The organism is Thauera sp. 28 (assembly GCF_000310145.2).
In the GTDB taxonomy this organism is placed as follows: Bacteria; Pseudomonadota; Gammaproteobacteria; order Burkholderiales; family Rhodocyclaceae; genus Thauera; species Thauera mechernichensis.
Map to the genome: position 1 here is coordinate 340,338 of NZ_AMXA01000001.1, position 92,884 is coordinate 433,221.

The 92,884-nt window shown below is 65.8% G+C and carries 86 protein-coding genes; 34 read left to right on the forward strand and 52 right to left on the reverse strand.

Features of this window, described 5'->3' with window-relative positions; genetic code table 11:
- The first annotated feature begins 153 nt into the window (after positions 1–153).
- The 11 genes from C662_RS01510 to C662_RS01560 all read left to right on the forward strand — a co-directional run bounded on the left by C662_RS01510 (position 154) and on the right by C662_RS01560 (position 11,944).
- The gene (locus C662_RS01510) at positions 154–840 is read left to right on the forward strand and encodes a pseudouridine synthase (RefSeq protein ID WP_002923993.1); all 687 of its coding nucleotides are present in this window, start codon (positions 154–156) and stop codon (positions 838–840) included.
- Positions 837–1,295 (forward strand): DUF192 domain-containing protein, encoded by a 459-nt coding sequence (locus tag C662_RS01515; protein WP_002923995.1) that lies wholly within the window; start codon positions 837–839, stop codon positions 1,293–1,295. Before C662_RS01510 ends, C662_RS01515 begins: the two co-directional genes overlap by 4 nt.
- A gap of 153 nt (positions 1,296–1,448) precedes the next feature.
- Positions 1,449–2,591 carry a flagellar biosynthesis protein FlhB gene (gene flhB, locus C662_RS01520; protein ID WP_002923996.1) on the forward strand — a complete coding sequence of 381 codons (1,143 nt, stop codon included), beginning with the start codon at positions 1,449–1,451 and terminating at the stop codon, positions 2,589–2,591.
- Positions 2,592–2,608: 17 nt separating this feature from the next.
- Positions 2,609–4,702, forward strand: a complete 2,094-nt coding sequence (flhA, locus tag C662_RS01525; RefSeq protein ID WP_002923998.1) for a flagellar biosynthesis protein FlhA — start codon at positions 2,609–2,611, stop codon at positions 4,700–4,702.
- A gap of 150 nt (positions 4,703–4,852) precedes the next feature.
- Complete coding sequence (gene flhF / locus C662_RS01530; protein WP_002924000.1) at positions 4,853–6,352, forward strand: flagellar biosynthesis protein FlhF; 1,500 nt, start codon at positions 4,853–4,855, stop codon at positions 6,350–6,352.
- A gap of 1 nt (position 6,353) precedes the next feature.
- The gene (locus tag C662_RS01535) at positions 6,354–7,142 is read left to right on the forward strand and encodes a MinD/ParA family ATP-binding protein (RefSeq protein WP_002924001.1); all 789 of its coding nucleotides are present in this window, start codon (positions 6,354–6,356) and stop codon (positions 7,140–7,142) included.
- A gap of 125 nt (positions 7,143–7,267) precedes the next feature.
- Positions 7,268–8,035 (forward strand): RNA polymerase sigma factor FliA, encoded by a 768-nt coding sequence (locus tag C662_RS01540; RefSeq protein WP_002924002.1) that lies wholly within the window; start codon positions 7,268–7,270, stop codon positions 8,033–8,035.
- Between the two features lie 46 nt (positions 8,036–8,081).
- On the forward strand, positions 8,082–8,822 hold the full coding sequence (locus tag C662_RS01545; protein ID WP_002924003.1) for a flagellar motor protein: 741 nt from the start codon (positions 8,082–8,084) through the stop codon (positions 8,820–8,822).
- A 13-nt stretch (positions 8,823–8,835) separates the two neighbouring features.
- Entirely contained in the window at positions 8,836–9,669 is an 834-nt protein-coding gene (motD, locus tag C662_RS01550) for a flagellar motor protein MotD (protein ID WP_002924004.1), read from the forward strand.
- A 207-nt stretch (positions 9,670–9,876) separates the two neighbouring features.
- Positions 9,877–10,419 (forward strand): PAS domain-containing protein, encoded by a 543-nt coding sequence (locus tag C662_RS01555; RefSeq protein WP_002924006.1) that lies wholly within the window; start codon positions 9,877–9,879, stop codon positions 10,417–10,419.
- A gap of 4 nt (positions 10,420–10,423) precedes the next feature.
- On the forward strand, positions 10,424–11,944 hold the full coding sequence (locus C662_RS01560; protein WP_269745377.1) for a methyl-accepting chemotaxis protein: 1,521 nt from the start codon (positions 10,424–10,426) through the stop codon (positions 11,942–11,944).
- 59 nt (positions 11,945–12,003) lie between these two features.
- Here the strand turns inward: C662_RS01560 and parC are convergent, their stop codons facing one another.
- The 7 genes from parC to flgA form a co-directional block, all read right to left on the reverse strand.
- Positions 12,004–14,460 (reverse strand): DNA topoisomerase IV subunit A, encoded by a 2,457-nt coding sequence (gene parC / locus C662_RS01565; protein ID WP_002924018.1) that lies wholly within the window; start codon positions 14,458–14,460, stop codon positions 12,004–12,006.
- On the reverse strand, positions 14,457–14,909 hold the full coding sequence (locus tag C662_RS01570; protein ID WP_002924020.1) for a PIN domain-containing protein: 453 nt from the start codon (positions 14,907–14,909) through the stop codon (positions 14,457–14,459). Before C662_RS01570 ends, parC begins: the two co-directional genes overlap by 4 nt.
- A complete protein-coding gene (locus tag C662_RS01575; protein ID WP_002924022.1) occupies positions 14,906–15,157 on the reverse strand; it encodes a type II toxin-antitoxin system Phd/YefM family antitoxin in 252 nt (83 codons plus the stop codon). Before C662_RS01575 ends, C662_RS01570 begins: the two co-directional genes overlap by 4 nt.
- A gap of 90 nt (positions 15,158–15,247) precedes the next feature.
- Positions 15,248–17,236: a DNA topoisomerase IV subunit B gene (locus C662_RS01580; RefSeq protein ID WP_002924023.1), complete on the reverse strand. Its 1,989-nt coding sequence runs from the start codon at positions 17,234–17,236 to the stop codon at positions 15,248–15,250.
- An 83-nt stretch (positions 17,237–17,319) separates the two neighbouring features.
- The gene (locus tag C662_RS01585; protein WP_002924024.1) at positions 17,320–17,805 is read right to left on the reverse strand and encodes a flagella synthesis protein FlgN; all 486 of its coding nucleotides are present in this window, start codon (positions 17,803–17,805) and stop codon (positions 17,320–17,322) included.
- 56 nt (positions 17,806–17,861) lie between these two features.
- Positions 17,862–18,158, reverse strand: coding sequence for a flagellar biosynthesis anti-sigma factor FlgM (flgM, locus tag C662_RS01590; RefSeq protein ID WP_002924025.1), 297 nt, complete (start codon positions 18,156–18,158; stop codon positions 17,862–17,864).
- 100 nt (positions 18,159–18,258) lie between these two features.
- Complete coding sequence (gene flgA / locus C662_RS01595; RefSeq protein ID WP_002924026.1) at positions 18,259–18,999, reverse strand: flagellar basal body P-ring formation chaperone FlgA; 741 nt, start codon at positions 18,997–18,999, stop codon at positions 18,259–18,261.
- A gap of 229 nt (positions 19,000–19,228) precedes the next feature.
- Between flgA and flgB the strand changes: the two genes are divergently transcribed.
- From flgB to C662_RS01655, 12 genes are all read left to right on the forward strand, one after another.
- Positions 19,229–19,633 (forward strand): flagellar basal body rod protein FlgB, encoded by a 405-nt coding sequence (gene flgB / locus C662_RS01600; protein WP_002924027.1) that lies wholly within the window; start codon positions 19,229–19,231, stop codon positions 19,631–19,633.
- A gap of 11 nt (positions 19,634–19,644) precedes the next feature.
- A complete protein-coding gene (gene flgC, locus C662_RS01605; protein WP_002924029.1) occupies positions 19,645–20,049 on the forward strand; it encodes a flagellar basal body rod protein FlgC in 405 nt (134 codons plus the stop codon).
- A gap of 38 nt (positions 20,050–20,087) precedes the next feature.
- Entirely contained in the window at positions 20,088–20,756 is a 669-nt protein-coding gene (locus tag C662_RS01610) for a flagellar hook assembly protein FlgD (protein WP_002924030.1), read from the forward strand.
- A gap of 15 nt (positions 20,757–20,771) precedes the next feature.
- The gene (gene flgE, locus C662_RS01615) at positions 20,772–22,115 is read left to right on the forward strand and encodes a flagellar hook protein FlgE (RefSeq protein WP_002924031.1); all 1,344 of its coding nucleotides are present in this window, start codon (positions 20,772–20,774) and stop codon (positions 22,113–22,115) included.
- Positions 22,116–22,158: 43 nt separating this feature from the next.
- A complete protein-coding gene (flgF, locus tag C662_RS01620; protein ID WP_002924032.1) occupies positions 22,159–22,893 on the forward strand; it encodes a flagellar basal-body rod protein FlgF in 735 nt (244 codons plus the stop codon).
- Between the two features lie 163 nt (positions 22,894–23,056).
- On the forward strand, positions 23,057–23,839 hold the full coding sequence (flgG, locus tag C662_RS01625; RefSeq protein ID WP_002924033.1) for a flagellar basal-body rod protein FlgG: 783 nt from the start codon (positions 23,057–23,059) through the stop codon (positions 23,837–23,839).
- 10 nt (positions 23,840–23,849) lie between these two features.
- A complete protein-coding gene (locus C662_RS01630; protein WP_002924034.1) occupies positions 23,850–24,524 on the forward strand; it encodes a flagellar basal body L-ring protein FlgH in 675 nt (224 codons plus the stop codon).
- A gap of 12 nt (positions 24,525–24,536) precedes the next feature.
- Positions 24,537–25,664, forward strand: coding sequence for a flagellar basal body P-ring protein FlgI (locus C662_RS01635; protein ID WP_002924039.1), 1,128 nt, complete (start codon positions 24,537–24,539; stop codon positions 25,662–25,664).
- A gap of 10 nt (positions 25,665–25,674) precedes the next feature.
- Positions 25,675–26,706, forward strand: a complete 1,032-nt coding sequence (gene flgJ / locus C662_RS01640) for a flagellar assembly peptidoglycan hydrolase FlgJ (RefSeq protein WP_002924040.1) — start codon at positions 25,675–25,677, stop codon at positions 26,704–26,706.
- Between the two features lie 71 nt (positions 26,707–26,777).
- The gene (flgK, locus tag C662_RS01645) at positions 26,778–28,802 is read left to right on the forward strand and encodes a flagellar hook-associated protein FlgK (RefSeq protein ID WP_002924041.1); all 2,025 of its coding nucleotides are present in this window, start codon (positions 26,778–26,780) and stop codon (positions 28,800–28,802) included.
- A gap of 23 nt (positions 28,803–28,825) precedes the next feature.
- Positions 28,826–30,025 (forward strand): flagellar hook-associated protein FlgL, encoded by a 1,200-nt coding sequence (flgL, locus tag C662_RS01650; protein ID WP_002924043.1) that lies wholly within the window; start codon positions 28,826–28,828, stop codon positions 30,023–30,025.
- Positions 30,026–30,033: 8 nt separating this feature from the next.
- Entirely contained in the window at positions 30,034–30,528 is a 495-nt protein-coding gene (locus tag C662_RS01655; RefSeq protein WP_002924046.1) for a hypothetical protein, read from the forward strand.
- A gap of 22 nt (positions 30,529–30,550) precedes the next feature.
- Here C662_RS01655 and fliR read toward each other — a convergent pair whose 3' ends face one another.
- From fliR to fliF, 13 genes are all read right to left on the reverse strand, one after another.
- Positions 30,551–31,354 carry a flagellar biosynthetic protein FliR gene (gene fliR / locus C662_RS01660; RefSeq protein WP_002924049.1) on the reverse strand — a complete coding sequence of 268 codons (804 nt, stop codon included), beginning with the start codon at positions 31,352–31,354 and terminating at the stop codon, positions 30,551–30,553.
- Between the two features lie 43 nt (positions 31,355–31,397).
- On the reverse strand, positions 31,398–31,667 hold the full coding sequence (gene fliQ / locus C662_RS01665) for a flagellar biosynthesis protein FliQ (protein WP_002924051.1): 270 nt from the start codon (positions 31,665–31,667) through the stop codon (positions 31,398–31,400).
- A 23-nt stretch (positions 31,668–31,690) separates the two neighbouring features.
- Positions 31,691–32,464: a flagellar type III secretion system pore protein FliP gene (gene fliP / locus C662_RS01670; protein ID WP_002924056.1), complete on the reverse strand. Its 774-nt coding sequence runs from the start codon at positions 32,462–32,464 to the stop codon at positions 31,691–31,693.
- Positions 32,454–32,858, reverse strand: a complete 405-nt coding sequence (gene fliO / locus C662_RS01675; protein ID WP_002924057.1) for a flagellar biosynthetic protein FliO — start codon at positions 32,856–32,858, stop codon at positions 32,454–32,456. Before fliO ends, fliP begins: the two co-directional genes overlap by 11 nt.
- 49 nt (positions 32,859–32,907) lie before the next feature.
- Entirely contained in the window at positions 32,908–33,387 is a 480-nt protein-coding gene (fliN, locus tag C662_RS01680; protein WP_002924059.1) for a flagellar motor switch protein FliN, read from the reverse strand.
- The gene (gene fliM, locus C662_RS01685; RefSeq protein ID WP_002924061.1) at positions 33,380–34,390 is read right to left on the reverse strand and encodes a flagellar motor switch protein FliM; all 1,011 of its coding nucleotides are present in this window, start codon (positions 34,388–34,390) and stop codon (positions 33,380–33,382) included. Before fliM ends, fliN begins: the two co-directional genes overlap by 8 nt.
- Before the next feature lie 11 nt (positions 34,391–34,401).
- Entirely contained in the window at positions 34,402–34,986 is a 585-nt protein-coding gene (locus tag C662_RS01690) for a flagellar basal body-associated FliL family protein (protein WP_002924063.1), read from the reverse strand.
- A 93-nt stretch (positions 34,987–35,079) separates the two neighbouring features.
- The gene (locus C662_RS01695) at positions 35,080–36,327 is read right to left on the reverse strand and encodes a flagellar hook-length control protein FliK (protein ID WP_002924065.1); all 1,248 of its coding nucleotides are present in this window, start codon (positions 36,325–36,327) and stop codon (positions 35,080–35,082) included.
- 85 nt (positions 36,328–36,412) lie between these two features.
- Positions 36,413–36,874 (reverse strand): flagellar export protein FliJ, encoded by a 462-nt coding sequence (fliJ, locus tag C662_RS01700; protein WP_002924072.1) that lies wholly within the window; start codon positions 36,872–36,874, stop codon positions 36,413–36,415.
- A 110-nt stretch (positions 36,875–36,984) separates the two neighbouring features.
- Positions 36,985–38,379 carry a flagellar protein export ATPase FliI gene (gene fliI, locus C662_RS01705; RefSeq protein WP_002924080.1) on the reverse strand — a complete coding sequence of 465 codons (1,395 nt, stop codon included), beginning with the start codon at positions 38,377–38,379 and terminating at the stop codon, positions 36,985–36,987.
- On the reverse strand, positions 38,376–39,290 hold the full coding sequence (locus tag C662_RS01710) for a flagellar assembly protein FliH (RefSeq protein ID WP_002924083.1): 915 nt from the start codon (positions 39,288–39,290) through the stop codon (positions 38,376–38,378). The genes fliI and C662_RS01710 overlap by 4 nt, the downstream gene beginning before the upstream one ends.
- A gap of 33 nt (positions 39,291–39,323) precedes the next feature.
- On the reverse strand, positions 39,324–40,325 hold the full coding sequence (gene fliG, locus C662_RS01715) for a flagellar motor switch protein FliG (protein ID WP_002924085.1): 1,002 nt from the start codon (positions 40,323–40,325) through the stop codon (positions 39,324–39,326).
- Positions 40,322–42,016 carry a flagellar basal-body MS-ring/collar protein FliF gene (gene fliF / locus C662_RS01720; RefSeq protein ID WP_002924086.1) on the reverse strand — a complete coding sequence of 565 codons (1,695 nt, stop codon included), beginning with the start codon at positions 42,014–42,016 and terminating at the stop codon, positions 40,322–40,324. The genes fliG and fliF overlap by 4 nt, the downstream gene beginning before the upstream one ends.
- Positions 42,017–42,234: 218 nt before the next feature.
- On the opposite strand from fliF, the gene C662_RS01725 reads away from it, so the two are divergent.
- The 3 genes from C662_RS01725 to fliE all read left to right on the forward strand — a co-directional run bounded on the left by C662_RS01725 (position 42,235) and on the right by fliE (position 45,329).
- Complete coding sequence (locus tag C662_RS01725) at positions 42,235–43,398, forward strand: sensor histidine kinase (RefSeq protein WP_002924087.1); 1,164 nt, start codon at positions 42,235–42,237, stop codon at positions 43,396–43,398.
- Complete coding sequence (locus tag C662_RS01730) at positions 43,395–44,852, forward strand: sigma-54-dependent transcriptional regulator (protein WP_002924089.1); 1,458 nt, start codon at positions 43,395–43,397, stop codon at positions 44,850–44,852. The genes C662_RS01725 and C662_RS01730 overlap by 4 nt, the downstream gene beginning before the upstream one ends.
- Positions 44,853–45,005: 153 nt before the next feature.
- A complete protein-coding gene (gene fliE, locus C662_RS01735; protein ID WP_002924091.1) occupies positions 45,006–45,329 on the forward strand; it encodes a flagellar hook-basal body complex protein FliE in 324 nt (107 codons plus the stop codon).
- A 166-nt stretch (positions 45,330–45,495) separates the two neighbouring features.
- On the opposite strand, the gene C662_RS01740 is transcribed toward fliE, so the two are convergent.
- The 3 genes from C662_RS01740 to C662_RS01750 all read right to left on the reverse strand — a co-directional run bounded on the left by C662_RS01740 (position 45,496) and on the right by C662_RS01750 (position 47,794).
- Positions 45,496–46,149 carry a DUF2325 domain-containing protein gene (locus C662_RS01740; RefSeq protein ID WP_002924093.1) on the reverse strand — a complete coding sequence of 218 codons (654 nt, stop codon included), beginning with the start codon at positions 46,147–46,149 and terminating at the stop codon, positions 45,496–45,498.
- Between the two features lie 145 nt (positions 46,150–46,294).
- Entirely contained in the window at positions 46,295–46,603 is a 309-nt protein-coding gene (locus tag C662_RS01745) for a hypothetical protein (protein WP_002924094.1), read from the reverse strand.
- Positions 46,604–46,903: 300 nt separating this feature from the next.
- On the reverse strand, positions 46,904–47,794 hold the full coding sequence (locus C662_RS01750; protein WP_051018541.1) for a helix-turn-helix domain-containing protein: 891 nt from the start codon (positions 47,792–47,794) through the stop codon (positions 46,904–46,906).
- Positions 47,795–47,979: 185 nt separating this feature from the next.
- Here C662_RS01750 and C662_RS01755 point away from each other — a divergent pair, with 185 nt between their 5' ends.
- The 4 genes from C662_RS01755 (at position 47,980) to C662_RS01775 (ending at position 53,232) form a co-directional block, all read left to right on the forward strand.
- Positions 47,980–49,968, forward strand: coding sequence for a TonB-dependent receptor (locus C662_RS01755; RefSeq protein WP_002924100.1), 1,989 nt, complete (start codon positions 47,980–47,982; stop codon positions 49,966–49,968).
- A 14-nt stretch (positions 49,969–49,982) separates the two neighbouring features.
- Complete coding sequence (locus tag C662_RS01760; protein WP_002924103.1) at positions 49,983–51,047, forward strand: methyltransferase; 1,065 nt, start codon at positions 49,983–49,985, stop codon at positions 51,045–51,047.
- Positions 51,044–52,234: an MFS transporter gene (locus C662_RS01765; RefSeq protein ID WP_002924104.1), complete on the forward strand. Its 1,191-nt coding sequence runs from the start codon at positions 51,044–51,046 to the stop codon at positions 52,232–52,234. Before C662_RS01760 ends, C662_RS01765 begins: the two co-directional genes overlap by 4 nt.
- Before the next feature lie 638 nt (positions 52,235–52,872).
- A complete protein-coding gene (locus C662_RS01775) occupies positions 52,873–53,232 on the forward strand; it encodes a DUF1801 domain-containing protein (protein WP_002924106.1) in 360 nt (119 codons plus the stop codon).
- 88 nt (positions 53,233–53,320) lie between these two features.
- Here the strand turns inward: C662_RS01775 and C662_RS01780 are convergent, their stop codons facing one another.
- From C662_RS01780 to hisI, 3 genes are read right to left on the reverse strand one after another with little or no spacing between them, the layout of a single operon-like run.
- On the reverse strand, positions 53,321–53,950 hold the full coding sequence (locus C662_RS01780; protein ID WP_002924107.1) for an alcohol dehydrogenase catalytic domain-containing protein: 630 nt from the start codon (positions 53,948–53,950) through the stop codon (positions 53,321–53,323).
- A complete protein-coding gene (gene cysS, locus C662_RS01785; RefSeq protein ID WP_002924108.1) occupies positions 53,947–55,431 on the reverse strand; it encodes a cysteine--tRNA ligase in 1,485 nt (494 codons plus the stop codon). The genes C662_RS01780 and cysS overlap by 4 nt, the downstream gene beginning before the upstream one ends.
- Complete coding sequence (gene hisI / locus C662_RS01790) at positions 55,428–55,850, reverse strand: phosphoribosyl-AMP cyclohydrolase (protein ID WP_002924110.1); 423 nt, start codon at positions 55,848–55,850, stop codon at positions 55,428–55,430. The genes cysS and hisI overlap by 4 nt, the downstream gene beginning before the upstream one ends.
- Positions 55,851–55,930: 80 nt before the next feature.
- Between hisI and C662_RS01795 the strand changes: the two genes are divergently transcribed.
- A complete protein-coding gene (locus C662_RS01795; RefSeq protein ID WP_002924114.1) occupies positions 55,931–56,431 on the forward strand; it encodes a Fur family transcriptional regulator in 501 nt (166 codons plus the stop codon).
- Between the two features lie 81 nt (positions 56,432–56,512).
- Here C662_RS01795 and glyA read toward each other — a convergent pair whose 3' ends face one another.
- From glyA to C662_RS01820, 5 genes are all read right to left on the reverse strand, one after another.
- Positions 56,513–57,778, reverse strand: coding sequence for a serine hydroxymethyltransferase (gene glyA, locus C662_RS01800; protein WP_002924117.1), 1,266 nt, complete (start codon positions 57,776–57,778; stop codon positions 56,513–56,515).
- A 65-nt stretch (positions 57,779–57,843) separates the two neighbouring features.
- A complete protein-coding gene (locus tag C662_RS01805) occupies positions 57,844–59,076 on the reverse strand; it encodes an aspartate aminotransferase family protein (RefSeq protein ID WP_002924119.1) in 1,233 nt (410 codons plus the stop codon).
- Between the two features lie 85 nt (positions 59,077–59,161).
- Complete coding sequence (locus C662_RS01810; RefSeq protein WP_002924120.1) at positions 59,162–59,881, reverse strand: glutamine amidotransferase; 720 nt, start codon at positions 59,879–59,881, stop codon at positions 59,162–59,164.
- Entirely contained in the window at positions 59,878–60,693 is an 816-nt protein-coding gene (locus C662_RS01815; protein ID WP_002924124.1) for a YggS family pyridoxal phosphate-dependent enzyme, read from the reverse strand. The genes C662_RS01810 and C662_RS01815 overlap by 4 nt, the downstream gene beginning before the upstream one ends.
- Positions 60,693–61,934 (reverse strand): benzoate/H(+) symporter BenE family transporter, encoded by a 1,242-nt coding sequence (locus C662_RS01820; protein WP_002924125.1) that lies wholly within the window; start codon positions 61,932–61,934, stop codon positions 60,693–60,695. The genes C662_RS01815 and C662_RS01820 overlap by 1 nt, the downstream gene beginning before the upstream one ends.
- A gap of 174 nt (positions 61,935–62,108) precedes the next feature.
- Here C662_RS01820 and pdxR point away from each other — a divergent pair, with 174 nt between their 5' ends.
- Positions 62,109–63,533, forward strand: coding sequence for a MocR-like pyridoxine biosynthesis transcription factor PdxR (pdxR, locus tag C662_RS01825; RefSeq protein ID WP_232433193.1), 1,425 nt, complete (start codon positions 62,109–62,111; stop codon positions 63,531–63,533).
- Between the two features lie 51 nt (positions 63,534–63,584).
- On the opposite strand, the gene fumC is transcribed toward pdxR, so the two are convergent.
- From fumC to C662_RS01880, 11 genes are all read right to left on the reverse strand, one after another.
- The gene (fumC, locus tag C662_RS01830; RefSeq protein WP_002924127.1) at positions 63,585–64,967 is read right to left on the reverse strand and encodes a class II fumarate hydratase; all 1,383 of its coding nucleotides are present in this window, start codon (positions 64,965–64,967) and stop codon (positions 63,585–63,587) included.
- A complete protein-coding gene (dmeF, locus tag C662_RS01835; protein ID WP_002924128.1) occupies positions 64,964–66,031 on the reverse strand; it encodes a CDF family Co(II)/Ni(II) efflux transporter DmeF in 1,068 nt (355 codons plus the stop codon). The genes fumC and dmeF overlap by 4 nt, the downstream gene beginning before the upstream one ends.
- Before the next feature lie 73 nt (positions 66,032–66,104).
- Positions 66,105–66,896 carry a flagellar brake protein gene (locus C662_RS01840; RefSeq protein ID WP_002924130.1) on the reverse strand — a complete coding sequence of 264 codons (792 nt, stop codon included), beginning with the start codon at positions 66,894–66,896 and terminating at the stop codon, positions 66,105–66,107.
- The gene (locus C662_RS01845; RefSeq protein WP_002924131.1) at positions 66,893–67,675 is read right to left on the reverse strand and encodes a flagellar brake protein; all 783 of its coding nucleotides are present in this window, start codon (positions 67,673–67,675) and stop codon (positions 66,893–66,895) included. Before C662_RS01845 ends, C662_RS01840 begins: the two co-directional genes overlap by 4 nt.
- A gap of 100 nt (positions 67,676–67,775) precedes the next feature.
- Positions 67,776–68,126 (reverse strand): EscU/YscU/HrcU family type III secretion system export apparatus switch protein, encoded by a 351-nt coding sequence (locus tag C662_RS01850; RefSeq protein ID WP_002924132.1) that lies wholly within the window; start codon positions 68,124–68,126, stop codon positions 67,776–67,778.
- Positions 68,119–69,261 (reverse strand): flagellar hook-length control protein FliK, encoded by a 1,143-nt coding sequence (locus tag C662_RS01855; RefSeq protein WP_002924133.1) that lies wholly within the window; start codon positions 69,259–69,261, stop codon positions 68,119–68,121. Before C662_RS01855 ends, C662_RS01850 begins: the two co-directional genes overlap by 8 nt.
- 35 nt (positions 69,262–69,296) lie before the next feature.
- Positions 69,297–69,605 (reverse strand): flagellar protein FliT, encoded by a 309-nt coding sequence (locus C662_RS01860; protein ID WP_002924134.1) that lies wholly within the window; start codon positions 69,603–69,605, stop codon positions 69,297–69,299.
- A 15-nt stretch (positions 69,606–69,620) separates the two neighbouring features.
- Positions 69,621–70,025 (reverse strand): flagellar export chaperone FliS, encoded by a 405-nt coding sequence (gene fliS, locus C662_RS01865; protein ID WP_002924137.1) that lies wholly within the window; start codon positions 70,023–70,025, stop codon positions 69,621–69,623.
- A gap of 19 nt (positions 70,026–70,044) precedes the next feature.
- Positions 70,045–71,469 (reverse strand): flagellar filament capping protein FliD, encoded by a 1,425-nt coding sequence (gene fliD, locus C662_RS01870; RefSeq protein WP_002924139.1) that lies wholly within the window; start codon positions 71,467–71,469, stop codon positions 70,045–70,047.
- Between the two features lie 27 nt (positions 71,470–71,496).
- Positions 71,497–71,925 (reverse strand): flagellar protein FlaG, encoded by a 429-nt coding sequence (locus C662_RS01875; RefSeq protein ID WP_002924141.1) that lies wholly within the window; start codon positions 71,923–71,925, stop codon positions 71,497–71,499.
- 77 nt (positions 71,926–72,002) lie between these two features.
- Positions 72,003–73,487: a flagellin gene (locus C662_RS01880; RefSeq protein WP_002924143.1), complete on the reverse strand. Its 1,485-nt coding sequence runs from the start codon at positions 73,485–73,487 to the stop codon at positions 72,003–72,005.
- A gap of 219 nt (positions 73,488–73,706) precedes the next feature.
- Between C662_RS01880 and C662_RS01895 the strand changes: the two genes are divergently transcribed.
- On the forward strand, positions 73,707–76,013 hold the full coding sequence (locus tag C662_RS01895) for a tetratricopeptide repeat protein (RefSeq protein ID WP_002924145.1): 2,307 nt from the start codon (positions 73,707–73,709) through the stop codon (positions 76,011–76,013).
- On the opposite strand, the gene C662_RS19865 is transcribed toward C662_RS01895, so the two are convergent.
- The 10 genes from C662_RS19865 to C662_RS01950 all read right to left on the reverse strand — a co-directional run bounded on the left by C662_RS19865 (position 76,014) and on the right by C662_RS01950 (position 92,596).
- A complete protein-coding gene (locus C662_RS19865) occupies positions 76,014–79,754 on the reverse strand; it encodes a glycoside hydrolase family 99-like domain-containing protein (RefSeq protein ID WP_002924147.1) in 3,741 nt (1,246 codons plus the stop codon).
- Positions 79,755–79,895: 141 nt separating this feature from the next.
- Positions 79,896–83,834, reverse strand: a complete 3,939-nt coding sequence (locus C662_RS19735; protein ID WP_002924149.1) for a glycosyltransferase — start codon at positions 83,832–83,834, stop codon at positions 79,896–79,898.
- Positions 83,818–84,552, reverse strand: a complete 735-nt coding sequence (locus C662_RS01915; RefSeq protein ID WP_002924151.1) for a WbqC family protein — start codon at positions 84,550–84,552, stop codon at positions 83,818–83,820. Before C662_RS01915 ends, C662_RS19735 begins: the two co-directional genes overlap by 17 nt.
- Positions 84,552–85,763: a DegT/DnrJ/EryC1/StrS family aminotransferase gene (locus C662_RS01920; RefSeq protein ID WP_002924155.1), complete on the reverse strand. Its 1,212-nt coding sequence runs from the start codon at positions 85,761–85,763 to the stop codon at positions 84,552–84,554. The genes C662_RS01915 and C662_RS01920 overlap by 1 nt, the downstream gene beginning before the upstream one ends.
- On the reverse strand, positions 85,760–86,962 hold the full coding sequence (locus tag C662_RS01925) for a DegT/DnrJ/EryC1/StrS family aminotransferase (RefSeq protein WP_002924163.1): 1,203 nt from the start codon (positions 86,960–86,962) through the stop codon (positions 85,760–85,762). Before C662_RS01925 ends, C662_RS01920 begins: the two co-directional genes overlap by 4 nt.
- 9 nt (positions 86,963–86,971) lie before the next feature.
- Positions 86,972–87,778, reverse strand: a complete 807-nt coding sequence (locus C662_RS01930; protein ID WP_002924171.1) for a sulfotransferase — start codon at positions 87,776–87,778, stop codon at positions 86,972–86,974.
- Entirely contained in the window at positions 87,775–88,491 is a 717-nt protein-coding gene (locus C662_RS01935; protein ID WP_002924172.1) for a class I SAM-dependent methyltransferase, read from the reverse strand. Before C662_RS01935 ends, C662_RS01930 begins: the two co-directional genes overlap by 4 nt.
- Positions 88,463–89,512 (reverse strand): hypothetical protein, encoded by a 1,050-nt coding sequence (locus C662_RS01940; protein ID WP_157354427.1) that lies wholly within the window; start codon positions 89,510–89,512, stop codon positions 88,463–88,465. Before C662_RS01940 ends, C662_RS01935 begins: the two co-directional genes overlap by 29 nt.
- Positions 89,513–89,850: 338 nt before the next feature.
- Positions 89,851–91,332: a flagellin gene (locus tag C662_RS01945; protein WP_002924175.1), complete on the reverse strand. Its 1,482-nt coding sequence runs from the start codon at positions 91,330–91,332 to the stop codon at positions 89,851–89,853.
- 292 nt (positions 91,333–91,624) lie between these two features.
- Positions 91,625–92,596, reverse strand: a complete 972-nt coding sequence (locus tag C662_RS01950; RefSeq protein WP_002924177.1) for a WD40 repeat domain-containing protein — start codon at positions 92,594–92,596, stop codon at positions 91,625–91,627.
- 87 nt (positions 92,597–92,683) lie between these two features.
- On the opposite strand from C662_RS01950, the gene C662_RS20485 reads away from it, so the two are divergent.
- Positions 92,684–92,884 (forward strand): hypothetical protein (locus C662_RS20485; RefSeq protein WP_232433194.1); only part of this gene is annotated, 201 nt, incomplete at its 3' end.

The following is a 92,884-nucleotide window of genomic DNA, read 5'->3' on the forward strand; positions in this document are numbered from 1 at the left end:
GATTGACCTTCAAGGGGAACTCCTTTCGCACGTAGACCAAGGTCCTGCCCCGCGACCCATTGGCCCCGAGCCGCCTCCGTTTCATGCTGCGGCACTGCGGCACGGGGCGATCGCGCGATAATCAGCCCTCCCGCACGCCTCGGTCCGCCTGCCATGTCCCGTCTCATCCTGCTCAACAAACCCTACGGCGTGCTGTGCCAGTTCTCCGACGAAGATGGGCGTCGCACGCTGAAGGACTATGTCGCCGTGCCGGGCGTCTATGCGGCGGGCCGGCTCGATACCGACAGCGAGGGCCTGTTGCTGCTGACCGATGACGGCGGGCTGCAGCACCGCATTGCGGATCCTCGCCACAAGTTGCCCAAGACCTACCTCGTACAGGTCGAAGGCGAACCCGACGATGCCGCCCTGGCGCGCTTGCGCGCGGGTGTGGACCTGGGCGACTTCCATACCAGGCCATGTGATGCGCGGCGCGTTGGCGAGCCTGACTGGCTGTGGCCGCGGGAGCCGCCGGTGCGTTTCCGCAAGAGCGTGCCGACAAGCTGGCTCGAGATCGTGCTGCGCGAGGGAAAGAACCGCCAGGTAAGGCGCATGACCGCGAAGGTGGGGTGCCCGACCCTGCGCCTGGTGAGGCTGGCGATCGGGCCGTGGACCCTGGACGGACTGGCGCCGGGGCAGTGGCGCGAGGCGGCAGCCGCCGACTTGCCGCCGCTACCCGGGGCGGGCGGGAGCGCGACGGCGCGGGGCGGGTACGGCAAAGGGGAGCGGGCTGCGGCTCGTCAGCCCATGCAGGGCGCAGGTAAGATGCGGCGCACGATGTCTCGAACGGGGTCCCGAGGATGATGATTCGCCGCTTGCTTGCCCATGCCTGCCTGTCGTTTGTCGCGCTTGTGCCCGGCGCTGCGGCACTGGCGCAGATTGCCATGCCGGTCGCCGAACTGGGCGCGGGCATGTACCGCATCGAGGCCGAGGTTGCGCATACCTTCGAGATGCGCCAGGTCGGCCTGATGAACCGCGAGGCGATGGCCTTGCATCGTGGCATGGTGTTCGTGTTCCCTGAGGATGCGCGGCACTGCATGTGGATGCGCAATACCTTCCTGCCCTTGTCGGTTGCCTTCCTCGACGCCGAGGCCAGGATCATCAACATAGAGGACATGCAGCCACAGACCGAGACCAGCCACTGTGCAGCAGCCCCGGCGCGCTTCGCGCTGGAGATGAACATCGGCTGGTTCGCCGAACGTGGCATCCAGGCGGGCGACGTGCTGCGCGGCTTTGCTGCACTGCCCCCGGCACGCTGAACAGCGGCCTGCCGACGCGGGCCAAGACAGGAATTGGCTGGCTTTCCGGGCTTTTATCGGGCGGCAGATATTGCCGCCGTGCGCCGATAATCCGCACACGTCTTCTCGCGTCCAGGTCCATCCGGGCGGAGCGGGGGGCGGACGGAGCCGGCCGTGGCCGAAGAAAGCGACCTCGAGAAGACAGAAGCCCCCTCACCGCGACGTCTGGAACAGGCACGCGAGGAAGGCCAGGTCCCGCAATCGCGGGAGCTGTCGACCTTTCTCGTCACCGTGACCGGCGCTGCGGCGCTGCTGCTGCTGGGCAACTGGATGGCGACGCGCATCGCAGGGGTCGTGCGCAACGGTTTCGCCTTCGATCGTGCGACGGTGTTCGACCATGTGCTGATGCTCGACGTGCTCAACCGCATGCTCAGCGGAGCCCTGCTGACGTTGATGCCGCTGTTCTTCATCCTGCTGATCGCGGCGGTTGCGGCACCGGTGCTGCTCGGTGGGCTGGTCTTCGCGCCCAAGGCGCTGGGCCCGAACTTCGGGCGCATGAATCCCATCCAGGGCCTGGGCCGCATGTTCTCGGTGCATGGCCTGGCGGAGATGGTGAAAGCCATCCTCAAGTCGCTGGTCGTGGGCGGGGTGGCGTCGCTGGTGCTGTGGATGAACAAGGACCACCTGTTCGACCTCATGGTCGAGCCGCTCGAGGTCGGCATGGCCGACTTCTCCAGCATCGTGGCTTTTGCCGCGCTGTTGATCGCGCTCAGCCTGGGCCTGCTGGCGCTCATGGACGTGCCTTTCCAGCTCTGGCAGTACCAGAAGAAGCTGCGCATGACCAAGGAAGAGGTCAAGCGCGAGAACAAGGAGCAGGAGGGCGACCCGATGGTCAAGGGCCGCATCCGTGCCTTGCAGCGCGAGATGGCGCGCAGGCGCATGATGACCGAGGTGCCCAAGGCCGATGTGGTGGTCACCAACCCGACGCACTTCTCGGTTGCGCTGCGTTACGACGCCGAGCGCATGGGGGCGCCGGTGGTAGTCGCCAAGGGGCGTGGCGAGCTGGCGCTGAAGATCCGCGAGATTGCCGCCGAACATGGCGTGCCGATGCTCGAGGCGCCGCCGCTGGCACGTGCGCTGTACGCCCATTGCGAACTCGAAGCCTCCATCCCGGCCGCGCTGTACACCGCGGTGGCCGAGGTGATGGCCTATGTGTACCAGCTCGACGCCTGGATCAAGCAGGGTGGCCTGCCGCCGGCCGTGCCGGCTGCGCTGCCGGTTCCGGCCGGCATGGATCCCGGCGTGCCTGGGGAATGAACGCCTGACTTATGCCCATGAACGACATCCTGAATCTGCGCCAGCTGCTGACTTCGGCCAACCTGCGCCAGCTTGCCGCGCCAATCCTCATCGTCATGATCCTGTCGATGATGGTGCTGCCGCTGCCGGTGTTCCTGCTCGACGTGTTCTTCACCTTCAACATCGCGATCTCGGTGATGGTGATGCTGGTGGCGATGTACTCCAAGCGCCCGCTGGATTTCTCGGTATTCCCCACGGTGCTGCTCGTCACCACCTTGCTGCGCCTGGCGCTGAACGTAGCGTCCACCCGCATCGTGCTGCTCGAAGGCCACGGTGGCGGCGACGCGGCAGGCAAGGTGATCGAGGCCTTCGGCAGCTTCCTGGTGGGCGGCAATACGGCGGTTGGCCTGGTGGTGTTCGTGATCCTCACCATCATCAACTTCGTGGTGATCACCAAGGGTGCGGGGCGTATCGCGGAAGTGTCGGCGCGCTTCACCCTGGATGCGATGCCCGGCAAGCAGATGGCGATCGACGCCGATCTCAACGCCGGCCTCATCGACGAAAAGGAGGCCAAGCGCAGGCGCAAGGAGATCGCCCAGGAGGCGGACTTCTATGGTGCGATGGACGGTGCCTCCAAGTTCGTGCGCGGTGACGCCATTGCCGGCATCATCATCCTGGTGATCAACATCCTCGGCGGCCTCTTCGTCGGCGTCATGCAGCACGAGATGGCGGTGGGCGAGGCGGGGCGCACCTACACCCTGCTCACCATCGGCGACGGGCTGGTGGCGCAGATTCCGGCGCTGATCATCTCGGTGGCCGCCGGCCTGGTGGTGTCGCGCGTCGGTGACGAGGGCGACATTGGTGGGCTGGTCATTGCGCAGGTGTTCTCCAACCCCACGGTGATGACCCTGACCGCCATCATCATCGGCGTGCTCGGCCTGATCCCGGGCATGCCCAACCTGGTCTTCCTGCTGATTGCGGCCTGCCTCGGGGCGCTGGCGTGGCTGCGCCGGCAGCGCGTTGCCGAGGAGGTAGCGGCAGCACGGCCCGAGTCCGAGGCGCCCGTGCAGCAGCCTCAGGCCGATGCGCTGGAGGCGAGCTGGAACGACGTCTCGCAGGTGGACGTGCTCGGCCTCGAGGTTGGCTACCGCCTGATTCCGATGGTGGACAAGGGCCAGGACGGCGAGCTGCTCAAGCGTATCCGCGGCCTGCGCAAGAAGTTTGCCCAGGAGGTCGGGTTCCTGTCCTCGCCGGTGCATATCCGCGACAACCTGGAGCTCAAGCCCAACGGCTACCGCATCGCGCTCAAGGGCGTCGAGGTCGGTGCTGGCGAGGCCTATCCAGGCCAGTTCCTCGCCATCAACCCGGGGCGGGTGTCCGGCCCGCTGGCCGGGCGCGAGACGACCGATCCCGCGTTCGGCCTGCCCGCGGTGTGGATCGACACGGCTACGCGTGACCAGGCGCATGCCCTGGGCTATACGGTGGTCGACGCGAGCACGGTGGTGGCCACCCACCTCAACCATGTCATCCTCAACCATGCTGCCGAACTCCTCGGTCGCCAGGAAACGCAGGCGCTGCTCGATCACGTGGGCAAGGATTCGCCCAAGCTCATCGAGGATCTCGTGCCGAAGACGCTGGCGATCGGTACCCTGCAGCGCGTGCTGCAGAACCTGCTCGAGGAAGGCGTCAACATCCGCGACATGCGCAGCATCATCGAGGTGCTGGCCGAGCATGCACCGCGTACCCAGGACCCGTTGCAGCTCACCACCCGCGTGCGCGAGGCGCTTGGGCGCGCGATCATCCAGAGCCTCTTCCCGGGCAATGGCGAAGTCCAGGTCATGGCGCTGGAGCCTGGGCTGGAGCGCATCCTGCTGCAGGCCATGAGCGTGGGCAGCGAAGGCGGGGCGATCGAACCCGGGCTGGCCGACACCCTGCTGCGCCAGACCGCGCAGATCGCCCAGCGCCAGGAGGACATCGGCCTGCCGCCGGTGCTGCTGGTGCCCTCGCAGTTGCGCACGCTGCTGTCGCGCTTCCTGCGCCGTGCGGTGCCCAGCCTCAAGGTCATCTCCAACTCCGAGGTGCCCGAGAGCCGCACCATCCGCGTTACCGCCATGGTGGGGGCGCAGGGCTGACCGCAGGCGCGCGCCAGGGTATCGCGCGGCGCGCGCAGTGAGGTCCGAATAGACGGGGTAAAGCTGCTTTATTCGGCCCCTGGGCATTGACGGGGTGTGGCGATAATTCCCATCAAGCAGTGGTCGACATCGACCGCCGGGAGAACCGCCATGAACGTCAAACGCTACTTTGCCCCTACCGCCCGTGAGGCCCTTCGCGCTCTGAAGGAGGCGCTCGGTCCCGATGCGATCGTGCTGTCGAACCGTGCGGTCGACGGCGGCGTCGAGATTCTTGCCCTGCCCGGCGACGCCGTCGGTGCGCTGCAGGCGGCCAACCGCGCCACGATGGGTGCGCGCAGCGGTGGCCAGGGCAGGGTGGCGGACGAGTCTGCGTCCGGTTCCCGCCCCCAGGCCGAGGCCGTTCAGCGTGCGCCCGCCCCCTTGGCCGATGAAGGCGATTTCCAGGTCAGTCTGTCTGCCCTGGCGGCGAGCGCAGCGCGCTCGGCGGCGCGCGGCGGACAGCGTGCGGAGCCGAGCGCGGAGAGCACCGGCCCGGTGGTGCGCCCGTTCAACCCGCCGCGGATCGAGACCGCCGATTACGCCATGCGTGGCCGCGAAGCCGTGCTGCGGTCGGCATCGGCGCGCGGTCGCAGCGATCAGGCGAGTGCGCCGGCAGTCACCCGTGCGGCGGCGCAGGGCGACGAGTTTGGCGGCGCACGTGTGCGCGAATTGCAGGAGACCAACGCCCGGCTGATGTCTGAACTGGCCGGCATTCGCGGCATGATCGAGCGTCAGCTGGCCGGATTCGCCTGGGGTGAGACCCGGCGCCACGCGCCCGCGCGCGCAGCGATGCTGGGCGAGCTGCTCGAGGCTGGGTTCTCGGCGGCCATCGCGCGCAAGCTGGTCGAGGCCGTCCCCGAGGATGCGAGCCGCACCGAAGCGCGCGAGGCCGTGGGCAGCATGCTCGACCGCATGATGCGTGCGCGCTCGTCCGACGAGGATCTGCTCGATCGCGGCGGCGTGTATGCCCTGGTGGGGCCGACCGGGGTGGGCAAGACCACGACCACGGCCAAGCTCGCGGCGCGCTGCGTGGTGCGCCATGGCGCCGGCAAGCTGGCCCTGATCACCACCGACGGCTACCGCATCGGCGCCCAGGAGCAACTCCGCATCTATGGCCGCATCCTGGGGGTGCCGGTGTATTCGGTGCGCGATGGTGCCGACCTGCGCCAGACCCTGGCGGGTCTGCGCAACAAGCACATGGTGCTGATCGATACGATGGGCATGAGCCAGCGCGATCGCCTGGTCGGCGAGCAGGCGGCGATGCTGTCGGCGGCCGGAGACGTCCGCCGTCTGCTGCTGCTCAACGCCACCGCGCGCGGGGATACGCTCGACGACGTCGTCCGCGCCTACGCCGGCAACGACCTCGCCGGCTGCATCTTCACCAAGGTTGATGAATCCGCGGCGCTGGCGCCGGCGCTCGACGTGGCCGTGCGTCATGAGCTCGACATTCGCTATCTGACCAATGGTCAGCGTGTGCCCGAGGATCTGCACCTGCCCAATCGCGCCTACTTGCTGCACCGTGCGCTGCGCGAGCATGCGGGCGAGTCGCCGTGGCGCCTCGATGGCGACGAGGCGGGCATGCTGCTCGCCGCAGCCGGCATGGGAGCCTGACATGATCGACGGACGCGAAGACCAGGCGGCGGGCCTCAGGCGCCTGTTCCGCCGCGCGCCGCCGGTGGTGGTGGCGCTGTATGCGTGTGGCCGGCAGCGCAGCCACACGGCCGTGCTTGCTGCTCATCGGCTGGCTGGCCGCGCCGAGCGCGTGCTGATTCTGGACGAGGCCCAGGGCCAGGACGCCCTGGGCGGCGTGCTGGGTACGGGCGAGGGCACGGACCTGCTGCAGGTGCTGGACGGGCGTACGACTCTTGCCGCGGTGGTGCAGCCGGTGCCCGGTCTGGTGGGGCGGGTGCCCGTGGCGGCGGCGGCACTGGCCTTGCCGCTGCTCGACGATGCACGCCGTGCCTGCCTGGTCGAGGCGCTTCGCTTGCTGCACCGCCATGCGGGCTTCGTCCTCGTGCATGGCGCGGGCGAGGCGGCAGCGCAGCCGTCGCCCTTCGTCAATGCGGCGCCATGCCGGCTGGTGGTGGCAGAGGCCTGCGCGAGCGGTGCGACCGAGGCTTATCGGGTGATCAAGGGTCTGGCTTCGGCAGGTGCAGGTTCGGTGCATGTTGCCGTCAGCCGGGCGCGCGACCGCAGCGATGCGCAAGCCTTCTTCGCCACGCTCGAAGCACTCGTGCGCCGACATGTCGGTGTGCCGCTGGCCTGGCTCGGCGAGGTCGAACGCGATGACATCGCCAATGGTCTGCGCCAGCCGCTGCAGTGGAATTCGCGCGACGCAGGCGCTGCATTCATGCGTCGTATCAATGCCATGGCACGCGCACCACGTGTGATGCGTGCCTGAGTCCCGTCATGGCTTTCAATATTCCCGCTGGTAATCCCGCCCCCGCTGCGGGAAAATCACCGCCTCCGGTTAGCGGAGCCAGCGCGGGCAGGGGCTCGCGTCGTCCCAAGATACAGGTTGAATGGATGTACGACGCCAACGGCAACCTCGACAAGAGCAGCCTCATCGAAGCGTATGCGCCGCTCGTCAAGCGCATCGCCTTCCAGCTCATGTCCCGGCTACCGGCCAGCGTGGATGTGGATGACCTCATCCAGAACGGCCTCATGGGGCTGCTCGATGCGCTCGGCCGCTATGAAGAAGGCCTCGGTGCCCAGTTCGAGACCTATGCAGTGCAGCGTATCCGCGGCGCCATGCTCGACGGCTTGCGCGAGAACGACTGGCTGCCGCGCAGTTTGCGCCGCGACATGCGGCGTATCGAGGCGGCGATCCATGCGCTCGAGCAGCAGTTCGGCCGCCAGCCTTCGGAGACGGAGCTTGCCGAGTCGCTCGGGGTCTCGCTCGACGAATACCAGCGCATGCTGCAGGAGGCACGCGGCCACCAGCTCGTCTATCTCGAGGACTTCAACCGCGACGAGGACGACGATTTCCTCGAGCGTCACCTGGCAGCCGCGGACAGCAATCCGCTCGACCTGCTCGAGGACAGCGAGATGCGTGAACGCCTGGTCAACGCGATCTGCGCGTTGCCCGAGCGCGAGCAGATGGTGATGGCCCTGTATTATGACGAAGAGCTCAATCTGCGCGAGATCGGTGCGGTTCTCGGCGTGACCGAGTCGCGGGTCTGCCAGTTGCACGGCCAGGCCGTGGCGCGCCTGCGTGCGGGGCTCTTCGAAGGCAGCTCCACGCTGCCACCACAACGCCGGCGCGGGCGACCGCCCAAGAAGGCGGCCAACTGAACACAAGCCCTGACAAGGATGCGTGTGCGTATCTTGACGCCTCATCATGGATAAGATCAGCCTCGTCGGCCTGACGCTCGGCATTGCGGCCATCGTGATCGGCCAGGTGCTCGAGGGCGGGCATATCTCCTCGCTGGTGCAGCCCACGGCCTTCCTGATCGTGATCGGCGGCACGCTGGGTGCGGTGATGCTGCAGAGCCCGCTGCGCAGCTTCGTCGAAGGCATGCGCATGGCGCGCTGGGTGTTCGTTCCGCCGGCGATGAGCTCCCAGGCGGTCATCGAGCAGGTCGAGAACTGGAGCCATGTGGCGCGCAAGGAGGGGCTGCTGACGCTCGAGAACCAGATCGAGAGGCTGTCCGACCCCTTCATGCGCAAGGGGCTGCAGCTGCTCGTCGACGGTGTCGAGCCCAACCGTCTGCGCGAGATACTGGAGGTCGAGGTCGGCGTCTGGGAAGGGCAGCTGCGCCAATCCGCGCGGGTGTGGGAGGCGGCCGGCGGTTACGCCCCCACCATTGGCATCCTGGGCGCAGTCATGGGCCTGATCCACGTGATGGAGAACCTTTCCGATCCGTCGCGGCTCGGCGCCGGCATTGCCGTGGCCTTCGTCGCGACGATCTATGGCGTCGGCTTCGCGAACCTGGTGTTCCTGCCGATTGCGAAGAAGCTCGTGGCCCATATCATCACCCTCACGACCCAGCGCGAGATGTTCATCGACGGGCTGGTCGGCATTGCCAACGGCGACAATCCACGCATCATCGCCAGCCGCATGCAGGGCTACGTCGTCTGAGGGCGGGGCGGCCATGCGGCGCAGGCGCAAGCTCGACGAAGAACATGACAACCACGAGCGCTGGCTGGTCTCCTATGCCGACTTCATCACGCTGCTGTTTGCCTTCTTCGTGGTGATGTATTCGCTGTCCTCGATCAACGAGGGCAAGTATCGGGTGCTGTCCGATTCGCTCGTCCAGGCGTTTCGCAACGTCACCGTCAACGACAGCAGCGAGCAGATCGCGCTGCCCCAGGTCACCGTGGTGCCACCCCGACCAGTCACTGCGCAGGCCGTCCCGGCGGTCGATCCGCAGGCCGAGGTCCGGCGCCGGGAGATGGCGCAGCGCATGCGCAACATGGCGGACGACATCCGGCGCGTGCTCAACCCGTTGACGCAGGCCGGCCAGGTCAACGTCACCGAAGGGGCATTCGGCGTCAGCGTCGAGATCAACGCCAGCCTGTTGTTCGCACCCGGCGATGCAGCGCTCGGCACGCAGGCGGTCAATGCGCTGCGGGCCGTGGCCCAGGTGCTGGCGCCGGCGGGGTTTCCGATCACCGTCGAGGGCCATACCGATGCAGTGCCGATCAGTACGTTCCGCTTTCCGTCCAACTGGGAGCTTTCGGCGGTACGTGCATCCACGGTGGCGCGGCTCTTCATCGACAGTGGCGTGCAGCCCGATCGCTTGACGGTGGCGGGCTACGCGGACCAGCGCCCGGTCGCCGGCAACAGCACGGAAGAAGAGCGTGGCCGCAATCGGCGGGTGACGATCCTGATCGAGTCGCGGACGGCCGACGTCGCCCCCGATCCGCGGCCGGCCAGCATCCCTGCGGGCGATCCGATTCGCTCGATCCTGCCCGACGGATTCTGAGCCGCCGGGCAACGCCGCACACCTCAGCTTGCAGGTCGCCTCCAGGGCGCAGGACATGATCGCAGGCGCCCTCAAGTTGGTCGCTGGCAGGCCGATATGAGCGATGATACGGCCATGCGGCGTATGCCCTGGACCTGCACTCGCAGGCCCTCGCTGCATGCGTTGCGACTGGTTTGCCCGCGTCCTGCTTCCTGGAGTGGTACCTGAATGAAGAGCGGCATTATCCCGGTGGATCGAGAGGTGCGTTTCGATGCGCATGAGATCATCGTCTCCAAGACCGACGTCAAGGGCATCCTCACCTATGCCAACCGCGTCTTCATGCGTGTTGCCAATTTTTCGGAGCGGCAACTGCTTGGCAAGCAGCACAACGTGATCCGTCATCCCGACATGCCGCGTGGGGCGTTCCGCTTGCTCTGGAAAACCCTGGGCGAAGGCCGCGAGTGGTTCGGCTTCGTCAAGAACATCACCGCCGATGGCGCCTACTACTGGGTGTTCGCGAACGTCACGCCCGACCATTCCGACGGCCGGCTGATCGGCTATTACTCGGTGCGCCGGCAGGCGCCGACCAGCGCGATACGGGAGATCGAGCCGCTGTATCGCGAGATGTGCGCTATCGAGGCCCGCGCAGGCGCCAAGGATGCGCCGGATGCCTCGATCGCCTGGCTCACGCGTCAGCTCGAGGCCCGCGGCACGAGCTACGAGGCCTTCGTGCTCGATTGCTACAAGCGCCACCTGAAGAACGGGGAGTGAGTCGATGAGCAGCACGAGAGTTCTCGCACAAACGAGCGGGACCAGCCGCGGGCGGCTGTTTGCGTCGCAGCAGTTCACCCTGATGTGTGCAATCTACATCGGCACCGTCTGGATGCTGGCCGGCTTCAATGTATGGACTTCGGGCTGGAATGTCCTCAACACCTTGCTGCCGCTGGGGACGCTGGCCTACGTCGTGTTTTCCTTCGTGCATCACCGCCGTACGCTGGATGCGGTGACCCGCCTCAACGAGGCGATCGTGGCGGCGCGCCAGGGCAATACCCACCATCGCATCACCAATGTCTCGGGTTTGGGCGAGATCGGCCACGTCGCTTGGAACTTCAACGACCTCATGGATGTGGTCGAAACCTACTTCAAGGACGTGTCGAACTGCTTCGAGCGGGCTGCACGGCGCGACTTTACCCGCCCTGCGCTCCCCATGGGTATGCCGGGGGATTTCGGCAAGTCCGAACACGAGATCAATCACGCGCTCGAGGCCATGCTCAAGGCGGACGAGTTCTCGCGGCGCAACCGCCTGTCGGCCAACCTGCATGAGATGAACGCCGGCTCGCTGTTCAAGAACCTCAGGATCAACCAGAACGACATGCTCAACGTGTCCGAGCTGATGAGCGACGTGCTCGACATTGCGGAGCGCAATGGCCGGGGGGCGCGTGAAAGCAGCGAGACGGTGGCCGACCTGCGCGCCACCATGACCTCGATGCATGGCCGGATGCAGCGCATGGGGAGTGCGGCGGGGGAGTTGGGTGCCTCGAGCCAGGAGATCGACCACACGGTGAAGCTCATTTCCGAGATTACCGAGCAGACGAACCTGCTCGCGCTCAATGCAGCCATCGAGGCTGCTCGCGCCGGAGAGGTCGGTCGCGGCTTTGCCGTCGTTGCCGACGAGGTGCGCAAGCTCGCGGATCGCACGCGCCAGGCCACCGAGGAGATCGGCAAGGTCGTACGCAGCCTGCGCGCCTGCGTGGATGAGATGGTCGACCAGACCGGTGGGGTCAGCAGCCAGGTTGCGGAGGTTACCGACCGCGTGAGGCTCTTTGCCGATGGGTTCGCCGACGTGGCCCAGTCAGCCGACGAGACCATCCGCCTGATCGGTACTGCCCGCGAGCGAGTCTTCGGCACGCTGGTCAAGGTCGACCACATCATCTACATGCAGAACGCCCATGTCGCGGTGGAGAGCGGCGGGCGCGAGCGCGTCGAGGAAGTCTCGGTGACGGCGCGCACGTGCCGGCTCGGCCACTGGTACTACGAAGGCGACGGGGCACGGGCGTTCGCGGGAGCACCCGCCTATCGCAGCCTGGAGAGGCCGCACCATGCGGTGCATGACGGCGTGCAGCGTGCGGTGGAGGCTTCGCGGGGAGACTGGTTGCACGACGAGGCCGTCTTCAAGCGCATCGTGGACGAGATGCGCGCCGCCGAAGCGGCCAGCAGCGAAGTCATCCGGCTGATTGGCGAGATGATCGAGCACAAGCGGGTGGAGCAGGGGCGCAACGGGAACACCCGGCACTAGCTTGTGTCCGGGCATGCCGGCCGTGCCCGGCCCGAAGGCTGGGGGCACGGGGCGCTGCTTCAGTAGAGCTGTTCCGGCTTCACCTTCGGGGTCAGCGGCACGCCCTTGCGTGCACGCCGGTGGCGCAGGGGTTCGCGCTGCGAGGGCTTCAGTTCGATGCTCACCGCCTTGCCGCCGCGGCCTGAGCCCTTGACCGTGAGCACTGCGTCGTCTGCAGGTACGGCCACGGCGGCGAGCGTCTCGCCCTCGTCCAGTGCCATGACGATCACGCCACGTCCGCCGCTCTGGGTCTTCATTTCGGGGCGGGGGAAGACCAGCAGGCGGCCGTTCTCGGACGCCGCTGCGATCCAGTCGCCGAACACCCTGGCCGGCGCCAATACCTTCTCGCCCTTTTCCAGGCTCATGAAGGCCTTGCCCGCGCGCTGGCGGCTGCTGGCGTCCGCAACGCTGCACAGGAAGCCGTAGCCGCCGCTGTTGGCGAAGAAGTACACCGCGTCCGGCGTGTCGGTGACCACCTGGGCGAGCTTGCCGCCGTCCTGGAACTCGACCAGGGTGGTGATCGGCGCACCGTCGCCACGCCCGCCGGGGAGGTCGGACACCTTTACCGTGTACGCGCGGCCATTGCTGTCGATGACGATCAGCGGCCAGGTGGTGCGCGTCTCGATCACTGCGAAGCCGAAGTCGCCGGCCTTGTAGGCGATGCCTGCGGGGTCGATGCCGTGACCCTGGCGCGAACGCACCCAACCGTTCTTCGACACGATCACGGTGACCGGCTCGTCCGGCACGCTGATCTCGGCAGGTGCCACCGCGGCCACCGCTTCGACCAGGGTGCGGCGGTCGTCGCCATACTTCTTCGCGTCGTCCTGGATCTCCTTGAGGATCAGCTTGGTCATCGCCGCGCGGTTGTCCAGGATGTGCTGAAGGCCGGCGCGCTCGTCCTTGAGCTCGGCGAGTTCCTTCTCGATCTTGAAGCCTTCGAGGCGGGCCAACTGACGCAGGCGGATCTCGAGGATGTCCTCGGCCTGGGTCTCGGACAGGCCGAAGGCGGCGATCAGCGCCGGCTTGGGCTCGTCCGACTCGCGGATCACGCGGATCACTTCCTCGATATGCAGGAAGGCGATCATGCGGCCTTCGAGGATGTGGATGCGGCGGTCGACCTCGTCCAGGCGGTGGCGGGTGCGGCGCTCGACGGTGACGTAGCGGAAGTCGATCCATTCGCGCAGGACCTGCACCAGGTTCTTCTGCTGCGGTCGACCGTCGCGCCCGATCATGGTCATGTTGACCGAGGCCGAGGTCTCCAGGCTGGTGTGGGCGAGCAGCACCGCCATGAACTCGTCGCGGTTCTGGCGGCTGGACTTGGGCTCCAGCACGATGCGCACCGGGGCCTTGTCGCTGGATTCGTCGCGCACGGTGTCGAGCACGCCGAGCACGAGCTGCTTGAGGTTCTTCTGCTCCTGCGAGACTTCTTTCTTGCCCGCGCGCGGCTGCGGGTTGGTCAGGGTCTCGATCTCGGACAGCACCTGCGCGGCGGAGACGCCGTGCGGCAGCTCTTCGACGATTACCCGCCACTGGCCACGGGCGAGTTCCTCGATCTTCCAGCGTGCGCGCAGGCGCAGGCTGCCGCGGCCCGCCGCGTAGGCGTCGCGGATGGTCTCGGGCGTGGAGATGAGCTGGCCGCCGCCGGGGAAGTCGGGGCCGGGGATGATGGCGAGCACGTCCTCGAGCGTTGCCTCGGGGTGGCGGATGAGGTGGCAGGTGGCCTCGGCCACCTCGCGCAGGTTGTGCGGCGGGATTTCGGTCGCCATGCCCACGGCGATGCCCGAGGCGCCGTTGAGCAGCACGAAGGGCAGGCGCGCCGGCAGCAGCTGCGGCTCTTCGAAGGCGCCGTCGTAGTTGGGGATGAAGTCCACCGTGCCGCGGTCGATCTCGGACAGCAGCAGCTCGGCGATCGGCGTCAGTCGGCACTCGGTGTAGCGCATCGCCGCCGCCGAGTCGCCGTCGCGCGAGCCGAAGTTGCCCTGGCCGTCGACCAGCGGATAGCGCAGCGAGAAATCCTGCGCCACCCGCACCATGGCGTCATAGACGCTGGAGTCGCCGTGCGGGTGGTACTTGCCGATCACGTCGCCGACCACGCGCGCCGACTTCACGTGCTTGGAGGTGGACGACAGGCGCATCTCGTTCATCGCGTACAGGATGCGGCGCTGCACGGGCTTGAGGCCGTCCTCGACCTGCGGCAGCGCGCGCGACTTCACCACGCTCATCGCGTAGGCAAGGTAGGCGCGCTCGGCGTAGCGGTCGAGCGCCAGGGTGCTGTCGTCCTCGGGTTCGGGCTCGGGGGCGGCGGGCGGTGCGGGGGGCGGGGGCAGGTTCGCGCCGGTGGCCGTCGGTGACTCGTCGGCGCCCGTATCCTGCGCCGTACCCGAGGTGCTCTTCACTGCAGTGGGCGTTGAGGTCGCGAGCGTTACGGATTCGGATGCGTCAGGCGCATCGAAGAGATCGGGAGTGTCTGTACTCATGTATTCGAACTGCAGGCTGCGAGCAGTAGCGGGTGTGCGACATGCTCGAAAGGATTGATGACGGTGACGCCGCGCCAGGTGAAGCCGTGCTGCAGGTCCTCGCTCAGCAGCAGGCGGCAACGGTTTTCCGCAGCGACCGAGAGGATCAGGCCATCCCAAACCTGCATGCGGTGATCGCAGGCCAGGTCGATGGCCGCCTGAAAGCTCGGCCAGGTCGAATCGGCCACCTCGTAGGCATCGGACCAGTCGAGCAGGGCTGTGCGAACCGCTTCGGCGTCGCGCTTGAGCTTTCCGGTCAGGACCCGGTACAACTCACCCAGCGTCTGGGCGGGAATCATCACCTCGCTCGCCGAGAGTGTTCCGAGCAGCACCCGGGCCGCAGCGCAACGTGCATTGTCGCCGGCGCCTTCCGCATAGGCGAGGATGTTGGTGTCGAGAGCGATCTTCATTGGCCGCGGTCGTACAATTCGGCGCGGGTCCAGTTGCGGTTGTCCGCAACGGGCTCCCCATCCAGCCGGGCAAGCAGGCGAGCGCGCGCCTTGGTTCGATCGTGGTCGAGTTCCGTCCCGACGACAGCGGGGCTGATGGTTGCAACAGGGCGACCGTGGGACAGGACCGTAACGGTTTCACCTTGGCTCACTTGGCGCAGCAGGCTGGAGAACTGTCGGTTTGCTTCGGCAGCGGAGACGGTATGCATATCGGGTCCTTCGCTAGGAACTAAAGTAGTGAATGTCACTACTTTAGTTCCAGTGGTCTGATCGGGCAATGTCGATGTACCCGCTGGCGCTTAAATATCCGCCTCCACGCTGTCGCCCTTCTCCTCCATCCACGCCCTTCTCCCCGAGGCCTCGCCCTTGCCCATCAGCAGGGTGAACATCCTCAGCGTGTCCTTGAGTGCGCCGCTGCGCACCTTCACCGGCAGCACGCGGCGGGTGGCGGGGTCCATGGTGGTCTCGCGTAACTGGTCGGGGTTCATCTCGCCCAGGCCCTTGAAGCGGCCGATCTCGATCGCGTCGGGCCTGAAGCCTTCCTTCTCGAGGCGGTCGCGGATCGCGGTGAGTTCGCCCTCGTCGAGCGCGTAGAGCCGGCGCGGCGGGCGCTTCTTGCCCTGGGCCGGTACGTCGACGCGGTACAGCGGCGGTTGCGCCACGTACACATGGCCACGCTCGATCAGCTTTGGGAAGTGGCGGAAGAACAGTGTGAGCAGCAGGGTCTGGATGTGGGCACCGTCCACGTCGGCGTCAGACATGATGACGACCTTGCCGTAGCGCAGGCCGGAGAGGTCAACGTCGCTGTCGGCCTTGTGCGCATCCACGCCCAAGGCCACCGCGATGTCGTGGATCTCGGCGTTGGCGAACAGGCGATCCGGGTCGATCTCCCAGGCGTTCTGCACCTTGCCGCGCAGCGGCAGGATGGCCTGGGTCTCCTTGTTGCGCGCCATCTTGGCCGAGCCGCCAGCGGAGTCGCCCTCGACCAGGAAGAGTTCTTTGTCGGCGAGATCTTCGGACTCGCAGTCCGAGAGCTTGCCGGGCAGCACGGCGACGCCCGAGGTCTTCTTCTTCTCGACCTTCTGCGCGCTCTTCTGGCGCGCCAGCGCCTGCTTGATCGACAGTTCGGCGATGGCCTTGCCGGCCTCGACGTGGTTGTTGAGCCAGATCTCGAAGGGGTCGCGCAACTGGCTGGAGACGAGCTTGACCGCCTCGCGCGAGTTGAGCTTTTCCTTCACCTGGCCCTGGAACTGTGGGTCGAGCAGGCGCGCCGAGAGGACGAAGCTCATGCGCCCGCACACGTCCTCCTGCTGCAGCTTGACGCCGCGCGGCAGCAGGGTGTGGTGGTCGATGAAGGACTTCATGGCCTCGAACACGCCGGCGCGCAGGCCCGACTCATGGGTGCCCCCATTCACCGTGGGGATCAGGTTGACGTAGGACTCGCTGGGCACGGCCGACTCGAACCAGGCCAGCGCCCAGGCTGCGCCTTCGCCGGGGGCGAAGCTGGCGTCGTCCTTGCCCGCGTACTTCTCGGCGGTGAAGATCGGCGCCACCGCCTCGATGTCGCCAGCGAGTTCCCTGAGGTAGCCGGCCAGGCCCTCGGGGTAGGACCAGGTCTTGGTCAGCACCGGGCCGTCGGCCTGCTCGATGTCGAGCCGCACCGCGACCCCCGACAGCAGCACCGCCTTGGAGCGCAGCAGGCGCTCGAGTTCGTTCATTGGCACGCGCGGCGACTCGAAATACTTGCCGTCCGGCCACACCCGCACCCGGGTGCCGGTCTGGCGGCCGCATTCGCCCTCGATGCGTACCGGGCTGATCGTCTCGCCGCCGTCGGCAAAGTCGATGCGGTGGATCTTGCCGTCGCGCTTCACCTCGACTTCGATGCGGGTCGACAGCGCATTGGTCACCGACACGCCGACGCCGTGCAGGCCGCCCGAGAAGGCGTAGGCCGAGTTGCCCTCGCGCTTGTCGAACTTGCCGCCAGCGTGCAGCCGGGTGTAGGCCAGCACCACTACCGGCACCCCCTCTTCGGGATGAAGGCCGACCGGAATGCCGCGGCCGTCATCGGCGACGGTGATGGAGCCGTCGAGGTGCAGGGTGACCTGGATCTTTTTCGCGAAGCCGGCGAGCGCCTCGTCGGCGGCGTTGTCGATCACTTCCTGGATGATGTGCGCCGGGCTGTCGGTGCGGGTGTACATGCCGGGGCGTTCGCGCACCGGCTCCAGCCCCTTCAGGACTCGGAAGGACGATTCGTCGTACTGCTTTGGAGTGTCTTGCTTGCCAGCCATGCTGCGCGCCCGTTCGGTGTCACGAAGGGCGCAAGGATAGCAGAGAGCGCGTGGCTGATGAGACTGCAGGACTGGATAAAGATTCAGGCACTGCCGAGCATGCGGCCGCCGCCGGTAGGCTTGGAGAGGCCGTCGGCGTCGTACAGTTGCGGGTGGTTGGCGGCCGACAGCAGGATGGACAGGGCAGCCTGGTTGCCGGCCATGCGTTCGAGGATCAGTTTGCCGTTGAGCGCGTTGCGGTCGCGGGCCTGGCGGGCCGCGCTGACCAGTTCGTCCCAGCGCACCAGCACGCGCGGCAGGTTGCCGAAAAGCGTGCGCATGGCCGCGTCTGCGCTGGTGAGCGCGGCACGCCCCAGAAGGCGGCTGCGTTCGTCGGTGAGCCGCTGCAGCTGTCGATAGCGCTCGTTCTTCTCGTTGGCGATGGCCAGCAGGGCGTCGGTGTCGCCTTTGATCAGCACGGCCTCCTCGCGGTCGAGCAGGGCGAGGAACTCACCCAGCTGGAGCAGTTCGGCCTCGACCAGGAGGGCGATGCGCTGGAGTTCTGCTGGCGGTTGGGCGGTAGTCTGCATGGGGTCGGGCCGGCGTGGGCAGGAAGTTCGCGTGCGCGAATCTTAACGCTCCTGGCTTACCCGCGCGAACCCAGCATTTCCCTGACGCTGTCGAGGAGCCCGTCGGCAATCCGGCTGGCGTCGACCTTGAAGCGGCCCTCGGAGATGGCCTGGCGGATCTCGTCGACGCGCTGCATGTTGACCTCGGGCGTACCGGAGATCGTGCTTTCGGCCTTGCGCATGAGCGAGGCCATCGGCGAGATCTGGACGCTTTCGGCGCTGCTCTGTGCTTCGGTCTTGGCACGCGCAGCTGGCGCGCGGTTGTCCTGTGCGGGCGTGGGGACGTAGGCCTTGCCCGAGCTTTCGATCTTCATGATGGTTTCCAGGAACACTATGAGTCGAAAGGGTCTACGGCACCCCTTCGCTAAACTTTAGCGAATTATCCGCTATGTCGAAGCGTGTGCCCTCGCCGTATCAAAAACCCAGCATGACACCGCCGTCGGCACGCGCCACGCCGTGGACGATCTGTCCGCCAGGCAGGCGTACGCGGACGCGTTCTCCGGGCGCTGCGTCGTTGAGTGCCTGTCCTTCGCCGGAGACGGTGAAGCCTTCGCCCTGAGTGTACACCTGGACGGGGCGGCCGCGGCTGACCGCGTTGGCTTGCCGGAGCACGCTTGCGCGCAGCGGCATGCCTTCGGCTACCGCGAAGCGGGTGATGTGACCCACGGCCTGCTCCGGCGCCGAAAGGACGTTGTCTGGAAGGGCGCTCAGTTCGCCCTCGCGGACTTCGACATCGACGGCGTCGAGGCGCTCCGATGAGCGCAAGGCCCGTGCAGCGACGAGGTAAGGGCCGAACACCTGCACCCGTGCCTGAACGTAGGCGGTCCATGGCATCGGCGCGTCGCAGCGGATGCCCACGCTGATCGCACCCCACGGGCGCACCCCTGGCGGCAGGAAGGGGACGATGCTGGCGCAGGCCGGCAGCCGGTTTGTCGGGTCGAAGCGGTTTACGCCGATACGGATGTCGCCGGGCATGCCCTGGACCTCGTGCTCCAGAAATGCCTGCACCGCGTGTTCGATCGGCTCCGAGGGCTGGTGGGCGGAGGCGGCCGTCGCCACGATCGTACTGGCGAGCAGGGCGCCGATGCAGCGGCAGGGGCCGCGTCCCGGCGTGCCCGGGCGGGCGCGAGGGAAAGAGGTCGCGGACGTGTTCATGGGTGGGATTGCAGCACGCTCCGAGGGACAGGGCAAGGCGGCAGCTTTTGCCGCGATGCGCGGGCAAGCGGCAAAGAAGGGCTGCTTTCCGCGGTCTTATCGCGAGAGTGGAGGCCCGTCATGCCTCGTAACATGGCTGGCATGAAAGCTGCGACCACGGGTTCATGGAAGCCCGCCATGCCGCATTCACCCGTGCCGCGATGGTGCAGCCCGTTCCCGAGGCCATGCGATGAAGACCCTAGTCGACAACCAGTTCCGTTTCCACCAGACCGCGCTGAACCTGCAGGCGTACCGGCAGGAGTTGCTCGCCTCCAACATCGCCAACGCTGATACGCCGCACTTCAAGGCGCGCGACATCGACTTCAAGAGCGCCCTGCAAGGGGCGATGACAGCCGCGCGCAGCGGTGTTGCGCTCCAGACCACGCATGCCGGACACATCACGGGTGGTGCCTCTGCGAGCGCGGAGAACTACGCCAAGTACCGTACCGAGCTGCAGTCCTCGGTCGATGGCAACACGGTGAACATGGACATCGAGCGTGCAGCGTTTGCCGAGAATGCGCTGCGCTACGAGGCGAGCGTGACCTTCATCAACGGCATGCTGCGTTCGCTCAACACCGCGCTCACCGGTCAGTAAGGAGTCCAGCCATGAGCATGCTCAACGTCTTCCAGATTGCAGGTTCTGCGCTCAACGCGCAGTCGATGCGCCTCAACACCACGGCGTCCAACCTCGCCAACGCCGACAGCGTCACGACCGAGACCGGCGAACCCTATCGCGCCAAGCAGGTGGTGTTCGCCGCCCGTCCGGTCGCCGGACCCGGCGCGATCGGCGTCCAGGTCACGCAGATCGTCGACAGTGCGGCGCCGATGCGGCTCGTGTACGAGCCCAACAACCCGGCGGCAAACGCGGAGGGCTACGTCGAGATGCCCAACGTCAACGTTGCCGAGGAGATGGTGAACATGATTTCCGCTTCACGCTCGTACCAGAACAACGCCGAGATCATGAACACGGCACGGACCTTGCTCCAGAGGACACTGCAGATCGGACAGTAAGCCCGTCCGGCAAACGATGCCGCTAGCAGGAGCACACCATGACCACCGTCTCGAACAACCAGACTGCAAACAGCGTGCTGGCCAGCCTGGCCCGCAGCGAACCCGTCCAGAAGCCCGAGGAAGACCAGCAGGGCCGCTTCCTCAAGCTGTTGACGACGCAGCTGAGGAACCAGGATCCGATGAATCCGATGGAGAACGCGGAGATGACTTCCCAGCTCGCGCAGATGAGCACGGTCGACGGCATCGAGCGGCTGAACAAGCTGGTGCAGTCCTTCTTCGATTCCCGGGCGTCGTCGGAGGGGCTCAATGCGGCGGCGCTGCTTGGTCGCGGGGTGCTGGTCGAAGGCCGCAGCCTGGCCCTCACCGAGGCCGGGGCCGTGGGCGGCTTCGAGATCGACGGCCCGGCCGACCGCGTCACGCTGACGGTGCGCGACAGCGCCGGGCTCGCGGTGAAGCAGATGGATTTCGACGCGGTTGCCGCTGGCAGTCACAATTTCGTCTGGGATGGCTCGGCCGATGACGGTTCGCGCGCTGCCGACGGCATCTACACCCTGTCGCTGTCGGCGACGCTGGGCAACGAGGCGGTCGGCGGGCGCACGCTGCAGTTCGGTCCGGTCACCAGCATCGTGCGCGGCAACAGCGGCACGGACCTCCAGGTAGGTGACCTTGGCGTGTTCAAGGTTGCGGACATCAAGCAGATCCTCTGATCCGGAGCAGCGACCATGGCATTTCAGCAGGGCCTCAGTGGCCTGAACTCCTCCTCCAAAGCGCTTGACGTCATCTCCAACAACGTCGCCAACGCCAGCACGGTGGGCTTCAAGAACTCCGGCACGGTGTTTGCCGACGCCTATGCGTCCTCGCTCACCGGTGCGGTGTCCAAGGTGCAGATCGGCATCGGCAGTGCGGTACAGGCGGTGCGGCAGACCTTCAACCAGGGCAACATCACCACCACCAGCAATCCGCTGGACATGGCGATCAACGGCAACGGCTTCTTCGAGGTCGAACTCCAGAACGGCGGCTATGCGCTGACGCGCAACGGCCAGTTCAACATCGACAAGCAGGGTTACATCATCACGGCGCTTGGTGACCGGCTGATGGGCTACCAGGTCGTGGACCCCATCTCGGGTGACGTGCGTGCTCCCGCCTCGGTCACCGCGGATTCGTTCCGCACGATGGTGATCCCGTCGACCGGCGTCGGTGCGGCTGCGACCTCAGAGGTGGGCCTGAGCCTGAACCTGAGCGCGGATGCGGCGACGATCCCCGACCCCGCCCCGCCGGCCCTGCCAGGGAGTGTTCCGCCGAACCCGAACGACGACAGCACCTACACCTATTCGACCGCGCTCAAGATCTTCGACTCGCTCGGCAAGGAGCACTCGCTCTCGTTCTACTTCGTGCGCCGCACCGATGTCGTCGATGCCACGACTGCGCCGCCGACCTACAGCGAGTGGGACCTGTACACCGTTGCCGACAACGATACGGCCTCGCTCACGTACAACTCGCGCCTTGGCTTCGATGGCCTTGGCCGCATCGCCAGCGTGACGCCCCAGGTGACGGCTCCTGGGGTCACGCCGCCCCTGAACGGCTCGGTGTTCAGCGCCACGCTCGGCAGCGATGCGATCGCGCCGAGCGTGATCGAACTGGCGATGAACTCGATCACCCAGTTCGGCGGCAAGTCGACCCCGCGTGAGCTTACCCAGAACGGCTCGGCTCCGGGCGAGATCGCCGGCCTGGCGATCAGCCGCAACGGCGTCATACAGGCGCGCTACACCAACGGCATCACCAAGGACATCGCGATCGTCAACCTGACGACCGTGCGCAACAACAACGGCTTGTCGCCCATCGGCAACAACTACTGGGTCGAAACCCCGGAGTCCGGCGGCTTTGCCCGCGGCGAGCCGGGCAACGGGCTCAATGGCGTGATCTCGGCCGGTCAGGTCGAGGAATCCAACGTCGATCTGACCCAGGAACTGGTGCAGATGATCATCCAGCAACGTAACTACCAGGCCAACGCGCAATCGATCCGCACCCAGGACCAGATCCTGCAGACGCTGGTGAATCTGCGCTGATGCCTGATCCGGCTGTCGGCCGACAGAACGAAGGGAGTCGAACATGGATCGCCTGATCTACACCGCGATGACCGGTGCCAAGGGCACGATGGACCAGCAGGCGGCGGTGTCCAACAACATCGCCAATGCGGCATCGACCGGTTTCCGCTCGCAGCTGCACAAGCTGAGAGCGGTCGAGATCCAGACCGAGGCCTTCCGCACGCGCTCGTTCGCGGTCGACGCCAGCATCGCCAACGACTTCGCTCCGGGGCCGATCCAATACACCGGACGGCCCTACGACGTTGCGCTCGAGGGCAAGGGCTGGCTGGCCGTTCAGCAGCCGGACGGCAGCGAGGCCTATACCCGCAATGGCAGTCTGGCGCTCAGCCCGGCAGGGGTGCTGCAGACGCGCGATGGCTTGCCCGTGATTGGCGACGGTGGCCCGGTGACGCTGCCGCCCGATACCGAGATCGTCATCGGCCGTGACGGCTCGATTTCGTCCATCAACCCCGACGACGGGGTCGTGAACCTCGTCGGCCAGCTCAAGCTGGTCAATCCGCCCGAGGCCGATCTCGTGCGCGGGGACGACGGTCTGTTCCGCCTCGCCGACGGTGCCGCCGCGCCGGTCGATCCCAATGTCCAGGTCGCAGGCGGTTACCTCGAGGGCAGCAATGTCAACGTGGCTGACCAGATGGTGCAGATGATCTCGCTGGCGCGTCAGTTCGAGATGCAGGTGCGCATGCTGCAGAACGCTGAGGCCAATGACCGTGCCGCCAGCCAGGTGCTGTCCTGGCGTTGATGTCCTGCCCGCGGGGCGCGGCGATTAGCACGGTTTTTGCGTTGCTTATCGTGCAATCGCCTGGCCCGTCCGAGGGCTAGACTGATCCCGTGAAATTGCGGCAAACGCCGCCACACTGCGGCAGCCTTTGCCGCAGCGGCAAGGCAGAACAGAGGACTTCATCATGATCCGCTCGTTGTGGACCGCCCGTACCGGGCTGGATGCCCAGCAAACCTCGCTGGATGTGATCTCGAACAACCTGGCGAACGTGTCGACGAACGGCTACAAGCGCCAGCGCGCGGTGTTCGAGGACCTGTTGTACCAGACCATCCGCCAGCCCGGCGCGCAGACAACGCAGCAGACCCAGGTCTCGAGCGGGCTACAGATCGGTACCGGCGTACGCCCGGTCGCCACCGAGCGCATCTTCACCCAGGGCAGCCTGCAACAGACCGGGGGGGCGCTTGACCTCGCCATCCAGGGCAACGGCTTCCTGCAGATCTCGATGCCCGACGGCTCCACCGCCTATACCCGCGACGGGGCGCTGCAACTGGACAACCAGGGCAACGTCGTCACCGCCAGCGGCTATCCGCTGCTCGACGCCATCCAGATCCCGGCCAATGCCCGCTCGATCACTGTCGGCAAGGACGGCACCGTCACCGTTACCGTGCCGGACCAGGTCGAGCCGCAGCCGGTGGGGCAGATCCAGGTGGCCACCTTCATCAACCCCGGTGGCTTGCAGAGCGCGGGGGAGAACCTGTTCTACGAGACCGCATCGAGCGGCGAGGCGACGCCGACCGAGCCCGGGACCAATGGCGCCGGGGTGATCAACCAGGGTTACGTCGAGACCTCCAACGTCAACGTCGCCGAGGAACTCGTCAGCATGATCGTGACCCAGCGCGCGTATGAGCTCAATTCGCGTGCGATCTCGACATCCGACCAGATGCTCGGTCGGCTGACCCAGCTTTGAGGGCGCGGCCATGTCCGTCATCCGCAGCTTCGCACTCCTGGCCCTTGCCCTGCTGTCGGGGTGCGCATCCATCGACAGCGTCCCGCCCACGGCAGTGCATCAGCCGATGAGCGTGCGCCCCGGCGAGCGCATGGCCCAGCCACCGGCCAACGGTGCCATCTACCAGGCTGCGGCGGCGAGGCCCCTGTTCGAGGACAGGCGTGCTCGCCATGTCGGCGACATCATCACGATCAACCTGGTCGAGCGCAACACGGCCACCAAGAGCGCGAACGCCAGCGCGAGCCGTGGCTCCGAGATGTCGGGTGGCATCACCGCGACCTCGCGCCTGCCCTTGGGCGGGCTCAACGGCCTGGGCGTCGAGGCCGGTGTGGATTCCGACTTCAGCGGCAGCGGCAGCGCGCGCGCCAACAACGCCTTCAACGGCACGGTCACGGTCACCGTGATCGACGTCTTCCCCAACGGTAACCTGCTGGTGTCAGGCGAGAAGATGCTGGCGATCAACCAGGGCAGCGAGTTCATCCGCTTCTCCGGTGTGGTCGATCCCAACACCGTGACCTCCAGCAACACCGTCCAGTCCACCCAGGTGGCCGATGCGCGCATCGAGTATCGCGGCAGCGGTTTCATCGACCAGTCCAATACCATGGGCTGGCTGCAGCGCTTCTTCCTTGCCGTGCTGCCCTTCTGATCGAGGCTCGCCATGCTCCGGATCCAGACCTTGCTGATGCGTGCCGTGGCGGTTGCCGTGGCCGCTGGCATCTTTCTCTCCTCTGCCGCCGAGGCTGCCCCCGAGCGCATCAAGGATCTCGCCTCGATCGCCGGCGTGCGTGACAACCAGCTCGTCGGCTACGGCCTCGTCGTCGGCCTCGATGGTAGCGGAGACCAGACCACGCAGACGCCCTTCACCAAGCAGAGCATCGTCAACATGCTCAGCAACATGGGTGTGACCGTGCCCCAGGGCACCAACATGCAGCTCAAGAACGTGGCCGCCGTGATGGTCACTGCGAACCTGCCCGCGTTTGCGCGGCCCGGCCAGGCGATCGACGTCACGGTGTCGTCGATCGGCAACGCCAAGAGCCTGCGCGGCGGCACGCTGATCATGACCCCGCTCAAGGGCGCCGACGGGCAGGTATATGCAGTGGCGCAGGGCAACCTCGTCGTCGGTGGTGCCGGCGCCCAGGCCGGCGGTGCGGCGCAGACGATCAATCACCTCGCTGCAGGGCGTATCCCCGCGGGGGCGACGGTCGAGCGCGCGGTCGCATCCTCGGTGGGGCAGGGTGACTATGTGATGCTCGAGCTCAATCAGACCGACTTCGGTACGGCACGCCGCGTCGTCGATGCGATCAATGCGGTGTCGCCCGGATCGGCGCGTGCGCTGGACGGCCGCAGCGTCGAGGTGCGGGCACCGACCGATGTGTCGTATCGGGTCGCGTTCCTCGCCCAGATCGAGAACCTGCGGGTGACGCCCGAGCAGCAGGTGGCCAAGGTGATCGTCAACTCGCGCACCGGCTCGGTGGTGATGAACCAGCGCGTGACGCTGCAGAACGTGGCGGTGTCGCACGGCAATCTCACCGTCACCGTCAACAGCGAGACGCAGGTCAGCCAGCCCAATCCGCTGTCGCAGGGCCAGACGGTGACTGCGCAGAACCAGGGCCAGGTCGATATCCAGCAGGACAGTGGCAGCATCCACAACGTGCGCGCCGGCGGCAACCTCGCCGATGTGGTCAAGGCGCTCAATGCGCTGGGTGCCAAGCCCATGGATCTGGTCAGCATCCTGCAGGCGATGAAGGCTGCGGGGGCCTTGCGCGCCGAACTCGAGATCATCTGAGGCTCGAGCCATGAACGCCGGCGTCCAGCTCAACGCCTTCGACCCCAACTCCTTGCGCGACCTGCAGCGCCTGGCGCGCACCGACGGCCAGTCGAACGAGACGCTGCGCGCGGCTGCGCGCCAGTTCGAGGCGCTGTTCCTGCAGATGGCGCTCAAGTCGATGCGCGAGGCCACGCCCTCGAGCAGCATGTTCGACAGCGAGCAGACGCGCATGTACCAGAGCTTGCTCGACCAGCAGCTTGCGCTCAATGCATCGCAGTCCCGCGGCACCGGCTTGTCCGAGGTGATCTTCCGCCAGCTCGGCGGCCGGCCCGACAGCGCGAGCGCGATCGATGCGCTGGTGCCGTCGGCTGGCGTCGCCGGCGGCTTCGATCTTGCCGGCGTGGCGCGCCGGCCGGCAATTTCTGCCGTGATGCAGCGTGCCGGCCTTGCCGCCGGCACGTCGTCCGCCGGTACCGACCCACTTGCCAGCGGGGATGCGCTTGCCGCGGCCGAGTCTGCGCTCACGCAGTCGCGCTTCGCCGATGCGATCCGCCAGGCGCGCGATGCGGCTGGCGATGTCGTGGCCAAGGTGCGCGATTTCGTCGCCGATGTCTGGCCGCATGCGCTGGAGGCCAGCAAGCAGACCGGCATCCCGGCCGCCTTCATGGTGGCGCAGGCTGCCCTGGAGACGGGCTGGGGGGAGAAGCAGCTGCGTCATGCCGATGGGCGCCCCAGCCACAACCTGTTCAACATCAAGGCCGGGTCCAACTGGCAGGGCGAGACGGTCGACCGTACCGTTACCGAATATGCGGGCGGGCAGGCGTATGCCGAACCCTCGCGTTTCCGCGCCTATTCGTCCTATGCCGAGTCCTTCGCCGACTACGCCCGGCTGATGACGCGCAGTCCGCGCTATGGCGCGGTGCTGGGCTCGACCAGCGCAGCCGGATTCGCTCGTGCGCTGCAGGACGCCGGCTATGCCACCGATCCGCACTATGCCGACAAGCTCACCCGCATCATCGGCGGCGCTACCCTGCGCAACGCGCTGGCAGGCATGGGCTGATATTGCCGCCCGCGGGCTGGCAAGGTATTTGCTGAGTACCTGCAAGGAATCACTGGAACAGGACTCGGATCATGGCTGGCATGCTCAACATCGGTGTCTCGGGCCTCAATGCAGCGCAGGCCCAGCTCAACACCACCAGTCACAACATCACCAATGCGGGGACGACCGGCTATCACCGTCAGACGGTCAGCCAGGGCGCGCGCGAGCCCCTGTTTACCGGCGCAGGCTTCTTCGGCCAGGGCACCAACGTCACCGGCATCACGCGCTCCTACAACCAGTTCCTGGAGGCGCAGGTCACGCAAGCCGACAACCGTCGTGCGCAGTATGCGGCCTACGGTAGCCAGATCGGGCAGATCAACAACCTGCTCGCCGACAGCACCACCGGCCTGTCGCCGGCCCTGGCGAACTTCTTTGCCGGCGTGCAGGAGGTGGCGTCCAACCCGACCAGCGTGGCCGCTCGCCAGTCGCTGATCTCCAACGGCCAGGCGCTGGCCTCGCGCTTCCAGGCGCTCAACACCCGCCTCGAGGAGATCCGCCAGGGCGTCGAGGGCAATCTGGTCCAGACCGTCGAGTCGATCAACACCTACGCCAAGGCCATTGCCGAGATGAACCAGCGCATCGTGGTCGCGCAGGCCGGTGGAGCGGGCACGCCCGCCAACGACCTGCTCGACCAGCGCGACCAGCTGTTGGCCGAACTCAACAAGCTGGTGCAGATCTCGGTGGTGGCCGAGACCGATGGCGCCAAGGCGAACGGCGCAGTGTCGGTCTTCATCGGCTCGGGCCAGCCTCTCGTCCTGCGCGGAACCGTGTCGGAGTTCGAGGTCATCCCGAGCCAGGCCGATCCGAAGCGGGGCGCGATCTCCATGAGGGCACCCGGCGGCAACACCATCGAGATCGCGGAGTCGCTGCTCGGCGGCGGCGAACTCGGGGGGCTGCTCGAGTTCCGCAAGAGCTCGCTCGACCGCGTCCAGAACGAGCTCGGCTTGATTGCCCTGGGCATGGCCAAGGCTTTCAATGACCAGCATGCGCTGGGGGTGACGCTGGAGGGCAGGCTGGGGGACGGCTTCTTCCAGATGCCTCCGATCGGCGTCGTGCCGCAGGGAACCGGCGTGACGGTGGCGCTCACCGATGCGGCGCGCCTGCAGGCGAGCGATTACCAGGTCGTGGGGGAGGGGGCAGGCGGTTTCAGGGTGCGGCGGCTGTCGGACGGCCAGCTCTTTCCGCCGTCGACCGACCCCGCCGCGACCGGCACCTTCCAGGTTGATGGGCTTGCGTTTGCCGGTGGGACCCTGGGCGCAGGCCAGACGGCGCTGGTCCAAGCAACGCGCAATGCGGCGCGCGACATCGCGGTGGCGATCGCGGATCCGCGCTCGGTCGCGGCCGGCAGCCCGGTGATGGCGAACCTGCCGCTCAGCAACCAAGGCACGGCCAAGGCCTCTGGCATCGAGATGCTGAGTGTGGGCGATCTACCCGGTACTGCGCCTGCATTCTCGTCGTTCGCGCTGAGCTTCGACGGCGCCAACCTGAATCTGCCGACCACGGGCGGGTACACGATCCAGCGCCTGCAGTTCCAGCCCAGCAGCGGCGATTGGGTGCCGGTGGGCGGGCCTGCGACCGCGAGTGCCGCCTTCAACCCGACCACCGATGCGTCCGGTGTCCGCTTCCGTATCGCCGAGCCAGGCGGCTACAGCTTCGATGTCGACATCAACGGTGCGCCGCAAAGCGGGGACCGCTTCGACTTTGCGCCCGCTGCCGCGGGCGTGTCGGACAGCCGCAACGCGGTTGCCCTTGGTGCGCTGCAGACCAGGAAGGTACTGCTGGCAGACGCCAACGGCCGGCCGACGGCGACCTTCCAGTCCAGCTACGCGCAGACCGTCAGCACGGTCGGCAACAAGACCCGCGAGGTGCAGGTCAATGAGGCTGCCCAGGATGCCTTGCTGGCGCAGGCGACCACGGCGCGCGACAGCATGTCCGGCGTCAATCTCGACGAGGAGGCTGCCAACCTCGTCCGCTTCCAGCTCGCCTACCAGGCTTCCGCGCGTGTCATGACCGTCGCGCAGCGCCTGTTCGACGAACTCATCAGCATCGGCCGCTGAGCCGGCATCAAGGAGAGCTCATCATGCGTGTTTCGACCAGCATGATCTACGACAAGGGCGTCGGCTCGATCCAGCAGCAGTGGAAGAACATCCTGCAGACCCAGCAGCAGGTGTCGACCGGCCGCCGGGTGCTCACCCCGGCGGACGACCCGATTGCCTCGGCCCGGGCGCTCGAGTTGGGGCAGACAAAGGCGGTCAACAGCCAGTTCTCGGTCAACATCGGCTATGCCGACGATGCCATGAAGCTGCTCGAGTCCCGCCTGCAGAGTGCCGGCAGTGTGCTGCAGTACGCGCGCGAGCGCGCGGTGCAGGCCGGCAATGGCACCCTCGCGTCGGAAGACCTTCGCTACATGGCAGCCGACATGAAGGCGCAGTTCGAGGCCATGCTGGCGCTGGCGAACAGCCAGGATGGCACGGGCGACTACATCTTCGGGGGCTACCGTTCGCAGCAGCAGCCCTACAGCGGCGGCTTGTCCGGGGTGGCCTACAACGGCGACCAGGGCGAGCGTAGCATCCAGGTCTCGGCGTCGCGCTACATGGCGGTCAGCCTGCCGGGCTCGGACGTATTCGATCGCACGCTGGCGCTGAGCCCGGCGTCGATCAAGGTGTACTCGAGCACCGGCGCTGCAGGTGCCGATGGTCCCGCCGTCACCGCGGTCGACGCGAGTGCCGTGCGCGAGGGCACGCGCTACCAGTTCGAATACGACGCCCTCGCGGCAAGCTACTCGGTCACCCGCATCGGCCAGGACGGCCAGCCCGTGGCGCCGAGCCCGGGGAGCTTCGCGATCGGCAGCACCCCCACGATCGACGGCATCACCTTCGACCTCTCCGCGACGCCGGCCGCAAGCCCCGCTGCGTATGAGGTCTTCGTGCCCTCGACCAATCTGCTCAACAATATGGCGATGTTTGCCGCAGCCCTGGAAAAGCCGGGTGTGTCGGGCATGACCGGCGCAGTTGCGTTCGCGCTCGAGACCTTCGATGCCGGCCAGGAAAGCCTGCTCAGGACGCGCGCCCAGATCGGTTCGCAGCTCACCGAGACCGAGGCGCTGGCCAATCTCGGCAGTGATCTCGATCTCCAGTATGCGACCACGCTGTCGGGCCTGCAGGATGTCGATTACGCCGAGGCGATCTCGCGGCTGACGCAGCAGCAGACCTACCTGCAGGCGGCGCAGCAGTCGTTCATGCGGGTGTCGGGCTTGTCCTTGTTCAACTATCTCAACTGAGGCCGATCATGCGTACCGTTCTCGCCCTGAGCGTAGCGGCTTGCCTGACGGCCTGCGCGTCCGGCCAGGAGGCTCAGGTCCGCGACACCGGGCCTGCGCCCGCGCAGGTCGCCATCGAGCAGGCAGGCCCGGCTGCGGCGGTCGTGGGCGGCGCGATGATGTTGAGCGAGCTCAAGATGCTCAAGCCCGAGTACATCGCAGGTGCCCTGGTCGCCTTCGCGATCTACGACCCGCTAGCGCCGACGTGGCGGATCGAGGTGCGCGAGGCTGGGCGTGACCGGGTGCGCATGACGCTGCGTATGAAGGCGCTCAATACCGGTGGTGACGGCGAGGCGCGGCAGGTCGTTGCGCGCAATGCGCGCGATATCGTAGAGGCCGGCGGCTTCGCAGGCTACGAAGTGGTTCATTACGAGGAGGGCGTGGAATCGACTCGGCCTTTTGCCCGCCGCTACGCAAACGCCGAGATCCGATTCGTGCGCTCGCACATGTTCCCGACGCTCTGAAGCGCACGGACGCGCCAGCGGTTCAGCGCGTCGGCGCGGGAAGGGGGGCGAGGGCGTCGAGCAGCATCGATATGCTGTCGAAGCCGCGCTCGAACAGGCTTTGCAGTACCGGTGCGAAGTTGGTCATGAGCCACAGCAGGCCGACAAAGCCGGCGGTGAGCGTGACCGGGAAACCGACCGCGAACAGGTTCAGCTGCGGTGCCGCGCGTGTGAGCACGCCGAGCGAGATGTTGGCCACGAGCAGCATGCCGATGATCGGCATGGCCAGCAGCAGGCCGGCAGTGAATACCGTGACGCCGGTGCGCGCGATGAAGGCCCAGCCGTCCGCACGGATCAGCTCGACGCTCACCGGCAGCCATTCGAAGCTGCGCACCATGATCTCCAGCAGCACCAGGTGGCCGTTGGCGGCGAGGAAGAGCAGGGTGGCGAGCAGGTTGAGGAAGTCGGACAGCACTGCCGTCTGGCCGCCGGCATCGGGGTCGAAGAAGATCGCGAACGACAGCCCCATCTGCATGCCGATGAGCGCGCCTGCCATGTCCACCGCGGCAAACACGATGCGCATCATGAAGCCCATGGCGATGCCGATGAAGACCTGCTGACCGAAGATCACCAGCCCCAGGCCGGAATTGGGCGGCACCTCCGGCATCGGCGGCATGACCGGCAGCACGGCGAGTGCTACGGCGATCCCGGTGGCAAGGCGGATGCGCATTGGCACGCCGCGGTTGGCGAAGATCGGCGCGGACGTGAACAGACCCAGCAGGCGCCCGAGCGGGAACATCAGCGCCGCGAGCCAGGCGTCGAGCTGGGCAGCTGTTACGCTGAGCATCGGGGGACTGCAGTGCGGGGGCGGTCGGCGCGGCGCGCGGGCGCTAGCCGATCATCACCGGGATCGAGCTGATCAGCCGGCGCATGAAGTCGGTCAGCAGGGTGATCATCCACGGGCCGGCAAGCACGAGGGTGACGAAGATCGCAACCAGCTTGGGCACGAAGGAGAGCGTCATCTCGTTGATCTGGGTCGCTGCCTGGAAGATGCTGATGATCAGACCGGTTGCAAGCGCGGCGATGAACAGCGGCGCCGACACCATGAGGGTGACTTCGACGGCCTGGCGCCCGAGTTCGATGACGGCGGTGGGGGTCATGGTGATTCTCCTGAGGGCAGCCGTCAGACGGCAAAGCTCTGTACCAGAGAGCCAATGAGCAGTGTCCAGCCGTCGACGAGTACGAAAAGCATGATCTTGAACGGCAGCGAGACGATCACCGGCGACATCATCATCATGCCCATGGACATCAGCACCGAGGCGACCACCATGTCGATGATGATGAAGGGGATGAAGATGATGAAGCCGATCTGAAAGGCGGTCTTGAGCTCGGAGGTCACGAAGGCCGGGATCACCACGCGCATCGGCAGGTCCTCCGCCTTGTCCACCGCCGGAACTTCGGCAAGCCTGGCGAACAGGTCGAGATCCGGCTCACGCACCTGCTTGAGCATGAAGGCCTTGACCGGTACGGAGGCGCGCTCGAGTGCCTCGTCAAACTGGATGACACCCTCCGACATGGGCAGGTAGGCATCGGTGTAGACGCGCTCGGCAACCGGGGACATGATGAAGAAGGTCAGGAACAGCGCCAGCCCGAGCAGCACCTGGTTTGGCGGCGCGGTCTGCGTGCCCATGGCCTGACGCAGCAGCGAGAACACGATGATGATGCGGGTGAAGCTGGTCATCATCAGCACCATTGCCGGGATGAAGCTCAGCAGCGTCATCAGCAACAGCGTCTGGATGGTGAGGCTGTAGGTGGTGCCGCCGCCAGGGGCATCGGTGGTTGTCAGCGCGGGCAAGGCCTGGGCGGTGGCCAGCAGCGGCAGCCCTGCGAGCAGGCAGCCCAGGATCAGCTGGCGGCCGACCGCCGGGCAAGGCTTGCGGCCCGGTTCAGCTCGCATTGCGGTGCTCCGATGCCTGCTTGAGCCAGCTGGCGAAGCTGCGCCCGGGCGGTGTTGCCTGTCCGGACGCATCCTGTCCCTGCGGCAGTTCGCTGCGCTTGAGTTCATGAAGCTTGGTCACCGAGCCGGGCGCGACGCCGAGCACCAGCACCTGCTCGCCGAGTTCGACCAGGACCACGCGCTCGCGCGGGCCGACGGCAGCGGCGCCCAGCACCTTCATCGCGGCGGCGCTGCCACGCGGTGCGCCCAGGCGGCGGATCGCCCACAGGCTGGCGAGCAGGACGGCGATCACCGCAGCCAGGCCAAGTGCCATCTGCACCAGGCTGGCGCCCAGTTCGGGCACGGGTGCGCCCTGCGCGAGCGTCGCGCCCGGGCTCGCAGCGAGCAGGGCCATCACAGCATGTCGAGCGCGCAAGGTGGGGTGTCGGGCAGGCATCGGGTGCTCAGTTGCGGATCTTCCGCATGCGTTCGGCAGGCGTGATGATGTCGGTCAGGCGAATACCGAACTTGTCGTTTACGACGACGACTTCACCCTGCGCGATCAGGGTGCCGTTGACGAGGACGTCCATCGGCTCGCCGGCCAGGCCGTCGAGCTCGACCACCGAGCCGTGGGCCAGTTGCAGCAGGTTGCGGATCGACAGCTTCGTGCGTCCCAGCTCCACGGTGATCTGCACCGGGATGTCCAGGATCATGTCGAAGTCGTTGAGCGAGTTCTGCTTGTCGCCGCTGCCACCGAACTCCTCGAACAGCTGGCTTGCCGGCTTGGCCTGGTAGGGCGAGCTGTCCATCGCCGCCGCCGCGAGTTCGGCCGCGACACGCTCAGCCTCGCCGTCTCCGCCCGATTCGGCAGACGCCTGTTCCATCATTGCTGCCGCCCAGTCGTCCTCGCTGATCGGAATGTCATTCGAATTGTCATCAGCCATCTTGTTCTCCGGGTTGGCTGGGGATGTCGCCTTCGTCTGCACGGACAAACTGCGTGAGCTTGACCGCGTAGCGTCCGTTCTTGGTGCCGTGGTGGCACTTGAAGACGGGCACGCCGTCCACTTCGGTGACCAGCTCGGCAGGGACGTTGAGCGGGATGACATCGCCGACCCGCATCTCGACGATGTCGCGCAGCCTCAGGCCGGCGGTACCGAAATTGCAGGTCAGGGCCACGTCGACGGTCTGCAGCTGACGTGTCAGCAGCTTGATCCATCGGCGGTCCGACGTCAGCTGGTCGCTCTGCATGGTCGAGTAGAGCAGATCGCGAATCGGCTCGAGCATGGAGTAGGGGAAGCAGATGTGCATTTCTGCTGGTGAGCCGCCGAGCTCGATCGTGAAACTGGTCGCGACCACCACCTCCGATGGGGTGGCGATGTTGGCGAACTGCGAGTTCATCTCCGAGCGCACGTATTCCAGATTGAACTTGAATACCGGCGCCCAGGCGCGGGCATATTCGGTGAACACCACATTGAGCATGCCCTGGATGATGCGCTGCTCGGTCGGGGTGAAGTCGCGCCCCTCGACGCGGGTGTGGAAGCGCCCGTCGCCGCCGAACATGTTGTCCACCACCAGGAAGACAAGGTTCGGGTCGAAGATCATCAAGCCCGTGCCGCGCAGCGGGCGGGCCGTCACCAGGTTGAGGTTGGTGGGGACGACCAGGTTGCGGATGAACTCGGCGTACTTCTGTACCTTGATCGGGCCGACCGAAACCTCGACGTTGCGGTGCATGTAGTTGAACAGGCCGATGCGCAGATAGCGTGCGAAGCGCTCGTTGATGAGCTCGAGCGTGGGCATGCGCCCACGCACGATGCGCTCCTGCGTCGCCATGTTGTAGGGCCGGGTGCCCTTGGTGTCGCTCTCGTCCTGAGGCTGCTCGTCCGACTCCCCGGTGACGCCCCGCAGCAGGGCATCAACTTCTTCCTGGGAGAGAAAGTCCGAGGACATGGTTCAGCGTCCTACTGGATGATGAAGGAGGTGAAGAGCACCGCCTGGACGGGGCCATTGGGGATGGGGCGTCCGCTGGCGTCGCGTACCGGCTGGAAACCCAGCGCTTCGTTGACCTGCTGGGTGATCTCCAGCGACAGCGATTCACGCCCTTCGACGGTGGCGACCTCCGAAGGCAGCTTGGAAGACAGCAGCAGGTTGATGCGGTGGCGGATTTCCGGCATGAAGGCCTTGAGCGTGGCCTCCATGGTGGCATCGGCAATGCGCATCACGGCCACGACCTGGAGGTAGTGATCGCCCTCGTCCCGGCGCAGGTTGACGGTGAAGGCGTCGAGCGGGACGAAGGTCGGCGGCTTGGTAAGGTCGACCGTGCCCGCAGTCTGCAACTGCGCCTGCGCTTGCGGGGCGGCAGTCGGAGCCGCTGCGGCCTCGTCTGCGCCCTTGTCCTTGCCGCCCTTGAGCAGCACCAAGGCACCGACGCCGAGCGCGATGAGGATGAGTACCACGAGCAGCAAGATGACGATGATCAGCCCGAGTTTGCCCTTCTTCTTGGGGACCTCATCGCCATCGTCCGTCTTTGCCGGTGCCTTCGCCATGCCTTTCTCCTTGTATACGAATCAAATTATCAGGGAGGGGCACGCAAGCCAAAGCGCCGATAAGTGGGGCAGAGCAGCCCCAATTCGCGCGCTTCAGGCGAAGGTGTCCACCATCCCCGTCTGCTCTTTCACCCAGGCGCTGCTGCCGCCTGGCGTTGTGCCCGCGGCGAGGCCTTCGCCCTCGCCAGCTCCACGACCCTGCTCGCGGCCCGCAGTCTCGCCGTCTCCGCCCTGCTGGCCGGAGGTGCTGACGTCCGCATTGCCCAGCATGATGCCAGCCTGCTCGAGGATTTCGCGCAGTTGCGGCATGGCACGCTCGAGTGCGTCGCGTGCTGCCTGGCTCGAGGCGACAAACTGCGCAGTCGTCAGGTCGCCGTTGAGGCTGATCGACACCTCGAGCTTGCCCAGGTTCGGCGGTGTCAGCACGAGTTCCGCCTTGCTCTCGGCGCGGCCGAGCATCCAGCGCACCTGGTTGCCGACGTCCTCGGCCCAGGCCTGCTGGCCCACCGGGGTGGGGACGTGCAGCTGCGTGGCAGCCTGCATGCCCTGGGTTGGACGCAGCACCTGCGTTGATGCGTGCAGGTGCATGGCGCTGCCCTGCAGCTGGGTGTGGGCGTCGGCGCCGTCCCTGGCCAGGGACGGATTTGCGTCCGCCGTGCGCAGCGCGGCCATGGTCGCCGACACGGCATTCGTCACGACTGCCTTGGCCTGGAGCTCGGGGGTGGTCTGGGCCTCGGCGGCATTCTTGCCCAGCCCTGCCAGCGCGGACGCATTATGCGGTGATTTCTTGCCGCCGTTGGCGTTCGCGAGCAGGCTGTCCGTGCCGTCTTCCACGACCTTGTTGTCCCGCTGTCCGGCGAGCAGGGCGGCAATGGCTGCCGGCAACCCGGCAAGCGAGGCCGGTACGGACGTATCGGCGTTGCTGCCGGACTCGGCCTGCTGAGATTCGGGCTGCGAGCCTGTCTGCTCGCGTGCCGCTTCGGTACTGCCGGCACTGTTTGCTGACTGTGTTGCAGGCCGCGCATCTGCCGGCTGGGTTGAGTCAGCCTGGCGCTCGCCGGTGGAGGAGGCTGGGCGCTCGCGTGCGGAGGCCTCCCGGCTGGGGCTTGTGGTCTTGCGCTCCGGGCCGGGGCTGTCGGGCGTGCGCGGGCCATCGTTGCGGGGACGCTCGGGCATGCGGCTTTGCAGGGTCTGGGAGAAGACGTCTGCGCGGACACCGCCACGGTTGTCGCTGCGCGCGCTGCGGGCAGAGGTCGAGGCGGTTTCGGACTGGCCGGTGAGCAGGCTCACGGCCGAGGTCTGGGTGCGCGCGGGGGCGTATGCGGAAGGCAGTGCAGACATATCATGGTCCCTTACTGGCAGGCGGTGATCGAAGGATCCGCTGAACAGCCTGAAGCAAGGTTTATGCCATCAAGGGTGAGCGGCTTTATGCCAGCTCGTCATCGTCGTTGCCGTCGCTGTGGTACCTGCGCGCAGCATGCTCGTCGGCCTGCTTTTGCTCTCGCCTGGCCTCGGCCCGGTTCAGTGCGGACTGATGCCGTTGCGAGAGTGTGTCGAAGGCCTTCAGACGCGAATGCTGGGCGATCCAGCTCTGCTGGCCCTGTGCCGTGCGCACCTGCGATTGCTCGACGAGCTTGCGCTGGGCCGTGATGGCCTCGTCGAGCTTGCCCATGAAGGCACTGAAGTTGCGCCAGGCGTCGGGGCTCATGCCGTCGCGCGCGGCCTGCATGAAACGCTCGTTGTATTCCGCACGGTAGGCCTCGAGCATCTCGAGCTTCTGGGCCTGGTCGCGTTCTGCGGCGACGAGTTCGCCCAGCTTGCGGGCGGCTTCGTCTGTCCGGGTGGCGGCAAGGTCAAGCAAGGGCTGGAGATGGAAACGCGAAGTCATCGGTTGCCGGTCGGTGGGCTGCGGTCGGGAATCCCGATTGTATATCGTCATTGCCCGGTTACCGAACCGGCGCTGCCGCGTATCGTCGGGTGTGGCGCGGCCGGCCGGCCTCAGCCGAATACTCCGGCCAGTTTCTGGAGCGCGCCGTCATGTGTCTCGCGCTCGTTGATGCCCTGCTGCAGGAAGGCTTCCAGCTTGGGGTACAGGCGCACTGCGGCGTCGAGCACCGCGTCCCCGCCGGCCTGGTAGGCGCCTACGGCAATGAGGTCGCGTGAGCGCTGGTAGCGCGAGAACAGCTGCTTGAACTGACGTACCACGGCGAAGTGATCGTCGCCAACAAGGTTGTGCATCGCGCGTGAGATCGACTGCTCGATGTCGATGGCAGGGTAATGGCCTTGGTCGGCGAGGTTGCGCGAGAGCACGAAGTGCCCGTCGAGGATTGCCCTGGCCGAGTCGGCGATCGGGTCTTGCTGGTCGTCACCCTCGGCAAGTACGGTGTAGAACGCGGTGATCGAACCGCCGCCTTCGGGGCCGTTGCCCGCGCGCTCGACCAGCGCGGGCAGCTTGGCGAACACACTGGGAGGATAGCCGCGCGTCACCGGGGGCTCGCCGATGGCCAGCGCGATCTCGCGCTGGGCCATCGCGTAGCGGGTCAGCGAGTCCATGATCAGCAGCACCTGCTTGCCACGGTCGCGAAAGTGCTCGGCCACGGTCGTTGCATAGGCGGCGCCCTGCAGACGCATCAGCGGGCTGGTGTCGGCTGGTGCCGCAACCACTACGGAGCGTGCGAGGCCTTCGGCGCCAAGGCTCTGGTCAATGAACTCCTTCACTTCGCGGCCCCGTTCGCCGATCAGGCCGACGACGATCACGTCCGCTTCGGTGTAGCGCGCCATCATCCCGATCAGGACCGATTTGCCGACGCCGGAGCCGGCGAACAGGCCCAGGCGTTGTCCGCGCCCGACGGTCAGCAGCGCATTGATGGCGCGGATGCCGACGTCGAGCGGCTGGGTGATCGGTGCCCGCGACAGCGGGTTGATGGCGCGGCCTTGCAGCGAGCGCGTCTCCTGGGTGCCGAGTGGGCCGCGGCCGTCGAGCGGGCGGCCGGCGCCGTCCACTACCCGGCCGAGCAACGCGTCGCCGACTGGCAGGTGCTTGGCGCGGTCGGCGGCGCGCCGGCGCGGCCCGATGCGCCGCCCGGGCACGAGGCGCGGTACGCCGACCTCGATCGGCAGTACCCTCGCCCCCGGAGCGAGACCGAAGACGTCGTCGGTCGGCATCATGTACAACTTGTCGCCGTTGAACCCCACGACCTCTGCGTCGACCGAACCGCCTCCCGGTACCAGGATGCGGCAACCGGCGCCCAGCGGCAGCTTGATGCCGGCGGCCTCCATGACCAGGCCGTTGATGCGCGTGAGGCGGCCCGATGTCTCGAGCGGGCTGCAGTCTTCCACCAGGCGACGACCGTCGGCGAGGAAGCTGCGCCACAGGGCTGTGTGTGGGTTCATGCGCCGGGTGACTCCGTGCCAGTTGCGCGCGGTCGTTGCACCCCGTCTTCGTCGTCCGGCGGGGGAAGGGCGGTCGAGTTGCCGTCGTCGGGCTCGGGCTGAAGGGGGGGCTGCGGTGCCCCGTCCGCGTCGTCTGTTGCCAGCCCGGCGGTGTCTGTCGTTGCCCACGCCGCTTTCTCGTGGCCTATCGACTCGAGCACACGCCGCCAGCGTGTCTGCAGGGTTGCGTCCACCAGCGTGCCTTGGCCTTCGACACGACATTCTCCGCGCTGAAGGCGCAGGTCCTCATGCAGGCGGTGGCCGCCGTGCGCGAACTGGTCGCCTGCATTCCTGCGCACGAGATCCAGGTCCTCGGGGTGGAGATGGATCTGCGCATGTCCCTGGGGCAGTTGGAGCAAGGCTTCGCGGACGGTGTCGAGTATGCTTTCGGGGTGGTGTTCGAGGGTGACCCGGACGATACGCCGCGCCATTTCGATGGCGAGCGCCATGACCTCTTCGGCGACCTCGGCATCGAGGGTCTGCATGGCGTCCTCGAGCGCGGCCACCAGCTGTGCGACCCGGGCCGCTTCCGCCGCTGCCAGTGCGTGGCCTTCCTCGTAGCCCTGCCTGCGTCCGGCCTCCAGGCCTTCGGCCAAGCCTTCTCGCCGGCCCTCCTCGAAGCCGGCCCGGCGTACTTCCTCGTGCATGCGCTCGATTTCCTCCGCCGTGGGCAGGCGGAAGTCCGGCGGCAGTTGCGGCACTTCTGGTGCGGCGGCCGGCGACGGGGGAGGCGGCGGGGGCGCAGGGGCGTCGAGTGCGTTGGCGGCCTGCGCCTCGGCGTCATCGCCCCTGGCGCCATCGGCCTTGGCGTCGAAGTCGGCGGGCGTCCAGCGCCTGTAGGCGCCAACGGCCTGGTGGCGGGAGATGCTCATGCCGCTTCCCGGGGCTCAGCGCTCGTGCGCGGATCAAACGAAGCCATCGTCTCCGCCCTTGCCGCCGAGCATGATCTGGCCTTCCTCGGCCAGGCGGCGGACGATCTTGAGGATCTCCTTCTGCTCGGCCTCGACCTCGGACAAGCGCACCGGGCCGCGGGTTTCGAGGTCTTCGCGCAGCATCTCGGCCGCTCGGCTCGACATGTTCTTGAAGACCTTTTCGCGCAGGTCAGGCTGTGCCCCCTTGAGCGCGATGATGAGCGAGTCGGACTGGACTTCGCGCAGCAGGGTCTGGATGCCGCGGTCGTCGATGTCGAGCAGGTTCTCGAATACGAACATCTCGTCGAGAATCTTCTGTGCCAGGTCCGGGTCGTATTCGCGGACGTTGTCGATGACCGCCGTCTCGTGCGTCGATCCGACGAAGTTGAGGATCTCGGCCGCATGGCGTATGCCGCCCATTGCCGCCTTCTTGACGCTGGACGCGCCCGAAAGCATTCGCGTCAGCGCATCGTTGAGCTCCTTGAGCGCCGAGGGCTGCACACCGTCGAGGGTGGCGATGCGCAGCACAACGTCGTTGCGCAGGCGGTCGTTGAAGTGCTTGAGGATCTCACCCGCCTGGTCATACTCCAGGTGAACGAGGATGGTGGCGATGATCTGCGGGTGCTCGTTCTTGATCAGGTCGGCGGCTGTCGCTGCGTCCATCCATTTCAGGCTTTCGATGCCCGCCGTGTCCGAGCCGCTCATCATGCGTGCGAGGAGATGTCCGGCGCGTTCGTCGCCGAGCGCCTTGGTAAGCATCTCGCGCAACTGGGCTTCGTCGGGCTGGATCATCGCGCCCTTGCCGAAGTGCGCGTCGACCTCGTCGAGCAGGGGGAGCACGCGTTCGCGTGTGTGGCCGGGCATTTCGGCCATCTTCAGGCTGAGCTTCTGCACCTCGCGCGGGCCGAGCTGGCGCAGCACTTCTGCGGCTGCATCAGGGCCGAGGGTGAGCAGCAGCATGGCGGCCTTCTCTAGGCCTTCTTCAGGCGTGGTCACTTGCGCGCCTCCTCATTCGTGCCCATCCAGCTCTTGAGCAGATTGGCCATGGTCTTCGGGTCGTCGCGGGCGAGCTGGCGGATGCGCTCGAGACGCTCCTCGAAGGTCTCTTCGGCTTCGCCCGACAGCGTGACCCGCACGCCTTCCTCGTCCTCGCCGAGGGCCGCCTCTCCTTCCTCGCCTGCGGCGGACTCGGGTGCGGGCGGTGGCGGCAGCACGGTGCGCAGCAGGGGGCGGATCACGCCGAAGTAGGCGAGCAGCACCACCAGCAGCACGAGCAGCCAGTTCAGGCCTTCCTTGCCGAGCTCGATGATCTCCGGATCCTTCCACAGCGGCAGGGCGGGCTCGGCCCCATCGTCGGCGAAGGGGCTGTTGGCCACGTTGATGCTGTCGCCGCGATCGGCGTTGTAGCCGACCGCCTCGCGCACCAGGTTGGTGATGCGGGCGATCTCTTCATCGGTGAGCGGGACGCTCGTCGGCGTACCGTCTGTGCCCGGGACGTTGCGGTTGTTGACGACGACGGCCACCGACAGGCGTTTGACCTGTCCTACCGCCTGCCTGATGTGCTGGATGTTGCGGTCGAGTTCGTAGTTGAGCACCGCGCTGCGGTTGCTGCTGACGTTTGCCGCGCCGATGCCGCCCGGGCCACCCGCGACCGGCGGGGCGGTGAGGGGCGCCGTGGCCGGCACCGGGGGCTGGTTGGTGAGCGCGCCGGGCACGCCTTGCGGCCCCTGCAGCGGGTTGATCGACTCGCTCGTCTGCTGGCTGCGGATGGCCTGGTCGGGGGAGGGGTTGGGCTTGAAGGTCTCTGCAGTCTGTTCGACCTGGTTGAAGTCGACGTCGGCGGCGACCTGGGCGCGGAAGTTGTCCTTGCCTACCATGGGAATCAGGATGTTCTCGATGCGCTCGATGAAGGCCTTCTCCATCGCCCGCACGTATTCGAGCTGGCGCGCATTGAGCCCGGCATTCATGAGCGGATCGGCCTGCTCGGTGAGCAGGCTGCCATTCTGGTCGATGATCTTGACGCCATCGGCGGTCATGCGCGGCACGCTCGACGACACCAGATGCACGATGCCGGCGACCTGGTTCTGGCTCAGAACCCGGCCCGGACGCATGTTGACCATCACCGAGGCGGTCGGGCGCTGTTCGTCGCGCAGGAAGGAGGTCTGCTTGGGCATTGCCAGGTGGACCCGGGCACCCGCGACCGCATCGATCGACTGCACGGTGCGCGACAACTCGCCTTCGAGCGCGCGCTGGAAATTGACCTGCTCATTGAACTGCGAGATGCCCAGCTTCTGCCCGTCCATCAGTTCGAAGCCTGCCAGCCCGCCCTTGGGCAAGCCTTCGGCTGCCAGGCGCAGCCGTGTCTCGTGAACCTGCGCCTGCGGAACGAGGATCGCGCTGCCGTTGGCAGACATGCGGTAGGGCACGTTCTGTTGCTGCAGGGCGGTGATGATCTGGCCGCCGTCGCGCTCATCGAGGTTGGAGAAAAGTACGGCGTAGTCGGGCGCCCGGTTCCATAGCAGCACGCCCACCACGAGCGCGATTGCAAGCGCGATCGCAGCGGCGGCGGCCAGCTTCTGCCGTTGCGACAGCGCGTTGATGTTCTGCATTGCCTGCTGCAGCCGGGAATCCGCTGCTGCGGGTGCGGTGCCTGGTGGGAGCTCTGCGGTATTGTCTGCTGCGGCCATGGTGGCTGTCCTGTCGCGTGCGCTTCTTCCGATGGCGGCATTGTCCGCCTGCCGCTGCAAGTCCCGTGATTCGATAAGCGGCATTTTTTGCCGCCTGTTTGCCGGCTAAGATAGCGCTCTTCCCCGCTACAGTGCATCTCGTGAAAACGGATTCCGCGCACACTCCTGCCCAGATCGCACCATCCGACGCCGCTGCAAGTACTGCGCCGGCAGGCGGCATGGCGGCGCCTGCACCTGCACTCGACGCCGCCCAGCTTGCCGAAGCCTTCGCGCTCTTCAGTCGCGCATCGGAGGAGCTGTCCTCGGCCTATGCGGCGCTGCAGGAGCAGGTGGGGCAGCTCACGGAGCGCCTCTCCGTATTGATGGGGGCGCTGCCAGCGGGCGTTCTCGTGCTCGATCGGATGGGGCGCATCGTTCAGGCCAACCGTGCGGCTGGTGAGCTGTTTGGTCGTGATCTTGCCGGTAGTGGGCGGGATGAGGCCTTGCGAGCGCTGGAGGAAACCGAGACGCCCGGCGAGTACCTGCTGCGCGGGGCGCGCATCGACCCCGGAGCCGAGGCGCGCCGCGTCGCGATGACCGAGGCCGAGCTGGAATCGGGCGAGGAGCGCATCGTGTTGCTACATGACATCACCGATACCTTCCGCATGCGCCTGACCGCCGAGCGTAACGAACGTCTCGCGGCGATGGGCGAGATGGTCGCCGGCCTGGCGCACCAACTGCGCACACCGCTGGCCGCCGCCTTGCTTTACACGGGTAATCTGCGCCAGACCGAGCTCGATCCGGTGCAGCGCATCAATGTGGCGGATCGCGCGCTCGAGCGCCTGCGTTACCTTGAGCGCCTGATTCGCGACATGCTGCTGTTCGCCCGTGGCGACAGCACGGGGCGCCACCGCTTCGAAGTGTGCGAACTGGTGACCGAGCTCACGCATACGCTCGAACCGCTGGCGCGCGCACGCCAGCTTCGCTTCGAAAGCGCGTGTGCCTGCCCTCAGGCCCGTGTCCTGGGCGACCGCAAGGCCTTGGGTGGGGCGCTCACCAATCTGCTGGAAAATGGCATCCAGGCTTGCCCGCAGGGGGGGCAGCTTGCTTTCGCTGCGGTCGAGGTCGATGCGGCAGAGTCCGGCATCGGCTGCGCCGCAGTGCGCTTCACCGTACGTGACGGCGGCGCAGGCGTCGCACCCGAACTCCAGGAGCGTCTCTTCGAGCCCTTCTTCACGACACGCGCCGAGGGCACGGGCCTTGGGCTGGCGATCGCGCGCGGTGTTGCGCGCGCCCATGGCGGCGACATCACGCTGCGGTCCAGTCCTGGGCAGGGCGCCGAATTTACGCTGACCGTGCCACTGGTCACGGCCTCCGCTTCGAATGGGGACGAACCCACATGATCGACACCCTGAACATCCTTGTCGTCGAGGACGACGCTGCGCTGCGCGATGCGGTCTGTTTCACCCTGGAGATGGCCCACCACGGCGTCGTCGGCGCCGACGGTGGGCCCGCTGCTCTGGCCGCACTGGAAGAGGGGCATTTCAACCTCGTGGTCACCGATCTGCGCATGCAGCCCATGGACGGCCTGCAGCTCCTGCATGAGATCCGCGCGCGCTGGCCGCAACTGCCAGTGCTGCTGATGACCGCCTACGGCGACGTGGACAAAGCGGTGGCTGCGATGCGCGGCGGCGCCTGCGATTTCCTCATGAAGCCTTTCGAGCCCGAGGTGCTGCTCGAGAACGTGCGCCGCTATGCCGCCGTGCAGCCCGATGCGGAGGATACCGTCGCCGAGGATCCGCACACGCGCAACCTGCTCGCGCTCGCCGCGCGTGTCGCCGAGACCGACGCTACGGTCATGCTCTCGGGCGAATCGGGGACCGGCAAGGAGGTGTTTGCGCGCTACATCCATGAGCATTCGCCGCGCGCCGGCAAGGCCTTCATCGCCATCAACTGCGCGGCCATTCCCGAGAACCTGCTGGAGGCGACGCTGTTCGGCTACGAGAAGGGCGCGTTCACCGGTGCGCAGTCCGCCCAGCCGGGCAAGTTCGAGCAGGCACAGGGTGGCACCATCCTGCTCGATGAGATCTCCGAGATGCCTCTGGGCTTGCAGGCCAAGCTGTTGCGCGTGCTGCAGGAGCGCGAGGTCGAGCGCGTGGGCGGCAAGAAACCGGTGGAACTCGACATCCGCGTGCTGGCTACCAGCAACCGCAACATGCCTGCGGAGGTCGCTGCCGGGCGTTTCCGCGAAGACCTCTATTACCGTCTCAACGTATTCCCGATTGCGATTCCTGCGCTGCGCGAGCGCCCGGGCGACATCGTTCCGCTCGCACGCCACTTCCTTGCACGCCATGCGGCGCGTCTGAAGCGCCTGGTGCGGTTCTCGCCCGAGGCCGAGGCCTTGCTACCGCGATACGGCTGGCCCGGTAATGTCCGCGAGCTGGAGAATACGATGCACCGCGTGCTCATCCTCACCACAGGGGATGAGGTGAGCGCGGAAACGGTGAGGCTATGCCTGCCGCACTGGACTCCGGGGGCGGCAGATGTTGCCGCTGTGTCGGCAATATCTGCCGCTTCGATGTCGGCAATTGCGCCCATCTTCCCGACGCCGCCGGCCCAGGCGCCCTTGCAGGCCGCGCCGGCGGCTGCAGATGCTGGCCTGCTTCCTGCATCTGCAGCCTCCGGGGCCGGGCCCCAGCGTCCTGCCAACATGAAGGATCTGGAGCGCGAACATATCCTCTCGACCTTGCGCGAATTGGGTGGCTCGCGCAAGAAGACCGTTGAAAAGCTTGGCATTTCGGAGCGCACCCTGCGCTACAAGCTGCAGCAGTACCGTACCGAAGGGTATGACTGCTGAGCCTGATTGTCGGGTGTCGACAGGATGACCAAGGGGCTTGCAGGGCCTGAAGCGAGCCGAGGCGACTCCGTCGCCGCTGCCATCGTAGCCGGTGGCATGCCGTTTGCTCTGCTACACTGACGTCACCGAACACCCTGAGGCTGGGGAACGCACATGGATACCCGTGGAATCGACCAGATGCTGAGCGAGCTGCGCTCGGTGTCGCAGGCTGCACAAGGCAAGGCCGTATCGCCCGCCGATGCGCCGGCCGGTGGCGTGAACTTTGCCGACGTGCTGGGAAACGCGCTCAAGGACGTCAGTGCGGCCCAGGGCGAGGCCAGGGCAATGGCGCAGAACTTCTCGGCTGGCGACCCGAACGTCAATCTCCAGGACGTCATGGTTAACCTGCAGAAGGCGAGTCTGTCCTTCCAGCAGATGGTGCAGGTGCGCAACCGCTTGGTCACGGCTTACCAAGACATCATGAACATGCCGGTCTGAGATCCGTTCCGCCGCATACGTTCAGTGGACTCAAAGAAGCCTGACGCCTCGCGCTCGGCACCAGCCTGAACAAGCTTCGAACCCGGTTCGTGCGCTCACCTCGCGCGCAGCGCTGGTGAAAAATGTCTTCTGCTCACGTGGGAAAGGCGCAGGGTGTCCGTCGGAGTCAGCGCTGAGCCTTGGGCATCGCACTTGGGCGTTCCACGAGAAGACATGGCTTGCCGGTGCGCCGGCAATGGTCGCGCACACGCCAGTAGGCGTTCTGGCTGATGCAGCCAGCCTGGCAGATCACCAGGTCGGCCGCACGCACGCTGTGCTCGATGCGTGCAATGTCATCCGCATCGCCAGCCGGATCATGGGTGAAGTGTCCGCCCGCCATCTCGACCAGCCGCATCATGAACCGCGCCGCTGCTTCGTCCTGGCCGAGGCACAGGACCGAGCGGTTATCCAGGCGGCTCAACACGGTGGCCTTCTCCAGGTTCAGTGGGCGGCCCTCCTCGGGGTGACCCTGGCGGGCGTAGCGATCACGCATCAGTTCCTGAATGCGTTCCATTAGCACGCGGACCTTCCTCGCGAGCGTGAGCCGGGTCGGCAAGCCGGGGATGGTCTGCTCGATCTCGGCATGCTCGTCACGAAGAAGCGCGATCTGCGTGTCACGGCGGATCACTTCCGCCCGCAAGCGCATGATCTCGGCCTGCAGTGCCTGGATCTCGACGGACTGACGGGCGATGAGGTCGGTGCAGCGCGCCTGGGCTCGGCCGTGGGTCGTGATGAGCGCACGGTGCTCGCCGGCGAGTTGGTCGAAAGCCTGTTCGTTCATGGTCAAGCCTCCATCCGGTCCCTTGGGCTTATCTGATTGACGAGGGTACGGTTCGAGATGTTCAAGAAACTGGTGCAGCATGGCCCGTGTTTCGTCCCGGCACGCGTCACTTCTGCCGAGACGGTCAATTGGCAGGCGGGTACGCTCAGTGGCGCATCGACGGGTGGGCGTGTGCCGCCGGCAGTGGTGCGCTGCCGGCGTTGTGCTCGACCATGCCGCACCACTGGGCACGGGCTTGCGCCATGACTTGCCCGAAATGCGACGGGAGTTCGGGGTGATGCTGGAGGAACAGAAGGTTGGCTGCGATCTTCTTCGCCAGGAGTGGATGCACGTCACACGGACCTGCGGCGGTTTGTCCGGGGGCGGGGTCGGCGTAGCGCGTCATCAGCGCAACAGTGGCCGCGATGAGCCCCAGCGGGCAGGGGGTCTGGCGCTCCTCGGCATCGAATTCCATCATCGGGCTCCTGAGTCAGGGACGATTGAAGCGCCTGCACTTCAACCTTATGTGTCATGTTATAGTTAATGAGAAGTATTCGCAATAGCATATTAATACATGGCAGAGCCCAACGGCGTTGGCCGGGCACTAGGCATGGGATTTGGCCGCTATCTGCTGGCAGCACATTTTCGGCCTGCCGTGCGGCATCTCACCCTTGATAGCACCCGGCTCTACGGAGGGGGGCGAGGATAAGCTCGCCGAATTACCCCCCGCTTGCGCGCGGCAGACGATGCCTCCGCGCTGCTCGTGAGCCGGCAGTCAAATCGGATCGGTGCCATGGTTGAGACCGCCAGACACCGACTTCGGCGTTCGCCCGAAATACCGCGCAAATGCCGCGCTGAAACTGGCGTGGTGCTCGTAACCGACCGCGTAGGCGGCCTGTGCCACCCGCGATCCTGACTCAAGTAGCATCCACGCCCGCCGCATGCGCAGCTCCAGCAGGAATCGATGGGGTGGGGCGCCGAACAGTTCGCGAAAGCCCTGTTTGAACTTGCACTCGTTCATGCCCACGGTTGCGCTGAGATACGCAATCGTCAATGCACGGTCCATGTGGTTTTGCATCAGGTCGCGGGCGCGCTGGAGCTTGTCGATGTCGTCGGCGCCGAGATGCGTGGATGACGGCGCGGCGGACGCGCCGGTCGGCATGAGCGGGCGCAGATACTCGGCCGCGAGGGTCAGCGCGGCGATGTGCCGATCCAGCGGCGTCGCTTCGGAGGCGAGCAGGGGGCGCAGCAAGGCGCGACACCAGGGCGGCGTCGCGTGCTCGCCGAGGATGCGCACGCCCGAACGGCGGGCCAGACGCGCCACAGCCGCCTCTCCAAGGTAGCGCGACAGCGCCGTTCCGGAGAGCACCAGGCGCAGTTGGCGTACCGCTCCGTCCGCATTGAAACGCCGCTCGCCGCGACTCTCGTTGAAAGCGGTGAGGGTCGTGTGCCCGGCCCGGAAGCGCAGGCGGGTTCCTTCCCGCGCCACGAAGCCAGACTCGCCCGCCAGCCCCAGGGTGATGACCAGTGTCGGGCTGCTGCCCGTCTGGGCAGTCTCTTCGACCAGTTCGCGCGTGGGGCGGTAGTGCGAGTGCACCACGGTCAGCCCATCGTCGAGCGCGGTTCGCTCGATCCAGCAATCGCCGAAGCGGTCGGGCAACGCCACGTGCGTTGCGCTTGCCCCCTGGACCGCGGGCCCGGCCGCACCCGTCGCGCGTACGAAATCAGTCATGGCGCCACGCCTCGCTCCCGTTTGCATACGAATCCCTCCCGAACGCAATCGATTCTATATGAGAACGGTTCGCATTGACGAATACCATGCGGTCCACATGAACTCGAGGAGGACAAGCGATGCCCACGATTTCCAGCCGCGCGGCCGGGTTGCTGGCGCTGATTGGCGCAGCCCTGCCGGCCGCAGCACAGCAGGCGCAAGTACAGGCGCTGCCCGCCGTCACGGTCACGGCGAACAAGCAATCCCAGGTGCTGGAACATGTGCCGGCCAGCGTTTCGGCCTTTGACGGTGAGGATCTGCAAGCTGCCGGCGTTGATAGCCTAGAAGGGGTGGCGCGGATGACACCCGGCTTCACCTTCCAGGCGTCGGGGCAGTCGGGCCTGCAGCCGCCGGTCATGCGCGGCCTGACGGCCAACGTCATAGGGTTCTCGTCCTCGGTCGCGCTGGTGGTCGACGGCGTGCCGACCCTGCGCGGGCAGGGCTTCGACGACAACCTGCTGGGCATCGAGCGCGTGGAAGTGCTGCGCGGGCCGCAGTCCACGCTGTATGGACGCAACGCCGAGGCTGGTGCGGTCAGCATCGTCACACGCCAGCCGGGGAACGATCCCTACGCCGTCGTTTCGGCGGAGCTCGGCAGCCGCGACAAGCGTGCGCTGCGCTTCGATGCGAGCCATGCGCTAGTGAAGGACACCCTCTACCTCGGGGGGGCTGGCGAGTTCTTCACCCAGGACGGTTTCATCGACAACGCCTTCAAGGGCGGCAAGGAGGACGACCGCGAACGCCGCAATGGCAGGTTGGCGCTGCGCTGGACGCCCGGCGATCGAACCGATGCCACGCTGCGCTATGCCCAACGCGAGTATCGCGACGCGGGCTCGCTGTGGGGGGCAGTCAGCGCGCCGCGCGCCACGGTGCGCTCCGGCACCGATAGTTGGAACGATTCGACCGCGCGCACCGTGTCGCTCGACATCGCGCACGAACTGGCCCCCGAGTTGAAGCTGCGCTCGATCACCGCCAACAGCGAATTCACCGACCGCATCAAGCAGGACATCGACTTCATGCCGGCGGACATGCTGCATGTGAGCCGCGACCACCACTTCCGCACCTTGTCGCAGGAATTCCGCCTGGAGGGCAGGGTGGGCCCGGCGCAGTGGCTGGCGGGACTCTACGCGGACCGCGACGATCATGACCTGAGCTTCGGGCAGAAGATTCCGCTGGGTTCGACAACGACCTCGGCCACGCAAAAGGGCCACTCGGCGGCGCTGTTCACCCACTGGATCGTCCCGCTGGCGGATCGGTGGACGGTCACGGCGGGTGCTCGCATCGAGCGCAACGAGGTGCGCTTTGCCCTGGCCGGGGAGCGCGAACAGTCGCGCGCATGGACCCGCTTCTCGCCCAAGGTGGCGCTGCAGTACCAATGGCGGCAGGACGCACAGGTCTATGCCAGCGTCGCCGACGGCTTTCGAGCCGGCGGTTTCAATGCCTTCGCGCCCGAGGCCTACCGGCGCTACCAACCGGAACGGGTGCGCTCCTTCGAGCTTGGCGTCAAGGGGCGGCTCCTGGCGCGGCGCCTGCGCTACGGCGTCGCGGCCTACGTCATGGACGTGCGTGACATGCAGGTCCAGCAGATCGGCCTGCCCGGCCAGATGTTCCTCACCAATGCGGCGTCGGCGCGTCCGGTGGGCATCGATGCCGAGCTGCAGTACCTGCTCGGTTCGGGCTGGCAGCTCCAGGCCGCGCTGGGGCTGAATCGCACCCGTTTCCGCGAGTTCCGGGAGGGCGCCAATGATTTCAAGGGCAAGCACAACCCGCTCGCGCCGGATGTCACCGGCCACCTCGGGGTGCGCTACGACGCCCCGCAAGGCTGGTATGCCCAGGCCCATCTGAGTGGCGCGAGCAAGGTCTATCTCGACGCCGCCAACACCTCTGGGCGGGCGGGCTACGGCGTCGTCAACCTGCTGGCGGGCTACACCTTCGGGCGCACCGAGTTGTCCGCCTACGTCCATAACGCCACGAACAAGCAGTACGACACCGTCGGATTCCTCAACGGCGTGGCCACCATCTACAGCCCGCCGCGCGAGCTGGGCGTGCGGCTGACCTGGCGCATGTAAACGGAGCAATGCACATGAGTCCTGAACAAAAGCACCCTCTACAACGCTACTGGGCGCTGGCGGCCGCGCCCATCCAGGCCGAGGCACTGAGCGCAGCCCTGGCGCTGGGCATCTTCGAGTCCCTGGTCGAGCCTCGAACGCCCGACGAGCTCGCCGCCCAGCTCGACCTGGATTCCCGGAACACCGCCCACCTGCTCGAACTGCTGTGGGGCATGGGCCTGCTGGACCGATCTGCGCGCCTCGCCGTGGACCACATCGGGGGATCGGAGACCGTGTACGGCCTCGCGGAAGTCGGACGCGCTTACTTCCTGGCCGCCTCTCCCACCTGGTCCGGCGACGCCTGGCGCTACCGTGAGGCCCGGCTCAGGCAGGCCGCCGGTCTGTTGCGCGATCAGGTGCGACAGCGGGTGCAGGCCGAAGGCGGGCAGGCCCTCGAACGCATGGCCGAGCAGTGGGCCGCGGCCGCGCGCAGGCAACTGGCCCAGGACCAGCATGCGGCCACCGTGCCGGCTGCGCTGGAGATCGTGTCGCGCGTACCGGAGTTCGCGGCGGCGACGAAGCTGCTCGACCTGGGCGGAGGCCCTGGCTGGGTGGCGATCGAGCTGGCGCGGCGACAGGGCGGGCTTTCCGGCGTGGTTTTCGATTTCCCCGAAGCCGTGGCTGTCGCGGCTGAGAACATCGCCGCCGCAGGCCTCGCAGACCGGCTCTCCGTGCTCGGCGGCGACCTGGCGGCCGACGCGATCGGCAGTGTGGGTGGCAGCGACTACGACCTCGTCTGGTGTTCCTCGGTGCTGCACTTCGTGCCGGATACCGAGGCGGTCCTGCGCAAGATTCTCGCCGCGCTGCGGCCGGGCGGCGCGCTGATCTGTGCGCACGCAGAGATCGGCGACACGCCGGCCGCAGCGGTCGAGGTGCTCCAGTATTACCTGCCCATGCTGATGCAGGGACGCCACGTCGGCCACCGGGGTGACATGGCGGCGGCGCTGCGGCGCATCGGTTTCTGCCGCATCGAGACCTTTGCGTCGGCCCTGTTTCCGATGGCGCCGCTGCAGGTCGTCGTTGCGAGGAAGGCGGCATGAGCGCGGCCCTTTCCCACGTGCGCGTGCGCCACGTGCTGTTCGGCTGGATCAACTTCGCGCTGACGGCACCGGCCATCTATCTCTGGCTGGGACTGCCGCTCGTCATGCGGCAGCAGGGCTGGTCGGGCGCGGAGATCGGGCTCTTCCAACTGGCCGGCCTGCCGGCCGTGTTCAAACTGTTCCTGGCCTTGCCAATCGAACGTTGGCGGGCGGGCCATCGTCCCTACCGGCGCTGGGCGTGGCTCACCGGCGGTGGCTACCTCCTGGCCCTGCTGTCCCTGGCCGCGCTGGGGGCGGATGCCCACAAAGGCATCCTCTTCGCGCTGACGCTGCTGGCCGCCCTGTGTGCCACCTGGGCGGATATCCCGGTCAATGCGCTGGCCATCAAGCTGTTTCCCGCCGAGGAGCGCCCCCGCGCCGGCGGGGTGCGCTCGGCCGCCACGTTCGCGGGCGCGATCGTCGGCGGTGGCGCGATGCTGCTGTTGCAGCAGGCGCTTGGCTGGGCGGCGCCCTTCCTGCTGCTGGGGGGCTGCCTGCTCGTGGCCTTGTGGTTGCTTGGATGTATCGAGGACGATGGCAGTGGTTTCGGCATCCACCGCTCGAAGCCGCTCGCCGTGTGGCGCGGCTTCTTCCGACAGGCGGGGGCGGGGATCTGGACGGTCGTGCTGCTCGGCTACTTTCCTTTCGTTGCCGCCGCATGGGTCTATCTCAAGCCGCTGCTGCTCGATCGCGGCTTTCCGGCCAGCGAGGTTGCCTGGATTGCCGGTGTCGGCGGCGGCGCCCTCGGGGCACTGGCGAGCTTCGCTGCCGGACTTGTGCCGCGTGCGCTCATCCTCCGGGCACTGCCGCTCTCCGCTGGCGCCAATGTTCTTGCGCTTGCACTGATGGCCGCCGCTGCCGGGTATGGGACGCAAGCCGGGTTGGTGGCCGCCGCCGCATTCCTCGCGGTCGCCATGGGCGTGGCTTCCGCGCTCGCCTTCGCGATGATGATGGAGTTCGCGCGCGATGACTGGCGGGCCGCCGACTACGGCCTGCAGGCCAGCCTGTTTACGTTCGGCCGGATCGCTGTCGCGCCGCCAGCCGGGCTGTTGCTCGACCGCCTCGGCTACCCCGGCATGCTGGCGGCGCTTGCCGTTGCGGCGCTGGCGGTTGCGTTGCTGATATCCGCCAACAGGCAATTTGAATAGCATATACTCCGGCGGTCATGGCATGCATCGGTGCGCCATAAACTGAGAGTTTCGGGGAACATGCGAATTACCTTGTTGCGCCATGGCAAGCCCGCTTATGAACTCAAGGATACAAGGGCGCGCGAGGCGAGCGGCGACGCGGCTGGTGGAGTTGGCCGAGCAGTATGGAAACGTCCTGCTCGTTGGCCATGGGTTCATCAATCACTTCATCGCCCAGGAGCTTCGAAAGCTCGGTTGGCATGGCCCGTCGAAGCCGGGCAGGGGGTTTTGGGCGTACGGGGTGTACGAACGAGCGACAAGCTGAAACGGCTTCGCCCCGGGGCGAGGTCGGCGTCTATGCGCTTCCTTGATCGTGTATGAGCACCCGGGATCGCCTACGATCATGCAGGCGACCTCGGCCCAATCAAGCCCCGGCTCCACGAGCCGCGACGGGGACGCGCCATTACGTCGCTTGGCTCTCCATGGAGGAGGTCGAGGCGTTCCGTGAGCGCATTCGGAGAAGTCTTGCGAAGTGGTCGTGAATGGATCTGTTTGTCGAAACTACGGACGAGCCTAACCTCCGGATATCGACTGGAACGTGAGCAATGGCCACGCCCGTACAATGCACCGCAGCATTCTCCCCCTGAACCTTGCCTGCCATGACCATCGACCGCATTCCACAACTTCTCGAAGACATCCGCCTGCTTGATCAGGAGCGCTTCGAACTCGTGCAGGTACTGCGTGAGATCATTCTCGCCTTGGGGCCGTCAGTGTCCGAAGAGGTGAAGTACGGTGGAATCCTTTTCTCCGTTGGCAAGCCGTTCTGCGGGATCTTCTCTTACGCAAAGCACGTCTCGCTTGAATTCGGCGCGGGGGCGTCGCTTGAAGACTCGTTCGGGGTGCTTGAGGGCACGGGCAAGCTGCGGCGCCACATCAAGCTGTCGTCGGTTCGGGATATCGCGGCAAAGCATGTGCGCGACTATCTCCTGCTGGCGTTCAGCGCAGCGTCGAAACCGTGAGACGCCAAGTCGCGATCCCGATTGTGCCGGGGGCGACCGGCAGGCGGAGGAGGAGGAGGTGCGCAGTCTGGTCAGCCCTGGCCTCAGATCATGACCACGACACTGCCGTGCTTGTGTCCGGTATCGACTCGTGCATGCGCTTCGGGCAACGCTTCGAAGGCGAAAACGCTGTCGAGTAGCGGGGCGAACGGCCCACCGTCCCCGCCGCACCGATCACGAGGATGTGTTCGTCCGCGGACAGCCTGGCCCGGCAGCGGAAGCTGCGTGCTGCCGTGCCGCCGAAGCTGAGCGCAGCGGCGGTCTCGATCGGCATAGGTGAATCTCGAACCGCGATCGCAGCCCGCTCGGGAATGGCTACATACTCGGCATGCCCGCCCATGCGCAGGCCGATCAGTGCGATGACCGGGTCACCGATCTTGAAGCGTGTCGTTCGGCTGCCCAGCGCGACTACGATGCCGGTCAACTCCGCTCCCAGCACCGGGCGCCGCGGGCGGCTAAGCCCGAACGCAAGGCGACCGGCCAGCCGCAAACCGGAAGGAAAGTCCATCGCCCGGATCCGCCGGTCCGCAGAGAAGACGGTAGTCGCCTGCACCCGGATCAGCACCTCGTTTGCGCCGGGCTTCGGCACCGGTACGCTTTTCATAGTGAGCACATCCGTACCACCATAGGCCTTTAGCGAGCGTCTGTAGTGTCCGCCGAGGGTGAGCTCGGCCCTCATTCGCTTACCTGCACGGGAAGGCGGTGCCAGGTGGTGCCGGCTGCGCCGTCCTCGATGCCCACGCCGAGCGCGATCAATTCATGGCGCAGGGCATCGGCCCGCGTGAAGTCGCGCGCTGCCCGTGCGTCGCTGCGGGCAGCAATCAGGGCTTCGATGCGCTCCACGCTGGGCGCATCGTCCGTTTCCACAGAGTGCTGCCGCCATTGGCCGGGGGACTGCTGGAGCAGGCCGAGCAGGTCCGCACCATCGCGCAGCGTCTCCAGCAGCTGTTCCTGTTCCGCGGGGTCGGTGCATTTGCGCAGGGCAGCAGCCGTTTCGTGCAGGCGGGCAAGTGCGAGCGGGGTGTTGAGGTCATCGGCCAGCGCGGCCTCGATGTCCTGGGCGTCGGCGCCGTGGGGTCGTCGCGGCCGATCATCGTAAGGCAACAGGCTGCCATAGAGGCGGTCGAGCGCAGCGCGGGCCTGATCCAGCGCGCCCAGGGAGAAGTCGAGCGGCTTGCGGTAGTGCCCTGCCAGCAGGGCGTAGCGGATGACTTCGCCCGGATAGTGCTGCAGCAGGTCGCGCACGGTGCGGAAGTTGCCCAAGGACTTCGACATCTTCTCGCCGTCGACGGTGACGTAGCCGTTGTGGACCCAGTAGCGGCAGTACTCGCCGCCATAGGCGCCTTCGCCCTGCGCGATCTCGTTCTCGTGATGCGGGAAGATCAGATCCTGGCCGCCGCCGTGGATGTCGATCGAGCGCCCGAGGTGGGTGTGGATCATCGCGGTGCATTCGATGTGCCAGCCCGGACGACCAAACCCCCAGGGGCTGTCCCAACCCGGTTGCGAGTCCGTCGAAGGCTTCCACAGGACGAAGTCCGCCGGGTCGCGCTTGTAGGGTGCGACTTCCACGCGGGCCCCGGCAATCATCTCGTCGCGCCGGCGACCGGAGAGCTTGCCGTAGTCGGCAAGCGATGGCACATGGAAGAGCACATGCCCATCGGCCACATACGCATGACCGCGCTCGATCAGCTGCCGCGCCAGCATGATCATCTGCGGCACGTGATCCGTGGCCCAGGGCTCGACGCCGGGCGGCAGCGCATTGAGGGCGGCCATGTCCTCGCGATAGGCGGCGGCAAAGCGCTCGGCCAGCACGCGGATCGGCTCGCCCGCGGCCTGCGCAGCAGCGTTGATCTTGTCGTCGATGTCGGTGATGTTGCGGGCGTATACGACCTGCGGGTAATGCCGCGAGAGCAAGCGGTAGAGCACGTCGAACACCACCACCGGCCGGGCATTGCCGATGTGGACGAAGTTGTAGACCGTGGGGCCGCACACGTACATCGTGACGCGTTGCGGATCGTGCGGCGCGAAGATTTCCTTCTGTCCGCGCAAGGTGTTGTGCAGACGAATCGTCGCCGGCCGGTTCCGGCCAGGTCCCGGTGCCGCTGCGGTCTGCGAGCCGATGCTTGCACTGTGCGTGCTGTCCTCGGGATTCCGGGTCATTGGACGCCTCCGTCTCGATGGGGCGGAGCGCTCAGGACGACGAGGTGCGCGTTGTCGATCCGGTGGTAGAAGCAACTGCGGCGGCCGGTATGACAGGCTCCGTCAAGCTGGTCGACCAGAAGCAGGACGGCGTCGCCGTCGCAGTCCAGGCGGACCTCCTTGACTGTCTGCGAGCACCCCGAGGTTTCGCCCTTTCTCCACAGCGCCTTGCGCGAGCGCGACCAGTAACAGGCGCGTCCCGTCGCCAGGGTCTCTTCCAGTGCTGCGCGATTCATCCAGGCCAGCATCAACACTTCGCCGGTGTCGAACTGCTGCGTGACGGCGGCAATGAGACCGTCCCGATCGAATGGCAGGGTGGCAAGCGCGGCATCGGTGGCGACTGTCGTCCCGGCCGGCGCGGATTCCAGGTTCTTGAACATATGGCAAAGAGGGAATGTACAAATGCAATGTTATAACATTGCATTTGTACATTCCAGCTCGCCCCCCTAGAATTGCGCGCATGAACATCATGTGTCACGGCGCAGCCAACAAGAGCGAGGATCCTCTGGACCGCGCAGCAGCCCACTGCGCGGCGCGCGGCGCGCGGTTGACACCGATACGGCGCGACGTCCTGGATCTACTCCTGCGGCACGAAAATGGCCTGAAGGCCTATGACCTGCTCGCCCAGATCAAGCAACTGCGCAGCAACGCAACCCCGCCGACGGTTTATCGGGCACTGGATTTTCTGATCGAACAGGGGTTGGTCCACAAGATCGGACGCATCAACCAGTTCGTGGCCTGCCGCCACGAATCGCATGATCTACCCGGTCTGTTTCTGGTCTGCCCGCACTGCGGGAAAGTGAGCGAGCTTCACGATTCGGCCCTCATGCAAGCCTTGCTGCGCAGCATTGCCCGAGCCGGACACGCGCTCGACTGCCAGGAGGTCGAGGTTTCCTCGACCTGCCCGGATTGCCGTGCCACTGGTCCAAGTACCCAGGGCAGTGATTTCAATGTGAAGTGAAGTTGCGAATGTTTGGAGGCTCGTGGCTGAGGACGAGCGATGGCACCTGTGCGCATACCGATTGGCGCGATCCAGCAGCACCTACCGATAGACGGGATGGCGACGACACAAGGCCACCACCTGCTCGCGAATCCTCCCTGCCACCTGCTCGCTGCTGCCGGCCTCCAACGCATCGAGCACGTCGCACAGCCAGCCGGCCAGGTCCTCGCATTCCGCCGCACCGAATCCGCGCGTGGTCACGGCGGGTGTGCCGATGCGCAGCCCTGAGGTCACGAAGGGTGAGCGCGGGTCGTTGGGCACCGAGTTCTTGTTGGCGGTGATGTACGCGGCGCTGAGTGCGGCGTCCGCTTCCTTGCCGGTATAGGGTCTGTCTGAGAGGTCGATCAGCATCAGATGGTTGTCGGTGCCGCCGGACACGATGCGGTAGCCGCGGCGCTGGAGCACGGCGGCCATGGCACGAGCATTGACGACCACCTGCTGCTGGTAGGACTTGAACGCCGGAGACAGGGCTTCCTTGAAGGCGACCGCCTTGGCGGCGATCACGTGCATCAGCGGGCCGCCCTGGATGCCGGGGAACACGGCGGTGTCGAGCTTCCTGTAAAAGCCCTCGTCCTGGTCCTTGGCCAGGATGATGCCGCCGCGCGGGCCGCGCAGCGTCTTGTGGGTGGTGCTGGTCACCACGTGGGCATGTGGCAGCGGATTCGGGTATTCGCCGGCCGCCACCAGACCGGCCACGTGCGCCATGTCCACCCAGAAGATGGCGCCCACCTTGTCGGCGATGGCGCGCATGCGCGCCCAGTCCTTGTAACGGGAGTAGGCGGAGAAGCCGCCGATGAGCATCCTGGGCCGGGTTTCCAGCGCAATGCGCTCCATCTCGTCGTAGTCGATCAGTCCCGTTTCCGGATCGAGGCCATAGGGCACGATCCTGTAGTGACGGCCGGAGAAGTTGGACGGATTGCCGTGGGTCAGGTGGCCACCCTGGGCCAGGTTCATGCCCATCACGGTGTCGCCGGGATGGGTCAGTGCCAGGAAGACCGCGGCATTGGCCTGCGCGCCGGCATGAGGCTGCACGTTGGCGTAGTCGCAGTCGAACAGCGCCTTGGCCCGCTCGATGGCCAGGCGCTCGGCCACATCCACGTGCTCGCAACCGCTGTAGTAGCGCTTGCCCGGATAGCCCTCGGCATACTTGTTGGTGAACACCGTGTTCTGGATGGCCATCACCAGCGGACTGGCGTAGTTCTCGGAGGCGATCAGCTCAGCGTGGTCTTCCTGCCGGCGTTCCTCGCGCAGCACGGCTGCGGCCAACTCGGGATCAAAATCGGAGAGCGTCAGGGATGGGTCATACATGGGTGGGTCGTCCTGTGGTCTGGAATGCTCGGGTTCGATACGGGTGGGGGCGTCGATGCCCAGCTTCATGCCGCTGCTTCCTGCGGCGTCGTTTCGACGGGCGCTGCAGGGCCGTCCGATGCGGCCGGCGACAGCAGGTGGGCGAGGCGCGCCACGATGTCGTCGATCTGCGCTTCGTCACACACCAGCGGGGGCAGCAGCCGGATGGTGTTGCCGCGGGTCACCGTGATCAGCAACCGCTGTTCGGCCAGGGCGCGCCCAACCAGCTCATTGCAGGTCCTGTTCAGTTCGATCCCCGCCATCAAGCCCTGGCCACGGATGGCGACCACATCGGGGTGGCTGCCCAGTGCCCGCTGCAGGCCGTCGAGCAGGCGCGCACCGAGCAGGGCGGCCCGCTCAGGCAGATTCTCGCGCGTCATGATGTCGAGCACCGAGCACGCGACCCGGCAAGCGAGCGGGTTGCCGCCAAATGTCGAGCCGTGCTGCCCGGGTGAGAACAGGTCGGCGGCTTGCCCCCGCGCCAGGCAGGCGCCGATCGGAAAACCGTTGCCCAGCGCCTTCGCCAGCGTGACGACATCGGGCGTGATGCCCGCATGCTGGTGGCCGAACCAGGCGCCGGTCCGGCCCATGCCGGCCTGGATTTCGTCGACCATCAGCAGCCAGTCGTGTTGGTCGCGCAGGACACGCAGTCCGCGCAGGTAATCGGCTGCGGCAACCCGGATTCCCCCTTCGCCCTGCACCGGCTCGACGAGCACCGCCACGATGTCGGGCCACTGCGCGGCAGCCTGGCGCACCGCGTCGAGATCGTTGTAGGGCACGCGCACGAAGCCCGGCATCAGTGGCTCGAAGCCGTGTTGTTTCGCGGGGTTGCCGGTTGCCGAGAGCGTTGCGAGGGTGCGACCGTGAAAGCCGTTCTCCATCACGAGGATCTGGGGTTGCGCCACCTGCTTGCGATGGCCATGCAGACGCGCCAGCTTGAGCGCCGCTTCGTTGGCTTCCGCCCCCGAGTTGCAGAAGAAAACCTTCTGCATGCCGGTCAATGCGCACAGCCGCGCGCCCAGCCGCTCCTGCCAGTCGATGCGAAAGACGTTGGAGGTGTGCAGCAGCAGCCCGGCCTGCTCGCTGATGGCGGCGGCGATCTCGGGGTGGGCGTGGCCCAGGCTGGTGACCGCGATGCCGGCAATGGCATCGAGGTACTCGAAGCCTTGTGCATCCCACAGGCGTGCGCCGGAGCCGCGGACGAAGGAAACGGGTTGACGGGCATAGGCCCGCATCAGGTGCGATGCGTGGTATTGCATGATTGCTGCCTCAGGTGGGTGTCTTGGATAACGTGGGATGGGCTGGAGCAAGTCGAACCGAAGTGGCACGGAGAGCGTTTCGCCGTCATGGCTGGCTGCAGGGCGGTTCCGATTCGACGCCGTCGAGCCAGCGGGAGAACGCCGCCCGCGCAGCCTGCGGTAGCCGTGCTTGCAGGGCGCATGCCTGGGTTCGCAGTGCGCGCGGGTCGATTCCCGCCTGGGCCAGTTCGCAGGCGTGTCCGACCAGCCAGCGTTCGATCTGGCGCGGGTCTGCCTCCAGGTGGCATTGCAGCCCAAGCACATGGCGCCCGACCGAAAAGGCCTGGTTGGGGCACACATCCGTCCCTGCCAGCCGCAGCGCGCCGGGTGGAATGTCGAACTGATCACCATGCCAGTGCATGACCGGCACGTTGCCCAGCGCGACCAGCGGCGAGGCTTGACCTTCCGGTGTCAGCGTCAGTGGCGCAAAGCCGATTTCCTTGACACCCATGGGGGCCACCCTGGCGCCAAGCGCGCGCGCGATGAGTTGCGCGCCCAGGCAGATCCCCAGCAGTGGGCGATGGCCGTCCAGCCGCCGACGCACCAAGGCCAACTCATCCTCGATGAATGGATAGGCCTCGTCGTCAAAGGCGCCGATGGGGCCACCGAGCACCACCAGCAGGTCAGCAGCATCGACAGCGCGGGTGTTCAACGCATCTCGAGTCGCATCGACATACTCGATCGTGTAGCCGCGCGCTTGCAGCAGGGGTTCCAGCGTTCCCAGGTCTTCGAAATCCAGATGGCGAATGGCGATGGCGGTCTTCATGATCGGGGCTCCTTTGTTTGGGGGTTCGCTGGCCAATAGTGGCTGTCGGGCAAGGGGCGGGCGCCGAAGAGGGCCTGGCCGACACGCACCACGGTGGCACCTTCCTCGATGGCGATCTCGAAGTCGCCGGACATGCCCATGGACAGCTCATCCAGGCCAATACCTGCGGCGGCGCTCTGGCGCAGTCGGTCCCGCAGGGTGCGAAGCAGGATGAAGCACTGCCGTACCCGTTCGGCCTCACTGGAGAACAGTGCGAGCGTCATCAGGCCGCGCACGCGAAGGGCAGAGAAGGCCGGCAGGGCGCGCACGAAGCCTGGGACATCCTCGGGTGCCAGGCCATATTTGCTGGTCTCGCCCGAGGTGTTGACCTGCACGAACACGTCCAGTGAGCGTCCCTCGATCTGCAGGCGGCGTTCCAGTGCCTCGGCCACGCGCAGGCTGTCCAGCGCCTGGAACTCGTCGGCGAAGCGCGCCACCATCCGCGCCTTGTTGGTCTGCAGGTGGCCGATGATCGACCAGCGCAGCCCGCCGAGATCCTGCGTGGCTTCCCATTTGCGATGGGCCTCCTGCACCTTGTTCTCGCCCAGCATCCGGCAACCGGCCGCGTAGGCCATGCGAATACTGGCCTCGGGCTTGGTCTTGCTCACCGGGAGCAGGCGCACGTCCGCCGGATCGCGACCCGCGCGACGGCAGGCGGCGTCGATGCGTGCCCGCACGGCGGCCAGCTTGTGGCGGAAGTCCTCCACGGTGAGGGCCTCGGGATAACGTCCATGCGGGTCGTGATCACACAGGGCATCGACAGAGGGGCGCATCAGCTCACCCCCTTGTTCGCGGGGGCGGGCGCCATTACCTGCCTTGGCGCTCGTTGGGGCAGGCGGCCGTTGAGTACCGCATGCGCCACCAGCCCGATCACCAGGCCCCAGAACGCACCACCGATGCCCAGCAAGCTGATGTTGGCGGCTGCGGCCAGGAAGGTGATCAGCGAGGCCTCGCGCGCCTTCGCATCGGCCATGGCGCCGGCCAGGCTGCCACCGATGGTGCCCAGTAGCGCGAGGCCAGCCAGCGTGGTGATGAAGGTCGCCGGGAAGGCCATGAAGAGGGCGGCCAAGGTCACGCCGAACACCCCGACGAGGATGTAGAAGACCCCCGCGGCGATGCCGGCGATCCAGCGTCTGGAGGGGTCTTCGTGCGCTTCCCGGCCGGTGCAGATCGCGGCCGTGATGGCGGCGATGTTGAACGCATGGGAGCCGAACGGTGCCATGAGCAGCGAACCGAGCCCGGTGATGGTCACGATGGGGTTCGCACTGGTCTTGAAGCCGTCGTTGCGCAGCACCAGCATGCCCGGCATGTACTGGCCGGTCAGCGTGATCAGGAACAGCGGCAGTGCCACGCTCAAGGTGGCGTTGAGCGAGAACGCCGGCATGGTGAAAACCGGCGCGGCGAGTTGCAATGCCAGCCCCGACAGATCGACGCGATCCTCGATGAGCAGGAAGGCCAGCCCCAGCACCAGGATGCCCACCACGGCATAGCGTGCGGTGAAGCGTTTGAGCACCAGATAAGCCATGATCAACAAGCCCGCCAGAACCGGGTCGATGCTCATGCCACCGAAGGCACCGATGCCGAACTGCAGCAGGATGCCGGCCAGCAATCCGGCGGCAATGCCCGGTGGGATCAGCCGGATGGCCTTCTCGAAGTACCCGGACAACCCCAATGCCACGAAGGCCGCCGCCGAGAGCAGGTAGGCACCGATCGCCTCGGCATAGGGCGTGGTCGCAAGTGCGGTGATGAGGAACGCGGCGGCCGGCGTGGACCACGCGGTAATGATCGGCTCACGTGCCGTCCAGCTCAGGACTATCCCGGTGACGCCCACGCCGATCGAGATCGACCACACCCAGGAGGCTGTCAGCTCCGGGCTGAGGCCGGCCACTTTCGCTGCCTGGAAGACGAGGATGAAGGTGCCACCGTAGTTGACGATGACTGATACCAGCCCGGCCACCAGGGGATGGGCGAGATCGCTCGGACAGATGGGTGAAGGCGAGGTGGATGACGACATGGCGGGCTTAGGGCTCCAGGAGAGTGGGGGATCGATCTGCTCCGAAAGCAGCTTTTTAAGCCTAAAATGGCCCGTTGTTCCCCACCACTTTCGTTAAGCGATACCGGCCAATTGTTCAAGCACGCTCAACTCGAATCGGTCAAAGCCTGGATTGGAGACCCCGCCCATGGCGCCTTGCCGCTGCATGCCCGCATTCAGCGCGCCCTCCGGCAACTGATCCTCGACGGCGCACTCGACGTCGGCAAACCGCTGCCGGCGTCGCGGGCATTGGCCCGGTCGCTCGGCGTTTCGCGCGATACGGTCGAGTCGGCATACAGCCAGCTGCATGCGGAAGGCTTCATCGAACGGCGCGTGGGGAGCGGCAGCTTCGTGTCCGAGCGGGCGCAGGCCTCGTCAAGGCGCGGCACCGCGCGGCGCCCCGGGCCCCAGCGCGAGTCGGTGCGTCTGAGTCAGCGTGGTACATCGATCCTTCAGGGCGGCGGCGTGCGCGACTTTGTTGCGCCAAGGCCGTTCGCCCCCGGGGTGCCGGAGACGCGCAGCTTTCCGCTGCGAACCTGGGAGCGCCTGGAACGACAGGTGTTGAAGGACTATGGCACCCAGGCCTTGCGGCACAGCCCGCCCCAAGGCGTGGAGCCGTTGCGACGCGCCATCGCGGACTACGTCAATCTTGAGCGGGGGGCGCGTGCCACGCCCGAGCGTGTGCTGGTACTGACCAGCTCGCAACAGGCGTTGGCCCTGTGCGCAACCGTATTGCTCGACGCGGGCGACCGGATCTTCATCGAAGACCCCGTCTACCACGGTGCCCGCAAGGCGTTCGATGCCGCCGGGCTAGCGTGTGTCCCCGTGCCGCTCGACGACCAGGGCATGCAGGTGGCGCGCCTGCACGATGCGGCGAGCCCGGCCAGGGCGGTCTTCCTGACGCCCTCGCATCAGTTCCCGACCGGCGCGACGCTGGCGCTGGATCGGCGGCTCGCGGTGATCGAATGGGCGCGGCAGAACCAGGCCTGGATCATCGAGGACGACTACGACAGCGAGTTCCACTATGCCGGCAAGCCCACCGCCTGCGTGCAGGGGCTCGACCCGCACGATCGGACGATCTACATCGGCACCTTCACCAAGTCGCTGTTTCCTGGCCTGCGCATCGGTTACGTGGTCTTGCCGCCCCAGCTCGTGGCGCCCATGACGGTGGCGCGGACCTTGCTGGACGGGCACAGCGCATCCATCCCGCAGCTGACGCTGGCACGCTTCATCGAAGGGGGGCATTTCGGCGCCTATGTGCGCGCGATGCGTGGCGTCTATGCCGACCGGCTCGACGTGCTGGCAGGGCTCGTGCGCGCGCATCTGGCCGACTTCGTCGAACCGAGGGTGCCGGCAGGCGGAATGCAGATGCCCTGTGTGTTCACTCGCGACATCTCCGAGCGCGCGGTCATCGATGGCGCGGCGCGGGCGGGAATCGATCTCCTGGGGCTGACGGCGCTGCATGCTTCGACCACGCACAGGGCCGGTTTCCTGATGGGGTTCGCGGCTTACACGCCGGACGAGATGGACATCGCCGTCAATGCACTTGCCGGGGTGCTCCGCGCGTTGGCGTGCCGATAGCGGCATTTGTCGTCGCATTGCGCGCGTCGTTCTGCCGGCGGTGATCCCTGCTCAGCCGATCATTCTGGTCGGGTCGACCCAACGGTCGAAGTCGTCCGCGGAGAGGTAGCCCAGCGCCAGCGCCGCTTCGCGCAGGCTGCTGCCCTCCTTGTGGGCTTTCTTGGCGATCTGGGCGGCCTTGTCGTAGCCGATGTGAGGATTGAGTGCGGTGACCAGCATCAGCGAGCGCTCCACCAGTTCGGTGATGCGCGCACGGTTCGCTTCGATGCCGACGGCGCAGTGGTCATTGAAGCTGTTCATGCCGTCGGCGAGCAGGCGCACGCTTTGCAGGAAGTTGTGGATGACCATCGGACGGAAGACATTCAACTCGAAGTTGCCCGAGGCGCCGCCGATGTTGATGGCGACGTCGTTACCCATGACCTGCGCAGCGAGCATCGTGACGGCTTCGCTCTGCGTCGGGTTGACCTTGCCTGGCATGATCGACGAGCCGGGCTCGTTCTCTGGGATGGCGATCTCGCCGAGGCCGCTGCGCGGGCCGCTGGCCAACCAGCGCACATCGTTGGCGATCTTCATGAGGCTGGCGGCGAGGGTCTTGAGGGCGCCGTGGGCGTGCACCAGCGCATCGCAGCTTGCCAGGGCCTCGAACTTGCTGGGTGCGGTGACGAAGGCATGGCCGGACAGGCGGGTGATTTCTCTGGCAACGGCCTCGGCGTAGCCTTTCGGCGCGTTCAGCCCGGTTCCCACCGCAGTCCCGCCCAGGGCGAGTTCGCTCAGGTGCGGAAGCGCTGCGCGCAGGTGGCGTTCTCCATGCGCCAGTTGAGCGGCCCAGCCGGAGATTTCCTGGCCAAGGGTGAGTGGGGTGGCGTCCTGGAGATGGGTGCGACCGATCTTGACGACGTCGGCGAAGGCACGGGACTTCGCCTCCAGTGTGGTGTGCAGCCTGGACAACGCGGGCAGCAGCTTCAGGCTGATGGCAAGGGTAGCGGCGACGTGCATGGCGGTCGGAAAGACATCGTTGCTCGACTGGCTGCGGTTGACATCGTCGTTGGGGTGGACGAGGCGCTTCTCGCCGCGCTCGCCCCCCAGCAGTTCGCTGGCGCGGTTGGCGAGGACTTCGTTGACGTTCATGTTGGTCTGCGTGCCGGAGCCGGTCTGCCAGACCGCCAACGGGAACTCGTCCGGATGCAGGCCGGCGAGCACCTCGTCCGCTGCCGCGATGATGGCCTGCGTCTTGTCGGCCGGCAGCAGGCCGAGGCTGTGGTTGACGTGTACGGCGGCACGCTTGACCAGGACGAGGGCGTGGATGAGCTCGACTGACTGGCGCTCCGTGGAGATGGCGAAGTTGAGCAGCGAGCGCTGGGTTTGCGCGCCCCAGAGGCGGGCGGCAGGGACGTCAATCGGGCCGAAGCTGTCGTACTCCCGACGTGTGGTCATGGAATGGTGCTCCTCTTGGTGGGGACAACAGGCCATTCGCAAGTGCTGCACTGCTGTACCTCAATGATCGGATGGTGAATGTCCTTGAGGTCTAGCAGGCGGGCCCGGTAGTCTGCTGGCGAGGCTGGAGCGTGGCTGACGACGCTGGCCACCAGTGTCCACGCGCCTTGCCCAACGGACCAGAGATGCAGGTCGACCACGCGCGTGCCGGCGACTGCCTCCAGCCTGTCGCGTACCTGCTCGCGGAGTCCGTTCGGGCCTTCCGCGTCGAGCAGCACTGCGCCCGTCTGGCGAAGCAGGCCATACGCCCAGCGCAGGATCACCAGCGAGGCCACGAGTGCGATCAACGGATCCAGCCACTGCCAGCCCCACATCCAGGCTGCAAGCAGACCTACGATCGCAGCCACCGATGTCACCGCATCGGCGATGACGTGCACCAGCGCAGCCCGGAGGTTGTTGTCCTGGCGAGGGACATGCTCCGACGCGGCATGGTCTGGACCGTGGGCGTGGGTGTGCCGGTGCGAGTCGCACTGGTCGTCGTCATGATGATGGTGCGGGTGTCCATGCGCATGTCCATGTCCATCGGCCAGCAGCCATGCTGAAAGCAGATTGACGGCCAGGCCGGCGACGGCCACCGTCATTGCCTCGACCGCCAACAGCGGTTGCGGATGCAGCAGGCGCTGAATGGACTCCACCACCAGCCACAGGGTGCTTGCACCGAGGAAGAGTGCGCTGGTGTAGGCCGCCAGGTCGCCGATCTTGCCGCTGCCCAGGCTTAGCCGTCGATCGTTGGCATGGCGACGGGCAAGATAGTAGGCGGCTGTTGCCAACCCCAGGGCGAGCGCATGGCCGCCCATGTGGATGCCGTCGGCCAGCAGCGCCATCGATCCGGTGATCCAGCCCCCGATGACCTCGGCCACCATGGTTGCCAGAGTGAGCAGCGTGACCCACAGGGCTCGTGTCTCCGCACGTTGCTTTTCCCCCTGGCCGAAATCGTGCGGATGCCGGGTGCGTTGTTCGGTTTCGCAGGCGGAGGGGCGGATCGGTAGGGGTTCGGTCCTCATGTCACGTTCCTTTGCGCGCCGGCCGGCGCAAGCCCGTCACTGCGTCGCTGTTCCGCGGATGCTTCGCTCCAGCCTAAAGCCCGCCGAGCGTGCGGGCGTTGATCTCACGTTCGGTGTTGAAGATGTAGCGCTGGATGCGCGTCTCCGCGCTTCGGGGCATGGACTCGAAGCGCAGTCCGATGCGCAGCTGTTCCGTTCCGTTGGGTTTTGTCTGGCGGTTGATGTTGCGCACTTCGAGGGCCAGGGAGAGCGGCTCCTGGTCGATCAGGCGCAGCGTACAGCCGGGCACGACTTCGCCGATCGTCAGCGTACGCACGCCGGGTGGCACTAGCACTGCGGCACCGTTGCAGCTCAGGTCGATCACGCGTGCCTCGCACCCTGGGCCCTTGCTGCCCGCCGCGGGCGGGAGCGTGATTGCGATGCCGTGCGCAATCGGCACCTGCAGGCGGAAGAACTCCCTGCGTTGCAGGCGCAGGATTTCGGTGGGGATACTGGCGCGCAGCGCCGGGCGGCCGTCGATCGATACCTGTCTGATCCCCTCGACCGAGAACTGCACGCGGATGCGGTTGAGTTGCGAGGTGCACAACAGTTGTGTGGCCTCGAGTGCCCGTGCATGGGTGCTCGGGTTGGGGCTTGCGTCGAGCAGGATGGCGTTCTGCTCGGGCTCGACTGCAAGCACGGTACTGACATACGAGAGACCGCCCCGGATGTGCGCGGACATCAGGCAGCGGTCGTCGATCATCTCCTGCAGGATCTGGATGATCTGCCGGCGTCCGCGCAGAATGTAGCGGTCGAGGCCAGCCGTATCCTGGACGGGTTGGTCCGGGGGGACCTCCTGGTGCTCGGGGCTGTGATCGATGTTCAAATCAGCCCCCGTTCGCGCGCGTTGCGCTCTCTTTCCATGCGCAGGACGTAGCGCTGGATTGCGTCTCCGGCGCTGGCCGACAGGTCGGCGAAGGCGCAGCCGATGCGCAACAACTCGACACCGTTTGGCCGTGTGATACGGAACAGGTTGCGAATGGTCAGCCTGGTGCTGACCGGCGGCGTGTCGGGCAGCAACAGGGTGCAGTCTTCGAATACTGCGCCTTGCTCGAGCGCAACGCCCCCGGGGGGCACGGCGATCGCAACGCCACCGCGGCTGATGTCCAGGATGCTCAGCTCGACCTCGTGCGTGCGCCCGTTTCCCAGCGGCAGCGGAAACCTGCATACCACCTTGCGTGCGGATGTCGACGGCGTCTGCAGGCGGAAGAATTCGCGCCGTTGCAGGCGCAGGACGGTATGCGGGAAGGGCGCTCGAAAGCCCGCCTTGCCGTCCTCGACCACCAGTGCATGGTTCTCGAGCAGGAACTGGATGCGCACGCGGTCGAGCTGGGTGACGCAGTCCAGCGCATTGGACTGCGCGATGCGCTCGTTCTGCAGGGGGTCGGTGCTGGCGTCGAGGAGGATGCCGCGCTGCTCGTCGGCTTCGATCAGTGCGGTGATGAAGTTGTGCCCGCCGGGGATCGAGCGTGCCCCGAGCAGGCCGCGATGGCCGAGCAGGGCGCGGAAGAGCGCCTTTATCTCGGCGGCGTCGCGCAGGAGGTACTTGGCTTCGTCTTCCCCGTACACCAACTCGACGCGGGTGTCTTGTTGTTCGATCTGCATCTTGTGTGGCGCTGTGCCAGTGTGCCCAGTCTGTTTGCTGGAGTTCCGCATCCTTATATCACGACAGTGGAGACCATGGCCGGCGGCCGCGCGAACGGCTTCAGGCGCCTGTCTCGGCGTCGGCGCTGCGTGGCCGCAGGCTCTCGGGCAGGTCAAGGTTGTGCGGCGGTGGGCCGGCGTCGGCCCCCTGTTCGATCCGGTACAGCCACGCCAGCAGCTCGGCTACGGCAATGTAGAGCTGGGGCGGGATGCGCGCGTCAAGGTCCACCTGCATGAGCAGGCTCACCAGCTCGGGGGATTCATGCACGAATACCCCGGCCTCGCGTGCGCGGTCGATGATCTCCTGCGCCAGCACGCCCTTGCCCTTGGCGACCACGCGCGGCGCCGTCTCGCCGGCCGTGTAGGCAAGGGCGACGGCTTCGTTGCGGGTGGCGGGGCGGGCGTCAGTCATGGCTTGGCTCGACGATCAGGCCCGACAACCTCAGGTCCACGGCTTCCAGCGCCGAAGCCAGGGCTGCGGCACCGGCGTCGAGTGCCACGAGGGTGTCGGCCTCGTCCGCGCGCAGGCGCAGGGCCACCTGCTTCCCGCTCAGGTGCAACTGGGCCTCCACACCGCCGAGCCGGGGCAGGGTCAGCCGCAGGGTGCTGTCCCAGCCGTGGGCGGTCTCCTCTTCGGCGCTGCCGTCATCCCGCTCGGGGTCCTCGATTCGCCATTCCACCGCCTGGCCCGGCCATGCCTGGCCATGCCAGACATACTGCTGGGTGGCCAGGGCGTCGAGCTGCTGATGGACAATGGGGATCAGACGATCCGGTATGGGCGCGGTGCGCACGGGCGCGGCCTCATCGGCCAAGGCAGCGCCGCGAGCTTGGGCTGCGCGTTCACTGCCTTCGGCAGCAGCGGGCTGACCGGACTGCGCACCACTCTTCGGGCTGGCGACGCCCTGATGCACCGCTTGCCCGGTCGCGGCCTGGGAGGCACCCGGCGCGGTGGAACGCGTCTGTGCCTGCCCCTGCGGCTCGCTCGTCAGGCTGGCCGTGTCGCGTCTGCCGAGCACCCAGTCGGCCTGGTGGGATTCGTAGAACAGCCCGCTCTGTCCCAAGGCCTGGCGCAGCAGCGGCGCCAGTTGGGCGCCGTTGGCGGGCGGGGCGGCAAGCAGGGGCTGGTTGGCGGCAAGGCTTGCCGGCTGCGCTGCCGGTTGGCCGGTGAGCAGGAAGCTGATCAGGCGCCCGGTCTGGCTCAGTGCCGGTTGGGCCGATGCCGTGACGGTTGCCGCCGCCTCCTGGCCGACGATGCGTGCGAACACCGCACGCGGCGTCACTTGCGATACCTCGAGCTCCAGTGTGTCGCCCGACTTGGCCGCGGTGTTGAGCGCCAGCGTCATCTGCTGGCCGGCGACCAGCGCACGGAAGGTACCGTCCGGCAGCGTGCGCTGAAGGGTTGCGAAAAAACGCTGCCCCGGCACCAGCTCGGGCAACTGCGACTGGATCTCGCGTGCGCGCTGCAGGCCCGGTACGGGCGGCTCGGAGTTGAAGAAGCTCGCTTCGTTGAGCAACCGCAGGCGGGCGGCGAGGTCAGCGGGGATCATGGCGGGAGGGGCCTGGTTCGAGTGCTCTGCGCCCTTCAGCCACCATAGGCATTGCGTACCGCACGGCCTTTGACCGAACTGGACAGCAGCTTGCGCGTGCTCTCGAGTGCCGGTTCGGCATGCAGGCGAATGCCGTGGTCGAGTTCCAGAATCTGCTTGATCACGATCTCGATCTCAGCCGCCTGGTCCGGGGAAGGCGGCTGCAGGGCCGGCGCCGCCGCCACACGCAGCGCCCCAGACTGGCGCACGAGCTCGGCCAACTCATCCCATTCGCCTGCCTCGGCGGCAAGCGCCATGCGCCGATAGAGTTCAAGCAGGGTGCGAGCGTTCTCCAGCGTAAGCATGGCTGTGATCCGCTCCTATCCCTGAACCTGCGACTCGATCGCCGCCCACGCTTCGCGCAGGCTGCCAAGCAGCCCGATGACCTCTTCGATCGCCGCCTGGTTGTTGTGAAGGTTACCGTGCAGCAGGCGATCGGCCATGTACTCATAAAGGGCGTCGAGACGCTCCGCCAACTCGCCGCCAGCCTCGATGTCGAGACTGACCTTGAGGCCATTCATGATGATGTCGATGGCTTTGGAAATGGACTTGCCCTTGGTCGGGATGTCCTTGTTCTGCATCGCCACCGTCGCGGTGCCCAGTGCCAGAAGGGCGCCGTCGTACAGCATCAGGATGAGCTTGTGCGGGGAAGCAGACTCGACGCTGGTCTGATTGCCGACGCGGGCATAGGCCGAGGCGCGATTGGGGTAGGAAGTACCAAACATGGAGATCTTGCTCCGATTGCTAGGATCGCCCGATGGACGGCAGGTTGGCCAGTTGCTGCATGAGATAGGTGCTGGTCTGGGTCAGGCCATTGAGTAGTGTGTCGAGGGTGGAATACTGCTTACGATAACGCTCTTCCATCTTCGCCAGGCGAGCCTCCATCGTGTCGTACTGCGTCGTCAGCGACTTGATGGTGGAGTTGATGCCCTCGGTGCGGCTGTTGATCAGCCCGTCGCGGGCAATGAGTCCGTCGAGCTGGGCACTGAAGCTTGAGGCAAAACCCTTTACGCCGTCCTTGCCAGTGAAAAAGGCCGCAACGTCCTTGCTCGTATCGTTGAGTGCGGCGGTGAACTTGGTGCTGTCGAGCGCGAGCTTGCCGTCCTTGTCGAAGCTGATGCCGACCTGAGACAGCGAATTCGCACCCGTCAGGCCAGTGATCGAGGCGCCCAGTGCGTTGCGCAACTGACTCTGGATGTTGCGTGCAGTGGAGTCGCCCGTGAGTGTGGCGCCGGTCTTGTTATCGGGGTTGTAAGCGGTCAGGCTGGCCAGGGTGCTCGCTACATCGTTGTAGGCCTTGACGAAAGCTTCGACGGCAGTTTTTGCCGCGCTTTGGTCCTCGCTCACCGAGAGGGTCCCGCTCAGGCTTGCGGCCGGCGCGACGGGTTCCTTGATGAGTGTGAGCGTCACGTTGTCGATGACGTCGGTGATCGTGTTCTTGCCGCGCGTGACTTCGATGCCATCGACGCGGATGCGCGCATCCTGCGCCGCTTGTACCGAGTACATCTTGTCGGCTGGCAGGGGTGTTGCGGCGGGGTCAAAGCTCAGATCCTCGAGCCCGTCCTCGCCCGTCAGCTTGAACGCCATGTTGGCGCCCGTGGCGGTACCGCTCAAGACAAGCTGCTTGGCCGTGCCGTTGTTGATGATATTGGCCTTGATGCCGAGCGCCGCGTTGCCGTTGATGGCATCGCGCAGTTCTTCCAGTGTGCTGCCTTCGAAGTCCAGGCTGGCAGTGCGAGGGGGACTGTCGCTCGTGAAGGACTTGCCCGAGCCAGCGTCCGTGACGGTACCGAACTCGATGGTGAGTTTGCCTGCCGCGGGGGTGAAGCTGCCGCCCACGGGGGTCGAAACGCGCTGGATCTTGGCCATCTGCAGCACGTCCACCGCATAGCTCGCGTTTGCAGCGCCCGCACCGGAACTGGCAGTGAAGCCGGCGTCGCCGGCCACACTGGCCTTGGTGGCAGAGAACTTGGTTGCGGTCTTGAGCCCGTCGGTGGCGGTCTGCAGGGACGACAATGCGCCCTTGATCTGGCCGAAGGCGGACAGCTTGGCCTGCTGGCTCGCCTCGCGCTGTGCCAGCAGGGTCAGGGGGCGGCTTTCCACCGACATCAAACCGCGCACGATCGAGTTGATGTCGATGATCGAACCACCGCTCGTGATCGTTGCCATGTCGGAACCTCCTGTCTGCTGTTCGGGTCAGGCCTTCTGTTCGACCAGCAGGCCCTGCAATTTATCCAGCGCCTTGGCGATGGAAATGATCTCCTCCGAAGGGATCTGACGGATCACTTCGTCGGTGCTGGCATCCACGACCTTGACGATCGTTCTGCCGGTGTCTTCGTCGATAGAGAAAAGCAAGTCGCGTGCCACAGGCGAAATCGCTTTGCGGACTTCGTCCATTGCCTGCTCGACCTGCTCGAGCGAACTGGGCTTCTGCGCTGCGGCGGCGTCTTCGGCCGCGGTGCGCTTGCTCTGTTCTGTACGGGCCCCGGCGGCGGCTGCACCTGTTTTTGCCGTGCTGCTTGGGTCCGTAGCGGCGGCTCGTTCGGCCGACGGACTGCGGGCGCTGGATGTGGTCTGGAGCAGGTTTTCGGTCGGAACCGAGGTATTCACCGAAGAGATGTTCATTGTGGTCACCCTCATGGTGTAACGGCGCGGGGCCCTTGCGAACCCCGCGCCGTGCCAAGCGACTTAGCCTACACCGCTTACCGGAGCAGCGAAAGCACGTTCTGCGGCAGGGCGTTGGCCTGGGACAGCATCGCCGTGCCAGCCTGTTGCAGGATCTGCGCGCGGGTCAGGTTGGCGGTTTCCGATGCAAAGTCGGTGTCGCGGATACGGCTGCGGGAGGCCGACAGGTTTTCGGTGCTGGTCTGCAGGTTGGCGATCGTGGTCTCGAAGCGCGACTGCAGGGCGCCGAATTTTGCACGTTGGCTGTTCACCGCGGCGAGTGCAGAGTCGACCATCGCCAGCGTCCGCTGTGCTGCATCGACCGAACTCACGTCGAGATCGCTCACCTTCTGCAACTGACCTGCAGCCGCTGTTGCGGTGAAGAAGTCGCTCGTGTTCGCCGCCGCAATGCTGAAGGACTTTTCCGAGTCGAGGACCAGCTGGCCGGTGGCGACCGCGCTCGCGCCTCCAGCGGTGGATGCGCCGCCGATGGTCGCCGTCGCCGAACCACTTGCCGCATTGGCGATGGTGATGTTCTCGCCGTTCGCATTGAGCAGCGTGATGCCGTCGCCGCCGTCATTGACGCGTGCGGTGACGCCGGTCTTGGAGGCGACGTCGTTGAAGGCATTTACTGCCGAGGCCAGGCCGTCCTTGTCCACCGCTGCGCCCAGGGTGAAGGAGATGGTGACCGCGGTTGCGTTGTCCGAGCTGACGTCGAACTTGTAGGACGTATTCGCAGCCATTAAGGTGACGTCGATCTCGGTCTTGGCAGAGGCCTTGACCCCAGTGGTACCGGTTTCGCCGTTGATCTGTTCTGCCGCCTTCTTGGCCGACGCGCCGGCCGCGATCGTGACCGTGGCCGATCCGGTGGCGCCGCTGATGGTGATGGCACCGCCGACGACGCGGCTGCTTGTCGCCTGCGCGTTCGAGGTGATCGCATTCGCCGTGCTGCCGGTGGTCAGGTCGCCCTTGGCGCCGGCGTCCGTCGCAACCTTGGAGCCGACCCGGTAGTTGCCGTACTGGCTGGTGGAGAAGTTGGCGGTGCTGGCCGAGATCGACTGGCCGGCGTTGGCGCCGACCTGGAAGGTGGCGCTGCCGAAGGAGCCGTCGAGCAGCTTGGAGCCGTTGAACTCGGTGGTCTTGGCGATGCGGTCGAGCTCGGACGTGAGCTGGTTGACTTCGGCGTTGAGCGCCTGGCGGTCGGAGGCGGAGTTGGTCGCGTTGGACGACTGCACGGCCAGCTCGCGGATGCGCTGCAGGATGTCGCCGGAGGACTGCAGGGCGCCTTCGGCGGTCTGCGCAAGCGAGATGCCGTCGTTGGCATTGCGGCGGGCCTGGTCGAGGCCGCGGATCTGGGCGGTGAAGCGCTCGGAAATCGCGAGGCCTGCGGCGTCATCCTTGGCACTGTTGATGCGAAGACCCGACGACAGGCGCTGCAGCGAGGTGGCCAGCGAGCCGCCCGAGGTGCTCAGGTTGCGCTGGGCGTTGAGCGACTGAACGTTGGTGTTGATCACTTGTGACATGATTTTTCTCCGTTAGAGAAGTATCAAAAATGTTCCGGCGGTGGCCGGGTTGTCCTCTGCGAGCCAGCCTGCGAAACCTGCCAGCTGCACTCTTGGAACCTTTAACGGTCGGCCCTCGCTGAACTTTAGGAATATTCGCCGGGGCTGCTTGCTGCACTGGTCGCGGAGGCGGGCGGTTAAGATGCGGGCCGGCTTGCTTCCATGTGACAGAGGGTGTGAATGAAGGTCCAGCTTCCTTTATCGGCTCGTGATCAGGAATTATTGAGTCAGGCCGCCAGCCTCTTTTCACAGGGGCGTTACGATCGGACGATTGCACTGGCGGCAGAACTCGGTGCCAGGCATCCGCGACATCAGGTTGTCCACAAGCTCCATGGCTGCGCGCTGCAGCTTGCCGGTCGAAGTGAGGAGGCCGTGGCCGCGCTTAGGATTGCCGTCCGCCTGGCGCCATCCGACGCACAGGCCTGGAGCAACCTTGGGAATGCGCTCGCATCGTGCGGGTTGTTCGAGGATGCATTGGACGCCCATCGGAGGGCGTTGGTGTTACAGCCTGTCAGTTCGGCGTTCAACCACAATCTCGGGTGTGTCCTGCTGCAGGTTGGCCAGCGTGCCGAAGCGCTGGACCATTTCTGGCGGGCCTTCGATTTCGCCCCATCTGATGCCGAACTCGCGCGCCTGTGCCGTGAACTGCTGGCCGAGCTCGGCGACCTCGACCGTGCGGCACTTTTCTGCCGGGTCAACCTCGAGCGTTTGCCTGCGGACGCGGGTGCGGCGGCAATGCTTGGCGGCATCGTGCTGCAGCAAGGGCTGATCGATGAGGCGCTCGTGCTTCTGGACGCCGCGGTGAAGTCAGTGCCTGGCGATGCGGTCGCCTGGTCCAATCTGTCGGTTGCGTTGAGGGGGGCGGGGCGGTTTCAGGATGCAGTGGAAGCTGGACTGCGCGCTGCGAGCCTGGCTCCCGAGTGGGCGCAGGCCTGCAACAATGCGGCGGTGGCGCTGCGCGACGCCGGACAGCTGATGCAGGCGAGAACCATGTTGCTGAGGGCGATCGAGTGTGATCCTGCGTTCCCGGACCCGTACTACAACCTGGGATGTACCAGCGCTGATCTCGGTGACAACGAGACCGCGCGTGAGGCCTTGATAGAGGCAATCAAGCGCGAGCCGAGAATCGACTGGATGCTGCAGGCGGCGCATGCTTGCCGGCAGCTTGCCGACTGGGACGGGGCTGAGCTGATCGAAGCCGCGTTCTTCCAGCAATTCGGTGAGGGTCTGCAAAGTCAGGCGCATGTGCTACCGTCGCCGTTTGCCTACCTTGCCACGCCAGGTACGGGCCCGGTAGACCAGCGCGTTGTCGCCGAGCATTTTGCGGCGCAGTATGTGGCGAGGGTAGCTGTGGCGCGAACAGGCGCCGCGTCCGCTCGTGGGCCATTGCGACTGGGCCTGTTGTCCGCCGACTTCAGGGATCATGCGACGGCGCATCTTCTGGTGGGCGTGCTTGAGGCGCTCAGCCCCGAGCGTGTCGTGGTGTTTGCCTACGATTACGGTCCGGCTGTCGAGGACGCTTACAGCGACCGTCTGCGGCGGGCAGTAACGAATTGGGTGGTGCTGCGGGATATGTCCGACCGTGACGCGGCTCAGCGCATCGCAGATGATCGAATCGATATCGCGATTGACCTGAAAGGGTGGACTCAGGGGTACCGCGGGGGGATTCTGGCGCACAGGCCGGCGCCCTTGCAGATGCAGTGGCTCGGCTTTCCCGGGACGATGGGTGCGCCCTGGATCGATTACATCATTGCCGATTCAGTCACCATCCCGCACGGCGCAGAGGGCGCGTACAGCGAACGCATTCTTCGACTGCCGGGCTGCTATCAGCCAAACGACGCCCTGCGCGCGGTGGCAAAAACGCCGGCACGTAATGCGCTTGGTCTCCCCGAGGGGGCGCTGGTGCTCGCAGCAATGCATCAACCTTACAAGATAACGCGCGAAGTCTTCTCGCTCTGGTTGCGCCTTCTCGATAAGGTGCCTGACGCAGTGCTCTGGCTTCTGGTTCCTCCAGAGCAGGTTCGCCTGCGCCTGCTCGACGCCGCACTTGCTGCCGGTATATTGCCAGAGCGGTTGATCTGGGCGCCACGATTGCCGATGGCCGACCATCTCGGCCGGTTGTCCGCGGCCGATCTCGCCCTCGACACCTTTCCGGTGGGTGCGCACACCACGGCGAGCGATGCCTTGTGGGCGGGCGTCCCGCAGCTCGCCTGTCGTGGAGACTCGTTCGTGTCGCGCGTGTCTGCCAGCATAGTAGAGGCTGCGGGCATGGCCGAACTCGTCGTCGACAGCGAGGCCGGTTATGAGGCACTGGCGCTTGCACTCCTTTCCGACCGGCAAAGGCTGGGGAGGCTCCGCCAACGGCTCAGGGCACAACGTGCCGACTGCGCGCTGTTCGACACCCGGCGTTTTGCCGATCGACTCGCCCACGGCCTGGAGATGGCGAGGGGTGGGCAGCCGCTTGGTCATATTGACGTGACGGACTGATCAGCGCGTCCACGCCGCCAGCCAGTCCTGCAGGCGAGCATCGATCATCCAGTCCCTGCGCACCTCGGCCTGGAGCGCCCGGCCAAGCGCTTCCCGTTCCGCGCCGTCTGCCACAAGGCGTCGTATCGCGGCGACCCACTGCTGGGTGGTGTTTGCAACCCGGACGACCGGAAGTCTGCCCTGGTAGGGCAGGAGGTTGCTGCAAACCACGGCGTAGCCCAGCGCGCCGTATTCGAGCAGCTTGAGGTTGCTCTTCGCTTCGTTGAATGCGTTGGCCGCAAGAGGCGCGATTGCAACGTCGAGGCCGAGCGAAGCGAGCGCCTCAGGGTAATCCTTTACCGCGACCGGAGGGTGGAACTCGCGGACATAGGGCTTGAGCAGGTTTGGGCAGTAGCCGAGGAAGATCCAGTCGACTTCGGCGGCAAGAGCTTTCACGACGTCCTCGATCAGGTTGAGATCGCCGCCGTGGCTGTTGCTGCCGGCCCAGCCGACTCTTGGCCGAGCCCCTTCCCTGCGCTTGGCTTGCACGGCCCCCCAGACGGCGTTATCGAGCAGGTTCGGCGCAACCACGGTCTCTTGGGCGTAGCGACCAAAGGCTGCTGCGAGTGGTGCGGTTGACACGACGAGCCGGTCGCACAGACGGATTGCGCGGGCGAGGCGTGCCTCGATGTCGGCGGGGAACTCCCTAGCGTTGTCATTCTCGCGCGGAATGCGTGTCAGCAGGTCGTCCAGTTCGTAGACGATCAGGCTTTTCGCGTGACGTCGGTACGACTGCAGCCATTCCAGCCCAAGGTCGCTGAAGATGCGTTGGGTGACCAGCGTGTCGGGGGCGAGTGCCGCCAAGTCCCAGGGGCCAAGGAAGCGTGTGCCGGCTGCGCCCTGGACCAGGGTAGACCGGGTCAATGCACGCAAGGGCGTGAGGATGCGCATCTCCCCGCAACCTGTGGTGTCGGCGGGCTGAGCATAGATACGTGGTACTGGATGCCACGGCAGCGGGTCGCGCGCGAGCGCAGCGTCGGTCTGGAGCCGTGGTCGATTGAGGTGGCGGGTGAGTTGTTGGTTGAAGTACGGGTCTGCCGGCAACTCGCCAAGCCAATCGTCCAGCAGCGCGGCATCGGCTGCTCGTGGAGGACGGAACGAAGGGCGCGGCACAGTACTGACCGAAATGACGGTTGAGAACGGCGTCCACAGGTTGCGCCGCCCGCTGCGGGCAAGTCTAAGGCAAAGGTCGATGTCGGCGTGCACGTCCGGGTAGCGACCGGCTGCGAAACCGCCGATGTCGATAAGCAGATCGCGGCGAATCATCAGGCATCGCATGGTGATGGCCGAGCAGTTCTGCTCGAGTTGCAGTTCGGCACCGTTGCCGGTGTGGGCAGCGGAAACCCCCTGGAAGGGCGAAGCGGCGACGCCCATTTGTCCGAGTCGGATCAAACCATCGCACAGCGATCCGTCGGTAGCCAGGACGCGACCGCCGACTGCGCCGATCTCCGGGCGCAGGGCATGACGGGTCAGACCGTCGAGCCATTCGGCGTCAAGCGGAATGAGGCCCTCGCCGAGAAACAGGATCAGGTCGGCATCTGCTGCGGTCCACAGTGCGTTGGCTATGGCGGCGGGCGAGTCGCTTGCCACCTCGACGACCCGGATGCTTGGAGACCCCAGCGCAGCCAGTTCATCGAGGCATCGACGTACCTCGGGCTGCGCCGACGGGGCCAGGGGCAGCATGATGTCTGCAGGTGCACTCGAGGCATGGCTCAGGATGCCCTCGATCGAGCGCAGAATGCTGGCCCGGTCCGTTACGGTGGGGATCACTACGGTGACTCGAACGGGATGCGCGTCGTGCTCGTAGCGGATACGAACGCTGTCTTCGAACAGGCCGTGTTCGATGTGTGCCTTCAGACCGAGCCGTTGCAGGTGCTGCTGGAGCAACTCCGCACGAAAGCCCAGTGGTATCGACTGATCGGGCAGCAGGCGCTCGAGGGCAACGTTCGCGATGTGCTCGATGCCCCGGCCGTCGTCGCGCTCGAGCGCGCGCAGCATGGCGGCGAGCGCCAGCGCGTCGGTTGGCGAGTCGCCAATGTCGTCGAGGGCCGCCAGCATCAGCGTCCGGCGACCGATAACGGCGCCACCTACCGTCAGGGTTGAGCGTAGCCAGTCCGGATTGCAGCCGGGGGCCAGCCATGTCCGTACGGGGCCGTCAGCGCCATGCCGTCCGTCTCCATCGGTGAACACGAGCGTCGCGTCCGGGGCTGCGATGAGTCTTTGCGCTACGAACAGCAGGGCATCTTCCGTGAGTGTGTCGCCGCCGTTCAACAGGGTGACCCAGTCCTCCTGAGCTGTATCGATGATGCCTCGCGCGACGGCTGCCGCCGCCTCCTGGGGAAGCGTGTGCCAATCGAGTCGATCGGAGCCGATTTGCGGCGCCGGATGGCGGGAGAGCACGTCGAGATGCCAGTGCTCGTAGAGTTGTGCTGCGATGGCGTTGAGCGATCTCTGCAGCGCTTCGTCTGAGCAGCGCGTTGCATCGAGCACGACCCGAATCGGTGGCGGCGTAACCGAGGCCAAGTGCAGGTCATGCAGGCGCGCAGCCGGCTTGCCGATTTTCAGACCGGCCTTCCATTTCGCGTAGGCTTCACGCGGGACGAATCCTTGGTGATCGAGCGCGTCTACCAAGGGCGGTGACTTGAGGCTGTCGGTGGCAAGCGCTGAGGCCAGCGCCCGCCGCGTTGCCTCGAGGTAGCCGCGACCGAAGCGCTGATCGGGTTCGAGGTGGTTACCCTCGGCCCATTCGTTCCAGGCGTTGATGAACACGAGCTGCTGGCTTTCGGGGCGTGCCGCGACGCTGCGCAAGGTCTCGGTCAGCCAGTGCTCATAGGCCTCGGGCGAACTGTCGGCGATGATGAAGGCGTTCTTCCTGCGGCGGGCAGAGTTGTCCCATGACGGCGTGACGCCGGGGAAGCGCAGATGCGGAACCTCGGGCCGGGCGAGTTCGGTTTCGACCAGATCGCGGTAATCGACGACGAAGTGGCCATCCGGCAGCACGACGCTCGGGTTGTCGTCAGTAATTGCCATCCAGTCTGGCTGGAAATCGACCGAAGCGTCGAATCCGAGCGCGTGAGGGTTGTCGCGCTCGTTGAAGAAGTTCTCCACCCGGCAGACGAAGAGTTCGCCGATGCCGGCCTTGCGCGCTTCATTGCGCCAGATGGAAAGCGTGCGCTGCGGGTCGGGTAGGTGGCGGGCACGGTAGATCAGGATCAGCGGCTTGCCGTCTATCCGGATGTAGCGCGGATCTCTGAACGCCGTGATCAGGTAGCGGATGTGTTCGCGGTCGTCATCATCGTTGTAGTTCTGCCCGATCAGGACCTCCTGTTCCGCGCCATCCCAGCGCCGCGTCCAGTTCTCGTTCGCCCAGCACAGGCAGAACGGGAAGTCCGGTTCGCCCGACGCGAGGATTTCCTCGAATGGGCGTTCCAGCAGGCGTTTGCCGTTGAACCAGTAGTGGTAGTAGCAAAACCCGTGGATACCATGCTCGCGCGCGAGTTCCGCCTGAGCTGCGCGCGCTTCGGGCAGGCGCAGGTCGTAGAACCCGAGATCTGCAGGCAACTGCGGTTGATGATGGCCCGGAAAACGCGGGACGGCCTTGGTGACATTCGTCCACTCGGTGAAGCCCTTGCCCCACCAGGCATCGTTCTCTGGAATGGGGTGGAACTGAGGGAGGTGGAAAGCGATGAGTTTGGGGGGCATGGAGTCGATTTTTCGGAGAACAGTCCTGATTGCAGTTCTTGGCGGACGAGATAGTCCAGACGGCGAACTACAGTCAACTTGCCTGAGCAATCCGATCTGCGGACTGATCAGGCGCGTGATTCGCAAATACACTCCATTGCGTCAAGCGAGCCCGCTGCGGAGCCACACCTCCTCAAACCGCTTGGTAACCCATCGATAGAGCTTCTGATCATCTGCAGTCATGAGCTGCAGTTTCTCAATCAGGGGCGGTTCGATATCGTCAGCAAATTTCCTGGTTGCGGTCTTGTTTTTGAATGGTAGGGTAAGCTGAGGCAGGTTGAGGCGTTTCGAAAGCAATGAACAGAACTCCGGAAGTTGCTCTATTGCAGCAAAAAGGAAGTACTCATTTTCAAGGGTCGTTCTCGCTTGTTCGAAGTCGCCTTCGCCGCAGAGATACCAACATTGATTGTTCCCTTGGGCCTTTGATTCGCCCATGTAGTCGATGTACTCGGATAAAGACATTGATCCGAGAGTGTCTCGCAGTGGGTGGTCTTGCTTGCCCCGGATGTAATAGTAAGCAGACAGCGCCCTGTCTACTGGCTCGCGAACCAATGTAATGATATTGCGATCGGAGATATCCCGCATCTTGAATTGCGGAAGCAATAGATGTCCACCGAGCACGGTCAGACGATGAAGAAGCTCTTCAGACAGGCCATCGTATAGAGCCAGATCGCCCTTGCCCCCACGCTCGAAACGCAGGCAGTTCTGCTTTCCGAAGGCGGACTCTAATGCCGAAAAAAACGATACTCCAGCGGTCTTCGGGACGTGAACGAACAATAGCTTGGCGTAGCTACTTGCAGCTGTGTTTGTAGCAGATGCCATGCTTGCTTGCACAGGATTACGTAGCGCACTTTCTGGGTGCGCTGGCACTGCGGTGTCTTGGCGCGAAAGTTCAGCAATTCTGGCGCGTAGGCTGCCGTTCTCCGTGTTCAGCGCGGCGAGTTGCTGGCGAAGGGACTCGCACTGATCGATGGCTCGCTTCTGCTCGGGCAAGGGGGTACGCAGGTCGGATAGTAAACGCGCCCAGGCGATCGGTCCGAGCGCCGGAGCCTTGCCCAGGATGTCGCGTACCAGCCCGTAGTCGTCGTTGCTTACCGAGCCAGAGCGCAGGATCGGGCTGAGCGTGGCGAGTGCATCTTCAAAGCGTTGTTCGATACCTTGTGTCAGAGCCAGGTTGCGCCTGGCTGAAACGGACTTCGGGTCGCGCTCCAGTGCCATGCCGAAAAGCGATATAGCGGTCTCTGCATCGCTCTGGCGAACGGCGATGCAGCCCAGATCATGGTAAGCATCGGCAAGCGGCGTCCCTGCAAGTACCAATGCGCTCAGGATGTCGGTGGCCTCAGCGAGTTTGTCGCTGGCGATGAGGGCACGTGCGACCTCCAGTTGCCGGCGATCTTCTGCGAGTGCAGGTGCCTGCAAGTCGGGGAGCGCTTCCGGCTCGTTCGATAGGGCTTGAGTGGGCAGTTCGCTTGCGGCGGCACCCTTCGAGGCGACACCGGGGGCAGGTGTTACCTCGGTGGTCAGCATGTCCTGAGCGGCAGAGAGGGCGCTTGCAGCAGCAGCGCGCAGCGTCTCCAGGGCGAAGTCTCGGCTGGAGAGTTCGGCGCGCAGCGTTGCAGCCTCATAGCGCAGGTCGGCGAGCAAGCGTGCCCAGGCGACTGCGGACAGCTCGGAGGCCGCACCGAGGATGCCACGAACAAGAGTCAGCGCCCCTGTGTCGTGCGGATGCTTGCGCAGGAAGGGGCTAAGCGTACTCAATGCGCCCTCGAAGTTGCCCCCTTCGGCTTGCAAGGTCGCCGTGCCCAGCACTGCACGAGCGCTGTCGGGCGCACGTTCGGTTGCCGCCTGCATCAACTCGAGTGCAGCGTCGCGCTCGCCCTGAGCGAGCGCGATCTCGGCGAGGTCGGCATAGACTTCCCAAACTGGCGTTCCCTCCGTAGCGAGGGCGATCAACGCCTCCGCACCGTCCACGCGGTGTCCGGCAGCCAGCAGCTCGGCCGCTGCCTCGTAGCGCGGGTAGTCGTCCGATCGAAGTGGTGCCGGTGCACATTCGGCAGTGGGGGCAAGAGCCGTCTCCACAAGCCTGAGCACGGTCGCGGCCAGCGGCTCCGCGGGTGTGGCCGCGGTATGGTGGGCGCGCGCAGCAAGACGGCGGTTGAGCGGCAGCGTCGGATCGATATGCCATTCCGTCGTCCCCGGCTTGCGGTGCGGAACCAGCGGGTGCGGATCGTGTGCGAAGCCGAGAGAGTGAGAGCCGTGTGCCAGCTTTTGCCATGAGCTTGCGATAAGCTCGCGGACCTCAGCGCGAGCCTGGCTCTGCCCGGCATGAATGCGGAAGCGGCTGAGCGGGCGGGCGATATAGACGGCGTCGCCTTGCGAGAGCAGGTTGTGCCAAGCAGCGATGTCGCCAACCACGCGGATGTCGTCATGGCCGTCGAAGGCGGCATAGTGCGGTCGAATCCAGGCGATATCCGCACGGCGGAACATCACCGTGCTGGGTTCGCCGATGAAGTTGCTCTGGAGCGCAATTACCGCACCTGCCAGGGCCTCGCCACGGAACACGCAGTCTTGCTCGGCGAGCGCCTCCGTGTGGTGATCGTCGGAGAGTGCCTTGCCATCGCCGTCGATGCGTTGGCGGCGCGAGAAGACCAGTGTGGCCTGCGGATCGCTGCGGAATGCCTCCACCATGCGCTCGACGCAGTCGGGTTCGAGCACATCGTCGTCGCACAGGAATTTGATGAAGTCGCCGCGCGCTCGTTCGATGCACTGGATGAAATTCGCTCGCCCGCCCAGGGTGGCTGGGTTCCTGATCCACTCGATGCGATCGGCCGTGGCAAGGCGGCTGGCGATCTGGCGAAGGAGATCGTTGCCACTGTCGTCGCTGACCAGGATCTGGAGGCGGGGATAAGTCTGTGCCAGCGCGCTCTCCAGGCAGGCAGCAAAGTGCCCGGGCTTGAACGCGGGGATCGCGATCGTGACCAGCGGCAGCTCTCCTTCAACCATGCGGCGGTCCGCGGTGTGCAGCACCAGCGTGTCCGCATGAGGGGTTGCGGTGGTGAAGCCTGCATAGCGGGCACGTTCGATCAATACGTGGGCCTGCGCGCCGACCGCGGCGATGCGTAACTCGCCGCCCGGGCGCAGACTGCGGCGAAATGCCCGCATCAACCGGAGCTGCTCGCCGACTGGTCTGGCAACCAACGTGCCGTCGTCCTCGATGGCGGCGAGCGCAGGCAGTTGGTCGGGCAGGGCGGTGTCTTCATGCCCCTCTGTTTCTGCTTCAGTGGGGCCGACAGTCACCGCATCGTCCGCCCCCGCGGTCGAGATCGGGCGCGACGCGATGCGGGAGAAGATGAAGGCGTGGTTCTCGAAGCGCGCGAGATCCAGCACCTGCCCCCAATCGCGATGGAAGGTCTGTTCGAAGCCGAGCTCGGCCATTCTTGCGATCAGGTCGTTGTTGGTGATTCCCCACTGCCAGATGTGGTGGACGTCGCGCCAGTTGCGATCGTGCGCAGGGTGCTTTTCGTCGAGCTTGCGGAAGAGGTCGGCATAGGTCGGGTGGTTGCGGTCGTGCGGGACGTTGCTGAAGTACGCATCCTCTCCAAGATCGAGCAGCCGGATCGACTGCTCGCCGGTGTATTGCTGGTTGAAGATCACCACGTGTGACGCACGCGAGGCGTACATGCGCAGGATTTCGCCCCAGTCGGGGCTGACCTGATGGAGCAGGGTGTCGAAGAGGAACACGACGTCAAAGTGCGGTAGCTTGGCGAAGACCTCGCGATCACCGAAGTTGCCCTGGACATAGGCCAGTAGCGGTTCGTCGGCAAGCGCACTGAGGAAGTTGCGGGTCGGATGAGTGTCGACTTCGGTTCCGCCCACGCAGCCCGGTTGCGCGAGTGCGTGAAAGGCGTACACACCATGCACGGCCCACAGCCCCCCAAGGTCTGCGAAGCGCCATGGGCCCTCGATGCCGCGGGCAACGCGCTCGATCAACTCGAGCTTGCCGGGATGGGGCGGGTTGACCGGTTCAGTGGCACTGCTCATGGCATGGACCTTCGGTTCGGAGGTTGCATAGGTACCTGCCGACTTCCTCCGCGCTACACCACATCAGCACGTCCAGTATCGACAGGTTGGGTTCGAAGACATAGGGGCGGCAGGCGTAACGCAGGTCGTTCATCTTTGTGAAGCCGAGTTCGATCCCGGCTGCCGACCACTCCTCAGGGCGAAAGATATCCTGTCCGCCGGGGGGATTCAGATAGGCATCTGCGCCAAGGTGGGCAGCAATGCGCAGCGCCCATTGTCCTGCGTGCTCGATGTTGTCGAGGGCAAGGTCGAGCGCGGAGCAGCGCTGAGGTGAGAAGGCAATACCGATCCGCTGCGAGACCGCGGCCAAGCTCGCCAGATTGAGACCGACCAGCGAGTCGGCGTCAGGATGGGAGAATGTTTCGCGCACTAAATCGACGACCTCGCGGAAATACGGTGCATGGCGGCGGTAGTGCTGCAGCTGGGCGAGCAGTCTGCGCTCGGCCTCGGCAGGCGCGGCAAGGCGTACGGCGGATAGTGCCGTTCCGTGTGGTACTTTCTGCACGGGTATGCAGAAGTACTGCCAGCCGCTGGTCGGATGCAGGATGCGATTGCGGTTCATCCAGCTGCGTCGGTTGTACTGCACGACATCAAACGCCACCCAGCGGTCGACCTTGGCCATCAGCTCGAAGTAGCCGATGTATGGGAACGGGTAGGGTTGCATGATGCCAAGCTTCATCAGCCAGGTACTCCTTCGCGCCTGGCCTGCAGTCGGCGGCCGATCTCGTCGGCGTGCGCAAGCGCAAGGTCGATGAGCCCGCATATCACCTCGGCGATTCCCTCATCGACGCGCGGCCCCAGCGGAATCTGAAGACTGCTGCGACACAGCGCGTCCGTGACCGGCAGCAGCGGAGGCCTTGCCTGCGCGGCATACGGTGACAGGTGATGAACACCGGGGTGGAAGTAGCGTCGAGCAAGGACGTTCTCGGCTCGCAGCAGATCGAGCAGATCGTCGCGCGACAGGCCTGCTGCGGAGTCGACCTCGAGCACCGCATACTGGTAGTTGTGTGCTTCGCCATTCGGGTAGTCGTAGAGCCTGACCCCCCGCCAGGCGGCGGCGCGTTCGCGGTAGCGCATGAAGATGCGACGGTTGTGATCGCGGTGGGCGTCGAAGTGTCGTAGCGACAATAAGGCCATGGCTGCCTGGGCCTCGCTCATCTTGCCATTGATGCGCAAGCCAACGTCGGCGAAGCTGTGCGCCTGGTGGAAATTGCGGATCGTGCGTGCTCGCGCTGCGATCTCGTCATCATTGGTGGTGAGGCAACCGCCTTCCGCTCCGCTGATGATCTTTGTCGCATGAAACGAGAACGCTTCGATACGACCCAGTCCGCCAATGAACTGGCCTGCATGGCTGCAACCGAAGGCATGCGCGGCGTCGTAGAAGAGTTGGAGCCCATGTGCATCGCACAGCGCTGCAAGCCCGCTCGGGTCGCACGCGGTGCCCCAAAGGTGAACCCCTAGCACAGCGCTGGTCTGCGGGCCGATATGGGGGGCGACGGAGGCTGCGGTCAAGCCGTGCGTATGCGCGTCAACATCCGCAAATACGGGCTCCAGTCCCGCCCATGATAGTGCCTGAACGGTGCCGGGAAACGTGAATGCAGGCACGATCACTTGGCCACCGAGCCTCAGCGCGCGTGCTGCGATTGCGAGCGCGATCGTGCCATTGGTGACGCAGATTGCGTGCCGTACCCCGAGGGCATTCTTCACCGCCTCTTCCAGTTCTGCTACGAGAGGGCCGTGGTTCGTGTAGTGGCCGCGCGCGAAGATGCCGTTGAACGCGGCTTTGAACTCGTCCCAAGGGGGCAGGTTTACCTGGCCGACGGGGATCTCCTCCGCGAAGCTTGGGGGGCTGCCGAAGAGCGCCAGTTGCTCGAGAGTCTCTTTTCTCATTTGGCCTCCTCGATTGCGGCGAGCGCAACCCGTACGGCGGGGGCGTTGAGTACGATGAACCGGACCAACGCGGCGATGCGCTCGATATCCTCGACGCTCACCGACTCTCCGGTGGGCATCTGGATGATGCAGGTCGATAAGGTCTCGGCAACCGGCAGGGGGGCGTGGTGGGGGTTGTCCTGCAGGTGCAGTGCTGGCGCGTAGTAAGGGCGCGCCAGGGCTCCTTCCGCACGGAGCAAGGCTACAAGCGTATCGCGTGACAGGGGCCAGTCGTGGGATAGGCGAAGCAGCGGAAACTCCGCGTTCGTGGCTTCTTCCTGTGGATAGGGTATCCAGGATAGACCCGGGATGTCGCGAAATGCCTCTTCGTAGGCTCTCAGGCGCGCTCGGTTGCGGGCGATGATGGCGGGCAGCCCGTCCAGTGCGGCGAGTGCGCTGGCAGCATGGATCTCGTTGAGCTTGGCATTCATGCCGAGCGTGTCGATGGAACACTCGCCGGAGTAGCCGAAATTGCGCTTGCGCCTGAGCAGGGCCGCGAGTTCATCATTGTCCGTTGTGACGTAACCGCCCTCGAAGCCGTTGAGAAGCTTTGTCGCGTGCAGGCTGAAGACCTCCGCGATACCGAATCCGCCGATCGGCTTGCCGCGGTATGTGGCGCCCAAGCCATGCACAGCATCATAGAGCACGGGTATTCCGCGTTGCTTGCACAGCGCTTCGAGTTCATCGATGGGGCAGGGGCTGTTGGCCTGGTGGACACCGAGGAGCATGAGCGTGTCATCGCGGAGCGCGTTCGCGACGCTGGCTGCAGTCAGTGTGTGGGTGTCCTTATCAACGTCGCAGAAGATCGGCTCCGATCCCGCCCAGCGCACGATATGGGGCAAACCGGTGTACGTGAAGGTTGGAATGACTACGCTGCCCTTGCGGCCGCCTGCGACGCTCTCCATGAGCGCAATGAGGGCGAGTCCTGCATTCGCGTACGCAATGCAATGCCTAACGGCGTGAAAGTCTGCCAGTCGTGCTTCCAGCTGTTGGACGAGAGGGCCGTTGTTCGACAGGCGGCGGCCTTCGAATGCGCCTCGCATCAGCTCGAAGAAGTGCTCGGTGTCCGGTTTGGCAAGCTGCCCGATCGGTCGTGGTCGATCGAAGAGGGCTGGCCCGCCAAAGAGGGCAAGGTCGGCGACGGTGTGTTTGTCATTCATTGTGGGGGCTCAGGACAGGAACGACGCAAGTGGCGTGCCCTCAAGTTCGGCGACGATCGCTGCGCTGATCGTGGGGTCCAGCTTACCGGCCCAGCGGGTGGTGACGCTCGGGTGCTTGAACACCGCGCGCGGATGGCTGCTGTGCTCGACTCGGGATGCCTGCAGAAAGATCTCCGTCTGCGGGTGAAGCGTCAGCCCAAGTGCCTCCAGCATGCGGGCGGTGTACGCAGCCGGCGTTTGTACCCACTGCTCGTAGCGGGCAAGGTGAAAGCGCTTGGGATAACGCCGAGCCAGGTCGAGGTAGAGAGAGGTGACGGCCTTCCAGTCGTCGAAGCCCCAGTACTCGCCTACTGCAGTTTTACGGCAATTTCCGCTTCGCCACTCGGCGTTCGGGTCTGCGTTGGCAGGAAATTCGAGCGGATTTGCCAGCCACGAGTGGATCGTGGCTCGTGGATCCCTGACGATACCGATCACCTGCGCATTGGGTACGAGATCGAGTAGGCAGGGCAAGAGGTGGTGGTAACGCGTGGATTTGATTGCCAGCAGGGGCGGTGCATCCTCGCGCTCGGGGAAGTCAGGGATCAGCGCATCACGGCGAAGATAGTCCTGGTCCAGGTAGTCGCTACGGGTGTCGTAGGTTGCCTGCAGTAAGGCCGACCAGGCAGCTGCGGAGCTGTGTTCGTCCAGTGCGTTCTTGAATTCGTATGAGAACAGCGGGCACAACTTGTAGCGTACCGAAGGGTGTGAGGCGAAGATCTGTCCGATCCAGTTGGTACCTGAGCGGGGCATGCCAGCGATCCAGACAATGTTCTTCATAGAACGTCTCCGGCCTGCGGGGTGAGAATTGCGTCGAAACGATAGTGGGCAGCGTAGAACTCGGGCGGCATGACACGCGTCCGGCAATCCCAGCCGCTCTTGCGCGCCAAGGCAATGAAGTCGCGCTGAGTATGCCAGACACCGATCGCCGACCGCGGCGTATCCAGTGTGTCGGGACTGGGCATGTTCGCCCCGAAGAAGGCCGCTGCGCGGTCACGGTCTGGAATGTTGCCGATGAACACGCGACTCAGTCTCGGGCAGTTGCTACGCAGCGCGGAGAGGACGGCCCCCGCCCGTTCGGGCGAGAGATACTGCAGCGAGCCGTAACACACTGCCTTGGTGAAGTCGCTGCGCAGCGTGCTCGACAGAACATAGTCCAGCACCTCCGACAGCTGGAACCGCTCCTGGCTGTCCGCGGCGAAGCGACTGCGCGCAATCTCGATCAGGTAGGGGGAGGCGTCCACACCGACTCCGTCGGTACAGCGTGCGAACCAGTGTGTGGAGAGCGCGCCATTCCCGCAGCAAAGATCGAGCAGTACGTCGTCCTCGGACAGCTCCAGCGCAGCCGCCGTGCAATCGAGTATCAACTGAATCTGATCGCTCTCGAGCGGGGCGCCTCCGAGCGTGCGTTTCACCTGCCCCCAAAGGTCGTCGGGTGCGCAGCTGCGGGCGTGGGCATCGTAGCTATCGTTCTCGGGCCTGGATCGCTTCATCGCGGTCTCCCGTTCTTGTGGGCTGGCTCATCATCAGCCAGGCGAAGATGGTCGCCAGCTTCTCGGCGCTTAGCGGCGGTGCAGGCACGTCTTCGCACGTGGGTTCAAGCGCAGGCGGGAACAAGTCACTTCGGTCGAAATAGGTGCGGGCGACGGCACTGTTTCCCGCCTCGTAGCGTCTGCGGACGGCGTTGCGGCTCGCCTGGGTATGAAGTGGCGTGTCGTCGAGTCCGAGCGTGGCCGCCTCCTCCGAGAGTCGGATCAGCTGTTTGTGATAGCGACGCTTATCAGCCGTGGGCAATGGCAGACGGTTGATGATGCGCTGGAATTCGAGCAGGTCCCTGACCAACCGGAGGTTCTCCCTGCCTGCAGGGTAGCTCAGCGATGGAGCAGGAACTTCGAGCAGTTCCAAGAAGTCGCGGCGCACATCGAAGCATTCGTCCTCCTCAGCGTAGGTGCGCACGACCATCTGCTGCAGCCCGAAGACGCTAGCCCACCGGCCGAGCCTGTACTCGTAGTCCCACAGATCGTCATGATCAGCAATGCTCTGCTCGAAGCTTCCGCTGTAGCCCAACGCTTTGACCGACTGGTTGTACCAGGATTCGATGGCGTCTTCCTGGCGACGGATATACACCACGATCGCCACTGTATCTGGCGCATAGCCGAGTGCGGCGAGCATGTCGCTGACCGCGCTTGGGTCCGATAGCCAGTAGAAATTCTCGCTGCTCAGTACAAGCTGCGAGCCTGAAGGATGCGCGTCGAGTTCGCGTCGGAGCTTGCCGATGAGCACATCGAACGGGAGACGTTCCCCCGTTGCCCAGTCCGGGTAGCCGCCTCCGGTGAGGAACGCAAGCTCGTGCTGGGCAAAACCGAGCTCTATCGATTCCGGGTACACGAGCCCCGAGCGCGCAAGCTGTCCGCGGTTCTGCTTCAGAAAGTACTGCAGGGCAGTCGATCCGGTCTTGGGCGTACCGATATGGAGTATGCACCGCACCCGTCGAAGGGCTGGCTTGTCTCGCACGAGTGGTATCGGCATTCGCTTGTGGTCTCAGGGTTGATCTGTCAGGTCACAATCCCCGCCTCGTAACGGGTCGCCCGGTCGCAGCCCTTGTCGTGTCCCCCGCTGGTGGTTCCGGTGGGACCGAGCGGTGATGGTCATGAGACTGAAGGGCGGATCCGGATGTCGATAGCGAGAGTAACGCATCAGCTCAATATCGAAGGCGCGGAATAGGCGGGTTATCAGCCTGCCAATTCGATCGTTTCCGTCCGATGCTCCATCGGGGGGAGGGTTCTTGTTCCTCAAGCACGAAAAGCGAGAGTCCCGCCTGGGGACTCTCGCTTCACGGCATCACACCTTAATCAACCTTGCAGTAACGACAACACCTGCTGCGGCAGCGCATTGGCCTGAGACAGCATCGCCGTGCCGGCCTGCTGGAGGATCTGCGCACGGGTCAGGTTGGCGGTCTCGGAGGCGAAGTCGGTGTCGCGGATGCGGGAGCGCGACGCCGACAGGTTCTCCGACGAGATCTGCAGGTTGGCAATCGTGCTTTCGAAGCGCGACTGCAGGGCGCCGAACTTGGCGCGCTGACCGTTGATTGCGGACAGGGCCGCGTCGACCATCGCCAGTGTTCGCTGCGACGACTCGACCGAGCTGACATCCAGATTGCTGACAGCCTGCAGTTGGGATGCAGCAGTCGTGTTGTTGAAGAAATCGGTTGTGTTGGGCGCTTCGATGCTGAAGGAGCGATCGGAGTCGATGATGAGCTGCCCGGTGCCGATCGCAGTTGCACCAGCGCCTGTCGAGGTCCCCCCGATGGTCGCCGTTGCGGACCCGGAGGCGGCATTTGCAATGGTGATGTTCTCGCCGGCTGCGTTCAACAAGGTGATGCCGTCGCCCGTATCGTTCACTCGCGCGCTCACGCCTGTCTTGGCCGAGACATCGTTGAAGGCATTGATGGCTGCTGCCAGACCGTCATTGTCTTCTGCGCCGATGGTGAAGGAGATCGTCAGCGGCGCAGCGTTGTTCGAGGTGATGTCGAACTTGTAGCTGGTGTTCGGTGCGCTGAAGTCGATGTCGAACTCGGTGCGCGCACTGGCGGTAACCCCTGTCGTGCCGCTTTCGGCATTGATCAGTTCGGCGGCGTTCTTTGCCGAGGCGCCTGCACCGATCGTCACCGCTGCAGTGCCTGCGGCACCGCTGATGGTGACCGTTCCGCCCGCCACGCGGTTCGTAGCCGCCGCGGAGGAGCCAAGTGCAAACGCGGTGCTGCCCGGGGTCAGATCCCCCTTCGCGCCGGTGTTGGCTGCAACCTGAGAGCCGATTCTGTAGCCGCCGTACTGGTTCGTGCTGAAGTTCGCGGTGGTGGCCTGGATGGTCTGGCCGGCGTTAGCGCCGATCTGGAAGGTGGCGGTGGAGAAGGAGCCGTCGAGCAGCTTGCGGCCGTTGAACTCGGTCGATTTGGCAAGGCGATCGAGCTCCGATGTCAGCTGGTTGACCTCGGCATTGAGCGCTTGGCGGTCCGATGCAGAGTTGGTTGCGTTGGCCGACTGCACTGCAAGTTCGCGCACACGCTGGAGGATATCGCCGGCAGACTGCAAGGCACCTTCGGCCGTTTGCGCAAGCGAGATACCGTCGTTTGCGTTGCGGCGCGCCTGATCCTGGCCGCGGATCTGCGAGGTCATGCGTTCCGAGATCGCCAGGCCCGCGGCGTCGTCCTTGGCGCTGTTGATGCGCAGACCCGAGGACAGGCGCTGCAGCGAGGTGGCGAGCGAGCCGGCCGAGGTGTTCAGGTTGCGCTGCGCGTTGAGCGAAGCGATGTTGGTGTTGATGACTTGAGCCATGATTGATCTCCGAGGGTGTCCGTTGCGTCTGCAGTACGGCCAGCGTTGTCGGAATGCCAGGTCCGGGGTAGAGCGTGGTCGTGCTTGACCGGCTCTCAGCGAATTCCGTGCCAGGTGGTCAAAGCGGATTCTATGGGGCCGGATCGGCGATCAAAGGCCGGAAAATGCCGGTAAATCAGCGGCTATTCGGCAAAGCTTGCCGGTTTTGTCATGGTCACTGCGCATAGTTTGCCGCCTGCCCGTGCCGCGCTGCCGGTTGCCGGCAGGCAGCGGAGTGTGCATGGCAGGCGGTTCAGCGTGACCACACCCTGACCGACCCGTCCGAGAAACCGGCGATGATGCTGCGGCTGCGGAGGTCGTGTGCGACCGCGGTCGTGGTCAGGCCGCTGCTGCGCACCGCGGAGGGTGCGTCGGCCTGCCAGTGCCTGACGAGTGTGCCTGCGCTTACGTTCCACTCCTGGATCCGGCCTGCGGGCAGGCCGGCGAGCAGGGTGAGGCCGTCAGGCGCGAAGCGCGCACTGACGATGGAGGTTCGGTCATGACCGATCGCGCTGACCGCCTGGTTGCGCTGCAGGTTCCAGACCATGCCCTTGCCGTGATAGCGGCCGACGAAGAGCAGGCGGCCGTCCGCGGACAGCGCCAGCGTCGAGATGCCGCTGGCAAACTTGTGTGCGAGCAGCGTGCTGCCGGTATCGAGGTCCCAGGCGCGCAGCATGCCGTCGTCGGCGCCGGTGATGCCGATGCGGCCGTCCGCGGTGATGGCCACCGCCTGTACGCCGTTGCCATGGCGAATGCGCGCAAGCGGTTCCTCGCGGGCGGTGTCGATGAGCAGCGCCGAGTTGTCCTGCAGGCCGACGAGCAGGCGCTGGCCGTTGCCCGAGACGGCGATCGACAGTACCGGAGCTTCCATCGCCCAGGTGGCGATGGCACGGCCGCTGGCGACGTCCCATAGCGCGAGTTGATGGCGCTCGGCGGTCGCTGCGAAGCGCCCTTCGGCCGAAAAGGCAGTCGCTACCAGCGCAGAGACCTGGTCCGGCTTGTGGTTCCAGTCGTAGAGGCGTGCGCCGTCAGCCGTGCGCCACAGGCTGCCACCGTGCTGCACCGCGCCGACCAGCACGTGTTCGGCATCCTGGCTGATGCTGAGCGAGAACACCCCCCCTTTTTCCGTGGTGCGCCACTCTCGCAGTGGGGTGTCGCTGCAGCCCGCGAGGGCCAGTGCGAGGGACAGCAGCAGGGGGCGCACGGGAAGGATGTTCATCTTCATGGCGTCAGCGCCGCATTGCTGCGGGCTCGGGTTAGGGCATGAGCCAGGGAGGCTCTTCATGGTGCATGGCTGGCGTGAGGCGCCTCGATGCCCGAATCCTATCGCCTCACGGTGGGTCAGGCCAGCCTGGATACAGCATTGTCTGTGTCGGCGTCAGCCGCGAGCTTCTCTGGTCCCGCCCCTGGCGGTGTCGCCTTCAGCCCCTCGCGGCTGGCGCCGCTCCTACAGCAGACCGTGGCGCGTCTCCCCCGTAGGAGCGGCGCCAGCCGCGAGCTTTTCCTGTGCCCG

Coding starts and splice junctions, on each gene's coding strand:
- fumC (WP_002924127.1), bottom strand. CDS start 64,967: ATGACCACACGTCGGGAGTACGACAGCTTCGGCCCGATTGACGTCCCT.
- fliD (WP_002924139.1), bottom strand. CDS start 71,469: ATGGCAACGATCACGAGCGGTGGTTCGATCATCGACATCAACTCGATC.
- fliP (WP_002924056.1), bottom strand. CDS start 32,464: ATGCGAGCTGAACCGGGCCGCAAGCCTTGCCCGGCGGTCGGCCGCCAG.
- parC (WP_002924018.1), bottom strand. CDS start 14,460: ATGAGTACAGACACTCCCGATCTCTTCGATGCGCCTGACGCATCCGAA.
- C662_RS01610 (WP_002924030.1), top strand. CDS start 20,088: ATGACCACCGTCTCGAACAACCAGACTGCAAACAGCGTGCTGGCCAGC.
- C662_RS01535 (WP_002924001.1), top strand. CDS start 6,354: ATGATCGACGGACGCGAAGACCAGGCGGCGGGCCTCAGGCGCCTGTTC.
- C662_RS01515 (WP_002923995.1), top strand. CDS start 837: ATGATGATTCGCCGCTTGCTTGCCCATGCCTGCCTGTCGTTTGTCGCG.
- C662_RS01655 (WP_002924046.1), top strand. CDS start 30,034: ATGCGTACCGTTCTCGCCCTGAGCGTAGCGGCTTGCCTGACGGCCTGC.
- fliJ (WP_002924072.1), bottom strand. CDS start 36,874: ATGACTTCGCGTTTCCATCTCCAGCCCTTGCTTGACCTTGCCGCCACC.
- fliO (WP_002924057.1), bottom strand. CDS start 32,858: ATGGCCCTGCTCGCTGCGAGCCCGGGCGCGACGCTCGCGCAGGGCGCA.
- flgA (WP_002924026.1), bottom strand. CDS start 18,999: ATGAACACGTCCGCGACCTCTTTCCCTCGCGCCCGCCCGGGCACGCCG.
- C662_RS01935 (WP_002924172.1), bottom strand. CDS start 88,491: ATGAAGCGATCCAGGCCCGAGAACGATAGCTACGATGCCCACGCCCGC.
- flgL (WP_002924043.1), top strand. CDS start 28,826: ATGCGTGTTTCGACCAGCATGATCTACGACAAGGGCGTCGGCTCGATC.
- C662_RS01875 (WP_002924141.1), bottom strand. CDS start 71,925: ATGAACATCTCTTCGGTGAATACCTCGGTTCCGACCGAAAACCTGCTC.
- hisI (WP_002924110.1), bottom strand. CDS start 55,850: ATGTTCAAGAACCTGGAATCCGCGCCGGCCGGGACGACAGTCGCCACC.
- C662_RS01895 (WP_002924145.1), top strand. CDS start 73,707: ATGAAGGTCCAGCTTCCTTTATCGGCTCGTGATCAGGAATTATTGAGT.
- fliQ (WP_002924051.1), bottom strand. CDS start 31,667: ATGACCCCCACCGCCGTCATCGAACTCGGGCGCCAGGCCGTCGAAGTC.
- C662_RS01540 (WP_002924002.1), top strand. CDS start 7,268: ATGTACGACGCCAACGGCAACCTCGACAAGAGCAGCCTCATCGAAGCG.
- C662_RS01860 (WP_002924134.1), bottom strand. CDS start 69,605: ATGCTTACGCTGGAGAACGCTCGCACCCTGCTTGAACTCTATCGGCGC.
- C662_RS01575 (WP_002924022.1), bottom strand. CDS start 15,157: ATGCATACCGTCTCCGCTGCCGAAGCAAACCGACAGTTCTCCAGCCTG.
- C662_RS01920 (WP_002924155.1), bottom strand. CDS start 85,763: ATGAGAAAAGAGACTCTCGAGCAACTGGCGCTCTTCGGCAGCCCCCCA.
- C662_RS01755 (WP_002924100.1), top strand. CDS start 47,980: ATGCCCACGATTTCCAGCCGCGCGGCCGGGTTGCTGGCGCTGATTGGC.
- fliE (WP_002924091.1), top strand. CDS start 45,006: ATGGATACCCGTGGAATCGACCAGATGCTGAGCGAGCTGCGCTCGGTG.
- C662_RS01880 (WP_002924143.1), bottom strand. CDS start 73,487: ATGTCACAAGTGATCAACACCAACGTTCAGTCGCTCAACGCCCAGCGC.
- dmeF (WP_002924128.1), bottom strand. CDS start 66,031: ATGAGGACCGAACCCCTACCGATCCGCCCCTCCGCCTGCGAAACCGAA.
- C662_RS01775 (WP_002924106.1), top strand. CDS start 52,873: ATGACCATCGACCGCATTCCACAACTTCTCGAAGACATCCGCCTGCTT.
- C662_RS01695 (WP_002924065.1), bottom strand. CDS start 36,327: ATGTCTGCACTGCCTTCCGCATACGCCCCCGCGCGCACCCAGACCTCG.
- flgE (WP_002924031.1), top strand. CDS start 20,772: ATGGCATTTCAGCAGGGCCTCAGTGGCCTGAACTCCTCCTCCAAAGCG.
- C662_RS01855 (WP_002924133.1), bottom strand. CDS start 69,261: ATGATCCCCGCTGACCTCGCCGCCCGCCTGCGGTTGCTCAACGAAGCG.
- C662_RS01585 (WP_002924024.1), bottom strand. CDS start 17,805: ATGCAGACTACCGCCCAACCGCCAGCAGAACTCCAGCGCATCGCCCTC.
- flgC (WP_002924029.1), top strand. CDS start 19,645: ATGAGCATGCTCAACGTCTTCCAGATTGCAGGTTCTGCGCTCAACGCG.
- C662_RS01555 (WP_002924006.1), top strand. CDS start 9,877: ATGAAGAGCGGCATTATCCCGGTGGATCGAGAGGTGCGTTTCGATGCG.
- C662_RS01845 (WP_002924131.1), bottom strand. CDS start 67,675: ATGCAGATCGAACAACAAGACACCCGCGTCGAGTTGGTGTACGGGGAA.
- C662_RS01760 (WP_002924103.1), top strand. CDS start 49,983: ATGAGTCCTGAACAAAAGCACCCTCTACAACGCTACTGGGCGCTGGCG.
- fliF (WP_002924086.1), bottom strand. CDS start 42,016: ATGGCCGCAGCAGACAATACCGCAGAGCTCCCACCAGGCACCGCACCC.
- C662_RS01795 (WP_002924114.1), top strand. CDS start 55,931: ATGAACATCATGTGTCACGGCGCAGCCAACAAGAGCGAGGATCCTCTG.
- flgF (WP_002924032.1), top strand. CDS start 22,159: ATGGATCGCCTGATCTACACCGCGATGACCGGTGCCAAGGGCACGATG.
- motD (WP_002924004.1), top strand. CDS start 8,836: ATGCGGCGCAGGCGCAAGCTCGACGAAGAACATGACAACCACGAGCGC.
- glyA (WP_002924117.1), bottom strand. CDS start 57,778: ATGTATGACCCATCCCTGACGCTCTCCGATTTTGATCCCGAGTTGGCC.
- fliM (WP_002924061.1), bottom strand. CDS start 34,390: ATGTCCTCGGACTTTCTCTCCCAGGAAGAAGTTGATGCCCTGCTGCGG.
- C662_RS01745 (WP_002924094.1), bottom strand. CDS start 46,603: ATGGAATTCGATGCCGAGGAGCGCCAGACCCCCTGCCCGCTGGGGCTC.
- C662_RS01545 (WP_002924003.1), top strand. CDS start 8,082: ATGGATAAGATCAGCCTCGTCGGCCTGACGCTCGGCATTGCGGCCATC.
- C662_RS01690 (WP_002924063.1), bottom strand. CDS start 34,986: ATGGCGAAGGCACCGGCAAAGACGGACGATGGCGATGAGGTCCCCAAG.
- fliR (WP_002924049.1), bottom strand. CDS start 31,354: ATGCTCAGCGTAACAGCTGCCCAGCTCGACGCCTGGCTCGCGGCGCTG.
- C662_RS01570 (WP_002924020.1), bottom strand. CDS start 14,909: ATGAAGATCGCTCTCGACACCAACATCCTCGCCTATGCGGAAGGCGCC.
- C662_RS01560 (WP_269745377.1), top strand. CDS start 10,424: ATGAGCAGCACGAGAGTTCTCGCACAAACGAGCGGGACCAGCCGCGGG.
- C662_RS01850 (WP_002924132.1), bottom strand. CDS start 68,126: ATGACTGACGCCCGCCCCGCCACCCGCAACGAAGCCGTCGCCCTTGCC.
- C662_RS01730 (WP_002924089.1), top strand. CDS start 43,395: ATGATCGACACCCTGAACATCCTTGTCGTCGAGGACGACGCTGCGCTG.
- C662_RS01820 (WP_002924125.1), bottom strand. CDS start 61,934: ATGTCGTCATCCACCTCGCCTTCACCCATCTGTCCGAGCGATCTCGCC.
- C662_RS01510 (WP_002923993.1), top strand. CDS start 154: ATGTCCCGTCTCATCCTGCTCAACAAACCCTACGGCGTGCTGTGCCAG.
- C662_RS01630 (WP_002924034.1), top strand. CDS start 23,850: ATGTCCGTCATCCGCAGCTTCGCACTCCTGGCCCTTGCCCTGCTGTCG.
- C662_RS01765 (WP_002924104.1), top strand. CDS start 51,044: ATGAGCGCGGCCCTTTCCCACGTGCGCGTGCGCCACGTGCTGTTCGGC.
- fliN (WP_002924059.1), bottom strand. CDS start 33,387: ATGGCTGATGACAATTCGAATGACATTCCGATCAGCGAGGACGACTGG.
- fliI (WP_002924080.1), bottom strand. CDS start 38,379: ATGAACCCACACACAGCCCTGTGGCGCAGCTTCCTCGCCGACGGTCGT.
- C662_RS01740 (WP_002924093.1), bottom strand. CDS start 46,149: ATGAACGAACAGGCTTTCGACCAACTCGCCGGCGAGCACCGTGCGCTC.
- C662_RS01635 (WP_002924039.1), top strand. CDS start 24,537: ATGCTCCGGATCCAGACCTTGCTGATGCGTGCCGTGGCGGTTGCCGTG.
- flhA (WP_002923998.1), top strand. CDS start 2,609: ATGAACGACATCCTGAATCTGCGCCAGCTGCTGACTTCGGCCAACCTG.
- flgM (WP_002924025.1), bottom strand. CDS start 18,158: ATGAAGATCGAAAGCTCGGGCAAGGCCTACGTCCCCACGCCCGCACAG.
- flgK (WP_002924041.1), top strand. CDS start 26,778: ATGGCTGGCATGCTCAACATCGGTGTCTCGGGCCTCAATGCAGCGCAG.
- flgG (WP_002924033.1), top strand. CDS start 23,057: ATGATCCGCTCGTTGTGGACCGCCCGTACCGGGCTGGATGCCCAGCAA.
- fliS (WP_002924137.1), bottom strand. CDS start 70,025: ATGTTTGGTACTTCCTACCCCAATCGCGCCTCGGCCTATGCCCGCGTC.
- C662_RS01810 (WP_002924120.1), bottom strand. CDS start 59,881: ATGAAGACCGCCATCGCCATTCGCCATCTGGATTTCGAAGACCTGGGA.
- C662_RS01580 (WP_002924023.1), bottom strand. CDS start 17,236: ATGGCTGGCAAGCAAGACACTCCAAAGCAGTACGACGAATCGTCCTTC.
- C662_RS01710 (WP_002924083.1), bottom strand. CDS start 39,290: ATGAGCATCTCCCGCCACCAGGCCGTTGGCGCCTACAGGCGCTGGACG.
- flgB (WP_002924027.1), top strand. CDS start 19,229: ATGAAGACCCTAGTCGACAACCAGTTCCGTTTCCACCAGACCGCGCTG.
- flhF (WP_002924000.1), top strand. CDS start 4,853: ATGAACGTCAAACGCTACTTTGCCCCTACCGCCCGTGAGGCCCTTCGC.
- cysS (WP_002924108.1), bottom strand. CDS start 55,431: ATGACCCGGAATCCCGAGGACAGCACGCACAGTGCAAGCATCGGCTCG.
- C662_RS19735 (WP_002924149.1), bottom strand. CDS start 83,834: ATGAGCAGTGCCACTGAACCGGTCAACCCGCCCCATCCCGGCAAGCTC.
- C662_RS01945 (WP_002924175.1), bottom strand. CDS start 91,332: ATGGCTCAAGTCATCAACACCAACATCGCTTCGCTCAACGCGCAGCGC.
- C662_RS01725 (WP_002924087.1), top strand. CDS start 42,235: ATGGCGGCGCCTGCACCTGCACTCGACGCCGCCCAGCTTGCCGAAGCC.
- C662_RS01780 (WP_002924107.1), bottom strand. CDS start 53,950: ATGAGGGCCGAGCTCACCCTCGGCGGACACTACAGACGCTCGCTAAAG.
- C662_RS01915 (WP_002924151.1), bottom strand. CDS start 84,552: ATGAAGCTTGGCATCATGCAACCCTACCCGTTCCCATACATCGGCTAC.
- C662_RS01925 (WP_002924163.1), bottom strand. CDS start 86,962: ATGAATGACAAACACACCGTCGCCGACCTTGCCCTCTTTGGCGGGCCA.
- C662_RS01950 (WP_002924177.1), bottom strand. CDS start 92,596: ATGAAGATGAACATCCTTCCCGTGCGCCCCCTGCTGCTGTCCCTCGCA.
- C662_RS01930 (WP_002924171.1), bottom strand. CDS start 87,778: ATGAAGAACATTGTCTGGATCGCTGGCATGCCCCGCTCAGGTACCAAC.
- flgJ (WP_002924040.1), top strand. CDS start 25,675: ATGAACGCCGGCGTCCAGCTCAACGCCTTCGACCCCAACTCCTTGCGC.
- C662_RS01805 (WP_002924119.1), bottom strand. CDS start 59,076: ATGCAATACCACGCATCGCACCTGATGCGGGCCTATGCCCGTCAACCC.
- C662_RS19865 (WP_002924147.1), bottom strand. CDS start 79,754: ATGCCCCCCAAACTCATCGCTTTCCACCTCCCTCAGTTCCACCCCATT.
- C662_RS01815 (WP_002924124.1), bottom strand. CDS start 60,693: ATGCGCCCCTCTGTCGATGCCCTGTGTGATCACGACCCGCATGGACGT.